The following is a 115,343-nucleotide window of genomic DNA, read 5'->3' as shown; positions in this document are numbered from 1 at the left end:
ATCATCGGTAAGCACCAGATCTGCCGCATCTTTCGCCAGGTCAGTGCCTATCCCGCCCATCGCTATTCCGACGTTTGCTGCTTTGATGGCCGGAGAATCGTTGACGCCGTCGCCGACGAAGGCAACCTCTTCCCCGGCATCCCTGGCCGCTTTAACGATCGCCAGTTTCTGGGCCGGAGTAATCCGTGCATAGACTCGGACGTCTTTCAGCGTATTCTGCAGCTGCCGTTCGTCTTGGGGGCTCAGCTCTGCTCCGGCCATAAGACCTCCCCTGATGCCCGCTGTTTCTGCCACGGCTTTTGCGGTGCCCGGGTGATCGCCCGTAAGAATATACGTCTTTATACCGGCATCCTCAAGCGTTCTTATCGACTCTCTTACCCCTGGCCGTACCGGATCCTCGATGACAGCCAGCCCGACGAAACGCAGGCCTTCCAGCCTCTCAGGCCGTTTCTCAGTGCCTGAGCCCGACGCTATAGCCGTAACACGCCTGCCCTCGCGGGCCTGTTCTTCCGCGATATCGAGCAAATGCGCTTTCACCCCCGGGGAAAGCCGGGAGCGCCAGATCAGCGCCTCAGGGCTTCCAGAGATAGCATAGAGATATTCACCGCCTTTACGATAGGAGAACGTCCGCCACTGTCGCCCGGTAGAAAAGCCCTCGGAAAAGGCAGGCATCGGCCGATCGCCTCCGGGCTCGGTGAGGGCTTCTGCAAGGGCCAGGTCTGTGGGATCCCGGGGATACCGGGGGAGAGAGTACGCTATGGCCTCCCGGATATCTGCAGGGATTTCAGCCGGCGATCGTTCCCTGCCATCAGCCGGTACTATCCCCCTGAGCGTCATCCGGTTCTCCGTGAGTGTGCCAGTCTTGTCCGTCAGGATGGCTGTGACCGAGCCCATCGACTCGGCTCCTTGCAGCCGCTTCACCACGATCTTCCTCCCGGCGAGCCTGAAAGAGGCCAGCGCCAGAGACATCTGGATGATGATGGGCGGCTGGCCGGGGATCATGAGAAAGGTGAGGGCGAGCCAGGTAAGGACCATCTGCTGAAGGTCCAGCCCCCGAAGGAAGCCGACGGCGGGAATCAGGAGACTGACGAGGATAGCCAGCAAAGTGAGCACTTTCGCCAGCCTGGTCATCGCTTCCTGCAGCAGAGTCTTTCCTTTTTCGTACGTCCGGAGAGCTACTCCGATACGACCCATCTCGGTCCTCTCCCCCACCGAGACGACAATGGCTTTTCCTTCCCCATCCAGGATGGATGTGCCGGCATAGAGACAGTTAACCCGGTCCGGCAGGGGTGTTTCGTCAGGCAGTATTGCATCTGAGTCTTTGAGCACCGGCCCGGATTCACCCGTCAGCGAAGCCTCGTCTACCAGCAGGCCGCCGGCTTCAAGAAGCCTGGCATCGGCGGGAACGCTGAAGCCAGGGGAGAGAACGAGAAGATCGCCGACTACAATATCCTCCGCAGGAACCTCAGTCACTTTCCCCTCCCGGATCACCCTCGTCGTGGGAAGCGTGAGCCGTTTCAGCCCGGCCATCACCCGGTCCGTGCGGAACTTGTTGAGGAACTCCACGACGACGTAAGCGATGATGACAAAAGCCATGACTACGGCTTCCAGGTATTTACCGAAGAGAAGCGAAAGCCCGGCGATCGAGAGGAGCAGGAGAATCATCGGCTGGCGGAGGCTGTCCGCGAGAAGAGATATGATGGCCGTTGGCCTGGCAAGCTCAACAGCATTCACGCCGTGCCGTGCCCGGCTATCCGATACCCGTGCTGCCGAAAGGCCTCTGCGGACGTCGATGTGCAGGTATTTAAGCGCCTCATCTCCAGAGATTGCCCACCACTTAGTTATTTTTACGGAATCCATAGGCTGGCGACCACATGCTGCTCGGTGACAGAGCTATGGTGATCAGTACAGTATATATGGTGATGAAGGTGAGGCGGGGATTATGATCTTAACAGCAATGACAGAAGCTCGTCCGGAGAACCCATTAAAAATGAGAATTGGGCTACTGTGGTTAAAGATTTGTTTCGCCAGGTCGCCCTCTTTGTTGCGCCAGATCGGAGCCTTTCAACTCCGACGGGCCAGCATGCCGCAAGGCATGGTAGAGCCAAGCTGAAAGCTTATTTTTTCTGTTTCAGCCACGGCATCATGGATCTCAATTCTTTACCCACGATCTCGATCGGATGCTCTGCATCCTGCTGGGTCAGGGCGTTGAAGTGAGGCCTGCCGGCCATGTTCTCCAGAACCCACTCTCTCGCAAAGCGGCCGTCCTGGATCTCTTCGAGGGTGCGCCACATTTCCATGCGGCTCTGCTCGTTGATGATCCTCCTGCCCCGGGTCATGCCGCCGTACTGGGCGGTGTCGGAGACGCTGTCCCACATGGCCGCCATGCCACCCTCGTACATGAGGTCGACGATGAGCTTGAGCTCGTGCAGGGTCTCGAAGTACGCAATTTCAGGCTGGTAGCCGGCGTTGACGAGGGTCTCAAACGAAGCCTTGACCATTTCGGTGCAGCCGCCGCAGAGGTCTACCTGCTCGCCGAACAGGTCGGTCTCGGTCTCTTCCTTGAAGGTGGTCGCGAGCACGCCTGCCCTGGTGCAGCCGATGCCTGCCGCATAGGCGAGGGCGTACTGCAGCGCCTTTTTGGAGGCGTCCTGCTGAATGGCGACGAGGGCCGGCACGCCTGCGCCCTGCTGGTACATCCTCCTGACGAGGTGGCCCGGGCTCTTGGGGGCGATCATGACGACGTCGATGTCCTTGCCGGGCTTGATCATGCCGTAGTGGATGTTAAACCCGTGAGAGAAACCGAGGATCTTGCCCTTCTTCATATACGGCTCGATCTGCTCGTGGTACACTTTGCCCTGCAACTCGTCAGGGATGAGCATCTGGATATAATCAGCCTGCTGAGCGGCTTCCTCGATGGTAGCCACTTTCATGCCGTCCTTCTTTGCCTGCTCCCAGGAGGCTCCGCCCTTGCGGAGGCCTACGACGACGTCGAGGCCGGAGTCCTTGAGGCTCTGGGACTGGGCCATGCCCTGGCTGCCGTAGCCGATGATCGCAATTTTCTTGCCTTTGAGGATCTTGAGATCTGCGTCCTTCTCGTAGTAGATGGTCGCCATTATAACACCATACTTACATCTTCGGCCGATTACTTTAAGATTGAGCCCGAACATATTCGGTGATTGATATATATGGACAGGTCGCCGACCGGCAATAGCATTACCATCAGCATCGGCATAAAACATCACGACTGCTGGCACTACAAGCTCTCTAAAGGGCTCAACGCTACAATCCTGGTCCGGTACACGTATGTGCTGCCGAACAGGCAGCTATACGGCTACCAGACGATAGTGACACCCGCGCTGGCCAGCCTCGGGCCTTACCTCGCAAAGCTGCCCGAGATCAGGCGATATTCCATCCTGTCCCGGGGCTCGGGGCGGGCTGAAGTGGTAACATGGGCTGAGCAGAGCTCTATCTTAGAGCATTTGCTAAAGACGAACTGTGTCTTCATCGGACCGACAGTCATCAGGGATGGAATCGAGAACTGGCAGATCATGGCACCATCCAGGGTAGAACTACAGGAGGCTATCGCCAGCCTCGAAAAGCACGCTGAGATTGCCTACATCAGGAGCTCCGCTTCGGCCCACTCCAGCGAAGGCCTCACCGAACGCCAGACCTCCGCCCTCACTGCCGCAGTAGAGATGGGATACTTCGACTCGCCCCGCAGGGCTTCCATAGAAGACGTCGCCGCCCGGCTCGGGATATCCGCATCCACCGCCGTCGAGCACCTCCGCAAGGCTGAGAAAAAAGTGCTGGAAAAATACGTGCACCCGGTCTGAAACTGCTGAAACCACAACTACACACTAATTGTTCACCACAGAGACTCACAGAGAAACGGTCAACCACAGAGGCACAGAGAAACACAGTGACGCACAGAGAAATTTCCTATTTTAAGGATGACAAATGTCGAAGTTTTTCAGTAGTATCAATTATATAGGCATGACGCAAGTAGGCCGATCCTTAAGTTAAAAGAAAGATATGGATGCGCTACCCGATTACAAAGTAAATCTCTGTGCGTCTCTGTGCCTCTGTGGTAAAACAGCAACTCCGTGAACCTCTGTGGTGTATTCAAGAGGGCGACTGCAGCTTTCCAGTATCAGCCATGCCTCTTTTCCCTGAAGGTGATGCGGTAGGTGACTCCGCCTTCGTTTTTGAGCTCGATCTCGCCTTCGAGCTGGTGGACCAGCGAGACTACGAGTTGCAGGCCGAGGGTAGTCACGTTGTCGATATCAAAGCCTTCGGGCAGGCCCACGCCGTCGTCGCTGATTATTAGCTCTGTCTGCCCGGACTCTTCCGAGGATACTTTAATGGTCAGCGTGCCCTGCCGGTCCCGGGGAAATGCATATTTGAAGGCGTTGGTGGAGATCTCGTTGATGATCAGCCCGCAGGGAATAGCGGTATCAATGCCGAGCCGAACGTTGCCAGCGTCGATCTCTACCCGGATGAGTCCCTCGTTAACCCCATAGGTACAGTATGCGGATGAGATAAGGCCTCGCAGGTAGTCGCCGAAGTCGATGCTCGACAGATCTTTGGACTGGTATAGCTTCTCGTGCAGGAGAGCCATAGACCTGATCCTGCTCTGGCTCTCGGTCAGGGCAGTCACGGTGTCCGGGTCCTGCATCTGGGACATCTGCAGGTTAAGCAGGCTGGTGATGATCTGGAGGTTGTTCTTCACCCGGTGGTGGACCTCTTTGAGCAGCACTTCCTTCTCTTTCAGGGATTCCCTGAGCGCGTCCTCTGTGCGGAGCTTGGCGAGGGCTACAGCCAGGTAGTCGGCGAGCCGCTCCCAGAGGGCGATGAACTCGGGGGAGAACCGCCCCTTTTTACGGTCGTTCAGCTGCAGTAGACCCATTCGTTCGTCGCTGAAGCACAGGGGGATCAGAGCCATAGATTCGTAGCCTGATCTATTGCACCGGTTTCGGCTCAGCATCCGCCGCTCGGCCACTCCGAGGCAGGCCAGCAGTTCCGTCGTGCTGTTCGTCCAGAAGCTGCCCCGGGCGGTGAAGTATGGCTTAGAGGGGTCGCCCCGATTCTTGATCACGCTGCCGCACAGGCATTCGTAGATCGGTTCGCCATCCTCGAAGAGGATCGGCCTATTGATGTCACGGCTGCACAGGTAGTTCTCTGCCGCTATAAACTCGCCTGAGAAGCCCCGGTATTCGTAGTAAGGGTAATCGTCGTATTCTTTCAGGCGGACGCCCACGGCTTCGCACCCGGAATATCTCTGGAAAAACGCAGTAGCGGAATGGACCAGGTCACGGGTGTCCTGGCTTTCGTTGACCAGGCGCAGGAACTCGACCGTCAGTTTTCGCTCATCTTCGACCAGCTTCTGGGCAGTTATGTCGTTTCCCACAGAGAGGTTCTCGATCACATTGCCAGCATCGTCCGTGATAGGCCGGTTGGTCCATGAGATCCACACAAATTCGCCGTTCTTCCGCACGTTCTTCTTTACTGAGGTAAGATATCGCTCCGGATGCTCGGTGATCTTCCGGGTCAGCGTATTGATATACTGGCCACCGGTATCGGCACCGGGGACTATCAGGCCGATCAGGTTCTTCCCGAGCATCTCGCTTTCCGAGTAGCCGAAGAAGCGAGTGGCGAACTCGTTGACGAAGGTGATAGTGCCATCCATGTCCCAGCGGATGATGATGCTGTTGGCGCTCTCCACCAGTTCCCGGTACTTTTTCTCGCTCCTGCGTAGCGCCTCCTGGGCCCGCTTCCGGTCCTCGACCGGGCGAGTCGTGACTACAATGCCATCCACTCCGGGCACTCCGAGCATGTTGCTACCCAGGGACTCCACTTCAAGATAGCTGCCGTCAGCCTTGCGTACCCTGAACTCGGTCGGCTTTCCGTCGTTCTTCTGCTCAAATACCTCGTTCAGGTCCCGCGCAACCCGGTCTCGGTCGGCGGGATGGATGAGCTCAAGGGGGGATTTGCCCAGCATGAACCCCGGCGGATAGCCGAGGATAAGCTCGGATGACGGGGAGTCGTAGACGATCAGCCCATTCCGATCGATGATCCGGACAATGTCGGAGGAGTGCTGAATCAGAGAGCGGAACCGGGTTTCGCTGGCTTTGAGAGCCTCTTCCGCCCTGCCAGCAACGATGACCTGGGAGGTCGTGCTGACCAGGTCCTCCAGCAGCAGCTCCTCGTTGCGGTTGATCGGCGTCTTCTTGAACAGCGCCAGTGCACCTACGGCCTCACCATCCCGGGACAGGATGCGGAAGCCGGCCAGCGATACCAGGCCGAGGCCCAGAGCCCGGTCGCGATCATCTACAAAGGGGTTGTTGACGACGTCGTTGGTGATGTACTTGCCAGGCTCATCCATGATCATGCGCCCGATCTGGCAGTTACCGATCGGTACCCGGCGATAGTCGTCGTTGATAGAAGTGTAGCGCCCGGAACTTGCCATCAGGTGCAGGCACCGGTTTCGATCCCTGCAGGCATGCTCTCCACCGGCTACAGTCGCATACCTGCAGCCTTTCTCGCAGAAGTCTCCGTCCCGGATCATCCAGATGTGGGCGAAGTCTGCGCCGAAGATATCGATCACGCTGTCGGCGATCTGCTGGAGCCGGGCTTTCAGGTCGCCCATCCCGAGGAGCCGTACCTTCAGCAGGCTGAGCTTTCTAAGGTAAGCTTCTGTCTGGCAGCGTTCGGAAATGTCCCGTATAGCTGCCACGTGGACCTTCCTGCCTTTCCAGGAGAAGAACCGGCCGGTGATCTCGACCGGGAACACGGTGCCATCCCGCTTCCGGTGATAGCGGAGAGGCACTACCACTCCTCCCACAGGCGTCTCGGTCGTCACTCTATGAGTGTCCTCCGGCTCTGCAGATAAGTCGACGTTCCGCATCCGCAGCAGCTCGTCCCGGCTGTATCCATACATCTCCGTCGCCGCGGTGTTAGCTTCCAGAAGTCTGCCAGTATCGTTGTCGATGAGGAAGAGAGATTCCTTGCCCAGCTCAAACAACTCTAAATACTTCTCCTGGCTTTCCCGCAAAGCTTCATCGGCCAGCGTCAGCCGCTGCAGTTCCAGGTCTTTTTTCGCAAGCTCTTCCCGCAGACTGGCTACCTCGCTTCTCAGGCGCAGGATTTCTTCGCCGGGCCCGGGGTTAAAAATTAGTTCGTCCCCCACAGACAGTATACCTCAATTTAACAATTGTTTTGAACAGATATGATAAAGCTATAGTATGATAATCTTTTGGTTTTCTTTTGGTTTGTTTATGTTGAGGTACAGGAGCATCGCCGCCGCAGGATCGGGCGAGAGCTGGTTCCGATATCAGTAAATAAGGTATCTGCGCCAGGGTTTCATGTCAACTTTAACACTGGATTTGACAGATTTTCCGGTCCTGGAAGAAAAAGCTTTAATTATGAAGATCATAGTCTGCTCAAGATATGACAGGCGGCAATGGGCATTCTCCGGTTAAGAAGGTGCGAATTGTAGGTGTGCCCCTGGATCTGGGCGCAGACCGCCGGGGCATCGACATGGGTCCCGACGCGCTGCGCAACGATGGCCTGGTCAAGCGGATAGCAGATCTGGACATCGAAGTGGAGGACACCGGTAACATTTTTATTCCCAGGCCAGCTCCCGGGCTGTGTAAAAACCCGAAGCTCAAGCACTATGACGAAGTGCTCTGCGCCTGCAAAAAGGTCCGGGACTTCGTCAGCGACGCAATCACCGACGGCTACTTCCCGCTGGTCATCGGCGGGGACCACAGCATAGCGATGGGCACTACGGCTGCACTGAGCAAGCACTACAAAAAGATCGGAATGATCTGGATTGACGCCCACGGAGATTTTAACACAGAGGAAACGACTATCTCGGGCAACATCCACGGCATGAGCTTCGCTACTTCAGTAGGCAGAGGGACGAAAGCCCTGGTGGGCAAAATGGGTAAAACCTGCGTCTGCGAGGAGAACTGCGTGCTGATCGGTGCCAGAGACCTGGACCCCCTCGAGCGGGAAGCCCTCAAAAAATCGAAGGTGACCGTGTTCACGATGAGGGATATCGACGAGATAGGCATGTACAAAGTCATGAAGAAGGCGATGAAGATCGCCTGCAACGGCACTGATGCGATCCACGTTTCTTTCGACCTCGACTCCATCGACCCGATGGAAGCGCCCGGCGTCGGGACCCCGGTACAGGGCGGCATCACTTACAGAGAAGCCCACCTCGCCATGGAAATGATCTCTGAGTGCGGCAAGCTCAAATCGCTTGAAGTAGTAGAGCTGAACCCCATTCTGGACAGCTATAATAATACAGGCAAGCTGGCGATCGGGCTGATCACGTCAGCGCTGGGTAAGAAAATATTTTAAAGAAAAGATAAGCCGGGAGAGCAGTCCCTATCCCGGTCGCTCAGCTATTTTCCAGTCAGGGAACTGAATCGCGTGCAGCAGGTCGTCCGTCATAGGGACCTCACGTCCGCATCTTCGAGCACACTTGACACCTCGGCCTTGATCAGCGACTTCATCCGGTCAACCGAGCACTTATGATGATTCTTACTTATGGGTTAAAATTTATAGGAAAGTATATGTACTACATCGCATATGAGTAATTTGATGGTCAGAAAAGTAAAGCGCAGGGTGTCGTGTCTCCCGAAGGCTACCTACTATAAGCCGAGGGAGATACCCTTGTGCGACCTCGAAATTATTAATTTGTCCGTAGAAGAGCTCGAAGCCATACGGCTTTGCGACCTCCTTCAGATTGCGCAGGATGAAGCCGCTGACCAGATGGGCATCTCCAGAAAAACCTTCTGGAACGACCTGCAGAAGGCCCGCCAGAAGGTGGCGGATGCCCTCGTCAACGGTAAAGCCATCCAGATCTCCGGTGGAGACTACGTGAACAGCGGGGTATGCAAAGTAGAGTTCCTTTGCCAGAAGTGTAATCATTTATGGGAAACCCCCTGCAACGAGAAGCGCCCCGAGAACTGCCCGAAGTGCGGCTCGGAGAGCATCTACCGCAAGGGCGGCGACGGGCGGGGAAAACGGCATACTGAGAGAGGCTTCTGTTGCCCGAAGCACGGGGACAGAGCAGTAGGCGACCAGGAGGAAAGTGTATAAAATGACAAAAATAGCAATACCATCGATGAGCAATGAAGGTCTCGATTCAGAAGTTAGCGCCCACTTTGGCTCATGCCAGTACTTTACGATCATCAATCTGAATGGCAAGAATGTCGCAGAAGTGGAAGCTATCGGAAACGGTTCTGAGGACGGTCAGCATAATTGCGCTGCTCCAGCCTTTCTCCTGAAAGCCCACGACGTGCAGGCAGTCCTGGTTTCGGGCATCGGCGGAAGGCCGCTGATGAGCCTGACCGGCCAGGGGATCAAGGTGTATGCAGGCGCAGTCGGCAAAGTCTCCGACGCAGTCCAGGACTTCAACGATGGCCTGCTGCAGGAACTATCGACGATGGGGACCTGTAACTGCCATCACCACTAGAGGGATGTTACATGAGCGATACCGGAGCCGAACAGTGCAGTACCTGCCAGAGTAAAAATTCTGCTGCCTGCGACACCTGCTCTTCGAAAGGTAACACCGGTCAGACAGAGCAGCAGATGAAGATCAGTAAAAACCTGGGTGCCATCAGGCACCGTATAGCGATTGTTAGCGGCAAGGGAGGCGTCGGCAAGAGCACGGTTACAGCTGGCATCGCTTATAATCTGGCCAGAAGCGGGCTCAAAGTCGGGATTCTCGACGCCGACGTCAGCGGCCCTAACATTCCCCATCTGCTGAACGTGGAAGCGGAAAAGATGCAGGTCTCACAGGAGGGCTTGCTGCCGGTCATTGCAGCATATGGCATCAAGATCGCTTCGGCCGAGTCGCTAGTGGAATCGAGCGATACGCCCATCGTCTGGAGAGGGCCGATGCGTAGCTCTCTCATCAACCAGTTTCTGGCAGATATGCTTTGGGGCGAACTGGACTATCTGCTGGTCGACCTGCCCCCGGGGACAGGCGACGAGCCACTGAGTATCATGCAAACCATCCCGCTGACAGGCCTCGTCATTGTGAGCACTCCATCCAGCCTTTCCATTCTGGATGTCAGCAAGATCATCAACATGGCAAAAACGATGAACGTGAGAGTCATAGGCATGGTGGAGAACATGGCGTACTACGAGTGCCCGGGCTGCCACGAAAAGGTGTATCCCTTCGGGAAAGGTAACGTAAAGGCACTGTCGGACAAGTATCAGCTCAGGCTTATCGGGCAGATGCCACTCGACCCCCTGAACACTGGTAAAGATATTATCACGTCCGATGACTCTCCGGCGGTCAGAATGACAGCGGAGATAACCCGCACAATTGAGGATTTACTGTAACGGTGACAGGTATGAGCTTGCTTGTAGAAGTGAAAGGGCTCTGCGTCAGGTATAACGGTAAAAACGTGCTGGACAACGTGAACCTGGAGATCGCAGAAGGAGAAACGATCGGCATCATAGGGAGAAGTGGCTCGGGCAAGACTGTGCTCCTGAACGTGCTAAGGGGCCTCGACGAGGAGATACCGGCAACTGGCCAGGTGATTTACCACGTAGCCCGGTGCGATCGCTGCGGAAGGATCGAGCCTCCGTCCGCCGGGGGCAAAACGTGTCCGAAGTGCGGCGGCCGGCTTGAAGAGTTCTCCTATGACATACTCGACAGATCGGACGAGAAGGCCATCAGAGATATCTCCGTCCGTACGGCAATTATGATCCAGAGGACCTTCGGCATCTATGGCGACGACAGTGTCATAGAGAACGTTCTCAAAGCGCTCAGCAGTGTCGAATATAACGGCGATCGAGTTGCCAGGGCGGCGGATCTGATCGACAGCGTCCGGCTTTCCCATCGCATGATGCACATCGCCAGAGACCTGTCGGGAGGCGAAAAGCAGCGTGTGGTCCTGGCCAGGCAGCTGGCCAAAGAGCCGATGATGCTGCTGGCAGACGAGCCTACCGGTACGCTTGACCCCAGGACAGCAACGGTCGTTCACGACTGCATGAAGTCGATGTCCAGGGATCTCGGCATCACCATCATGATCACCTCTCACTTCCCGGAGGTCATAGAAGAGCTTACGACCCGGGCCATCCTGATGGACGAGGGAAGGATCGTCCGATCGGGGCCTCCGGCGCAGGTCATCAAGGAGTTCCTGCAGAGCAGGGAAACGATAGAGAAGAAGCCCGTCGAAACAGGAGAGCCGATCTTCAGGATCAGGGATCTGTCGAAAAAGTACTTTTCCGTAGACCGCGGGGTCATCAACGCGGTCAATAAGGTCACCCTCGACATTAAAGAGGGAGAAATTTTCGGCATCGTAGGGACCAGTGGAGCCGGCAAAACGTCGCTCATGAGCATCATGACAGGCAACCTGGAGCCGACCGATGGCACAGTGGAGATGCGGGTGGGAGAAGACTGGGTGAACATGTGCGAGCCTGGCTATTACGCCAGGGGCAGAGCAAAGCCGTACATCGGGCTCCTTTACCAGGAATATGACCTGTACCCGCACCGCACGGTGATTGACAACCTCACAGAGTCTATAGGCCTCGAGTTCCCGGCTGAGCTCGCGGAGAAAAAGGCGATTCATACGTTGCTGCTGTCCGGGTTTACCGAGGAGAGGAGCCGGGAGATCATGGACAAGTACCCGGGAGAGCTGTCTGAAGGCGAAAGACACAGAGTCTCTTTTGCGAGGGCGCTCATCAAGGAGCCGCACGTCATCGTGCTGGACGAGCCTACGGGCACCATGGATCCGATCACCAAGCAGTCGGTAATGAGCTCCATGTTTACGGCCAGAGAGGAAACCGGCGAGACTTTCGTCGTCGTATCCCACGACATGGACTTCGTGGAAAAAGCATGCGACAGAGTAGCTTACATGAAAGGCGGAAAGATCGTGGCGATAGGCACGCCCCGAGAAATTCTTCCAGTGATCAAAGCCAGCTATATCTGAAAACGTACCCGAAACCTGAAATATCCTTTTTTATACTTCACGATAGAGTTGTCCAAAACGAATAAGCTGGTTTCTCTGGCGGTGAGAGACAACGGAGTGGGCATGCCCCCGGGCTTCGACGTCCGGAATACGGAAACGCTCGGCATGTAGCTTGTATACACCCTGGCTGCACAGCCGGAAGGCACAGTCGCCGTGAAAAATGAAAACGGCACGGCCTTTATTATTGAGTACCCGGTAAACTGATCAGTGATGCGCACAGAAAAGAGAGACTTCAACAAAGCAGCAGCTAAATGGGACGAGGAGCCCAGAAGGGTGAAGCTTGCTGGAGATGTTGCCAGAGCCATATCTGAGGAGGTCAGGCTGACCCCGGACATGGACGTTTTAGACTTCGGCTGCGGCACCGGCCTATTATCGCTGAACCTGCTGCCCTCGGTACGCTCGGTCACAGGGGTAGACAGTGCGCAGGGCATGCTATCAGTCCTCAACTCAAAGATCGAGGCACTGGATCTCTCAAACGTCCGGACCATGCATATCGATATCGACAAAGGCGACCGCCTCGAAGGCAGTTACAACCTGGTCACCAGCAGCATGACGCTTCACCACGTCAAAGACATCAAGCCGCTACTGGACCGGTTCTACCGCATCCTTGTTCCGGCAGGCTATCTCTGCATCGCCGATCTCGACCTGGACGGTGGCAGGTTTCACGAGGACAGCACCGGCGTGTTCCACAACGGCTTCGACAGGAAAGAACTGCGCCAGTTGTTAGTAGACGCCGGCTTTGAAGACGTCAGGGACAGAACTGCCGCCAGCATGACGAAGCAGGTGGCCGGCGGAGAGAAGGGAGAGTTTACGATATTCCTCGTCGTGGGCCGCAAAGGGTAAGAGCCGGGCGCTAGTACCTCGCCTTTTTCACAGGCAGGAACAGCTCTCTGAACGTGTCGTTGAAGTATTCGTCGGTCATGCCGGCGATGAAATCCCGTACAATCTCGGGTTCGGAGAGGCCGTCCAGATATTTTTCCAGCCTCCGGGCATCGAGGGCTTTGGCGTAGCTCATGTAAATCCTGGACTCGCTGCCGTTCTTCCTGACGTCGTCCAGCAACTCATCGAACATCATGTCGAACATGTTCTGGATCTTGGCCGACTGGCTTTTGATCTCCTTGTTCGTGTAGATATTCCGGTAATTGAACTCCTTGAGCGCTTTCATCGCCTGCGCCATCTCGTCGCTGAGGGCAATATAATCCTTGTTGTAGCTGTTCTCGATCACGTCGACCACAAGATTGTTCACGATGTCCCGGTTGGTGCTTCCCAGTACTTCTGCACAGTCCGCAGGCACGTCTTCCCGGCTGATCAGCCCGAGTGTGATGGCGTCCTCGATGTCCCTGCCCACATAGCTGATCGTATCCGATACTCTGACGACACAGCCCTCCAGAGTCATCGGCATGATGCCCGAGTAGCCTTCGTGCTGGCGCATGCTCCGCGCCATTTCCTCGTCCAGCACTTCCCAGCTTTTATCCCGGCAAGGATGGACTTCAAAGTCGTGTGCCTCGCCGTTATGGGCCAGAATGCCGTCCAGTACCTGAAGTGTCAGGTTGAGGCTCTCGATCCTGTCCAGCGCCCACACGCTCTGCGCGTTGTGGTGGAAGCCTCCGATGCCATGCCTTACACAGCACTTCGACAGGTAAGTCTCGCCATCGTGACCGTACGGGGCATGGCCGATGTCGTGGCCGAGAGCGATAGCCTCAATCAGGTCCTCGTTCAGCTGCAAAGATCTTCCGATAAGCCGGGCGATCTTGGATACCAGCTGGACGTGCAGCACCCGGTGGGTGATGTGATCGTTTTTCACCAGGTAGAAAACTTGAGTCTTATCGATGTACCGGGCGTAGGCCTTGGAGTGTACAATACGGTCGCCGTCGTGGAAAAATGGCTGGCGGATATCTTCGTGGTCCGGGCGGCGCCTGACGGCATCGCTATTTTTACAGGCGTACAGGGACAGTGACCTATCGTAGGCCTGACTCTGACCCTTAATAGCCGCACTGATTCCCGCTGAGACATTCCTGCGCATATGACTTCTCCGCTGGCTAAAGCCATTATGCGCAGGGTAGTATTAAAATATGCGTTTTAAGCAGGAGCCTGTCGGAAAATAGTGGCCGCTCTCAGGCCACCGGCATCTGGATTTCAGTCATCAGCTTGCTCTCCGGCACTTCCTGCGGGTTGTTCAGGTACATCTCTCTGCAAAGGCCGTTTACCGTCAGCCCGTGGCTGCCGATATAATCGATGACCTTCGTGTATGCACCCCCAACCTCATGATACGGGCCAGTGTAGACAATAGTCACCATCCTGCCGCCCGGCAGCGCTTTGACTTCGAAGCCCGGCTCGACTGAGATGCGTCCGACTATGGGTACGGCAATTTCCCATTCGAGGTGGGCTATGCCCCACTCCTCAGGGGTTTTCGTCAGAGTCTCTCCGTTAAACAGCAGCGTGATAGGGCCGCAAATGTTCACGTTGCCCCGCTGGTTGGCCGGGCTGAAGATCTGCTGCATCACCGCGCCGATCAGGCCGGGGATGACTTGCTGCGGTGCGCCCGTACCGCGTTTGCTGATCACGCGTACTTCAGGGATTTCCTTGATTATGGGTTCTGTAGTGGTCACGTATAACACCTCGATGGCTCTCTTCCCCTGAAGGATCTCCTCGACCTTCTTCAGCTTCTGGATCTCGATCTGCGTCTGAGCGAGCCTTACCTTGAACATCTGTTCGATCCGGGCCTCGTGCCCGGCAGGGTCGTCCAGATAACCCAGCAGCTCCTCGATTTCCGCACAGCTGAAACCCATCCAGCTCAGCGTCCTGATCTTCAGGCCCACTTCTATCTGGCCAGACGTATAGAAGCGGTAGTTGTTGAACAGATCTCGTTTTGGGCACAGCAGGCCTTTCTCGTCGTACAGCCGCAGAGCTCTCGGAGAGAGGCTCGTGATCTGCGAAAACTTGCCGATCGAAATCTGAAGGTCGTCGTCAGGGGACATTACACATCACCAGCATAGTGGTCTCATGACCATATAACAGCATGGAGTTTGACGCACGTCAACCTTTCGGCGGCGGCTGTGCCGCTATAGCAGGTCAATTACTTGTATCAGTTAGCCCAAACGATGTGAGACAACAATCGGAACGCTGTTATGGCCCATACGAAGGTCTCCCTTGTAAGTAAGACCATTATCCCCGTGCTTCTGGCATGATTGATTATTCTGTATACTGGCCACATCCTGGCCGGTAGATAAATAAAGTCTTTCCAGAATAGTAGAACTCATTGGTGTTCAATATAGTTTAACTTATTCTCCCTGATCCTCTGGCTCCTCACCTTCCCCCTCTCTGATCCTCCGGACCCCCCGACCCCTCCCGAGAAAAGTTCCCTCTGATCCTCCGGCCCCTCTCATGTACTCCTATCTCCATGGACCCATATGAAAAACGTGTTGCATGGGTGATGGTTGCAAGGCCGCCAAGCACTCATCTCATGATAACTGGTTTTTCAAGTTAAGCCGATGAAAACCTCTGGAGGTTGGGGAGTTCCCGGGAGTTCTGAGAGGATTTTCAAGCTGGGAGGTTCGAGAGGGTCAGAGGTCGGAGAAGAGGCCCGGGAGTGTGGAAAGGTCCGTGAGGATTTTTTAAGTTAATTCTCTCTGACCTCGGGGTACTCACATAACCTCCTCTCTGACCTCCATGACCTCCCTGACCTCCCAGCTTGAACGTTCTCGCTAAACTCCATGAACCTCTCCGACCTCCCCTCCGACCTCTCAACACCTCCCTGACCCAGATTTTTCATGGAACGCCAAGAAGCCAAGCACGCCAAGGACTTCTTTATCATGATCCTGATTAAAAGGGCTTGGCGTGCTTGGCCCCTTGGCGTTCCATGAAAAATTAGCTCTTGGCGAGCTTGGCTCCTTGGCGTGCCTGGCGGTATTTTCGACTCACACAGGGCCAACTTTCAATTTTTCATAGCCTCTACCTGAAAATCCCCATTTATCATCCAGCGAGTGCTTGGCGGTATTTTCGACCTATACAGGGCCAACTTCTAATTTTTCATAGCCTCTACCTAAATATCCCATTTTTCATAATGCGAGTGCTTGGCGGCCCGGGCATGCTTGAGTCCGCATACCAGGAATGCCTGAAATGCGAGCTTAAAAGGTCTAATTTGGACGTCCAACTTGAAGTCCCCATGTCTCTGAGCTATTACCACGTTAAGAGGATGGGGAGTTCCCAGAGGTCGGAGGTTTCGGAGTGCTCGGAGATCAGAGAGAACGATCTCGGGTGGATCAGAGAGGAGTATGGTGAGGGGCTGAGAGGATCGGAGAGAATAATATTTTGACTTGTAATCAGCAGGTCTATAGCTTGAGTTTCGTGGGAAAGGAGTGTACCCCGTTTTTTAGGGTACACAATGGTTTGTTTTTTTTAAATCGGGCAAACCCGGGCCGAAGGCCCTATGAGCGCCTTCAGCGCTCTATTTATCGAACTGAGTGAGCTTCGTGCCTCTGACCAGTGCCACTTTCCCAGTCCGCACCATCTCTTTGATCCCGAAGGGCCGCATGAGCTCTTCGAGGGCGTCGATCTTGTCGATGCTGCCGGTGACCTCGATGATCAGGCTCTCGGAGGAGACGTCGACGATTTTGGCCCGGAAGATGTCGACGATCTGGATGATCTCGCTGCGGTCTTTGGCTTTGGCGGAGACTTTGATCAGCGCCAGCTCCCTGTCGACGGATTCCTGGTGGCTGATGTCGACCACTTTGATGATGTCGATGAGCTTGTTGAGCTGCTTGGTGACCTGTTCGATCACCTGCTCGTCGCCGTGTACCACGATGGTCATACGAGAGATGTCCGGGTTCTCAGTCACCCCCACAGTGAGAGAGTCTATGTTATAGCCGCGCCTGCTGAACAGGCCGGACACATGCGTGAGCACACCGGGCTTGTTGGCTACCAGCACTGACAGAGTGCGGGAGCTTCCGTTCGTAGAGCCGGCGGCCATTTATCTCGACCCCCCTCTCTCGACGAACTCGTTGATACTTGCGCCTGCAGGAACCATTGGGAACACGTTCTCCTCTCTCGAAACCTTGAAGTCGATGAAGACTGATCTGTCTGCCTTCAGCGACTGCTTTATGGCGTCCTTGACTTCCGACTTCTTTGTCACTTCTATGCCCACTGCGTCGTAGGCCTCGGCGACCTTGACGAAGTTCGGCTGGCCGGTCATGTTCGTGTAGGAGTACCGCCTGTTGAAGAACAGCTCCTGCCACTGCCGGACCATGCCCAGGTACCGGTTGTTGATGATGGCCACGTTGACCTTGATGTCGTTCTCTACCACCGTGGCCAGCTCCTGGATGTTCATCTGGATGCTGCCGTCCCCGGCGATGTTCCAGACGTTCTTGTCCGGGCAGCCGATCTTAGCGCCCATGGCAGCGGGGAAGCCGTAGCCCATCGTGCCCAGGCCGCCCGACGAGATGAAGGTGCGCGGGCTCTTGCACTTGATGTAGTGCGCCGACCACATCTGTGCCTGGCCCACTTCGGTGACAAAGATCCCGTCTCTGGTCATCTCGTTTATCATCTTGATGACATACTGAGGCTTCAGGTCGCCCGCAGCATCGTCAAAGTCCAGGGGGTACTCCCGCTTCCAGAGGTCGATCTTCTTGAGCCACTCCGCAGACTTCGGAAGCTTCAGCTTCAGTGTGGAGATGATCTTCTTGAGGATCACCTTAGCGTCTCCCACGATTGGCACGTCAACCTTCACATTCTTACCCATCTCTGCCGGATCGATATCGATGTGGACGATCTTAGCGTTAGGGGCGAAGCTTTCCAGCTTGCCAGTCACACGATCGCTGAACCTGGCGCCTATCGCAATTAACAGATCGCAGTCTATGATCGAGTAGTTTGCGTACCTGGTGCCGTGCATGCCCAGCATGCCCAGCGACAGGGGATGATCCTCCGGGAAGGCACCCTTGCCCATCAGCGTGGTGGTCACAGGTGCCATGATCGTCTCAGCCAGAGTCCTGACCTCCTCGTGGGCGCCGGCGATGATGGCCCCGCCGCCGACGTACAGCACAGGCCGCTCGGCCTTCTCGATGAGGGCGCACGCCTTCTTGATCTGGAGCGGGTGGCCTGAGAAGGTGGGCTTATAGCTCTGGAGCTGTACCGACTCAGGATAGGAGAATTCGACTAACGCGTTCTGGACGTCTTTGGGCAGGTCAATCAGCACCGGTCCGGGCCTGCCTGACGAGGCGACGTAAAAGGCCTCTTTCACCGTGTGAGTGAGTTCTTTGACGTTCTTGATGAGGTAGTTATGCTTGGTGATCGGTATGGTGATCCCCGTGATGTCCGCCTCCTGGAACGCGTCGTTGCCGATCATCGGAACGGGCACCTGCCCCGTGATTGCTACGACGGGAACCGAGTCCATGTAGGCCGTCGCTATGCCGGTTACTAAGTTTGTGGCCCCCGGGCCGCTCGTTGCCAGGCATACGCCTGTGCGCCCCGTTGCTCTAGCATAGCCGTCTGCGGCGTGGGCCGCAGCCTGTTCGTGCCTGACCAGTATATGACGCAGCTTTGAATCGTACAGCTCGTCGTAGACCGGCAGAATCTGGCCGCCGGGGTAGCCGAAAATGGTATCGACACCCTCGCGCTGGAGGGCCTCGAGCAGCGCTCTGGCGCCCGGGATCCTCCTGGACTCATTCGGACTCACTTGCTTACCTCCTTTAGATTCATTAAAGATAGTGCTTGAAGGTAACGTTTTAGCATTATTAATAGTTTATCATTATTCTTCATTTCAGCCACCGCAGCTAGTGCTTTGCAGATATGCCATTCTTCTCCTGCACCAGCCGGTTCATTCCCTCGATGAAGGCGATGACGGAAGCCATGATGATGTCCGGCCCTGCGCCCCTGGCGCTGATGAACCGGTCGCCCCTGGACATCTTGACCCAGACCTCGACCAGCGCATCGGTGCCTCCAGTTATAGCTTCGACACGGTACTCTTCCAGCTTGATGTCGGCAACTCCCATGACCGCCTTCCTCAACGCGTTCAGGGCTGCGTCCACAGGGCCCAGGCCGACGCCGGACTCGACGACCTCCTGGCCATCGATAGTCACCTTCAGCGAAGCCGTTGGGGTGGCGTGGTTGCCCGAAAGCACCGTGCAGTCGATCAGCTTGATCCGGGCCTCCGACTGCATATCCAGCACGCTGTCCGCGATAGACATCAGGTCCGCGTCGGTGACGTGCTTGCCTTTGTCCCCGAGGTCTTTGATCCGGGCGGTGATCTCGTCGACCTGTGAGTCGGTAGCCTCAAGCCCGATCTCCCGCAGCGCCAGAACGACAGAGGTACGGCCCGCGTGCTTGCCGAGGACGATCTGCCGCTTGCGGCCGATAGTCTCCGGGGTGATGGGCTCATAGGTAGCTGTATTCGCCATCAAGCCGTGAGTGTGGATGCCAGACTCGTGCATGAACGCGTTTTCGCCCACCAGGGCCTTGTTCGTGCCTACAGGAATACCCATCAGGCGACTGACCAGCTTTGAGGTCGGATAGAGGTTCTGGAGGACAAGGTTCGTGTTGACCTGGTAAAGAGACTTGAGGACGACGGCCACCTCTTCGATCGCCGTGTTGCCGGCCCGCTCTCCGACTCCGTTGACGGTTACGTGGCACTGGGCGGCCCCTCCCCGTAGAGCGGCAACGGTATTTGCAGTTGCTAAGCCGAAGTCGTTGTGACAGTGGATGCTGATCGGAACCTTAAGCTCGGAGGTCAGCCTCGAGAAGAGGTCGTAGGTCCTCTCAGGGTTCATCACGCCCACGGTATCGCAGAAGCAGAGCCGGTCCGCCCCTGCATCGATGCCGGCACGATAGACCGAAGTCAGGTAGTCCAGATCCGCCCGGGAGGCATCTTCGCCCGACAGCTCGACGATCAGCCCGTGCTTTTTGGCGTACTCCACCGCGTCGACGGCCATCTGCCTGACCGAATCCCGGTCCTTCTTCAGCTTCGCTTTGATATGCAGGTCGGAGACAGAGACCACAAGGTGGACTGAGTCAACGTCACATTCGAGCGCGCAGTCTATGTCCTGCTTAAGAACTCTGGCAAAACTGCATATCTCGGCATTCAGGCGCTCTTTTACAACAGCCTTAATGCCCTCCCGCTCGCCTGCGGAAGTCACGGCCGAACCGGCCTCGATAACGTCCACACCAAGCGAATCAAGGTTGCGGGCGATCCAGACTTTTTCCTCCGGCATCAGGCTGACACCGGGTGTCTGTTCCCCATCTCTCAATGTCGTGTCAAAAAATCTAACAGTATCGGAGAATAAAACGATTCCTTCTGTGCATTTTAAATCCCGATTCTAATTACGATTAAAGGTATTTTAAGCTTTGGGTGCTGCCACTCAAGCCTAAAGAACAGAATAGAAGGCAGATCGGGCGTTTATGCTGGAAAAGAGAGCAGATTCCGGCCGCCAGGATGCGTCAGCTATTCAGCTATAATATTAATTCTTGGGGGGGCTGCTCTGCCGGGGGCTGCTGGCCGTTTTCGCGGGAGCGGCGCTGCTCTTTCTGCCTCTGGATCCACTCGTACAGCGCGGTCAGGCTGAGGATGAGGCCTACGGCACCGCCGGCTGTTGCGATACAGGCAGTCGGGTTGAGGATGAGGCTGAGCCAGGCATCGAGAGGCGAGGCCGGGGTGGGCGTGGGAGCGGCTCCTGGCGCAGTGGTCGGCGTGGTGCCAGTAGCGGCCTTCTGGATGGCTATGGCGTCCAGCGTCTCTGCGCCTTCGATCTTGCTGATCGTGTGGCGGACCTCCTGCTTGTAGCCGTTCTTTGTAATGATAATGTCGTAGGTATCGGGGTAGATATTGGCTAAGAGGTAAGACCCCGAGCTGTCAGTCACGGCTTTGTAGTCCTTGTCGAACGACTGCGACTTCAGCACTACTTCGGCACCCTCGACAGGGGCGTTTGTGGCAGAGTCGATGACAGTGCCGCTAAGGCTGGACGTCTCCGGCAGAGGGGTCGGGGATACCTGAGTCTGGCCTACTATGAGGCTGCCTTCGAACTCGTCGATCTGGACGCCGTTCTCGAAAGCCTTGAAGCCGAAGACGATGATCTGGCCCTCCTCTGCAGTGATCGAGTTAGTGTTGACCCGGACGGTCGCACCCTGCTTTACTGTAGTAGTGACAGCGTTTGATGGGTCATCAATGTAAGCCTCGACAGTAACCGGGCCGCCGTTGTTGGTCACCAGCATGGACACGTGGTCGTTCTCCCACTTGGCCGTCGAGAGAACCTTTCTAGTGGTCGGTGTCGGATCAGGAGTTACAGCGGGCGTAGCGTCGGGAGTCGGCGTAATTGCCGGCGCAGGAGTGACTGTCTCGGTAGGTACGGGAGTTGAAGTAGCGGCTTTACCGGGCTCAGCCAGAGCGGCCGGTACTGCTACAAGTAAGAGTAAGCACAACAGTGATATGCTGATGAGTTTTTGAACGATCGTTTTCGAGCATCGGTTAGCCACAAAGATCCCTTCTGCAAGATAAATGTCCGTCCAGGCACCTGTACGGCTGAATTAATAGACGACCATCCGTCTGGCTTTTTCTTGCGCTGATTAAGACCTGTTGAGAGATATACTTTTTGATGTGCCCGACGTAAGTCGATTAATGAGAGATTGGTTGGACCCTGAGGGCTTCGCCTGACCCGGGCAGATAAGTTAAGGAGGAGTGATACTTACCTCTTACGGATCTCCCTCATCATTTCCCGCTGCATCTGCACGATCATGTCGATGATGTAGCCGAAGATAAAAATCTGGATCCCCGAGATGATCAGCAGGGCCGTCAAAATCGCCATCTGGTTATGCGGTATGCCCCGGAACTGTTCCCAGACCACATAAACGCCTACCACGAGTCCCAGGAGGAAGATGGCGATCGAGATCAGAGTCAGGTATAGCATCGGGTTATAGGTCTTGCCCAGCTTGTAGATCGTGTAGCCGATCTTGAAGCCGTCGTTCAGCGGGTTGAGCTTGGTCGGGGCCCCGTCCGCTCTGGCAAGGTAGGTGATAGGAACCTCGCACATGCGCAGGTCTTTCTTCAGGCACTCCACTGCCAGCTCGGCCTCTATGCCGAAGCCGGACTGGTTGAGGTTCACCATTTTGAGTGCTTTCCGGTTAAAGGCGTGGTAGCCGGTAAGTATGTCGTTGAGCCGGACGTGGTAGGCGAAGTTGAACATGAGGTTCAGCATCTTGTTGCCGAAGTGGTTCAGCCTGGTAAATGCGCCCTTGCCGTAGTTGGCGAAGCGGTTGCCGAGAACGTGGTCTGCAGAGCCGTTGACGATGGGCTCGATGAGCCGGTCCACCTCTTCGGGAAGGTAAGTGCCATCACCGTCGACCATGATCGTGATCTCCTTGTCGATCATGCCGAAGGCCTGCTGAACGGCTGCACCCTTGCCTTTGCCGTTTTGCAGCACTACTCTTGCGCCTGCTGCCTGGGCCGCAGCCACAGTATTATCAGTGCTGTGTCCGTCGACGACCAGCACGTCAGTGAAGCCCATCGCCTTGTAAGCTTCTACCAGCTTGCCGATGGTTTTACCCTCGTTCAAAGTGGGTATCAGGATGCAGACGTTCTCTCTCATCTAACCATATAACAGATGGTTGATCGTAATAATTCTTGTGTTTGGCGCTGGAGAAAAAGTCGGAATGGGAGAAAAGAAAAATAGAGTGCTGGCGGCCGGGCAGCAACCATTGCTGCCTGACCGCCTTCACCATTTTTTAAACGTTTATGGTCTCGCCGTTCTGGACTGCACGCTCCGGCACGTCGACCTGGGAGGTCGAGTTACCAATGGTCAGGGTGTACTTACCGGCAGGCGTCACAGCAGACGAGTAGTCCGGGCCGTTCATCGCCTCTGTCGCATACGGCACGGTCAGCACGAAGTTGCCAGCCGGGTCTGCGATGCCCGTCTGAGTGTACGTGAACGTCCTGTCGCCGATGGTCAGCGGCAGCGAAGCCGTCACATTAGCGCCCGGTTCAGCTTTACCCGTGATCTTAGCGCCGTCCACGACCTCATAGACCTTGACGTACTTGGCAGGCGGCCTGGCATCGTAGGCGACCTTGGTGCCGTCGCTGCTGGCCTGGACAAGGTCAATTGCCTGGGTATACAGGTCATAGGCTTCGGTGTAGTTGGCCATGCTAATCTGGGCAGCGCTGTTGATCGTGCCAGTATTCAGGTCCAGCAGCCTCACCCGGACCTGATAGTCGCCCGCGGATTCGTAGACCAGCCTGAAGTGGTCCATCTCGTTGGCGTCCTGGTAGTACAGCCGGCTCATCATGCTGTTGGCATACTTCTGGCTGTCGACTGGCAGGGGCACAATCTGAGTCTTGGATAGCTGGAACTCCTTCTCGGTTTCCCAGCCGTTCAGATCGTCTGCCCAGACGGTGATCGCGTAGAACTTACCCGTCGCCATGTCATTGTCGATGACGACGTATTTGCTCCCGAGGTCCTGCAGGTTAGCATATCCCTTCTCTTCCGTCGTTGCCAGGAAGAAGGGAGCGCTGCCGGTGTTGTTAGCCTCGTTAATGCCGGCCTGGAAGGGGTTAGCGTTCGGTATCCTCTGAGCTACGTAGGTGATGATGTGCCCGTAGTCCCACCAGCTCATCACACCATAAGCACTGGACGGATAGTTGTACCGGCCTTCGGAAGGTTGCACGTAGGTGCCGTTATAGCTGAAGCCCGCGCTTTGTGGGTCAGGGGTGTGGTCCCTGATCCAGAGCAGGGCGTCGTACCACTCGTAGCCCATGCCAGAGCCGCCCTGGGCATAAGCCTCGGTGTAGCCGGTGAAAAGGAAGCCGGCAGGGTCTTTGACCGGGTCGATGTACCGGTATGCCCCGGTGGACAGCGAAGTGGCCGGCCAGACGATCAGCGTCGCGAACACGATGGCCAGTACAGCGAACACGAGGACCTGGCCGCTGTTCTTGCCGATGAACCTCTGAGCGTCTTCAAACGACCTGACCTTCTTCTGCCAGCTGTCACTGAACTTGTCCCAGTCGAACGCCTTGTACACAGCGTATACGAAGTATGCAGTAAGGAGCGCTGCGTTCACTGCGAAGTAGTAGGTGAACCTGATCTGCGTAAAGGCAGCCCAGAGCATGACTACGTTCCACACGAGGAACAGCCATTCTGCAGGCCGGTTGTTCTTGAACACCCGGAAGGCGAGCAGCACGATGGCGATGATGGAAAGCCAGAAAGTCCAGAAGAACGAACTCCACAGGAGGTCGAGAGTGAACTGACCCGTCGCAGTCATGTACGAAGGCCGGGCTTCCTGCACCCACAGCATGCCGCCGCTGGGCGCGAAGACGTTAAACCCTGCCATGATCAGCCCGTAGATGTTCGGGAGAACGATGTAGGTCGCCAGCAGCCCGATGACTCCGATACCCAGGAGCGCCACAGGGTAAGTCCACGCTTCGGCTTTGTTGCTCTTGAGCACTCTGGACAGCCCGTACATGACGCCGAGGCCGACCAGCGCCAGCGTCAGGAACACTGGCTGGGTGACGGAGTAGTACATAAGCTGGAAACTCAAATCCTGGAGCGAGTAGGGCAGGAGCATGACCGTCGGTATCAGGTACATAGCGGCAGCCACGATGATCAGGTAATCCATCGGGGTGTCCCGGGTGTGATCGACGATAGCCTGGATAGCGAAGTAGATGAACAGGACGAACCCGACGAGCAGACCGCCCGGCCACGAGAGCATGTAGAGGCCGAAAGAGATGCCTGCGAGGGCAGCAAAGCCCAGCGCTACCAGCGCATCCTTATTTTTGGCCCTGAGTTTCTCGAGGCTGAGTCCCGAGGCTTTGGCATTCTCGAGAGCGTAGACGAGGAAAGCCACAGTGGCAACCGAAAACAGAACCTCGGCCACGTGGTGGTCAGCGAAGCCGAGCATCGATCGGGCCAGGAACTGCCCGGGCAGCAGCGCCAGCGTGATAGCTGCGAGCAGGCCGACTTTTCTGCCGTAGAGCTTTCGGCCGATAAAGTAGGTCGGGACAGCGCAGAGCATACCAAGGATGACAGGCATGTAGGCACCGATGGTAGTGACCGTCGCAGCACTGGGGCTGCCGAGGCCGACGACTAGGGAGGTCCCGGCTATCAGAAGCGTGAATAATGGCCCGAAGTGGACTGTGCTGCCGAACGGGTAGTGCGTGTACGCATCATAGAAGATCCTTTCCGGGAAGTGGGCCAGCGTGTTGAAGACCAGACGCATATGCATAGGCGCGTCATCAGCCGCGATATTCACATATTTCTCCGGCCAGTCGGTAAATACAGCCCCGTATGAAGGTACTGCCCGGATGTAGAACATCAGGACCATGATGAGGATCAGGGCCACAGGGTAAACCCAGGCATACGATTTCAGGTACTTAGCCAGATCGAAAGATTTCCGGTTCCCGGTCGCTTCGACCTGGACCGCCATTTCTCTCACAGAGTCCTGCTTGACAGCCTCTGCCACATCCCCGGACTGAGCCGGAGTCTCTTTAGCTGGCCGGATCTTTTTCCCGGCAGTGCCGGCGGACTTGCCACCGCTCTTTCCAGACTTTCCCATTCGCTCACCTTTAATATGGTTATCCATGATTGAGCACTATTTACATATACCTTTCGCGTTTGTCGCAGAGCCGTGAAACGTATAAAAAGAATATGCTGCCGCGACAGCCCGGCTACGGTATCGCCAGCCGGAATGTCCCAGACTGGAGGCCGTCCGGGACATCCTGCACAGGCCTGGCTTTTATACGTTTATGGTCTCGCCGTTCTGGACTGCACGCTCCGGCACGTCGACCTGGGAGGTCGAGTTACCAATGGTCAGAGTGTACTTGCCGGCAGGCGTCACAGCAGACGAATAGCCCGTCCCGTTCATCGCCTCGGTCGCATACGGCACGGTCAGCGTGAAGCTGCCGGAGGAGTCTGCGACTGCAGACTGCAGATACTTAAATGTCCTGTCCCCGGTAGTCAGATCGAGAGAGACAGTCACGGTGGTGCCCGGGTCAGCCGTTCCTGTGATGCTGGCACCTTTGACGACCTCAAAGACCTTCACCCACTTCGCGGGAGGCCGGGCGCCGTAGGCGATCATGGAGCCGTCCTGGCTGGCCAGCACCGGCTCTATGGCATCGACGTAATAACCGTAGGCTTCGGTGTAGTTCGCCACGTTGAAGGACCTGTCAAAGTAGATCGATCCGTCCCGCGTATCCAGCAGATTAACGTTGACGATATAGTCGCCTGGAGACTCGTACACCAGACGGAAGTGGTCCATATCGTTGGCGTCCTGGTAGTACAGCCGGTTCAGCATGCACTGCTCGTACTTCTGGCTGTTGACGGGAAGGGCTACGCTCGGCTGATTCTTGTAGAGCGGGAACTCTTTCTCCGTCATCCAGCCGTCCTTATCGTCGGCCCAGACGCTCATCGCTGCAACATAGCCATTGGCGTCCCGGTTTTCCACGACTACGTAGCGGCTGCCAAGGCTACGCAGGTTTGCGTACGCCTTACCCCCATCCGTAGCTAAAAAGAAAGGGGCGCTTCCGCAGGTATTGTTGTACTCGAGAATGCCCGCCTGGAAGGGATTGGCGTTAGGAATCCTGTGAGCGACGTAGGTAATGATGTGGCCGTAGTCCCACCAGCTCATGACGCCATAGGCAGAGGCCGGATAAGCATATGTATCCGAGTCTTTCGGCCGGTTGTAGGAACCGCTACTGTAGCGCAGCGTCGAAGATGCGTCGGAACCCTGAGGATCAGGAGTATTATTCTTCATCCACAGCAGCGTCTGATACCACTCGTGGTTGATACCTCCGGGCCCGTCCCGAGACATGAGCTCTGTAACCCCGGTGAAGAAGTATGCACCGGGATCTTTCGCAATGTCGACAGACGAGTAGGCACCGGTTGACAGAGAGGTAGCTGGCCAGGTGATGACTATCAGGGCGATTCCGGCAAGCGCTGCGAATCCGAGGACCTGGCCTGCGTGGCCCGAGACAAACCTGCCTATATCGTCCCCGGTTTTCACCTTCTTCCGCCAGTTCTGGGTAAACCTGTCCCAGTCGAAGGCCCTGAAGACGGCGTAGACAAAGTAGCCGGTCAGCAGCGCGGCATTCACCGCGAAGTAGTAAGCGAAGCGGTTCTGGGAAAACGTGGCCGCCAGCATGATCAGGTTCCACACCAGGAACAGCCACTCTGCCGGCCGGTTATCTTTGAAGGTGCGGAAAGCGATCATGGCGATGGCGACGATGGCGATGGGGAAGGTCCAGAAGAACATCCCCCAGAGCATGCTAAAGTCAATCTGGCCGGTCGCGGGGTTGATGTACGAAGGTGTGGCCTCCCTCACGACCAGCATGCCGCCGCTGGGGGTGAAAACATGGATGCCCGCCATGACCAGCCCGAAGATCTGCTGGGCAAAGAGGTAGAGGAACAGCATGCCTATGACTCCCGGCCCGAGCAGCGTGACCGGGAAGGTCCAGGGCTCTGCTTTAGTCTTTTTGTGCACCGCGGCCAGCCCGTAAACGGCGCCGACACCAGCCAGCGCCAGACCCAGGAAAAACGGCTGAGTCAGAGAGTAGTAAAGTAGCTGGAAGCTAAGGTCGGTCAGCGAGTATGGCAAGACCATGACTGCGGGTATCAGGAAAGTCGCCGAGGAGAGGATGAGCAGGTATTCCGTTTCCCGGTTCTTCACGTAGTCCACGACTGCCTGGATGACGAAGTACAGGAAGATGATCATACCTATGATCAGGCCGCCTGGCCAGGTCAGCATGTACAGGCCGAAGGAGAAGCCCGCCAGTACCCCGAAGCCCAGCGAGGTCAGGGCTCCCTTATCTCTGTTCTTGAGCTTCTCCAGGTTCAGCCCTGATGTTCGAGCATACTCCAGGGCATAGATCAGGAAAGCCACGGTCGCTACCGAGAACAGTACTTCCGCAATGTGGTGATCGGTGAAGCCGAGCATCGACCGGCCCAGGAACTGTCCGGGCAGCAGCGCGAGCGTAAACGCAGCGATGATACCCACGTTTCGGCTAAAGAGCTTTTTGCCGATGAAGTACACCGGCACTGCGCACAACATGCCCATGATCGCAGGAGTGTATGCGCCGATGGCATCAACCAGAGCTATGCTGGGATTACCCAGCCCCACGATCAATGAGGCCCCGGCAATGATCAGTGTCAGCAGAGGCCCGAAGTGGATCATGCTGCCGAACGGGTAGTGAGTGAAGGGATCATAGAAGATCCTCTCCGGGAAGTGGGTGACAGTCTCGTGGACGAGACGCATGTGGTAGACGGCGTCGTCGGAAGCAAAGTTGACATAGTTGCCTTCCCAGCCGGTGAACACCTGGCCATACGATGGTACGACCCGGAGATACAGCATCAGCGCCATAATCCCGAGAAGCGCCAGCGGATAAGCCCAGGCTATAGACTTTGCATAGGCTGCCAGATCAAAAGGCTGCCGGGAGGTGGTTTCGCTCACCTGCACTGTTTTTTCGATCGCCGGTACAGGCTCCTCTACTTTTACCGATGGTCCGGTCTGCGATGCCTGTCTCTCCACAACACCAGGCTTCTTCGGCCTGACTTGACCGGCCTGCCTGCCCCGCCCCCTGTCAGTTTTAGCCATATGCTCACCCAATACTCGCTCGACATATTATTGGTTAAGCATCAATAAGCGCTGTTATATATTTACCTTTCGGGCTATTATCGAATAAATAATAAATAGGAGGATTCCGCTACTCAATGAGCTTAGCGTACTTTTCCACTATCTCTTCCCACCCGCGCTTCGGCGGCTCGAACGGCCCCGGCTTATCATCCAGCACCTTGAGGATAGCGTCTTTTATAGCTGAGATGTTTCCGGGCTCTATAAAATATGTGCCCGCGTAATCGGCCAGAGATTCCTGGAGGCCGCCCACCTTTGAGACGATGATCGGCTTCCCGAAGGTCATGGCGATGTGGGCCACCCCGCTCTGTGAAGCCCGGAGATAGGGCAGTACTACGATGTCCGCAGCCGAGAAGTACTTCGCCACCTCGTCGTCGGAAACGTACCGGTCCAGCAGCACGATGCGATCTTTGTACGGGCACTCCTCGATTGCCCTGACGACGGATTCCCGGTCTTCCCATATCTCTCCGACCAGCAACAGCCTTGATTTTGTGGCGACGTCGGCCGGCAGTTCCCCGAAAGCCCTGATGAGGTTAGGAATGCCCTTGTACGGCCGGATCAGCCCGAAGGACATGATCACCTGCTCCTGCCCGATACCGATGGACTTCCGGGCTTCGGCCCGGTCGACAGCCTTATATTGATCGTAGAGGCCGTGGGGGATGACCAGGATACGCTCTGCGCTCATCCGGTATTTCTCTGCCAGCAGGTTCTTGTCCGAGTCCGAGTGAGTCACGAAGCCGTTAGCCCTGCGGATCAGCAGGCGCCCCATCACCCGGGAGTACAGGCGGATAGGCAGAATGGACTCCTCGAACGGATCCACCACCTCGTGAAACTCGAGGATGATCTTCGCCCTTAGCCGGAGGTTGATCAGGCAGATGATCATGTGCATGTGAGCGGCGGAAGATGTCCACCACTGAAGAATTATCGTGTCCGGCTTCTCTCTCAGCAGGAATTTATAAGCCCAGTACCAGGTCAGCGGGTTGTTCCAGTCCATGCCGTCGAACACCGCTACATCGTGCCCGAAGTTCAGGTCAGACAGATCCTGGCCCACGTGCTTGTGTCCCGGAAAGAGAAACTTCGGCAGCAGATTGCGGAAACAAACGACCGCCACACCATATTTTGCGGCCAGCGCGTTAGAAAGGCGAATCGTATAGTAGCTGATACCGCTGAGAAATTTTTTGGACGGGCCTACGACGCAGATTTTCTTCCCCGACATGACATGCACCGATGTTGTAAGCATAAGAGTCTCGTTGATTTATACACTTTTCTCCCTGCGGGCAAGAGTATTTCTGGCTTGCCGAAACATATTTAACCCGCTCATCATAAAGGATACTCGCCTATGAGAATCGCCCAGGTCTGCCCGCGCTACCCGCCGTACATCGGCGGTGTCGAGACTCACGTGTCCGAGATCAGCGGACGGCTCGCAAGGGCAGGCCATGAGGTGACGGTGATCACCACAGACCCGGCCGGCAGGTACCCGCCCGAAAGCGTGATCGACGGAGTCAGGGTGCTGAGATTTCCGGCTTTTGCCCCGGGTGACGCATATTACTTCTCCTCAGCCTTATACAGGCATATGAAAAAGAGCCGGGATTACGATGTGGTGCACGTCCACGGCTACCACGCATTTCCCGCGCTGCTGGCGTCGGGCACTAAAGCCCCGATGTTCGTCTTCACCCCCCACTACCATGGAAAGGGCCACACCCCTCTCAGGAACCTGTTATTAAAGCCTTACAGGCTCGCTGGCAGCCGGGTTTTCCGCAGGGCCGACTCAGTCATCTGTGTCTCTGAATTCGAGAAAGGCCTGGTGTGCCGGGATTTCGGGTGCGACGGCAGAGTGAAGGTCATCCCGAACGGGGTCGTCAAGCGCGAGTTTGCCGGGCTGAAGCCCGCCGGAAAAGAAAAAGTAATATTATATGTGGGCAGGCTGGAGCAGTACAAAGGCGTCCAGTACGCCATCAGGGCCTTGCGGGAACTGCCTGACTACCGCCTGCAGATCGTCGGTAAAGGCCCGTATAAGGAAGCCCTGGCCAAGGAAGCCTCTGATATGGGGGTCTCGGATAGAACAGAGTTTCTCTCGGGACTGACCCGGGAGGAGCTGTTAAGGTGCTACGGATCTGCTACAGTCACAATCATGCTGTCGAAGTACGAGGCTTACGGCATCACGGTCGCTGAGGCGCTGACGGCGGGCGTGCCCACTATCGTAGCTAATGGTTCGGCATTGACCGAATTCGTGGACGGCAGGCTCTGCAGGAGCGTTGACCTGCCGGTAGCGCCGGAACTGCTGGCAGACATGATCAGGAAGGCCGAAAGAGTACCGTATGCGAAGGAAATCCTGGACTGGGATGACGTCGTACGCAGGCTGCTGGCCGTTTACCAGGAGGGATAAGAGTGAAGATCGGTATTGTCGTGCCATATTTCACCCCGTATGTCAGGGGCAACGAGTACGGGCTGGCAGATGGCCTCGCCAGGCTGGGACAGGACGTCACGGTCCTCACGTCGACGGGTAAGGCACCCCGGGAAAAAATGCTTAAGACAGACTACAGGACGGAGAATTCAGAGCCGTTCAAGGTCAGGTACCTCCGGACTCTTGTAGATTTAGGTGAACTGCCACTGACACCTTCAATCCTCGGTGAAATCCGCCGGGGAGGCTACGATGTGCTGCTCTTGCAGGAGGACTATCAGCCGATATGTCACCTTGCCAGCTTCGCCGCCAGAATGAGCGGAATTCCCACCGTGCTTTCGACCGAGCGTACGTATTTTCCGGCAGGATTTAAGAGGCTCGTACTCGGCGGCTTTGACCTGACACTCAACGCGTACACAAGGAAGAGTGCTACAGTATATACCGCTCACTGTAACGCGGCCAGGGCTTTCGCAGAGGAGCACCTGCGGGTGCCGGCCGGCAGGATGAGGGTAGTAAACGTCGGCGTCGACTCCGGCATCTTCCGGCCCACGGAAGGCAAGACGCCCCTCACCGAAGGCAAGTTTAAGATACTGACGGTGGCGAGGCTGCACCCGTACAAAGGCCTCGACACGCTTATCAGGGCCATGCAGATCGTCGTGAAGAAAGCGCCGGGCGCAGTCCTGTATATTATGGGCAGAGGCCCGCAGGCAGATGAGCTGAAAATGCTGGCTGCAGACTTAGGTGTATCCGACGTGGTGCGATTCGTGGAGACGCCGGTACCTAACACCGAGATGCCTGCCGTGTACTCCAGCGCCGACCTGTACGTGCAGCCAAGCGTGGTCGAGCCGTACGGCATCGCAGTGCTGGAGGCCATGGCCTGCGGCAAGCCGACGGTGTGCAGCGACATCGGGGGCATGAGGGACACAGTCGCCCACGGCGAGACCGGTTTCCTGGTGCCGCCTTCCGATCCGGAGGCACTTGCCGAGAAAATCGTGCTGCTGGCCGGGAACCGGGAGAGAGTGGCGGAGATGGGCACTGCTGCCAGGAAGCGTATCGTAGAGAAGTTCGACTGGCCTGTGATCGCTATGCAGTATCTGGAGATCGCCCGGGAGATCGCCGGCAGGAGCGGTAAATAACATGGATGTAGCTTTTGTCACCACCAGGCTGGTCGAAAAAGATGCCCAGGGCAACTTTACCGAGGCCACGCTCAGAGAGCTGAGAAAGCGCTGTGGCAAGGTTACGCTGTTCACGTTCGCCTACGAGCGCAGCCCAGTCGAGGGAGTGGACATCAGGTACGTCGGGGGCAGTAACGGCCACAGTATCGGCGCCAATGTCAGGGCGCTCCTCAGTACTGGAAAGCTGGCCAGAGAGCTGGCAACCTACGATCTCCTCGTCCTGGCCGGCCCGGACGTGGGAGTGCTTCCTGCAGTACACAGGGCTAAGAAGCTCAACCCCCGGATCAGGCTGTTCTGGGTCTACCATAGCCTGACTCCTTCCGAGTTCCTGCCATCGCTGAAAGACAGGCTGCTGACAATGGCGAGAAAACGGGCGTACCTGTGGTCGATGATGCGTAGCGATACAGTCCAGACCTTCAGCTTTTACGTCAAGTCTGAGCTGCTGGCGGAGGGGATAGAAGACAGCCTGATTAGGCCTGAGCCCTTCGCTATCGATACGAGAGCATTTGCCACGGGAGATAAGCGGAAGATAAGGGCTAAACATGGCCTGGAGTCTGACTTCGTCCTGTTATATGTCGGCAGGCTCGCCCCGGCGAAACGTGTAGACAGGCTGATTGAGGCAATGAAAGGGCTTGACGGAGATATAGCCCTGGTGATCGTCGGCGGAGGCCCGGAGCGAGAGCGGCTGGAAACGATGGCAAAAGCCTCAGGCAAGAAAGTAATCTTTGCCGGCAGGGTGCCAGACGAAGAACTGCCAGACTACTATGCGGCCTGTGATACATGGGTGACAGCGAGCGAGCACGAAGGCTTCTGCGTGCCGATCGTCGAGGCGATGGCCGCAGGAAAGCCGGTGGTAGTGCCGTTTGCAGGCGCTATGCCCGAGACAGCAGGGGACGCCGGCCTGATCTACGAGCAGGGCAACACCCGGGATATGGTCGCCTGTATCCAGTGTCTGAGAGAAGACAGGAAGTACTACGAGTCACTCGCGGGCCGGGCAGTCGACTCTGCGAAATACTTCGACATAGGCCGTGTCATGCCGGCCTATGTAGAGACTATATGTAACAGTGGACGGAGATAACTTTTGGAAACACTGAGCTTCTGCCTGGCTAACTATTCGCTGAGCAAGGGTAACGGTATAGACGTCACGGTAGCCGAGTTTGCGAAAGAGCTCGCCAGATATCACAACGTGAAGATAGCGGTCATTAAAAGTGACATGGAAGTCCCTGGCGTGGAGGTTACCAGTTATCCGGCCAACAGGCCCTGGAAGATGCGCGCTGTGGCTAGAGAGCTGGACAGCCAGCGGTTTGACTATATCTCCACGAACTATCTGCCGTTCGACGGGGTGGCCACATTCATGCGTACGCCACACCTGCTTCAGGACCACGGTGTAGCACCCCTGAGGTCGATGATGCACAACCGGGGGGAGTTCATGCTGTGGACGGAAGTCCACATGTTCCGCCTGTTCTCCGCGTGGAAGGCCGCTATGGTGCTGCCCATTTCCAGGTATATAGGCGATGGTTTCAGACGCCGGTACCTGTACAGAGGCCCGATGGAAATCCTGCCGTCGGGCATTGAGTTCCGGGATGCGGAGCCAGCACCTGAGGCAGAGAAGTACGGTCGCTACGTGCTCTACGTAGGACGCCACACCCCGTACAAAGGTGTCGATCAACTGATAGAGATCTTTGGCGAAGCGAGAAAGGAACTCGGCGAGGATGTGCACCTCGTCACGATCGGCCGGGCGGACCCAGGATATGGTGAAAAGCTGCAGGCGCTGGCCAGGAAAGCGGGTAACGTCCACATGCTCGGCTACGTGCCGGACGTGTGGCGGTATTATGCCGGGGCCACAGTCTACGCTACCTGCTCCGCCTGGGAAGGGGAAGACAGGCCGGTGATCGAGGCACAGTACATGAGAAAGCCAGCCGTATCATTTGATAACTGCTCTCACCCGGAAGTCGTGTACTACGGCACTCTGGCCAAAAACAGGGAGGAGTTTAAAGATGCCCTCGTCAAGCACCTGTCTGACGCCAGGGAGGATCCGGGAGTAAGACAGAAAGTCGTCGACCGGTTCTCCACGAAGAGCACTGTCAGGCAGTATCTGGATATTATCAAAAAAATGGAAAACAAGGGCTAGATAAACAGCCCTTCCAGCGCCGCTTTCCAGATGAGCTTCGCCCGGCCTGAATTGCCGGATAAGAGCGCCCGGAGAGAGTTGTATGCGACGAACTTGCCAAAATAGTATGGCAGGAAGAAAGCTAGCCGGACCGGACTGGCGTTCCTGCGCTCGAAGGCAAGCATGTTCCGCTGGCCGTAGAAGAGCTGCAGATCCTTAATTTTGCCGGTAGTGCTGGAGACCTTATGCCAGACCTTCGCTTTAGGGGCCATGACGATGCGGTACCCCGCCCGGCGAGCCCGGGAGCAATAGTCGCTATCCTCGTAGTAGAGGAAGAAAGGCTCATACAGCACGCCGATCTTCTCGATGACCTCTCGCCTGATGAGCATTGCGCACCCTGAGACGAAATCTGTATCTGTGGTATGATCGTACTGTCCCACGTCTTTTTCGAGATCGCCGAGGTGCTGCGTCCAGCCTTTCCAGTAGTTGACCTTGCCGCCGGCGAACCAGAGCCGATCCGGCTCTGAGTAATAGTATATTTTGGCGCTGGCGATGCCGATCTTCGGATCGGCCTCGGCGACTTTGATCAGCTCGTCGAGGAAGTCCGGGGCGACCTCTGTGTCGTTGTTGAGGAGGAGCACGTAGTCAGCGCCCTGTTCGAGAGCCAGCCGGATGCCGGGGTTATTGCCGCCGGCAAAGCCCAGGTTTTTGTCGTTCTGCACGACAGAAATGCCCGGGTAAGCACGGTGCAGGATTTCAAGGGAATCGTCGGTAGAGCCGTTGTCCAGGACGAGAGTGAAAAAGTTGCTGTAGCTGAGTTTTTCCAGCGAGCGGAGGCAGTCAACTGTTACCGTACCGTTGTTCCAGTTAAGTATCACAATGGCAACTTGGGGTGGCATGTACAAGATACGTCCACCAACCACTATTTCTCTACCAATATAATCTTATCTTTTCGGGTAGAACACAAAGGATTATCTATTAATACACTAAGTAAATGCAGAATAAAGTAATTGTAGGTTATAATTCGCCCGGGGTAACGTGATTATGGTGGATAGACGGCTTGTATTTGCAACCTTTTTTCCCGGCTGCGAAAACATCCACCTGACTAAAGACGTGGGTATGATACCCTATGTACTATACAAGAATCACGGCTACGATTCGTATCTCATCAGTTATCGTAATGGGGACTACCCCTATCTACAAACAGAAGTGCCCGGGCTCCGGCTTATCTTCCTGAAGAAAGGTCCGTGGCACCTTCTGAGAGAATGGACGCTGGCGATCTTTAAAAAAGGCCTGATCGTCAGGGGTATCGAGGCACTATGCACGGCACTGGACGCCCTGCCGGTCATGCTCCGAATGGGTCGTATGATCGACGTGCTTCAGCTTTACCACCTGAAGGACGAGTCGATCGTGATCGGCTGGATCTACAGGCTGGTCAATCCACGTGGAAAACTATACCTCAAGCTGGACATCAGCTCGGAAGTTGTGGAGGAGTTCGAGCGCAGGGGCAAAGACGGAACGAGGAGCTCGCGCATTTACGAGTCGCTTAGCTTTGATCTTATTACTGCCGAGACTAGACACGCGGTGAAAGTGCTCACTGAGAACCACCTTTACTACAAACATAAAAATGTCTGTTATATACCCAACGGCACCAGTGTAAAAACACTAGAAACGTTCCGGAGAGAGGTGGCTAAGGAGAGAATTGTGCTGCATGTAGGCAGACTGGGCAACCCACAAAAAGGGACAGATATAGCACTCGAGGCTTTCTCCCGGGTTGCCGCTGAATTCCCGGCCTGGAAGCTGGTGCTGGTAGGACCGGTAGAGAGCTACTTCCCCGGAGAACTGGAGGACTTTTTCGTCCGACACCCGGAGCTCAGGTCCCGGGTAGACTGTGTCGGGTTCCTGGAGCACCGGGAGCAGGTATTCGACTACTACCAGAGAGCGAAGATTCTGCTGATGCCATCGAGGTTCGAGGGCTTTAGCCTTGCATCCCTCGAGGCCGCCTACTTTGGAGATGTCATCCTGGGCAGTGACATTCCATCCATTAAGGAACTAACGGATTATGGTAAGTTGGGCTACCTGTGCCCTGTCAAGGATATCGAGTGTTTTGCACAAAAATTAGGGTACATGATGAGCCATGAGGGAGAGATCGAGGATAAATCGGCTGCTAACGCGTCATTCGTAATAGACAACTACGACTGGAAGGTCATCTGCGGCACGCTGGATAGACTAATAAGAGAGACGATAGCCGGAAAAGGCAAATCTGGATAAGTTTGTCGAGATCTTACGTACACACAGGCAGTGCATCTGATGGGAAACGCTAGCGTCATAATAAAAAATACCACTGTGTTGTTGGCAGCTCAGTTCGTAAACATGCTGCTGAGCTTTCTCTACATAGCCTACACAGCCAGATACCTCGAAACTGACGGCTTTGGAGTCATTAACGTGGCTCTGTCAGTCACGACCATCCTGGGTGTGATAGTCGATCTCGGGATCAACTCTTACATCACCAGGGAAGTGTCAAGAGATAAGGCGCTGGTTAATAAGTTCGTCACCAACATTCTGGTATTGAAACTGGCGCTCGCGATCATATTTTTCCTCGCGCTTCTCGCTTATGTGCTCATCACAGGTACATCGTGGCAGACATCATTGGTGGTTTGCATCTTCGGCTTCTCAACTGTATTTCTGGCCATTACAGCCATCTTCAACTCGATTTTCCAGGCATTCGAAAAAATCGAGTACCAGTCTGTGGGATCAGTGCTAGGCAATCTGTTGCTGATCCTCGGGGCGCTATTCGCCATCAACCAGAATTTCGATGTGGTAGGCTATTCGATGGTCTATTTCACCTCTAACCTGATAGTTGTCTTCTATTGTCTGGCCGTGTACTCGTTGAAGTTCGCCAGGTTCAGCCTGAGGATAGATCCCGGCTTTATCAGGTCGACACTTAAAGAAACAGTGCCCTTCGCGCTGGGGATGTTCTATGGAACTATATACTACTATGCAGGCTCGGTGATGCTGTCGTTGATGAAGGGAGACTCCGAGCTGGGCATTTTCAGTGCAGCCTACAGACTGTTCCTCTTCATCCTCTTCATCCCCCAGGTTTTCAGTATGTCATTATTTCCGGCTATGTCGAGGTTCTTCGTCACCTCTGCGGACCACCTGAACATGGCCTTTTTCAAGTACCTGAAGTACATGGCGATGGTAGGCATACCAATGGCGATCGGGGGAACTCTCCTTGCCGATAATATCATCCTTTTCGTGTTCAAGGAGGGATATGTGCAATCGATAATCGTGCTACAAATCATCATTTGGGCCGCCTTATTCATCTTTTTAAGTAGTGCCTACGGCTGCCTGTTCATGTCCACCAACAGGCAGAAAACCACCACCAACATCGCTGGCGTATGCATGTTGGTCTACCTGGCCCTTAACATCATACTGATCGACAGGTTCAGCTACGTTGGCCTGGCCTGGAGCACGATGATAGCGGAATTCGTATCGATGGCATTATACTTCATACTGAGCTATCGCATAGGATACGGCCTGAGCAGAGAGATACTAGTCGATCTGATTAAGGTTGCCATAGCAAGCCTGATCATGGGAGCATTTGTAATACTTGTGAAGAGCTTCTACGTCTTTGCGGTCATCGCAGCAGCTATTGTTCTCTATACAGCCATATTGTATATCCTCGGATGTATAGACAAAGACGATATAGCTCTGGTAAAAAGCATAATCACGACTAAGATCCCGATGATTAGAAAAGCCCTGAGAGGTTAGGGTTATATACATTATAGATAATCGTTGTTACTGGTTGAGGCATGACTATGAAGGTAGCCATTGTACGCGGCAGTAACATGAATCCCTTTGAGATGCAGTCCTACGAACCGCTTGCATCCGGCTACGATTTGACCGGCTTCGCATCGTATATCAATAATTATGACATTAAGCGTATCCGTTTTCCAGTGAAAAAGTTGCACATCATGGAAGAATACTACGAACGTCTGCCATGGCCTGGAAAATCGCTTGCCTACGGCATGCTGTTGCCTTACGGCGGCAACTATAGAATGATCGGGCTGGAGAAGGAACTCGCCAGTATGGACATACTTCACGCGGCGGAGACCTATAACGGCTATTCCTACCAGGCCGCCCGGGTGAAAACAGGAATGAAGAAGAAGCTGGTCCTGACCGTCTGGGAAAACGTACCTTTTCTTACCCTGCACAGGTTCAGAGGCGGGCTGAGCAACGAGAAGGTCGTCAGCTATGTCAGAGATAATACAGATATATTCATAGCTGTCACTGAGCGTGCGAAAAATGCCCTGATCATCGAAGGTGTGAACGAAGAGCGTATCCGGGTAGTGCCAGCAGGTATAGATACGGACCGGTTTACTCCGGGGCCTGCAGATGAGGGCTTGTTAAAGACACTGGGCATTTCAGGCGACGATTTCACTATCCTGTTCGTCGGGCGCCTGACCCGGGAAAAAGGGATATATGACATGCTATATGCTGCCCGACTGGTGTCGAGAGATCCGGATCTGAGTAAGGTGAAATTCCTCATCGCAGGAGACGGGCCGGAGAAAAGTGCGATGAACGCAGCAATAAAGAAGCTGGGAATCGAGGACAGGGTAAAGCTGGCCGGAAACTTCACTTACGACGAGATACCGGGGCTATATCGTATAGCCAAGGCATTTCTCCTGCCCAGCATCCCTGTCCATTGGTGGCAAGAGCAGTTCGGGATGGTGCTGGTTGAGGCGATGGCTTCCGGCTTACCGGTGATCTCGACGATGAGTGGCTCGATCCCCGAAGTGGTAGGTGACGCAGGCCAGCTGATCCAGCCCGCTGATCCGGTCTCGATCTACGATGCGGTAAGAGAGTTGAGCAAAGACGAAGCGTATTGTAAAAGCCTTGCTATGAAGGCCAGGAAAAGGGCTGTCGAACAGTTCGGCCTCGACAGGGTTTCCGCTTTGCTTAGATCCGCCTACAGTGAACTCCAGTAACACTTAATCCTGTCATCTTATTTTTTCATACACCGTAGCCAGGGGCAGCCCCTGTACTTTTGTCTCGTAGATGACCCGGAACTCCGACTGGTTGAACTCGAAAGGATGATACCGATCATTATCCTGATTGGTGATCAGGTATCTGACGTCGGGGGTCAGCTGCTTATCGTCGATGTTCCAGAGGATGTAGGTGTGGTTCTTCGCATAGTATTCCACAGGGGTGTTAGGCCTGGCCGCAACGAACACTGTCGAGCCTGGTGGAGCGTACTTCTCCAGGTAAAGCACGCTGTCATACAGCCCCTCTCCCCACCACGAAAACTCATAGTTCCTCTGCTCGTAAGCAGATGCCGGCCCTCCCGACACATAATTATAGTAATCGAGGTAGTAGGGGGCCACCGATAAAAGCGAAGCGATCAGGCAGAGCAGGGTTATCCCCGTAATGGCGCTAAACAGCATACCGCTCTCGATCTTTTTCAGGCGACCGGCCAGGTAGACGGCAATTCCATCAATACCTACAGCGCAGAGTATGGCAAGTGCCGGGTAGATCATCAGGAGATAGCGCATGCCATCCTGGATAAAAGAGGTAAAATTATAGCTGAAAGGCACGATGAGCCACAACAGGAGAGCCCACATTGTGGTACCCCGACACTTCAGAGCGATCGCTCCCCCTGCCAGTGCCAGCAGCAACAGCGCCTCCGGAGTCGTCACCAGGAAATATACCAGGTAATAATATTTCGGGGGCACCTGTAGCTGGCCCAGGAAATACTCCTCGGGTATGTATGTCCAGTGAGTCAGCGAGTGGATCAGGTGATTAAACGTATCAGTCCAGAGCCACGGCCATGCTACGAACATAGTGATAGCAGCGGTGGACAGAAAGAGTAGTGTAGGAACTACAGGAATATAATAAGCTCCGAGTTTCAGAACATCCCCGAGACCCCTTATCTGCACTGGTTTTAGTTCAGTCTGACCTTCGTTCAGCTTCTGGTGTCGGTGGATCAGGAAGAGCAGGAACAGCACTGGCAGTATGATGAGGCCATTGTATTTCGTGTCGATGAGTAACCCGAGGGAGATAGCTGAAGCGATGTAGTAGGCAGGCTTTTCCGTTTTTAAAGCCAGCAGGAAGAGGTACATGGTCAGAGTAAAGAACAAAGCCACCGGACCATCGACCGCCGCTATCTGAGTATGGGCAACAAACACTGGTGTCAGCGCCAGGATGAGGGCTGAAGCCACGGCGATGCGCCGGGATAAAAACTCCCTGCAGAACAGGTACACCAGCACGCACACTGCTGCGCCAACCACGGTACTGGCCGCTTTCGCTATGACAAACGTCTCGTAGTCCACAGTCTTGTGTAAAAACAGCCCCAGGGCAAAGGCATATATGTATTTGCTGATCGGCCCGTGTTCGGCTACCAGCGACCATGCATCACCGCTGAAGTTGAGAGTCAGGAAATTATGGGCGTACTTCATCCCGGCAATTACGGTCAGGGGCTCATCCCAGGTTATCCCGGCGTCCATCAAGCCGTACAGCCTGACACCGAGAGCTATTACGAGGATTAGGCCGATAAAGAAGAGATCGTACCGGTACTTTCTCAAAGCGGCAGTAAAACGATCCGCGCTGGCGGATGCGGATCGTTTTTCAGGATCTATGTTCGGGCGCATGGTAATGATGAATCCGGTGACAGGTATTTAACCATTTTCAAGCTGGCTTCGGACAATTCAGGCTCTGCCGGAACCACTCGATCGTCAGCTGCAATCCTTCGTCGAGCCCGACTTCCGGCTCCCACCCCAGCAGCCTCTTCGCCTTTCCAATATCAGGTCTGCGCTGCATGGGATCGTTCTCTGGCAGCGGCCTGAACACGATCTCGCTGCTGCTGCCAGTTATGGCCTTGATCTTCTTCGCGAACTCCAGCACAGTCATCTCCGTGGGGTTGCCGAGGTTGATAACCTCGCCCCTGACATCCCGGTTCATCGCGAGGTATATCCCCCGAACCAGGTCCGACACATAGCAGAAGCTGCGGGTCTGGCTGCCTTCACCGTAAACAGTCATCGGCTCCCCGGCCAGCGCCTGCATGGTGAAGTTCGGCACCACCCGCCCGTCATCCGGGCGCATTCTCGGGCCGTAAGTGTTGAAGATCCGGATGATCCTGCCATCGAGCCCGTGGTACCTGACGAAGGCCATGGTGAGCGCTTCGGAAAACCGCTTGGCTTCATCATAGCAGCCCCGGGGACCGATCGGGTTGACGTTACCCCAGTAGGTCTCAGGCTGGGGGCTGATAGTCGGATCGCCGTAGCTCTCCGATGTCGAGGCTTCCAGGAACCGGGCTTTCTTTTCCAGGGCCAGCTGGATCATATTGTACGTGCCGAGGCTGTTGGTCATCAGGATCTCTTCCGCCTGGGTGAAGAAGTCCACCGGAGACGCCCTCGAGGCCAGGTTGTACACAAAATCGATCTTGCCGTCGATCTGCAAGGGCTCCCGGATGTCATGCCGGATGAACCTGAACCGATCGTTGCCCATGACCCCGCCTATATTTTCGAGGCGCCCGCTGCCGAGGTTGTCGACTGCTATGACGTTCTCGCCTTTCCCGAGCAGGTATTCGCAGAGGTGAGAGCCGATGAAGCCCGAGCCACCCGTAACCAGCGATGTCACTGTCATGAATATCACCTAAAACTCAATTGTGGAAGAATCCCCGATGTTCAGGGAGTTGGCTTTTCCGGAAATGATCGCTCCGTCACCGACGATGGACGAGCGAAGGGCCATCCGCCTGATTTCGGCATGCGAGCCGATGATGCTGTCCTCGATGATGGAACTCGTAATTCTGGCCCCGTCTGAAATTGAGACGTTAGGCCCAATGATAGAGTTCTCGATCTCGACGTCCTGTCCCACGCATACCGGTTCGATCAGGATAGAGTTCCGGGGCTTCCAGCTCATCTTACTCTTTTCAGCCAGCAGGAGCCTGTTGACCTCGAGCAGCGACTCAGGCCTGCCGCAGTCGTACCAGCTGCTCACTTCGAAAGGTTTATAGTCCGAGCCTGCCTCGATGGCCTTCTGGAGCGCGTCGGTCAGCTGCACCTCTCCCTCACCCCTGTTTTCAACCACTTTTTCTAGAGCCCTGATCAGCCCGGGCGTATCGTCTATAAAGTAGACGCCCGCGATGCCGAGCCGGGAGGAGGACTTCTTCGGCTTTTCCACCATCTTCTTGATCGTGCCGTCGCCATTGAGGAATACGATGCCATAGTGGCTCGGGTTATCGATTTCCTTTACCCCGATAGAGCCTGAGCACTTTCCGTTGCACGCGTGCAGCCTGGCAAAGTCGCTGTACCCGCCCTTGAATATCATATCCCCGAGCGCTATCATGATCGGAGCATCGTCGATCGCTTCCCGGGCCACGTATATCGAGTGCCCGAGGCCCAGCTGCTGATCCTGGTGGACATACGTGATCTTCTTAAAAATACCGCAGTAATGCTCATCTACATAGTCGATGAGCTTCTCTTTCATATACCCGACCACAATGATCAGCTCGTCAGGCTGCAGATCGACGGCCTTGTCGAGGATGTGGCCGATGATCGGCTTACCGGCCACGTATACCATAGGCTTGGGCTTTGTATACGTGTGGGGGTAGAGCCGCTTTCCGGCGCCTGCTGCGGGTATGACCACCTTCATTTCAGACTCCTCTAAGATTGCCAATGGCCTGCATGTTATATACTTTTATCGCCGCCTGCCAAGGATAAAGGCAAGAAGGAGCATGCCGATGGCTGCCATGACTCCCGGGAACGGGGTCTGGACAGGGGTGGCCACCTGATCTCCCGGTACTGCCGGGAGCACATCAGAAGTGGCCGGTGCAGGCGAGGGAGAGGGCAATGCTGCGGAGGTTTTGAAAGCGATGACCTGTCCGGCCAGAGTGCCGATCACCAGGCGTCCGCCCGCAATTACGGGAGACGCGAAGGTCACTCCGCCGAGGTCTGTGCCCCACAAGCCCGATCCGTCCTCTCTGTCGAGGGCGAATATCCAGCCGTCCTGGGTAACTCCATAGATCGAGTCGCCGGATATAGTAAGCGTCGAGTACATCGGCCCGTAGAACCCAGAGGCCCACTTCAGCGTTCCATTATCCGCGTGGAACGCCTTCACATAACCGCCATACGTGCCAACGACAACCGTGCCTTGCTCCGGATCTGCCGAAGGCGTGGTGTCTGCCCTGTAGCCCAGGTCAGCCTGCCAGAGTACTGCCCCTGAAGCCTCGTCGAACGCGAAGAGTTCGCCGCCGCGGGTGGCGATGAAGACCTTGCCGTCGAAGATCATGGGGGAGGCGTGTATCTGGCTGGCTGTATCGTAAGACCATACTACGTTGCCCGTCGCCGCGTCCAGCGCGTAGACGTGGCCGTCATGCATGCCGATGAAGACTTTGCCCTGATCGCCGGCGGGTGAGGCCTGAGTCGTGTTACGCTCCAGCTTCCAGACAACGTTGCCAGTGGCCAGATCCAGTGCGTAGAAGTTGCTGCCATCAGTACCAGCGTAAACCCGGCCATCGTAGACCAGCGGCGATGAGTACATGCCGTCGCCTACAGGCGTTTTCCATACGAGCGACCCGTCCGATATGCGGACCCGGTAGACGTGGCTGTCATACGAGCCGAAAACCAGAGTATCGTTCGCCAGCGCGGGCGTATTCTCAATGGAGCCGTCAGTCCTGAAAATCCACTGCACCTTACCAGTGGCCAGGTCGGCCGCAGTCAGAGCGTTCCCCGCGCCGTTCGCATAATAGACAGTATTGCCGTGGATCACCGCAGAGCCGATGATACCGCTGCCTACGTTGTTCACCCAGGCCGCCTCGAGGGGAGGAGACAGTTTTTCGCCAGTATAAGAGGTGTGCTGCACATTCTTCCTGACCATTGTCCAGTCCTCTGCGATCGCCTGAGCGGGCACGGTAGCCAGCATGGCGAGGAGTAATGCAATTGCCAGTGCTTTTCTCACTTCACATACCTCCGGCGGTAATGGTCCTGCCATCGGTGACAGCATCCTCCGGCACCTGGACCTTTACTGTCCCTGCGCCCGAGGTGATTGTGTATTCAGGGCCTGTCCGGACGTCGCCAGCCATGCCGGTCGGGTAAGGCACGGTAAAGCTGTAGGCCCCGGAGGAGTCGGCTGTGGCGATGCTATTATAAATTCTGGTAGTGTCCCCGCAAGTCACGTTCAGCCTGATCTCCACTTTAGCGCCGGGCTCCGATGTGCCGGAAATGGTCGCACCCCTGACGTACTCGAAGATCATGACAGGATCTACGCCATCGGTGATATACAGGAGCCGGTAGTGCTCAAGGCCGTTCTGGAGCCCTCCGATCGGGCTCATGCCGCCACAGCCCCACCCGTACCAGAGCCGGGAAAACATCGTGCCGTAGTACCGGTCGTTCCCTTCGTAGGCGATTTCCGACCTGTACGGCTGAGGCATCCGGTAGGTCATGAAGTACCGGGAAGGATCCTCGCCGGCAAGCGTCGGCATGTTCTCGAACGTTCCGATGCTGTAGCCGAGAGTGCCCGAGGTCATACGCTTGTCTATCATCACATAGCGGCTGTTATGCTCATCCATGATCTGATTGGCGGAGGCCTCGTCCTGGGCAATGAAATACCTGGAACAGGCATCGATGCCGGTCTGGAAATTATTAGAGACTGCAGGCCGCTCAGCCCGGTACAGGATAAAGTTGCCGTCGTCCCACCAGTTCATGACGCTGTACTCGGGCCTGGCGCTCATGTTTGCCGAATAGGTGAATGAAGTAGCGGGCGAATTGTCTTTGAGCCACAGCGCCGCCTGGTTCCAGTCCATGGTATAGGGCTCCGGAGTCGTATACCGGGTATAGGAAGCGTAAGCCGTAGGCGCGAGCAGCAGCAGTAAGAGGACAGCGGCGACTATCAGCAGAGGCGGGACTTTTACAGGATTGCGAGCCCGGCTTTGCTCTTTTACAGGCTTGCGAAGCCCTTCGAGCAGCTGTTCCAGCCCGGCAGTAGCCAGGATCTTATACATCCCGTAGCCCGCATATATTGCCACGCAAGCCCCGAGAAGGTAGATGAACCGGGATTGCAGCAGCCCGAGAACGATAATGGCCACCGACCAGGTGAGGAAAAAGATCTCCTCGTTAGAAGGCCGCCTGGCCGGGAACAGATAGATGAACCATGCCATCCCCACAATGGCCAGCAGCACTGCCGAGGAGAGGAAAGCTTCGATGAGGGTCAGCGAAAACTGCCCTGTCCAGTAGAGCAGCGGCGCCACTTCGGAGATTGATGAGAGAACGAGGCTCCCGCTCCGCAGGAAAGTGAGGCCGGCTTCCAGGTTATGGAATACGGCCGGCAGGAAAGTTTTGACGACGAGCGCTCCGATAGCGCCCAGTATGACGATACCCGCGGGAAGGACAAACCATGGTGCTTTAGCCCTGGCTACGGCCAGGCGCAGGCCTTCCATGCACAGGAAAAATCCGGCCAGGCCGGCCATTAAAATCAGATGGAAGAGAGACAGGTGTATGGCGCTGATCTCGAATCGCATGCCATGGTAGCTGGTAACCGCTGCCGGACCTACGAGGAGGAGGGCTACGACTGCAGTGACGATGCCGACTGAAGAGAGATATTCAGAGCTATCCTTTCTCCACGCATCGACGGTGTACTGTAGCAGCGAGTAAAGAACGATAATGCCGAGAAAGATAGGCGCCCCATCCCAGGCGAAGACCATGGCAGCCGTGGCTACGCCGGCGAGGGCAGCGTAGATCACCGGCTCCCGGTTCTGCGTCAGGTTCCGCAGCGTCAGCCCCTGCGCCTTTGCCCGGGACACCGCCCGCATGAAGAGCACGTATGTAGTCAGCGAGAGCAGGACTTCCAGCACGTGGTGGTCGACGTATCCGAAGCTGGCCCGGAAGATGGAGGCCGGCAGGATGGCCATGACGAACGCCGCCAGCAGCGCTACCTTCTCGTTAAAGACGTCCCTGACGAAGAAGTATGCAGCCACGATGGCAAGCAGGCCGAGGCCCACCGGCAGTAAGGCCGACACGATCTCGATGGTAAAAGTGTCAGGATTGCCGAGGCCGACGATCAAGGCCAGGGTAGCTCCCATCACATCGAGGAGCGGCGGCCAGCCCACGAAGAAGCCGTGTGGGTAGTTCACATACGGGTCGAACACGTTGGTGAACGGGAAATTTTCGACGGCGTAGGTGATCCTGCGCATATGATAGTAAGGGTCGAACTCTGCGAACAGCACGTAGCCATCCCGGATGGCATAGGTAGAGGGCAGCATCCTGAAAGCCAGGCCTACGGCGAGGATGCCCAGCAACAGAAAACTGGAAAGCGACAGCTTCATAGAAAGTATTTTGCTTGCCAGAGAGGCCTGAGTCTGCGGCGCTTCCGGATTCAGGGCGGCAGCAGGCATTTCCGCGGCGGGTTCCTGAGTAGAAGAGGTAACTGCCACGGTTTTGTCGATCGTGACCTCAGGGAGCTTCTGTTTAGGTGCACGTGACTTCTTCTTCGAAGAGCTCATGATAGGACCATTACTTAATCATATTCTTTTATTTAATAGTTAGTGGTGTCCGAAAGAATGCTGTCTGCCCAAAATACAGGCATACGTCGGCCGGTTCGCATCGCCGGCTGCCAGACATGCAGGGGAGGTAATGCTGCAGGACGAGACGATAAATTTTTATCATGCCACGAACATTTACCCGAACATGGACGTCGAGTGGGATAAAGATCCCATGCCTTGCCCGGCCCCCGAAGATGACTGGAAAGAGATGTCGCCGGAGATGAGCATGCTCACGGCCAGCCCGAGCTTCCTTTTGCTTGAGGTTATCCACACCTGGCAGAAGCGGATTAAGGAAAGGCTCGCCGGCTTCGACCTCACCAGCACTCAGCTGACCATGCTGGCCAGCCTGATGATGATAACCAAAAACGGCAAGCTGGTCACCCAGGCGGACCTTGCGGCCTTCCTGAGCGCGGATAAGATGATGGTTTCCGAGGTGCTGCGCACTCTGGAAAAGAAGGGCTATATCGACAGGCAGGACCACCCGGTCGACAGGAGAGCGAAATCCCTCGTGATCACTGACAAGGGAAGAGAAACTATAGACGTCGCCTTGAAAGAGGCCATCAAGTTCGATCAGGAGTTCTTCGCCGCTGTCGGCGAGGACATGGATACTTTTATCAAAATATTGAACAGGCTACGTTAAATTAATCGAAAGGGCAAATAAGCTATCTTTTTACAACAGGTAACTGAAAAATGAAAGGATATATTGCGATGGCACCGTATTTAAACTTACCTGTCGAAGTCCCAAAGTATTTATAGTAAGCAAAGGTATAAGTTGCGCTTAGTAAGCCCACTTACTAAATATGAACAGCCTTTGATGAAAGGGTATCCGGCTTATCCGGCTGCCTGTCACAACCGCAACGAGAGAAGGTGTTAATATATTCAAGAAACTCGGTGAACTAATCGCCAGCAAACCGCTGGTGGTCATCGGAGTATGGGTACTCATTCTGATACTCATGGCGCCGCTGGCGCTGAACCTCTCTGACACACTGAAGTACGACGCGACGAACTTCATGCCGAAGGACACGGACTCGTCCAGAGCCCAGGATATTTACGACGCCCAGTTCCCGGCCCCGGTAACTACGCAACTGATCGTAGTCGTCGAGTCAGATAACCGGACTGCGGCCTCCGACTTCATCAGGAGGCTCAACTCTACTGTCGTTAACGACAGCGCGATCCAGAACCTGTCAAGCACCACTTCCCTCTGCGGCATGCAGCGGGCGATGCTGGTCAGCATGACACCCGACCTTCACGAAGGGCTGCACGCCGGATACGAAAATATTTCGAAGGCGAACTTCGAGATGTATAATGCCACCGATATGCTGCTCAACACCAGCAAGGGCATGTACGACCTGAAAGAGGCTGCCCTGCAGATCAACGACCAGATCCACCGTGGCCAGCGGCAGATGCTCTCGATGAGCAGCCAGCTTTACGCTGGCAGAGATAAGCTCGTCTCTGGTCACGATGGTATGTACCAGATCAAAGCTGCCCCCGACATGATCTATGGACTGCCTCACGGATTCGTCGGCGCATACCAGCAGGCTTCCCAGGACCCGGCTTTAAACGATTCACAGAGAAGCCAGGCAGCCTACAGCGCGGTAAGCGGTAGTGCCAGCGGCCCGGCCTCCGGGTACCTGTCCGCATTTTACGGTGCCTGGAACAGCCCCGGCATCAATTCCATCGCCAACCCTGACGAGAGGGCTAAAGCAGCCATTCAGGCAGCGTTCCCCCAGGTTCTGGCAGGTATAACTGATCCGGTCCAGAGTGCCATGTTTCAGGCAGCCTACGCCGGCATGAGCTACGACTCTTACAGCCCGGCCACAGTCAAGTCTTTCTGCGTCAACACTGCCATGGCGCAGGGGAACCTGGAGGACAGCTACAAGCCACAGCTCGAGGCAGTATACGACCTCGGCCCAAACCCCTCTGCAGATGCCTACGATAACATGGTGCTGGCTGGAGCCCGCTCGATGCCGGGCGTCACCGACGATCAGTTCCAGGCAGTCAAAGACATCTATTACATGGGCAGGAACCCCAGCCCTGACCGGATAGCCGACTATCTGGTACAGAAGGCCAAGGAGAGCACGGACGACCCGGATGCCAGGCAGCTCATCCAGGAAGCCTGGGACCTGGGCAACCCGACCGAAGAAGAGGCTAACAACTACGTCCTGCGGAAGATCACCAGGGACATGAACGAGTCTGAGACCGCCACAGTGAAAGAGATCTTTGGCTGGGGCCCGAAGCCGAACAATTCCACTGTCGCCGACTACGTGCTGAGACAGGCGATGGCTGGCAAGAACGCCTCCGAGAACCAGACTATCATGGAGGTCTACAACCTCGGCCGCAACGCCTCAAACGATAGCATCAAGGCTTACGTCGTGGGGAAGATCGTCGACAGCATGAACACGACAGGCGGGGACAACTCTTACTTCTTTGCCCTGCTGGACCTCGACAGGAACCTTTCTGATTCCGAGCTGGAAGCCTTCGCGGGCAACTGGGCGGACACCCACGACTACAACAGCCCCAGGATTTTCCCGGACCAGATCACGAAAAGCCTGACCGCGGGTAACGTGACGCTTTTCCTGGTGGCCCTGGACGCTGACAGCGCGGTGGACACCGACATTATCAACGCCGACATCGCACAGCTCAGGAAGCATATCATCGACCTGAAAGCCGGGGGAGAATTCTCCTCGGTCAACGCCTACGTGACCGGCTCGGGAGCCATGACTACAGATACGGAGAAGGCCTCGATGAGCGACATCAGCAACATCGACAAGTTCACCATACTGGTCGTGCTGATCCTCCTGCTGCTGTACTTCAGGTCGGTCCTGACCCCGTTCGTGCCTCTGGCAGCCATCGGCGTGGCCATCGTGAGCACCATGGGCGCGCTGACGATCATCAGCTACTATATGGATCTTTACTACATCATCCAGACCCTGATCGTCGTGATCATGATGGGCGCAGGCATCGATTACTGCGTCTTCATGCTCTCGAGGTACGTCGAAGAGCGGCGCGAGGGCAGAGATAAGAAGACTGCCGTTGTCACCATGGTTGAGCACGCCGGCAAGAGCATCACCTCCAGCGGCCTGACAGCGGCGCTGGGCTTCGGCGCGCTGGTCTTCAGCGGCCAGGGCATGTTTACCTCAATCGGCGCCGGCATATCCATCGGCCTGATCGTCTCGATGATCACCGCTCTAACACTGATCCCGGCGGTACTGATGCTGGTAGGCGATCGCCTGTTCTGGCCCAACAAGATCTTCAACGTGAAGTCGGGCCAGACCCTGACGGGCTTATGGGACAGGCTCACCAGTAACGTGATGAAGCGCTCAAAGGTCATCGTGGCCCTCGCAGTGCTGCTGGCAGTGCCGGCGATCTTCTTCGCCGCCCAGCTCAGCACGGGCATGGACATGGTCTCGATGCTGCCGGACAACGTGGAAAGCAAGACAGGCTACGACGTGCTGGAAGAGTCCATGGGCAGCAGCCTGATGGGCAGGGTCATGATCACGGCCACCCTGCCGGTGAACCTGACCGACGACTCGGGCAACCAGTCAGTGGCCGCAATGGACAGGATAGAGAACATCTCCGCCATGATCAGCGGCATCCACGGCGTGGATAAAGTCTACTCCATGACCCGCCCCGACGGCGAGACCATCACGTACGCTAACCTGTCCGGCTACTCGATGGTTGAGAAGGCGTACTACGAGCAATATATGGACAACGCGACCGGCTTAGACGGCCGCACCACGGTAATCTATGCCTCGTTCAACGGCTCCCCGTACTCCAATGACGCATTCCACGCCATCGATGAGATGCGGGCCATGTTCAAGGATAACAGCACCGGAGCCCTCGAAGGCACGGAGTTCCACGTGGGAGGCTCCCCGGCCATGACGAGAGACGTAGAGGCTGCCAACATCAACGGCTTCATGGTTGTCCTGCCCATCGTCATCGTGGGCATCCTGCTCATCCTGATCGTGCTGCTGCGGTCGGTATTCCTCCCGCTCCGCATTCTGCTCACGCTATCCCTGAGCATCTGCATTACCCTCGCAGCCTACGTAATAGTCTACCAGATAGGGCAGGGGGCGACGATGATCTTCATGCTCCCCATGATGCTGTTCTGTGCCCTCATGGGCATGGGCGTAGACTACGACATCTTCCTCGTGACGAGGATCCTGGAAGAAAAGCAGAAAGGCAGGAGCGACAGGGAAGCGATCAAAAAAGCGATCTCCTCGACCGGGCTGATCATCCTGATCTGCGCCTTCATCATGGCTGGAGCGTTCGGCACCCTCATGCTGTCCAGCATGCAGATGATGCAGCAGATAGGCTTCGCCCTAAGTTCCGGCGTGCTCATCGACGCCACGCTGATGCTCATGATCGTGGTACCCGCGATCATGATCATCATGGGCAAGTGGAACTGGTGGTGGCCCTTCGGGGGCCAGAGGTCTGAGGACCGTGAAGAGCCGGCGAAGCCGGGTGAGGATAAAGTAGCAGAACCTGCAAAGCTGGTGGTGCCCGAGAAAACAAAGAAAGAGTAAAGCCCAAGCAAAACAACAGTGCTGGGGAGTTTGCCCCAGCTTTACTTTTTTACTTCAAATCGCCCTGTATCGTGATGATCTTCTCTCTGACCTCAATCTTCTTCTCCGATCTTTCCAGCGCCTTGTCCACGACGCTGCGCACGCCGCTGCAGCAGGGGACTTCCATGCGGGCGACCGTGATGGACTTAATCGTGTGTCTCTTGAAGATTTCCGCCAGCTTAGTGACATAGCCTTCGAGGTCCGAGTCCAGCTTCGGGCAAAAGATAATGACGATCTTGTCCCGGAGGAGCTCGGTATGGAAGCCTGCGTAGGCGAAGGGAACGCAGTCTGCCGAGATCAGCAGGTCGGCATTGTCGAAATATGGAGCTGCGGGGTTCAGGAGCTTAAGCTGTACCGGCCACTGCCGGAGCTCGGACTCGGCCTTTTCTGTCGATTTTTGACCGGAAGCAGGGCGGTTTCGGGTAATGCTCTTCATCATCGATCCCGGGCAGCCGGCGTGGGGTGCGTGAGGTATACCGCCCGTAGCAGGCGCGTGAGGTAAGCCGCCGGCCTGCGCCATGCCGGGCACGCTGATCTTGTGCTCGTTCAGGTATTCGATCGCCTGGTTGTAGAAATCGGTCTGCCCGTGGTGGGCGAGGTGTTCCAGGTGAGCCTTGATGACGGACGGGCCCTGCCGGACGATGTTCTCCATGACCTTCTTTTCGTCATAAGGAGCGGCTTCCCGCTCGACCACACATATAGCGCCTTCAGGACACGTGCCGATACACGCGCCCAGGCCGTCGCAGAATAAATCACTGATTAGCCGGGCCTTACCGTCGATGATCTGGATAGCTCCCTCCGGGCAGTCGGGGACGCACTGCCCGCATCCTGTGCACTTATCTTCGTCGATTTCTATAATCTTCCGCTTCATAAAAACGCTCAATTAAGTTCGTATGCATGCGAACTTATAAAGTTTCTGGTGGCCGGAGGCATCATGCCCATCTGCTCCATCATTCCCCCTATCGCTGAGGGAATCTTGTCCATCACGTAGACAATGCCATCATTAGTCTCGATGGCCTTGAGGAGTGTGGCGTCGTCCAACATAATCTTCCCTTCTGCCCTGCTGACTTTCAGCGGCATCCCGTTCAGAGTGGTGAGCATCCTGCCATCCGTTAACTCGTCAGGCGTAACCATCCGGTTAACCAGGTGACCGTTGACAAATTCACGGGCTACCCGTTTATCGTTCAGCTTTTCCCTCATCGCATTTTTCATGTCCGGGCTCGTGGCGTTCAGGGCCGTATCCGAGGCGACGAACAGCGTGTATTTACCTCCGGGCATCATCATGCCTTCCAGCCCTGCCGTTTTCATCGCTGTCGAAGCGATGCTGAGGTCTTTAGTCTCCATCATTGCCGGGAGCATATCTTTGTCAGATCGCTCTACAGGCACCATAGCGCTGGCTTTCGTATTACCTGATATCCCCTGCGTCTGCGCCTGCGCCGGGGCTACAAGGGCCAGTAAGAGCGAAGAAAAAATCAAGACACACAGGACTGTTCTCAGTTTATCCATTCATACCACCGATCTATCAGGGATGCATGGCGAATTGATAGATTTAACAAATTTTTCTCACGGGCGGCCTGAACGATCCGGATAGCTCTACGAAAACCTGCCCGGCCCTCGAATTGAAAGTTGGACCTGTATCGGTCGGGAATACTACAAGGCACTCGCCTTATGAAAAATGTGGTATTCAGGTAGAGGCTATGAAAAATTGAAAGTTGGCCCTGTGTGAGTCGAAAATACCGCCAGGCACGCCAAGGAGCCAAGCTCGCCAAGAGCTCATTTTTCATGGAACGCTAAGGAGCCAAGATGGCTGTCTCATAATTCGTTTTCGTTATACAATAAGGAACTAATTATCCTTATTAGAGAAACAGTACGATCTTATCCCACTAGTTCGCCCGCCAGGACGCCTGCACTTGCAGGCGTCCGATGCGGGCGATGTGATGACGATCGCTGCGCTGTGCCTGGACACAGATTGTACAGATTAGACAGATTAGACAGATGGTCGTCGAATCAGTCGGATAGTGGCGATCATTACCTGTTTTATCTTTTGTGTTCATCTGTGCAATCTGTACAATCTGTTAAATCTGTGTCCCAGCACAGCGCAGCGATCGTCTTGCTGTCTCACCGAACCCGGACAATCAGAGAATGCAAGCGCTACTTCATGCATATGATCTACATGAAAATGTTGAAGAGGAGTTAAATAGCTGGAGGTAGTGGCCCCGTCCGTATTTGACCCCTATTTTATCATAATATCCTTAACGCTAATCGCCGGGTGATGGTACCTTGCGATATCAGCAGATTTCCCGCCGATCTCTACAGCTCTGGCCGGACACCAGTGGAAGCAGGCCAGACAGTGTATACAGTTCGGGCCCCAGGTGACCTTCCTGTCAGTCAATGTCACGTTGTTGACCGGGCACACTTTGACGCAGGTGCCACAGGCGTTGCACTTGTCAGTGGTATGATACCGCCGGGGCAGCCGGTAGATTATTGCTGCAAAAGTGCTTGAAAGGCTACCGAGGGCACGCCACTTTAAAGCGTTCTCCTTTGAGACAACCTGTTCCTTCTTCATCAACGCTTCGACGATCTTAGCGAGCTCCCGATCTGCCGCTTTCAGCACACCTTCCCGCTTCTCGACAGGGGTGACGAGGTTGATCCCGATATAGGCATTATCCGGCATAACCAGGCTTCGCCATGTTGACGAGCTTGCAGTCGCCGAGCTTTTGAGCTACAGTCCTCGCTACATAGAGCGAGTTCCCGGTGCCCGTAAAATAATAGATCGTTGCTGCCATACTTTAGCCCCTCTTTTCCAGCCGGTCGCACTTCTGCATCACGTTCCCGAACAGGAGATCGATGTTCGCCTTGTACCGGACCATTGCCTCCCGATCGAACGTGTAGTAGATGCGGTTGCCATCCTTTTCAGATTTCACAATTCCGGCGTGCTTCAAAGTGCTCAGATGCCTGGAAACTGCCGGCTGGGAGATCCCCAGCTGCTCCGCCAGCTCAGTAACGCATATCCGCTCCTTTCCGTCCGAAGCCAGGAGGTAGATCAGGTACATCCGGTTAGCGTCGCCGAGGGCTTTGAAAACTTCCGCCATCCGTTTCGACAGCTCGCACGTAGAATCGCAGTCCATAGTATAACAATATAGCTATATGCGCATATTGTTATGTACTTTCCGGTTGAGGGTCGTAACGCCGGATGCCAATAGAAGCTCACACTGAATATCCGCTGTTCATCAAGGCCCCTTGTCTGCGTGGTGCATCTGTTCAGGCCGGTACTAGAAGCCTACATTATGCCCCATTTCCAATAATAGCCCATTTTAAATTACCTTTTTGTAATTCACGCACTATAATTCTATTATTTCGACAAAATATTTTTTAATATAGCCTGTTTAAATGGTCAGTATACTCAACCGTACGTAAAATAACCCTGTGAGCCGGTGTGGGGGTACCGGACAAACAATTTGAAGCGAGTTCGGCAATCGGGTAAAAGCCCGGCTGCACAGGGCATGATCATGGGTGATCTGTTATGGAAAATGAAACAGTGCTGGCTAAGACGAACGTAGACTTTATGTTTCCCCCGAAACCCGAAGGGCCGTTCGACGAGAGAGCATGGGTGAAAAATGGCCTGCTAACCATAACTAACCTGAATTTCAAGCTCAGCACGGCTACTGCGACGCAGGCCATCCCGCTGAAAGGCCTGGAAGACGTGGACATGAGGATGGCGGGAGAGAGGCACATCCTGGTCATGACACGCTACGACGAGGGCAAGTTCAAGTCATACGCTCTCTCTGCATCCCCACATGCTCTGGAGACGCTGCGGAAATTTCTCATCCAGTTCATCTCCGACGCGTTCAAGACGAGCATCTATTATATTTCCCCCGCCTCCCGGGGAGGCGTAGTCCTGACTAACGTAGCCTGGGATAAAGGACTGCTGCTGGCTACCCAGAAGTCGATCTGGTTCATATCCAAAGACAAGCAGGTCCGCGTCGGGCTGGACAGCATCACCAAGATCAAGCGCGAGGCGAGGAAGATGGGCGGGAAGGACCGCTACGTGCTTTCCATCGACTACTTCGAGAAGAACGAGTCGCTCAGCAGCATCGTACTGTGCCCTGACAATACCATGGATCTGCTGGAGAGGTATCTCACCGACCTGATGGAGAAGTACAACAGCCTGGGAGAAGATCAGAAGCTGACTGACATCGAAGGCCAGGTGGCGACGCTGATCTACAGCGGAGTGGATTCGAACACCATCCAGTCGATGCTGAACATCGACAACAAGACCATGGATCAATATTACGACAATCTCCTGAAGCTCGGCATGGCGAATGTCGTCCGGGTCAGAAGAGAGCTCGAGCTGACTCCCAAGGGGGTCAAGTTTGTCACAGACATGATGAGCAACTTTACCACTGAGAAAAAATAGGAGGATAAGACTTGGCAAAGATTATGATTGTCGACGACGCGGCGTTCATGCGAACCCTGCTGAAAAACATCCTGTTCCCGAAGGGCTACGAGATCGCCGGCGAGGCCGAAAACGGCGCGGTTGCCGTCGACAAGTACAAGGAACTGAAGCCGGACCTCGTGACCATGGACATCGTGATGCCCAACGTGAACGGGATCGAGGCGCTCAAGCAGATCAGGGAATTCGATCCTAACGCAAAGGTGATCATGTGTACTGCCGTAGGGCAGGAGAACATGGTCAGGGCAGCGATCATGAGCGGCGCCAAAGGCTATATCGTCAAGCCGTTCCAGGCGCCAAAGGTACTGGAAGAAGTCCAGAAAGTACTCGGCTCCTGAGAAAGCGAGGTTTGCTCTTGATCAGGGTACTGGTAGTCGACGACTCGATCCTCATGCGGACGATCCTGACGGACGTCATTAACGTCCCCGGCGAGATCACCGTCGTAGGAACGGCACGGAACGGCCTGGAAGGCGTCGAGATGGCTAAAAAGCTGTCTCCCGACGTGATCACCATGGACGTCGAGATGCCTAAGATGGACGGCATCACCGCTGTCAGGGCGATCATGAAGGAAAAGCCGACGCCTGTGATCATGCTATCTGCCATGACTCAGCAGGGTGCCAGGGAGACTATGTCAGCCCTCTCGGCAGGAGCGTTCGACTTCGTACCCAAGCCCTCAGGGTCGATCTCTCTGGACATAGACAAAGTCAGGGAGCCTCTTCTTGAGAAGATCCGGGCAGCCTGCAGGGTGGACAGAGATAAGCTGCGGTGCCTTACAGGCGATCTGCCCGAGAAAGCAAAGCCCATGAAGGCGAACGCCGTCAAAGCCAGGAAGCTGGTCGTGATAGGCTCGTCGACAGGCGGCCCGGGAGCGCTGGAAAGAGTGCTGACCCGGCTACCTGGCGACCTGAAGGCAGGCATTCTGGTGGTCCAGCACATGCCGGCAGGCTTCACCAGATCGCTGGCAGACAGGCTGAACCGAATCTCCGAGATCGACATCAAGGAAGCCGAGGAAGGGGACGCCATCCTCGAAGGGAGAGCGCTGATCGCTCCCGGCAATTATCACATGCTCATCAGAAAAGGCCTGAGCCATCTGATCACCCTGAACCAGGAGCCCCCGGTGCACGCAGTCAGGCCGGCGGCCGACGTCACCATGAAATCGGCTACAAAGGCGTTCGGCGACCAGATCGTGGGAGTCATCCTCACCGGCATGGGCAGCGACGGGGCGTTCGGGCTGAAGGATATCAAGGACCACGGAGGCCGCACGATCGCCTGCGATCAGAAGACCTCCGTGATTTTCGGCATGCCCAGGGCGGCGATAGAGCTGGGATGCGTGGACAGGGTCGCGCCGCTGGGCGACATTGCGAACGAAATAGTCGATATGGTAAAGGGGTACTAAAAAATGGATATGTCTGCATACAGGGATATGTTTGTAAGCGAGGCAAGGGAGCACCTGCAGAACCTGAACAGTTCGCTGCTGGCGCTTGAGAAGTGCCCCACCGACGCTGACGTGATCCAGGAGATCTTTCGATCGGCCCATACGCTCAAAGGCATGTCGGCATCAATGGGCTTTAAGGAGATGGAGACGCTCTGCCACAGGACCGAGAACCTATTCGACAGGATCCGGAACGGGCAGCTGGTCGCCGATACCAGAGTCGTGACGGTTCTCTTCAAATCGCTGGACACGCTGGAGGCGATGGTCGACGCCATCGAGGCCGGAGAGTCGGGCAGCCTCGACGTTGCAGCCCTCGTGAAAGAGATCGAGAGCATGGACGTGAACAGCGCCTGCTCCGGTCCTCAGCCGCAAGTGCAAGCCCACGAAGCGCAGCCGTCGGGCGCCGCTCACGCTGCCGCAGATACGCCGGAGGTACAGTCCATGGCAATCCCGGCAGGCGCCGCTGCGGGCTCTAAAGAGTTCGAGGTCGTCGTGACTGTAGAGAAGTCCTGCGAGTTCAAGGGTATCCGGGCCTTCCTGGTCATCCAGCAGCTCTCTGAGATCGGCAAGGTGGCCAGCACGGTGCCGGATATCAAGGACATCGAAGACGAGAGGTTCGGGCAGGAGTTCACGGTCCTGCTGCAGTCGGACAGGACTGCCGGGGAAATTGAGAAGAAAGCCAGGAATGTGGCAGAGATTGGCGCCGCAAAGGTCACCGAGATAGTGAGGAAGGAAGCTGCGGGAGGGCCGGCGAGGCCTGCGGGCAAAGAAGGGACTAAAGTGATCCACAGTGTCCGCATCGACATAGACAGGCTGGACATTATCATGAACCTGGTCGGCGAGCTGGTGATCAGCAGAGGCCGGCTGTTCGAGATTTGCGGCAAGCAGGGTATCCATGAGCTGAACGAGACCCTCGGCATGGTCGACCGGTCGATTACGGATTTGCAGAACGAAGTCATGCGCATCCGCATGCTTCCGGTAGACCACGTTTTCAACAGGTTCCCCAGGATAGTCCGGGACATCAGCAAGAAAGAAGGCAAAGAGATCGAGTTCACCATCGAAGGCCAGGACACAGAGCTTGACAGGACAGTGCTGGACGAGATCAGCGACCCGCTGAACCACCTGATCCGCAACGCCGTGGACCACGGCATCGAAAAGCCCGAAGACCGGATCGCCCAGGGCAAGCCGGCTACTGGCCAGATCCAGCTGATCGCCCGCAGGGAGAGAAGCAACGTCATCATCGAGATCATCGACGACGGCAAAGGCATCGATGTGGACCGGGTGAAAAGGAAGGCGATTGATAAAGGCCTGATCACTCAGGCTCAGGCAGATGCCATGAGCGAGGAAGAAGGAGTCATGCTCATCTTCAAGCCCGGCCTCTCTACCGCCGACAGGGTCACGGAAGTCTCCGGCCGGGGCGTGGGCATGGACATTGTGAAGACCAAGATCGAGAGCCTCGGCGGCACAGTGAAGATCGAAACCCATCTGGGCAAGGGTACGAAAACAATCCTGAAGCTCCCCCCGACTATCGCCATTGTCCAGGCGCTGCTGGTCAACGTGGGCGCGGAAAAGTACGCCATATCCATCACCAACGTAGTGGAAACCGAATACGTGAAAGACAAGGACATCAAGACCATCAACGGTAACGAGGTCATCGTAATCAGAGACACAATCCTGCCGCTATACAGGCTCTACAAGTTCTTCGACGTAGAAGTGGACTCTTCACTGAAACGGCATACGGCTGTCGTCGTAGAGAAAGGTGAGGAAAAAGTTGCGCTGCTGGTAGACTCAATCGAGAGCCAGCAGGAGATCTTCGTCAAGCCGCTCGGCGGGCTGCTGCAGAACGTCAAAGGCCTGGAAGGCGTCACGATCATGGGCAACGGCAGAGTCGTCCCCATCCTCGATGTGGCGACCATCACAGAGGTGAAAAAATGAACGACATGACACAACTGAGCGAGTTCCAGATGGACTCCCTGAAAGAGCTGGGCAACATCGGCTCCGCGCATGCGGCTACATCGCTTTCGATAATGATCGGTCACGACATCGACATGAGGGTGCCAGAGATAGAGATCGCCCCGCTGGAGTCTATCGGCTCATTGATTAACCCCGACGAAAAAGTAATAGGCATTTACTTCCAGCTAATCGACGGGGACTCTAACAGCGACGGCCACATCTACCTGCTCTTCCCGGAGGAGAGCGCATACTCGATCTCGGACATGCTCATGTGCCTGGAAAAAGGCACGACCAGGGAGATTACGGACCTCGAGAAGTCTGCCCTGATGGAGGTGGGTAACGTACTTATATCCTCCTTCGGAGACGCTTCGGCAGAGCTTCTGGGCATCACCATGCTGCCCTCGACCCCGACGTACAGGCACGATATGGCGAGAAGCCTGATCAACGAAATAGTAGCCGATCTCGGCAAGACCACAAAAAACGCGATCCTCTTCAAGACGGCGCTGACAAATGAAACCAACAACGTAAACGGCTACCTGCTCCTGCTGCCGGAGCCGCAGACACTCGAAAATATGTTGACGCTGCTCGGGGCCAAGGTTAATGGCGGTTGAAGAGATCAAAGTAGGCATGGGGGACATAGCGGTTGCCAGAAACGCTGGCATCCTGACCATCATCGGCCTCGGATCGTGCGTGGGAGTAGCCCTCTACTACCCGAAGGGCCGCATCGGGGGACTGGCCCATATCATGCTGCCGGACAGCAGTCGCTCCAGGCCGGGCACAGTGATGGAAAAATACGCCGACGTCGGCCTGCCTACCATGGTGGATCGCATGAAAAAGCTTGGGGCTGACCCGATCGGGATGACCGCCAGGCTGGTCGGCGGCGCCAGCATGTTCAAGGGGCCGGCAGGCAACGGAACGGGAGTTTTCAACATCGGCGAGAGCAACGTCGCCGCCTGCAGGAACTGCCTGAAGGCGCAAAAGATCAGGATTGCCGGTGAAGAAGTCCTGGGCAACAAAGGCCGTACCATGAGATTCGATCTTGCGACCGGCAAGATCGTCGTCAGGTACGTGGATGGCGTTACGCTCGAACTATAGAGCATCCTTTTCTAATACTTGCTTTCACCGGATTAATTTTATAAAGTAATTTGGTACCACCCCAAACTTTTATATCCATAGAGCAGAGTATACCTAAACCATGAAAGACATCGACGGGTACGAGCTGAGCCCAAAAAAGAACGAGCTGCTCAAGTACCTGCTGGAACGGGACGGAGTGGCGAAGACCACAGACATCGCAGGGGACTTCAGCGTCGACCCGTCCACGATCACCAAGATGATCGGTGAGCTGTCGGTCACCGGGCTGATCGAGCACGTCCCATACAGGGGCGTCACGCTGACAGATACGGGCAGGGAGTATGCAGGTTTTCTGATACGGCGGCACCGCATTCTGGGGCTGATGCTGTCCCACTACGGGCTCACCCACGAAGAGGCGTGCGCCGAGGCCTCCAGATTCGAGAGCTACGTAAGCAAAGAGACGATCGACCGGATCTGCGCTTCGCTGGGCCACCCGACAATGGGCCTCTGCGGGCGGATCAAGCACGACACGTGCTGCTGCTGCCCGAATGACGACATGTAGGTGAGAGCCATGCCCAGCAATACTTCCGGGCACATTCCAGACCTTGACCTGATCACGTATTACAGCGAGAACAACCGCACTTTCTTCGGGAGGATGAGCCCGTGGACTAAAGCGCTGATGCTGGTCGTTATCGTGCTCTTCATCACGCTGATCAAAAGCATGGCTCTGCTGGCAGCGCTATATGTTGCCGTATTGCTGGTCTACGCCGTTGCAGGACTGCCACTGAGGCGCCTGTTCGCATGGTATACACTGCCCCTAATCTTCGTGCTATCGCTGGTCCTGCTTATGATGTGGAACGTGCCGGGGAATACCCTGTTTTCCATCGGCGTTGCAGGCTACAGCGTGACGCTGACAGATAACGGGCTGCTACTCGTAGCCCGGCTCACGATTAAAGCGCTAATCTCCGTGACCTTCTCGCTGTTCTTCCTGATGACGACGAAGTACAATTATTTCTCGACGATGATCTACCGGATCTTTCCCGCCCCTGTCGACCAGATCTTCCTGATGTCCTACCGCTTTATCTTCATCACGCTGAAGATGGTGGACGCGATGATCAAGGCACTGCGATCGAGGGGCAGCGGCCTGATATCAGGAGTGGCAAAGCAGGGAAGGCTGTTTGCCGAAGTTTTCGCCCTCGTGTTCATCCGCTCATACGACAGGGCCGACCGAATCAACAAGGCCATGGAAAGCCGCGGCTATAGCGGCAAGTACATCGCCGTGACCAGACTGCCGCCCATGAAGCTGGCCGACTACGGGTTCGTGCTGCTTTCCGTGGCGGTAACCGCCTGCCTCGCCTGGAGGGGGTTGTAGATGACGTTACACAGATTCACCAATCAACATGAAGCCTGCCCTGAAGGACAGGAGCTGATCCACGTAGACTGCGTGAGCCACACCTACCCGGACGGCAGCGTAGGCATCCACCAGATGTGCTTCCGCGTCCACCCCGGTGAGATCGTCGGCCTCTGCGGGGCGAACGGCTCCGGAAAGTCGACGCTGATCGAGCACCTGAACGGGCTGCTGGAGCCCTCGGAAGGCAGAATAGCCGTGCTCGGGGCGGATATGAAGGGCAGGCGAAAGGACATCTGGAAGAACGTGGGCATCGTCTTCCAGAGGTCTGACGATCAGCTGTTCGCGCCGACCGTTCTGGACGACGTCATGTTCGGCCCGATCAACATGGGCCTGAGCATCGCAGACGCAAAGAAGGCCGCAGAAGAAGCGCTGGAGACAGTAGGAGCCGCACACCTGGCCCAGAAGATGCCGAACTACCTCTCGGGAGGCCAGAAACGCCTGGTCTGCATTGCGGGCGTCCTGGCCATGAAGCCCAAAGTGATCGCCATGGACGAGCCGACGTCGGACCTCGATCCCCAGCATGCCGAGATAGTCGAGCAGATCATCCGGGACCTGCGGAACAGGCATGGCATAAGCGTGGTTATCGCGACGCACGACATGGATATGGCCGCAAGGCTGTGCGATCGCATCTGCGTCGTCAAAGGCGGCTCCATCATCGCAGACGGGACGCCGGCAGACGTGTTCTACGACGGGCAGATACTCGCGGAATCAGGCCTGAAGAAGCCCCGGGTAGCCGAGACATACGAGGCCATATGCAGGGTCACCGGTACATCGCCCTGCAACAGGCCGATTACGCCGGAGGATCTTGCACTGTGTGTGGAAGAGATGCTGAAGGAGAGGCTGAAAACAAATTTGGGGGATACCCAAAATAGCAGTAAAGACTTCGCAAGCGGAGGGATCTAATGGCACACATTCACTTAGAAGACGGCTCATTCTACTTACAGTGGGTCATCATATGGACGATCATAGCGCTCGTCATCATCGGCATCTGCATATTCTGGCTGCGCAACGTGAGAAAGATGGACAGCAGGCTGATGACACTCGCTGCACTATGTACCGCTGCGGCCTTTGCAGTCTTCCAGATCGAGATACCGGTCTTCGGCGGAGTCCACCTGAGCCTGACCCCGCTGATCGGCATCCTGGCAGGCCCCGCGGTCGGCGGCGTCATCGTCCTCATCGTGAACGTTTTCTCGGCGGCAATCGGGCACGAAGGCTGGGGCATCATCGGGGCTAACGCCATCGTCAACATGGCCGAAATAGTCGGAGCCTTCCTTATCTACACCTGGCTCACCCGGAGCATGAAGATGAGAGCGCTTTACTCGGCTGGCATCGCCACCTTTCTGGGGCTGTTCCTCGGCAATGCGGTCATGATCGGCATCATCCTGGTCTCGGGCATTCAGGGCAAAGACGTGGTACTCGCCGAGCTCTCCCTCGTCGCTGCCGCCAACATAGCCATGGCAGTCATAGAGGCGTTCGTCACCGCGTACATCGTCGCCTACATCCAGAAAGTGAGGCCCGATATGCTGGGGGTTACGAGAGTAGCAGAGAGGAGATGAATCACTGCTGTTACTATGTATGGCTACTTATGAGAACCTGGAAGGATGGGAGGTTCGAGAGGTATCCGGAGGTCCGGGAGGATCTTCATTGTGGGAGCTCATGGAGGAGAGGGAGGTCTGAGAGGAGGTCGGGGAGTGTGGAAAGGCCTGAGAGGATAGGCTACATGCATGCTGCCATGGCATCTGCAGATTAACTTTTTGTGACAGAAGGCTTAAAAAACATCGACTATAGATCAATTATCTAAAGAATACTGTTTAATCTAAAGAATACTGTGTACTTCAAGCTTGATACGGTCGTGACTCGATGGAACAGATAAGACCACGAAAGGAAAGGAGGATACCGCCTGCAGAGAAGAAAGAGCCACTGCTGAACAGGCTGAGATCGCTGGTAGACAGAAACAGGAAACCACGTGGGGCGGATAAGAGAAGCCCCCTGGAGGGCAGGAAGAAAAAGCCGCCTGCAGATGTGAGAAGAATTGCCATATTAGCCCTCGGCATCGTCTTACTGGCCCTGATCGTGGTCGTCGCTGCCACTGCCGGATATGACGCATTGAGAGGTAAGGTCATAGCTACCCCAACCCCAATACCCACGGCCACTCCTGAGCCTACGCCGGAAGCTACGCCAGAGCCGACGGCCACTCCGGAACCGACTCAGGTGATCACACCCACTCCGGGGCCCGTGATTAGTAACGATGGCCCGTTTAGCATGCACGCATCCCTGAACAAGGCCGACGGCAAGTGCCTGATCACCCTGCAGCTGCTGAAACACTCTGAGCCCGTCGATATCAGCAAAGTGACGATAGACATGCAGTGTGAGGGCAGCGTCTTCAGGGATGTCTGGACGCCGAAGCCGGTTGACTGGTGCAATGCGGATAACGACACGATGCTCGAGAAGGAAGAGATCATCGCCACCATCATCGATACGTCTGCCGAAAGCATACCGCAGGGGAAGCCTCTGACGATCACGGTGTTTAAGGAAGGAGAGAAACTGCAGGAGGTCACGGTGTTGCCATCGTGACCTTCGGGACCTTTTTTTCACAGTATCTTCCCGGATAGAAAAAATTATACCAGGTGAAGACAGCCTCCGGATAAGGTACACCGCTTACTATTATCACAGAGCGTCAGGGCCATATCTGATTATGATAGAACCTTCATATACCATCCTGTCTTTCAGCTGTATAGGCAGGTATGAAACGTGAAAACCAGTGTCTCGCTAAAAGCAATATTGCTGGCCGGGCTGCTTTGTCTCCTGGCAATTGCATCAGATACGGCATGCGTATACGCTCAATCATTCAGTAATAACAGCTCAGAGCAAAGCACCGGCACGATCACCTTCGGCTTGCAGTACGGCAGGCACGAATATCTGGCTGATGCTAACGTGGCACTATACAGAATGCTGGGGTACAATGTATCCACTGGCCATGATGACCTGGAGCTCGTAAACATACCGGGGAATCCCCTGAACGCCTCGAATGTAGTTTTCTGTGGGGATAGCTTATACAGGTTTTACGGCGTGCCCTACGGCGATTACGAGATCGTCGCAACGAGGGAAGATAAAACGTGGCAGGCGTTCACGTCATCAACCCCAGATTCAGCCGACTGTGTCTTATCAGTGATGGTCGATAATCCGGGCAATAAGGTTCCCGGTACTGTTAACCTGGACCGCAACACGATCTACGGCTGGACTACAGATATATATGGCAGTAATATTGGTAACGCTACAGTCACCCTGTTCAGGCAGAATGGCCGTTATGGCACACCCGTGCTTGCCACAGAGATAGAAAATAACCCGGTTATGTCTGGCACAGGAGACTATCGTGGCTTCTATTCTTTCGGGAACGTATCTCCGGGCTGGTATAAGCTTACCGCAGTCAAGGACAGTCAGATCGTAGAGTGGGTGCTGGACTTCAGGGCTGACGAAGAAAACGGCAGAAGAGTATACACGACATTACCTTATGGCATGACCTGGTTAGAAAGAGCAGTCGAAGAATTGCCAGGTGTCTCGAATCTCTCCAGTGATGCACCGTATGCCGTAAGCCAGAATTCCTCAAGCCCTGAAGACCTGTGGACCACATCCCTGAACGATACTATCCGGAGCATCACACAGGATGGAAAGGGAGGGCTGTTTGCTTTCGGCCAGCGTACGGTCTATAGTCTGGATGAGGCAGGTAAACAGCGATGGAGCTATGAGATACCGTCTCAGTGGCGCCTCAACAGGCCCTGTTGGAGGAATCTATATGATATGAATGAGCCCCCCTACGGGCCAAACCTGATGAAAATGGGCTCCCGGCCGATCTACGACGTAAAGGATGGTTACCTGTACGTATACCTCACTCCAAACGCTTCGTACCCGACGCTGGACAACGACTACCAGGGTGCCGGAAGTGTGGATATGGCAGCCCTAAGCTGGGTAGTCATGGCGATATCGCCCGAGGGAAAGGTGCTATGGACGCTGCCTTTACCGACGGGTATCGAGTTTGCAGATACAACTACCATCAGAGCCCTGGGAGACCGGGTTTATGTCTTCCACGACTACACAGAAATCGTAGCAGATAAAAATGGCAAGGTGCTGTTTACAATTCCAGACATTTCCGATCCTGCTGCAGTCGATGAGGCTGGTAACTTATATGTCACTCCCGCGACCCCGAGAGATATGCGATCAAGCACAAGAAGATATACTGACTCGGCTTTCGACTATGGGATACTTGATTACAGGGTCCCGTCCCGGATCGTCGAAGCATATTCCAATGACGGTACCCGCAGCTGGAGTATAGACATCGGTACTGAGATCATCAGGCAGTACATCGCAGAAGAAGTCCGGCAGCAGTACGGCTCGCTTCCGCTATACCAGCAGGATACGTTGTATGTGCCGGTCAGAGACGGAGTCCTCGCATATTCCACGAACGGCAGCCTGAAGTGGTCTGCGCGTATGGGTGAAGCTTACAAGCTCTTCATGCATATGCCGATCGACTCCGAAAACAACGTCTACCTGGCGTACGACGAAGGCAGTTCCAGCCTGGGAGACACCTGGCTGCACGTCCTCAACGACGAAGGTAATGTCATAGCAGACTCGAGAGTGTACTCAGAGATCATCGACTCGAGGACTAGCCCTGCAGCACGGGATGGTATCATATACTATGTGATTACCAGGAACCTGGACTGGGAAGTGCCAGTCGAGAACATGCCTTACGCTATCGTAGCAGCATATGACATCTACAACGACACGATCCTCTGGGCTCACACGATCAACCCCGGGGTTGAGCACGAGATAGTGATCGATGCTGACAACGTCGGTGAAATCACCGATTTCATCGATCCGGATGAATACCCTGATGTTCTGCTCGGCACCAATCTGACCAGGGGTGTGTCCCCGGGCACAGCCAACAGGGTCGTGTTCACCGAAGTTCGCCCGAGCGGCGACGTGATATACGTCAGCTTCAGGGCATTAAAATACGAATACCCAGTGATCCTCGGCACTTCCAGGGCAGCCTATGCCAGCGATATCTACGCCTTGAGCCTGAACGGGACGCCGGTATACAGGACGAAGACCTCATCGCTCATCACTGCCATGGCAGTAAATAACAGCACGGTCTTCTTCAGCACCGGTGGAGGAAACATATCCGCTGTGGCAGCAGGTATCGTAGCAGGACTGACACTGCTGGCGACTATCGCGATAGTCGCCAAGTTCCTCCTGTTCGGCACAGTGTCCAGAGGGAGGGCAAGACTGGACAGCAACGAGAATCGTAATCGTGTAGTAGCATTTGTCAAAGAGCACCCGGGCAGCACGCTGTACGAGATCTCCAGGAGTACGAATATGAACATGGGCACCGTCAGATATCACGCCTTCATCCTGAGCATCAACCACAAAATCACTACGTTTAGTGATGGAAAGTTCGTCCGGTATTTTCCTAACTCTAATACTTATAGCAAAGAGGATCAGCAGATCATATCGCTCATGCGCAGAGTTGCCACCGGCAGAATCATCAATGCTCTGCTGGATGCCCCCGGCATCAGCAACGCCGATCTCTGCGAGCGGCTCGGACAGCCGGAAAGCGCCATCAGCAAGCTGCTAAAAGTACTTACGCTGAAGGGAATAGCGGTTCGGGAAAATACGCCTGATGGCAGGCAGATCTATTACTTGAGCGATGCTGCTGTTGAAAAAGCTGCGAGATTTTTCCGCTATATAGGTGATATCGACGGAACAACCCCCGGATCTTCCGGCCGCTTCTAAACCACAGTAGCTTATAAGCTACTGTGATTCTGGTCTGTTCGCAAGAGGTAGAATAGAGTCCCGGACATTTACCAGCTCGCCGATCGTCCTTATCTCATCTTCGAAGGTCTCGGGCTCCTTCAGGCCGTGGCCTGTGACAAGGGCTACCACCCGGGCATCTTTCTCGATGACCTCTGCCTGATAAGCCTTGATCAGGCCTGCCATACTCAGGGCGCCAGACAGCTCTGCGAAGATACCCTCTTTTTTCCCGAGCAGGTCCCGGGCTCTGGCTCCCTCGACGTCTGAGACGGCGGTGGCCCAGCCCTCCGACTCCCTGATCGCTCTCAGCGCCCAGGTGCCGTCCAGCGGATCGCCGCACGCCACCGCATCCATGAGGGTGTGCGGCACGACCGGCGTGATGTCATCCCGCCCCTCCTCGAACGATCTGGCCACAGTGTTACAGCCCCCGGCCTGTACCCCGATGATCTTCGGCAACCTCTGAAGCAGCCCGGTGATCTTCAGCTCTTTCAGGCCTTTCCAGATGCCGTGAACCAGGGTGCCGTTGCCGATAGGGCAGACGATGTAGTCCGGCACGCCGTTCAGCTGATCGATCACTTCCAGGCCTACAGACTTCTCACCTTCGCCACGGTAGGGGTAGTCGCCGGCCAGATACCGCCCTCTTTCTTCATATTCCCGCTTGGCCGTGTGCATGGCCACAGTATAGTCGCCGTCCACTCTGACGATCTCCGCCCCGTGTGCCATCATCTGGAGCAGCTTGATCTTCGCCGTATCATTTGGCACGTAGATCGTGCACCTGATGCCACCCCGGGCACAATAGGCTGCGACGCTGGCGCCCATATTGCCAGTAGAGGCGCAGACGATCTCGTTCTCGCACTCACCGTGGTGGCAGAGGTAGTGGTAGGCCTGGGAGATCTCCACTGTAGAGCCCCGATCTTTGAACGAGCCAGTCGGATTCAGGCTCTCCAGCTTGAAAAAGAGTTCCCCGAAACCAGGCTCCCTGGCAATGTTTCTCGAGCGGACCAGAGGAGTGCCCCCTTCGCCCATGGAGATGATGCTCCAGACGTCAAGATGCGGGTAGAACTCCCGGTACCGCCAGTGGTCGAACGGCCGGGACCGAAGCTGATCCCAGGAAATGCGTCCCCGGATTTCCGAATAATCATAGATCAGCTCTATGCTGTCCCCGCACTCGCATCTGTAGCGTACCTCCTCCCGGGGATAAGTCCGGCCACACCTGGCACACTGGAGATACTTGATCTGCATAGAAGGTAGAAAGAAGTCTGTGATAGAAAGGGTTCGGTGTAGTAATAGCGGCCTTAGCCCTTGTATACACGAGAGAAATAGCCCCGGCGGAGGATCAATCAATCCTCAGCCCCGGGAGGTCTCGATCATAGCCTACAGAGGCTTAAAGAAAGCGGTACCGTTTTCAGGCTTCCTGTACACTCTTTCCATGCCATTGATAGCCTGTAGCAGGTTACGGGAGTCTCCCACGAGGGTCTCGGTCCTGCCAATAACAAGGTAGCCGCCAGGCGATAAGGAGTTGTAGAACTCCATGAGTAGCCTGGCCTTCTGGTCGTCCGAGAAGTAGATCATCACGTTGCGGCACAGGATCAGGTCAAAGAAGGATCCGAATTTGCCACCCTTGATGAGGTTATAGCTCTTGAAGGTCACGTTTCGCCTGACTTCGTCGGTGACCCTGATCCGGCCGTCAGGCGTCTTCGTAGTATATTTTGCCATCAGCACGCGATCAACGTTTTTGAGGGAAATCGGGTCATAATAGCCTTCTCGCGCCTTAGCCATGCAGGCCTCGTCGATGTCGGTGGCGTACAGGCGGATGGAAAAGTTGTCGTAGTCGTTGCCCAGCAGATTGTTGAGGATCATGGACAGGGAATAGACTTCCTCGCCGCAAGCGCAGCCCGCGCTCCAGATGCGAATGTTGCGCCTTCCAGTGCGCTTTTTCTCCGCGATGATGTCAGGCATGACCTGGCCCATGATCACCTTGAAGACTTCCCTGTCCCGGAAGAATTCCGAGACGTTGATCGTAAAGGCGTCCACGACTTTTTCGTACTCGCCCGAGTCCTTCTCCAGGATGCCCAGATAGTCCTTGTAGGTCGCCGCTCCGAAGACCTTCATACGACTGGACAGCCGTCGATAGATGTAGCTGTCCTTGTACTGGCTGAGGTCTATGCCTGTCCGGTCTTTGATCCTCCGGATCAACAGCCGCAGGTCAGGATCGGAGATCTCTTGCATACAGGAGGATTGGCCCGGCAACGTATATAAAGCTATTTTTTAACATGGTGGCACAGTATGCCGATTTTTCAAAAATGAAATTACAGTATGAGTACCATGTGAATGAGACACAGGATCTATACGCTGCACTGTGCTTGACACTTAATTCGTATTCCCATAATATTTGATGCAGATATGGGCTACGCATACTTCAGGCTTGATCTCGTGGATCCCGCAGTAGTACTTGCCCTCTTTCTCGTACATAAAAGGACATTCGGCAGCCGGACTGCCGTCGGGGTTGATCCACAGCCGCCCGCCGGTGACTTCGCCCTTCTCGTCGTAGTCTACGCCCACCCTGCTCAGGATATCCTGCCGGCCATCCAGCGTCCACCGGGCGAGGTCGAGAGGCGTGGCTTCCAGCCTCATGCCGTACTTGAGGCAACAGGAGCCACATTGAGTGCATCCGGGCATGCTATTTACTTGCGGCGCCTGTAGTAAAAACGTATCGGTTTACTTAGAGGGACTTTCTGAGGGATTGACAGGTAATATTGCTTCTGTCGATCAGATGATTACGCCGGGCACTCCCGATCCCCCCTGGCCTCCGCCGGCCCCAGGGATGAACTTCAGCAGGTGGCTGACGGAAAAGCTGATAGCATAGATCAGAGCTTTTGACTGCTTCTCGTTCAGGTTGAAGTTGCGATGGATCTGGTGCTGCGGGGCTGTTGTTGCGCTCTGGTCGACGATGACTTTAAAAGTTTGCTCGACGTCGGCCAGGTCGGCGTAGATCTGCTTTTGCTTATCCATGATCATGGCGTGGAGGCCTTCGTTCTGGCCTTTGCTCACAGCTCTGAGCCCTTCGAGATAGTTCAGGTTTTCCTGTACGATCTCCCGGACCAGGCTGACGTTAGATAGGGCGAAGATAATGTCGATCAGCTCGACAGGGGCCATAGTACTGCCTCTTCCGGCCGCTGCCCCTCCTGATCCCCCGAACGCCCGGCCTCCGAATGGTACGTCGGCACCGCTCATAAGATCACCGAGAACAATCTGAGCAGCAGGAATAAAGCCCGGCGTCCTATTAAACGCGAAAAATTTTTCGAAAGCGGGCAGCAGTCGCAGCCCACCGGTAAATCGGCACGAGTGTGGCCATAAAATGGCCCGGGCCAATTAATCAGATATTCATCGCAACAGATTACGAAATGATAAGTATATATTTGATAATACCAGAATTAGCAGTAAGTATGTACAGGCCGAGGGATATAACAGACTCTATTGCAACTGTAGGCATCATAATTTTACTCATAGCTACGATTGCCTACGTTGTGATCAGCATCACGGGCTTCCAGATCGCAGATATCGAGTCTGCAGTCGACGATGTCGATGCATCCACGCTTGATCCGCTCTTCCAGTCGCCATTAGGTCTCGGCTTTGATTTTAACAGCCTGGACCCTGCTTCGAAAATCATATTAGGATCGCTGTTTGCGATGATGGTATTCCTGGTGATCATCCTGTTCTGGGTATACTGGTACAGGTACCGGGGTAGAAATAAATAGCCAGATCCCTAACGGCTACTTCTGTATCATTATTTCCTCATGATGATGGCGGCAAGAGAGACGCCGGCGAGTATTATGAGACCTCCGAGGCCTGCCAGCCACAGGTCAGGCGTGGTATTCGCACGGGCAGGAAGACTGATTTTATCTGAAGTTCCCGACGATTCCGGCGGCATTAAAACCGGATCGGACAGTAAGGCCCGGGAAGGGGTCGAGTTCTGTTCGGGCGCCCGGTACACGTATCCGGAAAGGGTGACCTCTACATAGCAGTCACCTTCGCCAGTCGAGAATAGCACCGAGCCATTATGGTCGCCTTTTATCGCGGCGATAAGATAATGACTTTCGGGCGCTGCAAGGAAGTCAAATGACCCTTCTTCAGCAGGCTGTCCAGTACCGGAGAGAACGGGATTGTCCGGAGTCATATACCACTTGCCGTCAGGCAGCATCAGCCGCACTTCAGCACCCGGTACACCGGTACCGTAAGTATCGTATACCATCCCCCGGATGTGACAGGTCCGATCGGCTGTATCATTGATAGCCTGAGCTGCTGCCGAAGATGACCAGATCGTCTGGCAGAGCAGGCATGCCGCCAGTAATATACCAGTAAAGCATGCCAGGCGGACGATTAGGGGGTGAGCAGGCGATGGACACATGAAGAGCCTCAGAAGGTATTATGCACCAACTTATTTTCACACTATTGATATTAAGTCTTACGATTTCACATAGAATGGGCGATTAGTTTTGTCCAGAAAGCACGGGCGCAATTATTTATACTATGCACAATTATAGTAGTTATGCAGGTTATCTGCACGAGCAATTAAGATGAGAGACAGCGGATTTAGGGGACCCCGGAGAAGCTTCGGCGGCCCGAGAGAAATGCATAAGACTACTTGTTCTGACTGCGGAAAAGAATGCGAAGTACCCTTTAAGCCAACGGAAGGCCGCCCGGTATACTGCCAGGACTGCCTGCCCAAGCACAGGAAGCCCAGGTTCTAAAGTTCCAGATTAGTTCAAGTTAGAGCTAAATATTCAACAAATACGAAGGGGTAACTCTTCGTATCGTTTTTCTTCAAGTCATCCAGTACAGCATATTTGCCGGATAGTAGAGCGGCTATTTAAAAAAGAGTTATGAGCCTCCGCAGGTGCCGAAGGCTCGTTTTAGCTCAGGCCGTCTTTAAAAAGCCTTTCCGACTGAGCCATTCTGCCTGAGGGCCGGTGTACCTCCAGATAATGTCACCCTTATCGTTCTGGAAATCCCAGGGCACTACTATCACGATATCCCCCTCTCGGACCCACGTGCGTTTTTTCATTTTCCCCCTGATACGGCACATTCGTGTCACGCTATCCATACACCGCACCAGCACCCGGCTGCCTCCGAGCAGATTTATCACGGTGCCTAAAAGTTCGCCTTCCCGACGATCAGGAGTCCTTACACGAACGGTCTCCCCGTCCATCGTGGAACTGCCAGTTCTCTGATTTTGCTGTCTGTTCAGTGGATCACCTCAACAGTATTCCGATCACCCATTGGCTTAAGTCAGACCTGACTATAGTGTTGCCAGATCGAATCGATGTGGACAGGTGCCGCAAGAGATAATGTCGCCCCTACCTGCGGCTTTTAAGAGCCCCGTACCATCAAGCAGCCTCAAAAAATAAGTACGGCTTCATAGTTTTATAAAATATTCTGTATGATTAAGCTGAGATCAACATAACCAGGTGATGATACCGGTTTCTCAGAACAAGTACCACGCGTGCCAGTGATTCATCACTTTCTCTACACCGCGTTCGCTCAGGGAACCCCGGCTATAGATTGAATACAGAGCTCTTGCAGCCAGTTTTCGAGCGTAGAAGGAGTCGCTACGATCGTGCAGTCGGACGATCAGTGGATCAAGGGCACGCTCATCCCCGATCTTACCGAGGGCGACAATTGCGTGCTCGCTGATCGTCAGGTCCCTGCTTTCGTTGACCACGCCGATGAGCGCGGAGATCGCCCGGTCTCCCCCGATCATCCCGATCGCGTCGAGGGCTGCTGCAGCCACCCGGGAGTCGTCGGTCAGCAAAGCCAGCAGAGGCTCTATCACCCCGGGGTCATGTGTCCGGCCAAGAGCTTCGGCTGCTATCATGCGAATCCGGGGAGACGCATCAGACAGTAATCCAATTAAAACAGCTGTATCGCTACAGGTAGCGATGAACTCGCCGCCATTATCAGATGGTCCACTATCCGGATCCCATATCCGGCTGGCCATCGCGGCCAGCCGCCCAAAGACAGACGGATGGTTCACTTAGCCTCAGCCTCCCTGAAGTCTGTTACAGGTGGAAACACTAATCCTTGATCAAAAAACTACCGGGGGCAATAATAAATATTATGTCACTCCCCGAAGGTGAAAGGAGATCAAACCAGGATTAAGGGGACTGCGCTTGTTCAGTCGCAGTCCCCTGGCTCGAGCTGGATAACATAGCCGTCCGGGTCTTCTATATAAACAAACCTGCCGGGAGATCTGCGCGGGTTCGGATGGATTTTAATGTTATTCCGCCTGATGTAGTCCATGGCTACGTCAAAATTCTGATCGTCAACCCTGAACCCAAAGTGAGCGTGAGACTGCCCGCAGCCCCGAGGGTTTACCGGAGCATTTGCCTTGAACAGGAAGAAACTATCCCTGCCGCCCGGAGTTTTCAGCTGGACGTGAGAATCAGTCCTGTCTACTACTTCGAGGTTGAACATGTCAGTGTAAAACCTTACGGAGTTTTCAAGATCAGTCACATCGATGGCTATGTGACATAGCCCCCCGGTAGTAACACGCCCTTTGGCTTTAGTGGTCTGCATTCTTCTGCCCCCATATGAGATGAAGTGTACGATGTGAAAAAAGATAGCCGTCAAGCCGCCGACCATGCTGATGCACGTGCACTAAATCTGCACGAGACAAATTAAAATCCCGATTAGACCAATAGCCCAACATTATCTTTCGATAATTTTATAAATATAATGAAATTAAATATATGGCTGATAACGTCTTGCTGCAACAGATATCCCCCGACTGCCGTTCGAGTACAGTATGCGAGAGGGTTGTTCTGACCCATCCAGTAAAGCCTTTACACACCGTTACGGCAGCGCCAGCAGGACGGACAGAGGCGAGGAAAATGCGGAGATCAATGAGAACCCTAACTGTGATCGCAGGTATTCTGATAGCGATCGCCATCCTTTCAAGCTTATCAGCCACCACTGCGCTTGCCCAGACGAATGCGACTCAGGCTACCATCGTCGGGCAGGTGAACGTAAACGGCGTGCCGACGAACGGAGTTTCAGTGACCTGCGGCACAGGATCGGCTACGACCAGCAATTACAACGGAGTAGATGGCGTGTACGTCATCGCAGGGCTGCCCACCGGGACCAGTCTACCCTTTACGGCAACCTATCAGGGCTATTCATACACAGACACGATCGACCCGCTGACCGCCGGCCAGCAATACTACGAGATACCGGCGGTCAACATCGTCATGGAGACAAGCACACCAACCCCAACCCCAAATGCTACGGTAACGCCTACACCAGCCGCCAATGCCACTGTCACCCCCACGCCTGAGGCTAATGCGACTGTGACACCGACACCGGCTGCTAACGCGACAGTCACGCCAACGCCGGAAGCCACTCCGACGGCGACCCCGACAGCTACGCCCGTACCCCCTACCCCAACTCCAACCCCGGAACCGGCACCAGAACCTGCACCGGCCCAGGAGCCGGCCAGTCCCCCGGTAGATAACACGCCGCCGGCAGATACACCCGAGCCGACGCCGGCCCAGAGCACACCCACGGCCACAGACGTAGTCAGGGATACTATAGCAAAAGATCCGACTGCGACGGCATCCCCCATCGGTATCGGGACGGCAACGACCCAGCCTGTACCCCCCGATCTGGCAGGCCCGAACCCGACCGCTGCCAGATCGCCCGGCTTTGAATGGGTACTGGCCATCATATGCCTGGCAGGTGCAGCATACCTGGTAATTAAGAAAGACTAGTTAGTACACAGGATTAGTAAAAAGTACAGGGCAGGAGAACTGCATAAGAAAAGGTCAGATGCCGGGATGGATTGTGCCCCTCCCGGCATGTTCTGACATGAGTTACTGCGGGGATAGTCCGGACTGTTTTACCTGAATATTGCCGGTATCGCGGTAGGCGTCGGTGTCGCAGTCACCACGGGTGTCGGCTCTATGGTAGCCGTTGGCGTGGGCACGACAGTCGGCGTAGGCGCGATAGTAGGCTCAGGAGACACAATCGGAGCCGGCTCCAGCGTCGGAACCGGAGTCGGCGTCACCGTCGGCACTATAGTGGGCTCAGGAGATACAATCGGCGTAGGTGTTATGGTAGGAACGATTGTCGGCTCAGGAGATACAATCGGCGTAGGTGTCACCGTTGGAACAGGAGTCGGCGTCACCGTCGGCACTATAGTGGGCTCAGGAGATACAATCGGCGTAGGTGTTATGGTAGGCACAACCGTCGGCGATGGTACCGGAGTCGGAGTCGGTGGACCTGTCGGCGGCGTCGGAGTCACGATGGGCGGCCACGTAGGCATCGGGAAGCCGGGCATGGGCGCAGGGATCGGCCTCGGGAACTGAATTGGGAAGCCGGGGAACACCCCGGGGAACCGGATTGGCGAAAGCAAAGGATATCCCGCTGGCAGGCCATAAGACGGCATATAAGGTGAATACGGATAGCCATACTGATATGGACAGCTATACTGACCGCCAGGATACGTTACAGGACACGTGGAAGTCCCGCAAGGCGGGGCACACGTGGCAGGATAACTGAGTTGACTTATAGAGACTCCGGAAGTTATAGCCAGTGTAGCGAGTAATATTGCCACAGCCATAACTACTGTGAGCCACAGTTTAGGTTTCGAGATCATTCATCCACCCCGTGAGTGATCAGGGAAGATCAGGGTAAAAAGTTCGGGGCAGCATAATGCCTGAGTTGCCCGGTTTTTTGCCAGTATGAGCAGCCGGATCATTGATCTCTCCGCCTGCCAGAATCACAATCAGAGGAAAAATCTTACAGACTAACGCCTTGTAGAAATACCTCAGTTAATACAATTACAAAACATATATAGTAACAAGGAGGTTTTTAATTTGCTGAAATACAATAATATTTTGCCATAGAGAAAATATTGGGCGCCAGTAGCAGTCATATTTGGTCATTATTCGTCCGGAGGACATAGGAGTGTATAGCGGGCATGGGTTGAAAAATGAAAATAATTTTTATAGAGTTATCTTTGAAACCGCCCACGAACCCATGCTGATCATTCGCCCGGACGGAAGAATAGTCGAGGTCAACAACTCGCTTATTAAAGCATTCGGATATGCTAAAGAAGAGCTGCTCAGGATGAACCTTGCAGACCTGCTCCCCATTTACGGAAAGCCAGACATGTCCGGGCATCTCGAGAAGTGCCGGCAGGGACAGGTTTTTGAGGCCGCATACAGGCGTAGAGACGGCAGCGTGTTCCCGGCAGAGGTCAGCGCGCAGAGAGCGGTGCTCGGAGACGAAATGGCTTTCATTGAGATCATCCGAGATATCACCGACAGGAAACAGGCGGAGGAAGCCATGAACAGGCTCCGCGCCATCCTCGAAAAATCCCAGGAGATCGCCGGCCTCGGTAACTGGGAACTTGATCTGACCACAAATCAGCTGACGTGGTCTGACGAGGTATACAGGATCTTCGGCCTGCAGCCGCAGGAGTTCGGTGCTACGTACGAGGCGTTCCTCAGATTCGTGCACCCGGATGATCGGGCAGCGGTGGACGAGGCTTACACCAGATCAGTCAGGCTCGGTAAAAACAGCTACAGTATCGAGCACCGGATCGTTAGAAAAACCGACGGGCAGGTCCGAATTGTGCACGAGAAATGCGAGCACTACAGGGACAGCTCGGGCAAGATCATCCGGTCCATAGGCATTGTGCAGGACATCACCGAGCGCAAACAGGCTGAAGAAGAGCTGAAGGCTGCGAAAGCACAGGCAGAACTTTACCTGGACCTGATGAGCCACGACATCTCCAACATGCACCATATCATCCTCATGCAGCTCGAGCTGGCGCTCAGCGTGCTTGACGAGGAGGGAAAGCTGGACGTCAGAAAGAAGGACATGCTGGACATACCGTTCAGGACGTTGAAGCGGAGCGTCAACCTCATCCACAATGTCCGCACGCTGCAGAAGGTCAGGTCGGGCGAATACAAGGCAGAGCCTCTGGACCTGTGCCCGATTATAGAGGAAATCATAAATGTGTACTCCGACATCCCGGGCAGGGACGTCACAATTCGCTACACGCCTGCAACCGGCCAGAGAGTGATGGTCAGCCCCCTGATCAAGGATGTCATCAGCAACCTAGTAGACAATGCTGTGAAACACGTGCATGATCCTGTAATGATCGACATCGACGTCGCCAGGGTCGAACGTAATGGCGTAAATTACTACAGGATTTCAGTAGTAGATAATGGCGATGGAATACCCGACGAGAAGAAAGAACTGATCTTCCAGCGGTTTAAACGCGGGCAGACGAAGGCAAAGGGCACCGGCCTGGGCCTCTACATTGTGAAGACGCTGGTAGAGAGCTTCGGAGGCCTGATAGAAGTCACCGACAGGGTTCCCGGCGATCACAGGAAGGGCGCCCGGTTCAACGTCTACCTCCCGGTAGCAGGGGCATAAGAGAGAAGTGAAGGATGGTAGAACCGTAGCCGATGAGGAAATGCGGCGATAAGTTGATCGGGTAACAGTGCCCGGGTTTTACTTAGTATTCTTACCCCGGACCTCTTTGACGATGATCGACGGGTGCTCGGACTTGATAGTCTTCAGCGCTTCAGATCCGTGATCTGAGCTAACGACTATCATGTCAGGCGTTTTCGTTGAGGCTCTGAGCTTTTCGAGCGCTTCCGCACAGTTAGCGGCGTGGAAAGCAAGAGTATGCCCTCTTGACGCAAAGGCTGTCTCACAGATTCTGGCCATGTTAGGATCGCTGTCGATGATGGCTATGCTGGGCATCGAGATCAAATGAGCATAGTAAACCTTATAATTTGTGACTCAGCGGACACAGGCAACCGTATAGGAATTACTCACTTATGAAAAACAGGATATTCAGGTAAAGGCTATGAAAAATTGAAAGTTGGTCCGATATAGGTTGAAAATACCGCCAGGCACGCCAAGAGGCCAAGCTCGCCAAGAGCTAATTTTTCATGGAACGCCAAAGTGCCAACAGCCAATTATCAGCATACCATTCTTCATCCGATAATCAGAGAAGAACAGTATTTACCGGCGATGCAGGTACAAGTGCAGAGGTCATCCTGCTTTCTTCATGACTCAATACAAGCGTCGGATAACGGGTAACAACCGGTGTTATCGCAAGTAGTGTCATAACAATAGCGGATTTTGAAGCTGAATAGCCCACCATTTACCATGACAATCAGTCGTAAAATAAGTGAATATATCGATTAATTATCATATACTTGTTTTTTATAATTTGTTTTATTAGAACAATCCGACGAGTACCAGGAGATATGAGGACACATGAAATATAAACTAATACTGTTCGCCTTAGTCTGCATAGCACTATTAACTAGCGGCTGCTGTTGCTGCATGACTGGTTCGACTCTAAAAAGCCCGCCATCAAGTCCCACACCAGAAACAACAGCCCTGGCAAACCTATCAGATAATGCATCGGCAACATTTTCAGCGACAACTACTCCCCAGACAAAGACTGTACAAACGCAGGATGCATCCCAGATCTTAGCTACACCAACAATAACAGCTACACCAGCCGCAACACTTGAGGCGGAGGCCACACCTACACCAGTAGCTACCCCCGCCCCCGAGGCAGCACCAAATCCTGTAGCAGCCACAACACCAGACTCAGCATCTATGCCGGTTGAAACCACAATGCAAAACGTAGCTGCTGCATCAACACCTGCACCAACACCTGCATCGACACATACACCAACACCGATATCGACCCCGCTTGCAACTCCCGCACCAACCCCGACACCAGCTCCGACACCAACGCCTACACCAGCCCCCACGCCAGTAACGATCTCGGCGCCGGGTGGCAATTATGTGGCAAGTAGCGGCAGTGGTGGCGAAAAGTTCCATCTGCCAGATTGTCGGTATACTAAGAACATACTGGACGGAAATAAGATCTACTTCAGTACCAGAGACGCTGCCATGGCAGCCGGATACGGGCCATGTAAAGTATGCAGCCCCTAACTTTTTTAAATTGGCTCTTCCCCGGCCATTGGGACGGTAACCAGGCCGGGGCATCAGCCGTCCAAGCCCGGCACGCCGTCAACAACATGAATCACACAGACATGGTTTAGTCTCCTGCTGCGCCAGGACTTCGTCCAGCCCTACGTTCCGGTCGCCGAGGTAGTCAAGCGCAGCTTTCCACAGTCGGATCCAGTATCCATTCCCAGGGTACTCCGGCCTCACCACGTACAGGCCAATGAACCCGATTTCATCGTATTTCGCCGTAGGCCACAGCCATATTGATGGCAAAATCCGCGTAGAGCCGGGTTATTCGCCTGATACAGAGCATACTGGGATGTGGAGTGCTGGGTCATATAAAAGATTGAGGCTGGTGTAATGAGGGTACCTACCGACAGCATCCCGATAGACACTTTAAGCGGGAGGTCGATCGCCAGCGAAGTGTTCATATCGTAACATAGCCAGACGATAATATATTTTAGGATCTTACAGGAAACAAAAGTTGATGACAAGTATTGCTGTCAATTAGCAGATGTGAGTAAGGACCGGCTTTAAGCAGCATTGGATAATAACGAGAAGTGTATTTGAACTGTTTACGAGGAAGTAGGAGAGATAATGAAGGCGAGTACTATGAAGTGCAGATTGATTGCTTTTGTATTAATATTGGCTATCATCTTTACTTGTGGCTGTTTTGAGGCGCAAAAATCCATTCACGTTGAAGATAAATACACTATGAAGACTTATGGGGGAGCGGATGAGTATTTCATAAAAGATGGAGCTAATACTTTTCAATGCGCTAATTCTAGTATTTATGATGCGCTCGGCGAAGGTGGCACATACACAGTTACCATAAATGCTAATAATGTGATAACAAAGGTGATCTACTAGCTAAAATTGAACGCCATGAGCCTCTGGTATGATGAATCTATCAAGTAATACGGTTAAAGGTATCGGATAGTGGACAGTAAGCACTCAAGCATAGTTGAAAATACATTAGTTTTATGCTACAGGGAGTAATATGACAAACCTTGTGCCCTTAGTGTAGTCGCCGTGCACCCGGTCTTCGACCCAGATTTTCCCGTGGAAACTTTGAACCAGTGTCCTGGCAATGTAGAGACCCAGGCCTTTTCCTCTCGACCTTGTTTCACCCTTCGTAAACCTGGAAAACAGTTTCTCTTTCAAGTCGTCAGGGATACCCGGACCATTATCTGCTATCATAATCCGGAAATAGTTTTTTTCGTCCCATATGACATTTTCAATCCCCATGTCAATATTCAAAGGCTTTTGAGGATCGGAGTGTTTGATCGCATTACCCAGAATGTTGGAAAAGACGTCTACAATAAGTTCGTTGGCAGGGACGTAACAGGGACAAGCGTGATCGAAATCAATCGTCACGGTTCGTTCGGGCATACTGGAATAACTGGTTTTCAAATCTGCCAGGACGCTACAGATGTCAACCGTTTTTGACGGGAACCCGCCCATTTCTGCCTTTTGAAGCTTCCTAACGTTAGCGATAATCCTCGAGCTGCTTTTCAATGCCTCAAGCGGCTTTTCGATGAGATCTTTTTGGGCAGGGGCAATGTCCAGTGAATAGAGCGCCATTTCCAGGTATCCCTGGGCTATCTGGTTCAGGTTGTTGATATCGTGCCCCATCAGGTCAAGATAAAGTTCTGCCTGGGCTTTCGCCTTCAAAACCTCGCTCTCCGCCCGCTTGCGCGCAGTAATGTCGACACACATCACCAGCACAGCCGGCTTTCCCCTCAGCATCGGAACCGACCAGGAACAGTCAAGCCATATGTCCTCTCCGTTCTTACATATCATCTTGAGTTCGGTCCGGGACGGCCCGAGCCACCCCTGCTGCCGGGCATTTCCGGCCCAGCGGATAAATTCTCTTCTGTCGGGTGGCGCCAGATTCCAGTACTTCAAATGGTTACATTCCTCTACCGTATACCCGAACATTCCTGCGAGAGCCTGGTTAACATAAACGATGTCTTCGCCCTGGATCAGCAGTATGCCGGTATTAGCAGAATCGGCCACCATGCGGAACTTTTCTTCGCTCTCGAGCAGCGCTTCCTCGGGTTGCCTGGGATCTGTGATGTCCTGGGTAGTCCCATAAATATTGATGACACGACCGGAAGCATCTTTTATAGCTTCACAATAACTCTGTATTACTCTACATACGCCATCATTTCGCTTGATACGGTAGGTAACACTGTACACTTCTCCCGTCTCTATCGAAGACCTGATAGCACCATCAACCTGTTCCCGGTCCTCAGGCACGATAAAGTCCAGGAACGTATTGTAATTAATATTAGTCTTAACGGGCTCAAGTCCGAAGATCCGGTTAGATTCGGCAGAACAGCTTATCTCTATGGTCTGCACACCCAGTTCCCAGTTGCCAATGTGAGCGAGTTCCTGTAACTTAGCCAGATTGGCCTCGCTTTTCTGCAGTAGTTCCTCAACCCGCTTGAGCTCGGCATTGTCCGGAGGTCTTGCAGCTTCCTGCTTTGACTGGAGCTCTTTTTCCAGAAGTTGAATTTTTTGGTGAAGTTCTGTGATTAACCGGTCTTTATCCTCTACATCGACACTAAGACGGGTATTATCGGACATTTTCCTCGACCCAGGTTTCGCCACCATCCTCACATACCTCCGAGATATAAACGACTGAATATTAGCTGTTTATCCATATTAATTATGTTGTGTATAAAAAAAGCATTTTTTTATATACGGGACATGGCTGCCCGCATTCATATTACGGCCGATAAGTAAGTTAAAATGTTACCAGCGGCCATAACGATCACGATACCTAACGGCCACACAACATATTCAAGAGATACGAGCAAGTCATATTTTGAGGGCTTTCCACCATTTGACTTCATGGCACCGATGGCCACGAAGACGAAGGCACTGAGAGGTATCAGGAATAACGATAGTTTAGGCAGGTTAAAAAGAAATGTACCCATAACCAGGATAACCCAAGATAAGATCGTCATTATTGTGAGGAAGCGCAGGGTATTAGTATAGCCAAGCATCACTGGCACGGTCTTTAATCTGCGTTTCTTATCAGACTCAATGTCCTTTATATCATAAAAGACTGTGAGGATAAACAGTTTAAGAAATACGAATGCAGTGAATGTGAGCGTTAAGGCAGACGTATAAGAATTATAGGAGAGTCCATACAATAGCGCTATCGTTGCCCCCCATTCCGAAGCAACTAATAAGTTTTTAAAGGCAGGGACGTATTTTGTGATATTTTTCAACATAACTGAATATAAAATGCCTATACTGACGAGAACCGCAACGAATATGGCGAGGCTCATAAGTTGAGTCGTTGAAAAAAATACAACCAGTAAGGCCAATGCACCAATACACGAAGCTAAATAGTATGGATAATGTTTTTTCTTCCTCATCAAAAGCTCCGACCGTTCGGGGTTAGACGCCCGATCTTCGTCCAGGCCGGAGAAGCGATCATAGCTATACACAATTAATGTCAATAAAAATGCTATGCCCAGTATAGGTATGTTTATTATGTCGCCATTAATGATCATCATTGTTAAAAGGATGAAGGCAGGCCTTATTGCCGTTAAATAGCTATTATAATAAAGCCAGTTGACTGAATTGACGAATAAGTCTTTACCAGAGATGGCGATGTTCTTAAAAGCATGTTGATCTACGTAAATACTCTCACCACAAGCGATAAGAGTCCAACCGCCAATTAATAAAGCTATATACAATAATTAGTACAATAACTATATAATTTTTATTTTTTAAGCGGAATAACTGTAAACCAGGCGCATTTTATTCGGTTGCCGGGCACCGCGTTCGAGAAAATACCAGGTTACTTTTCATTTATCGTTCGGCATCCGTGCCTTCGAGTTCCAGACCTAACTTGAGAGGCTTTGCCATTACTTCACCTTAAGACAGAGTTTTCAGTCAGAATGCAACTACCAAATTTTGAACTATTTTATCTTATCCGATAATTGTTCATAGTGAACTTACTGATCGATGGATAGGAAACTTAAAAATTAAAAGCCAGCGGGGGGGATAATGATATCCCCCCATTTTTTGCCGTTTTTTCTTGCCATACCAAACATATTATCGCTTAACATCGGCTTGGTCTTTAATTATTAATATAGCAGTCTTTTTATAAAAAGTGTTTTTAGACTTAATTTCATCGAATATGTTTAATTCCCTTGTTAAAGCAAGCCCTTTGAGTATAAGTATATGGGTGATATAGACAAACGCTAGTGGTTAAAGAGCGTATTATTGCATTTGCGTGTTAGCAACTGTAACATTGAAATATAAAAAACTGGTTATGTTAATCCTAAACAAAGACGTCCTGCCAGTGACTACAAGTAAGCAACTGATCTTTTCAGATCAATTTGATTATCTTACAACTGCAGCCACCCCAAGAATAATGATTAGCAGGGTCGCCACACCGAAACAGATTTTAAAAAAACGATCATCATACCACCTTAGTGGTGGAATAGGTGATGGGGTGAGAGTACTGGTTTTTGATACAATTGATGGTGTTTCTGATTCTACTTTCTCTTTCGGAGTATCCTGCTTAGTAGTATTTTCAAATAAGCCCATATTCCAAAATTGTTTTTGATCTGGATTGTTTTTTTCGTTCGGAGAGAGTTCAATTATTGCTTTGCTAACTAAAATTAAAGCATTGAGCATTTCATCAGCCATTTCTGAGGATTCTATTGCAAATTTTTGGATAATATGATCTACGTCATCAAAGCTATACTCATCCACTCTTGAATCTGGGTAGAATTTTTCTAGGGAGTTAGCTTTGTATTTATGAAACATATCATCAACCTTATTATATAGAGTTAATAATTTAATTAATACTTCTTCATTATTTTTTAATAAACCCGGCTTAATTAACAATCCCGAGCGCATCAAATCATCATAAGCGTCACTTCTAAATTCCTTATCATAAAAAATGGATATTTCTGATAATAATTCCATCGATGCCCCATAAGTCTTTGTAAAACCACACGCAACTTTTAGAAATCCCATTTTTATTATATTATAATATAATTCGCTTTGAACCCTTTTTAAATGTAATTTCAATGATTCTTTGTCCGCATCTTTTTTTGCTTTATCATCGCGTTTCACATTCCACATTAAGGCAATAAATGAGATAGCAGCACCAATAATGACGCCACAAAATTGAACAATAAAATCACTTACTTTATCTATGATGAATAGTGCCAGATCAAAATTGGATGATCCCACTGAAGAATTAACCATCTCCAATAACATACCGACCGAGACTATATTAAATGAATATACTTTTTAATTTATCGGTTGCATACGAAACATTTTATAATGATCAACAAGTGATAATTAAGCTATCCTATGATTAAAAATGGTGTGTATTGCTGCGATATTTGTGGTGAAACCGAACCTCTGCTCTTTACATGCAAGAGGTGTGGGGGGAAATACTGCGGTGAGCATAGGCTGCCTGAAAAACACGATTGCAGTTCTGTTATCAGGGAATTTTCGGTTATTGAGGAGCCACCAATAATTGAAAGATTACCCACCATGGAAGAAGCGCCACATACCCAAAATATCCCGTCGATTTCAAATTATAATAACACCAATAATCAAATCTCATTCGAAAAGAAAATTTCCAAGAAACCTTATAAGCCAAAGCGTTACCGGCGGAGGTTTAATTTTAACCTGTCTCGGTCAATAAGAACAATCTTGAATAGCAATTTGTATTCTGCAATACTCGTAGTGATAGTGGTTGCTATTCTTGGTTTAGGTTATTACGAATTTATATACGATCCAAATACAGTTGAACTTTCGTATCAGGTAGGAAATACACATTATTACGAAACCAATTCGACTGGGGCTTATATGTATATTCATAATAACCCAAATGCGACCAATCCTTCGTATCAAGAATTAATCAATTTTGTTTTAACCGACAATTCAGATCAAATACCATATAGAGAGGAAAGTTTTGTTTGAATAGATTATGCGGTCAGGGTACATGATAATGCAGAAAGTATGGGCATAAAAGCTGGCGTGGTTACGTTGGAATTTTCCGATGGGTCTGGACATGCCCTAAATGTTTTTAATACGACTGATAGAGGGTCCATTTATATTGATTGCACTGGGGACACAGTGTATACACACAATTATGATAAAATCGCATATACCCCGAATTTTGGTTCGCAGTACCATGTGGAATTGCTATTAAATACAGGCAATTTCTACATCATACAAGAGCCATGGATAATCAACAGTATACACATATATTATTAATAATATTTATAGTTACCAAGATGCTTACCAGACTGTTGAGAAGTATTCGTGATGGGATAAGTATACCAAGCGGTTCATTGAACCTTTTTAAGTTAATATGTAAGAAATTGCTACAGTAGTATCCTTTTAATCAAAGTCTATTTTAAAAACGTGTTTACAGACGAACTTATCGAATAATTGACCGATGAGATAAACAATAGCAAACACTAATAAAAACCCAGTTTTACTATTGGCGTTACTCGGGTTATTTATTAGTCCAGCGATTCCCGCCGATAGGATGATAGGTATGCTGTATATACAAAATGCTCCGTGTACCAACAATTCTTTTGACAAGAGATCGCGTATACCACCCAGGCGGTAATGATCGTAATATGTAAATAGTCTGATAATTTTTTGAGATGTTTTTCCAGTAAGAACGGTTAATTCTGCTATAATTAATATAAATAAAATAATGATCCCCGTATCAGCATAGGAGTTCTGATCCATAATTGTTTTAAAAAGTTGCTCGAAAAATAAAACAATCATCCAATACTCAACAATAATTAGTGTTGCCGCTCCAAGCCAAGTAGTGAAAATTTTTATCTGTTCTTTGTCGCTATCAAATGAATGGACATACCTGTTAAACCATAACGGAAAACAGACCACGGCTGGTATAACGAAAAAAATATGAAAGCCACTAACGTAACCGAATAATATCGATGTTATTGTAATAAGATATATTAGGCCGATTACCAGTTGCTTAATATTGAGCATTTCTATGTTAAGAGGTGTTTTTTGCATAATAATGTTTGTTGCTTGCTAACCAATCCTGTTACTATCTATGTTTTTTATTTTCGGAATACTATAACCTGATGTTTTTATCGTGTTATTGCCGATGAGTAAGCGTGCACCTTGATGCTGAAATCTTCCAATTGAACAAAGGATTTGCAGTACGTATCTACGAACATCGACTCTGTCATGTTTTTACTATCCGTAACGACGTAGTCGAGGATTACACGGTTTTCCACGAACAATGCGAGATAGTAGCAAGTGGTCCCGCAAAACTCATAAGTATATCAGAAGTGGGCCAACAGATACGATCGATGATAATACGAACGCAAGTGCTCGAATTCGAGATTCTACGAGAATACGATTACCGCTGCCACGCTTATAAAAAACTCCTTAAATAACCGTTCTTGATAGCCTCAGCTTTCTTCGCTTTTAGGATACAATCAACGACTATCGACTCGAGCACACAATGGCGATAATTGTAGCTTTATGTTGAACTCAAGCGCATGCAACATACTTTCATTTTATTGTAACATATGTCTATTGCATATAGCAACAGCGATTATCTAAAGAAGTATGTAGGGGCTATTCTATTGATTCAATAGGCCTTTTTAATTTTATAATTACACTGTTTTTCATGTTAAGTGGCTTACCTTCCCGTATTTTTGCTTTCCACTTCCTAAGGGTTCTTTCTGGTATGCCCAGTTTTCCAGCATCTTTTGGCGTAAGGTTGCTTATTGCCTGGTAGATATTTGCTACTTCCCCATACGAATCCGAGGGTAGACCAAATATTAGAGAGTTTTCTATGTCATCGGATTCTTTTCCTATGCGGTGTATGGATGCTTTATTTATGTGAAGGTACCTTGACTTTAGTAGTCCTGTATCGCCTTCGGATTTTGCCTCCGGGTGATTGACATAGTCGTAGAGTACTTCATCCATTGGTTTTAGGTAGAATTCGGTGCTGAATTCCTGACCAGCTGCTGGTGGGTTTGTGTAGGTTTTGCCGGTCTTGTAATCGATGAATGGCATGTATGGTAGTTTTGCGAATTCTTTGTCGTCAGCGCTGTTGTAAGGCCAGGTGGGGATTATTGGCTGTTTTGTCTCTGGGTCTGTGCGGTATGAGGTTCCTACAAGGATGAAATTGAATGGCTTAATCTGTTCTTTGAGTGGCTTGCCTTGATTACGCTTGTTTACCCGAGCCCATATGTCATATGTCGTGATGGCCAGTTTTGAGAAAGCGTATTTGCCCTTGTACCGCTGGAATATCTCATCGGCCTCTTCTGGGTGGTAGTGTAAAGTTAAGATGTCCATCCAGATCTGGGCCTCATCGATGTTCATAAGATGACCGAGTCCGTGTGATGAGTACTTGAGTATCTCGATTGCCCCATTATCGTGTACATGGTATAGGACGTATCTTTTTGCGGATATGGCGTATAGCCAGACGTTTTCAAGTTTGACTACTCTTTTGACTTTTTTCTTCCGACTCTTGTTATCTTCAATTTTGAACATGTCCTCTATGTGTACTCCGTAGGGGTTGAGGTCTCGGAAGAATTCCTGGATCATGGGTACGTGTTCGGGTGATATGAATATACTATCAGTGTCACAGTAGGCGAAATACCCGTTTTCACGGGTGATTAAGGCCTCGGCTGTTGCAAGAATAAGGCGTGAGCCTGCTGTGAGGAACACTGCCATAATAGGGTTAAATGCTGGGCCTGGCTTCTCTATCTTGTTTACCTCGGCTGTGAAGGTTTGATCGCAAAAGATAGTTACTTCTTCGCTATCGGCGTCTTCGGGGTTTAGCTGGATGAATATGCCATAGGAGGTGGAATTGGCTATGATTTTGAGGATTTGCTCTGATATCTCCAGTTCTCGGTATTCCTCTGTGTCCTTTTTGCCTTCCCATTCAGGGCTTTTCATGAGCTTTTTGATATGGTCTCGCTCGATGATCAGGTATTTTATCAGGTCAGCGCCGGGTTCTAAGGGTGGTAAGCCTTTCAGGTAGGTTATTGAGTTTAAGTTATCCTGTGGCTCACTCGGGATGAATCTGATAGCTCTTTTTATCCTGGGTGCTTTCCCCTGGTCCATTTTTGCAGCGATAAGGTCGATAAGGGTGTACCAAATCGTTGAACCATCTGTCGAGATAAGATAATTAATGCCAATGTTAAGTGCGTACTTATTGCCATATGAGGACCTTACAGGGACTTTATCCTCGTTAGGCTCAAGCTCACAAATGATTGTGAAATCGTTCCATAGCTCCTTGTTACGGATATCCTCTGGGGTTATCTTGTCAAGTAACGTCTGAGCGTCTTTTGTGGCATCTTCTCGCAGGATGTTTTTGGCGATTAGGAATCTGTACATGTTCAGGAGGACGAATACAGAGGGGTACATGCTGATGTAGTCGAGGCATGTTATTAGTCTGGGTTCTTTGCGTATGCGTGTCTCTGTACGGCCTCCGTAGTAGCCCATCATGACATAGCCCAAAATTTCTTCAGGGAACTCCGGGTTTTTAAAGTGGAATGGAAGTATGCCGATTTTGTCGAGAAGGGCTTTCCCGATGCTGGCCGGTGAGTACAGTTTGGTGGGTGTTTTATCAAGACAGTACCAACGGTACCTCTTCAAAGCCTGAACGTATAAGTCGTAAGTTGCCAGGGTATCATTTATGTTATAGGTGATATACTCAGGTGTGATTTTCCCGTGTTCCTCCGGGCTCATTTTCCTGAATTTGCTACCGAAGTCCGGTAACGCTCTTCCCAGGTCATATCCTTCGTTGGTTAGGACGAATGTGAATGTTCGGAGGTCGAGGAAGTTGCCCCGGAAAGGTCTCCGCTTTTTCTTCTTTTTACCCTTACTGCGATCTGGATTTGTAAGTTCTACAAAGGCTCTCTTAGAATCGATGTGTTTTATGACTATGCGAGGGTTATTAGGATTCTCGGATAGTGTTACTGAGAAGCCGTTATTGTATTTTCTCGACTCTGAGAACTTTATGGCGAGTCTGGTGATATCGAAGGGTATGTTAAAGCAGATGCAGTTAGCGCGAGCCTGAAATACGTAGGGGAAGAGTACGTTTTCCACGAATTCCTCCTTTGTCATCAGCTCGTAGGAGTTAAATGTTGTTCCGGGGAGTTTGTCGTTTAGTATTTTTTCGGTGTTGTACTGGATGTTGTAGGCTTTTATGATGTCTGTGCTGGGTTTTGGTAGTTCATGGTCGAAAAAAATTAGGAACCTGTCAGGCTTGCCGTTCACCCAGACACCGCATGAGCCGAACGTTAGGTTCTGGTACCGATCCGTGGTAGTCTCAGTATCGAATACCAGGTCTATTCTGCTATTGTTAATTGTTGGCTGGCCAGCGTTGTGGTATTCGGCCTGTTCTCCACGGCCCATGTGGTACCTAACGTAGATATCATCCATTGTATATCCCGAGTAGTTCGATTATGTCTGGTGTGAACTTTTTCGATAACCCCTCTAAGAGGGGCTGGTCGCATGCTTTGGCTTTGAGCATGATCAGGTTCTGTAATCCTAGCAGGAATGAGGCATACCCTGTTTCTAAGCGCGGCTTTTTCCTTCTGTGATTTTCGCATGCTATACTGAGGAGCTTGTCCTTTACTGCTTGTTCAGGTGTGAAGCTCTCATGGCACTGTCTGCAGATCCATGCTTTCTGGGGGCATACGTCTTCGAATGCCTTTCCAGCTAAATGGTGGCCATCCATGGGACCATTTTTGATGCATGCTTCGCAGCGATTCCTTTTTCGAGAGGATTCATTGCGTATTGTTAGCTCCATCACCCAGCAATCAGCTTCCTCAACGTATTGTGGAATATGCCCCAGCTGGTTTTGTACGTCGTCTCTCCATTCCACTACCCTCCGGGCTACGATGACAGTTAGGTTTGTAACCATCGTTATCACCTCCAGCCTTCAGGGTAGGGTTCTGGATACTCTGGCACCTCCTTTCTCAACACAATCTCGCGGATGACATCCGGGTCAGTCTCTAAACTGTGTAGTCGACCTGTGGCATCTTTTATGCGGATACTCCCATAGTTTTTCAGTTGGCGTAGGGCTTTTTCTTTGGCAGGGCCTTTCGCTGCGAGGTATCCTCGTATGGCGTTGTGGTACTGACTGATTTTTGTAGCTTCCCGAGAGTCAGCAACTTCAATCTGGACTTCCCGCCCGTTCTCGAAGATGAGCATTTCTCGGGGCACATGGTCATACGCAGTGACAGCCCAGGTATCTCCCAGCTTTTTCACAGCGCCTGTATGCCGCTTTATCTCATCCATGGTTAGGCCGTACTGTCTGGCCAAGTCCTGGATGGGCTTTCCTGTTCTGCGAGCGATTCCGACCACTTCGGTGGTCTTGGCTCTCATCACCTTGTTTTCTACGGTTAATCCTTGTGTGGTGGTCCTGTGAAGGGGGACCTTGGAATTCTTTGGCATATTGTTGTCTCCTGTGTCCCACCTGGTTGCCAGACCCACCTTTTCCCACTTTGCTGTCTGTTTTTCGTTAATGTTTTTACAAGCGGTCTATGTTCTTGTTTTTTAGTGTGCTGCGTAGTTACCGCTTGGCTAGCAACCGCGAGTATAGTGGGTAGTCCTATAAATATTTTTGTGTGGGGTATACACCTTAGCCGAATTATAGTGTACTGTGTAGGCAGGTTTTTATATGAAAAATACGATACATTATTGGATGAAGCGTCGGAAGCCAAACAACCGGGAACCACCAGGAAAAACAAAAACCACAATCCTCTTACTAGTGGCAAATAATGGTGAGACCTCATTTCAGGCGATCCGAGATCATCTAAAAGATTCTCTTAATATCCGAAATCTCAAAGTCTTAAGAACCCATTTAGCGGAGCTTATTGAAGATAAACTCTTATTAAAAAGAAGTCAAGGTAAAGGAAAACCCGATACTTATTATCTAAATGGATTTGACAATTTTAAAAATCTACACGAATTCTTCCAAGATAATCAATTAGAACAAGAATTCATGAAAACACAATACTACCATCATTACGTTACATCGGAAGACTTCAAAGGAAAATGGCTTATCAATTTGCTTCAAGAATCAATAAATCAACGACATTGCTCTATTATTGATAAAATTGAAAAAGAAGATAAAGACGATAGAATAAAAAATCAACATAGGCGATTAGTTGAGACTATCGAAAATTCATTTATTGAGGATATTGAAGATAAACTCCAAAATAGATTAGGAGATCATCAACTAGATAATCGCTCAAATAATAGTCTTTTATTGAGGTCATCTTTTGTAATTTCAAAGGATGAATTTGAAGATATAATTGATATTCTCTTATTATCTCCAAGTGCATTAAGATATAGCTTAAAACCAAAATACGCTGACCCATTATTACTTCAAAAAATTATGGAACAATTATTCGATGAACGAGGGTTCTCTATCGAATTTTTCAATGAAATAATCGAATATAATTTTAATTCCCTTACAAAAGAAGATAATGAATCTTTAACAATATTGATTTTAAAATCCCTCTTTATAACTGATTTATTAACAAATAAAATAGTGAAAAGAGACGATAGTAACCACTTCTTATCTAAGTTCTTAAAAACGAGTGATAAAAATGAACCCATTACTAATTCAAGGCTTTGGAACCAGAATATCGGTAGAAAAACGAAGATTAAAAATTAGTACTGAAACCAATGATTATGAATTCTATCCTCATCAGATAGATCACGATACTATTGTAATCGATGGTTTTACTGGCAACATTAGCTTTGAGGCTATGCGCTGGATAATGAAGCACAAAATCAACTTAACACTACTTGATTGGAATGGTAATCTGCTCGGCACCTGGATGCCTAAAGAAACTAGCGTAGGCAAACTACGAGTAAAACAATACGCCAAATACCTCGACCCCACAACAAGGTACAATATCGCTTATCAGATTATTAAAGAAAAGGTCAAGAAATCCTGCAACCTACTAACGGAATTATCGGACTATTACGAAGAGCTGGATAAGAGTGAGATAGAAGAAGCCTTCATCAACGAGTACACGGGATTTGTAGCTTATAACAAGAAAGAACAACATGATATCAACAAAATCATGGTGTACGAAGCCAAGACAGCAAAGGCGTATTGGGACAGGCTAACAAAAGTCTTCAACAAACTATACCCGGACTTCAGGTTCACCGGAAGAAGAAACAAGAGCAACAGCTGGAACATGAACGCCAGCGACGAAATCAACGCACTCCTAAACTACGGCTACGCTATTCTAGAAGCACAAATACGACGCCCCATCAATGCTATGGGCCTCGATCCAGCAATGGGGTACCTGCATGAAATGAAAGGCAGCGGTGCACCACTCGTCTACGACCTCCAAGAATTATACCGCTGGCTCATCGACCTATCCGTAATACAGCTACTAGAGGAAAAGAAACTCAAGAAGAACGACTTTATTGTAACAGAAAATTACCACCTCAGACTAAGAGAAGCAACCGCTAAGAAATTAATTGAGCGTATAAAGCTGAACTTCAACCTTAAGGCACCATACAAGAATCAAAACTACACCTATGAGAATATCCTCATTGACCAGGTTCAACAGTTCGCTAACTTCATACAAGACAAAAATAAGACGGTAGAGTTTACAACACCGGACATAATGGTTAATAGAGACGATCCATCGGATGTTAGAGATGCACTATTAAAAATGACGCCAGCTGAAAGGAAAAAACTTGGAATCAGTAAAACAACGCTCTGGTATATGCAGAAAAACCTTCGGGAAGGCAAGCGAATCAAAATATATGAAAAGAGCAAGGGTAAGCTAAATAGTACTAAGACTTAACAAATGTACTACAACTCTTGTTTTCTCTTATAGAAAACAGGACAATTGTACTTTTTTCTTGTAGAGTTTGTCATTTTCGCTTAGCATCGACTTCATATTTTGTTAAGAAGTCTTATCACTTGTTATAGAAAAATATATAATATTCTGTTTTTCAGCAATTATTCTAGTACAACAACAATAGTGCAGCAAGGCGAAATTTTATTTTCTATGAGAATAACACAGGTTTGTGTCAGGTTTCTTATACCTTTCTTATGATTACTTATGCTCTACCTTATGACTTCATTTATCTTCACATTAGGGAATTTTTACAGATGAGATATATAAAATGTTTATAATGACTGAGGTCTTATTTTACAAGAATTATTTCAAATTTTTTTATGAGTTCATCTTCATGCTCTTTTTTTAGTATATCAAATAGTCCATTCGATAATTTTTCTATCGCATCAATATATAGATTTATTTCAGATTCAATTATTGGTAATTGCCTCCCTATCGCTAAATCTTTTTGCCCAGATTGACTTATATACGGGTTATCTATTATCCCAGCATTATGTACAATTACATTTCTTTTTAGGGATAGAATATTTAAATTATCAATTTCATCATCGCTTAAAAAGGTATTAAAATTAATATTTAATTCGTTCTGTAGCTCTTTTTTAGCTTTTCCAAATGTCGCAAAATCGTTTTTACTGTCCCTATAAAATCGCTCATATAATGATAGATTGCTTTTTATGTATCTTATGTTTAATAAAGTTGCATATATGTCCCTAAGAAATATCTCCATACTTGTGGCAATAATTATAATAATCTGTTCATGCAATATTCTTTTAAGATTAACATCTATTATGGTATTATTTGATAGGATTAATAGATCCTTAGCTTTTGAAAGACTCCTTGTAACTTTGATATATGTATCGGTTTCACCACAAAACATACAAAATGTAGGTTCACGCTCATCAGGGAAACCGCCCATAGTTGCTTTTTTACAATATGGGCAATATGTACAATATGTAACAATTACTTTTTCACCCGAAGGAAACGGCTTGCCTAACATCCTATTGTTATAACTTTCAATATCACTTTTTATGTTAGCAGGCAATTTAGCTAAAAAATCAGCATCTATTTTTCTATAGGTGAGAGACATATAATCGTTAATTAATTTTTTCACTACAACTTATAAGTTTTGTTCATAGAATGTTTAGATTTAGCAGGATATGCATCAAATATTTCTAATAATCATATTTATGTATATAATACAATCGTTAGTATAGCAATATATATTATTTTAAATATATATAAATAAAATTAATGGAACAATTGATTTTATAATAAAGTTATTTGTTCGATTATCAAGACTATTTTATCACAATTACTAAAAAGTTCAACTATTGGTTCATCTATTCCTTCAACCATTTGTTTCAATACTTCATCTTTATTATTGATATACGCATCCTCAAAATATACCGAACAATTTTTATATTCAAATTTTTTATCGAACAAACCAAAAGTAATACTATCATAAGTTAAAAGTAACTTAGGCATTATTTCATTCATATTCATTTTTTGTAACTCTTTTGAATTAATATTTATTTTGAAAGATTTTAGTTTAGCTCTTTTTTGTTTTATTAAACTATTTACGACTCGAATATCATCAAGTTCCTCATCTGAAAATTCTTTAGGGACATTTAATATAATATTAAATTCATTTTGGATTTCATATAATATATTATATACAAAAAACATAAAGTTTATAGAATCTAACCACGTCTTTTCTATATTAATATTCGAAAATGGTATAATTAAAGGTTTTTCTATTAAATTAATATATATTAATAACTCATCGCCTTTTATCCATTCGTTGAAAAAATTAAGTGCTTGATATCCTTGTAATACATTATCTATATGAAACGTAAAGTTAATAGGACAATCAACCATCACATTTTCAGTTACTTTAAAATCTAATATAAAATCGAAACCTGGTGGGTGTAATTTAATTTGAGCTACTGTTCCCGTATTTAATTTTTCTCCCGGTACATTTTCAAAAGACAACTTAGACTTTTTAAGTATAAAATTTGTTCTAATGTCCTGCACAGGAGATTTGATTTCCAATTCTTCGATCTTGAATTCTTCTCCACCTATAAAAATACTTTCACCGAAAAATGTTTTTAAGTCCAAATCATCAAATTCTTTCGATAATTTGACCTGACCAATTTTTTTACCATTTATTACATCAAATAATTCATTTATTTTTTGGCGATTATCATTAGTTGTTTTAAAATGAATTGTACCGCCAGCTTTCACGGAATTGTCTTTAGTTCCTATCTTTTTTATTGATACCTTTCCGCCTTCTAAACTTGATACCACTTCAATTTTTCTATCCTCAAGTGCTTTTTGCCATTTCAATAACGGTATTCGCCCTTTTATCCCATCATCAATTAAATGTTCATTGATCTCTTTGTATATTTTTGGTATTGCATCTTCAGCTTTCATCTGGATATATTCTATTGAATATTGTTTCAAAACTTGTTGTTTATGCTCCGGGAAATCAGGAGAAATTAGGAAATAATCCTTATGATTATCGCCCAATTGTTTTAGAACATCTTCAAAAACGTATTTCACATTTTGGTCTTCAAAAGAATATCCTATAAAAAGGATAGAATACTTAGATGCTAATACTTTTAAAGCGCTCCATAATAAGTTATATTGTCCGTTAGTAAAAAATCCTGTATAATCACTTTTTGTTATTATTATATTATCAGGTGAATCTATACACCCATGTATTTTATATAAGTGAGCTATGTTATCATTTGCAGATTTAGCAATATCTGAATCAGTAACTATCTTTAATATATTATTAGCATAAGCCATCTCAAACAATTTATCATAATTTGTTGTTACTATGACTTCTATTTGGGGGATTTCACTTATCATTTTATGGTAATCAATAATATTAGGCTCTTTTTGGAAAACATCGGATAAGATATTTATCAATTTTTCTCGTGAATATATTTGGACATATTCCTCTGCAATACCATCTAATTCTTTATCATCAAAATGTTTGAGTTGTTCAGGCGTAACGTGTTCTTTAATAATCGCCCCTAATCTCTTTGCTGATGGATATCCAGCGACAAACGAAAGACCCGAACCTACCCATAAAATAATTTCTCTATTACGAATTTTTTCAATAAGATTATTAGAAAGACTATCATTCGCCATAACATCCCTCTGCAAGATCTAGATAGGATATTTCTATCAAATAGTAAGAGACTTTTGCATAAATCGGTAAAAAGTATATGGGCATCTTAGCCGTATCGGTTTTATGCTCAGTAAAAACGATTGTACGGGCTGGAAGATGCCCGGTTCTTGCTTCGACTGCCAATGCAAAATACTTTCTGACACGTACCTTGAGATGATAGAAGCGATTGACTGGCAGCGTTTCAGCTTCGTTGAGAAGAATAATAAGCGTGGCAGGCCATCGATTTACAGTAAAATCGCTTTACTCAAAGCCCTCGTCTACATGGAGTTGGCCGGTATTCCGAGCGTTAGTAAATTGGTAAGAATACTGGCCGGTGATTTATATAAATTAGAGTTTCTTGGCTTTAATCAGTTGCCGAGCGAAAGCACGTTCAGCAGGTTCAAAGAAAGCATAGAGATTGACAGGATCATGCGGATTCTGAGGAGCATGATACGGGACAAAGACCCGGATTTCATGTGCATGGTCGGAGTGGACAGCACAAGCCTTCCGGCGTTTAACAAGACAGATCCGGACGCTGCATGGGGCTACGATCATATCGCCGACGAAATGTATTACGGGTACAAAATACACCTGCTGTACGATCTTCCCACATTAGCGCCCATCTGCAGTGTAGTGACTCCAGCAAATATTCATGACACCACACAGGTCTTGCCGCTACTAGAGAAAATGGGCTCGCACAGCTTATTGATGAACGGGCTGTTTGCTGATATTGCCTACGATTCCAGAGAGCATATCGAACGTCTTTACCCGTTGGGCATACCTATGATTAACAGGACTAACCGTAGAAACACTAAGAAAGAGCTTCCCAGGTACCGGATACAGGAGATCATCCCCTTCCATGACATAACCCTAAACAAATTATATAAAAACCGGATGCATTGCGAGTACACCAACTACCTTTTAAAAGAACACCTCACCCTAAAACGAGTAAAAACTACCAGAATCCTTCGAGTTACTGTAAAGACCGGACTCACACTGATAGCACGACAAATCCAAGTACTCTACCAGGTCAAACAAGGAGCAAACCCCCGGACCACAATCATCGGATGACTTATGCAAAAGTCTCAAATAGTAAACTAAAATAATTCAATCATAGTTAAGCTTTTCATTATTTGTCATGAATACTGAAATAGTATTTCCTTATACCCGTTACAAATATATCTCTTATTAAGCCAAGCTATATGCCAGACTCCAAAATTGATATAGATCAGTATAAACGATGACCATAATCAGGTATAATCATGGAATTGTTATTATCATAGATCCGTCTTTCTAAGCGACTTTTGTATGAGGTAATGTTGCATTTCCCCCGACCAAATTATTAGGGCCTCGTTTGAAATTAAGTCCAAAATCATATTTTATAAAATTATTGTCATATTAATATTCGTAGACCAAGCCTCTGTTAGGCGATAATAAGTTTGGAGCGTCCAGAAAAAACGGCAAAAAATGGGGGGATATCATTATCCCCTAAAAGCCAGCGGGCGAGGTGGGATTCGAACCCACGGTATCCGGCTTAGGAGGCCGGCGCTATGTCCTGGCTAGGCGACCCGCCCAAATCTGCGTATCTTACATGTTCATTCTGCTATATAAAATCTGCGAGCCAGACCGGGCGGGGTATCGATACACCCGGGCAACCCTCCCGGACAAGATTATTATCGACAATTTATAAATATCCACCATCGTAAACTTATCTTGGTGACTTGAGATGGAAAGAAGAACCACAGATCCTTTGACTATAATAGCAATGATACTGACCATCATAGGAGGTATCAACTGGTTACTGGTGGCGTTCGGATTTAACCTCGTAGAAGCGATCTTCGGGCCCGCTGCGACGAGCATACTGACAAAATTGATCTACATACTGGTAGGCATCTCTGCGATCTACCTGCTGTACCCGCTGTACCAGATGCTCACAAGCCCCAGGGAAAGGCCAGTCGTACGGCCGTGATCCGCCCTTAACTGCGGATCCACTTTTCTTATATTAAGAGTGTTTACACAATCGTGAACGCGGACTAACGCTGCGCTGTGCCAGGGTCACAGATTGCACAGATAGCACAGATTGACACAGATGCTCATCGAATCAGGCTGGTTAAGACAGTCATTACCTGTTTTATCTATTGTGTTCATCTGTGCAATCTGTACAATCTGTTAAATCTGTGTCCCAGCACAGCGCAGCGATCGTATTGCTGTCTCACCACAATAGAGCAATAATAAGTTAAAATGTGATGCCCCATAGAGGGGCACACGCGAACTCAGATCATCTTGCTCTTTACAGACTCCCGGATCTGCTCGTCATTCATGAAGAACACGGGCCCGTCGAATGCTGGCCTGCCGTTGATGGAGGCTTCGCAGACCGTAGGCGATCCGGTGGCCCAGTAGTCGACGATCTTGACGCTCAGGCCTTCGAGGCCTTCTACGGCATTCTGGATCTTCGCGGCGATCATGAAGGGCATGTGGCACTGGCGGTAGATGCCGATGACGAGCACGTTCTTGCCGGCGTCGCAGAAGTTGATCTCTTCCGCCTTAGGGGTGATCTCGTCACCCCTGACCGGGTACCTCAAGAGATACCGCTTCGTGGCGTGGCCGGTGATCTCGACAGCGTCTTTGAACCCGTAGCCCTGGTAGAAGTCGTACTGCATGATGGGCGCTCCTTTCAGTGTCAGCACGTCCACGAACTTGCACTTCTTGTTTCCCAGCGGCTTGTCGAACCACTTCCGGGCGAACATGTCATCCAGAATCGCCTTGCGGACCGCGATGCCGGCGTCCTGCTTGTACCACCCGCAGTCGATGATCATCGTCCGGGGCAGGTCGGCCGCGAACAGCCCCAGCGGGTGAGCGGCGGCAGGAATACACTCCACAAAGCCCGCGGGCTTGCCGCTCCCGTCGTAGGCGATCACACCCACGGTGCCGTATTTCCCGATCATCTCCAGCAGCCACTGCCTCCTCGCCTCCCGACCCTCCTTGAAGTGCGGGTTCTTATCCAGGCCCGGCATGTTGCCGCAAATGCACATCAGGTCATCCACGTTTTTCTCGGTGATGTCTTCGAACTTGAAGTTCATAGTATCTTCATTCCCGGCCACGGTTTGACAGATGGTGGCCAATCCTGAAATAAGCTTTTGGGGATTAAAGCGTTGTGTGATAGTGGTCTGAAAGTAATATGCAAAGTATTGCAAAAAAGCTACAAGACACACCACAGAGGCACAGAGGTAAACGGCTCACCACAAAGGCACAGAGACCCACAGAGAACGGTTCACCACAGAGGCACAGAGAAACACAGAGAACGGTTCACCACAGAGGCACAGAGAAACACAGAGACGTAGAGAGCGATTTTATTATAGTAATGCCACACATAATCGTTTTTAAATCGTTCTCTGTGTATCTCTGTGAACCTCTGTGCCTCTGTGGTAACTAGTCGCCTATAGCTTATTCCGCCAGCCTCGCGGTAATCTCTTCCCCGGCCGCCTGGGCGGTTAGCAACCGGTCAACCAGATTCGACCCTTTGGGCACTTTGATCGAGGAGCCTTTGCCGATCGTGGCAGTAAATAGATATTTGCCGCCGGCGGAGACTTCCATGGTTTCCCCCATGTACCGTTCGGGGAAGTAGAGGACTACGTGTCTCTTGGTTTCCTCTACTTCGACCGGGATTTCCTGGCTTTTTTTCCGGGGTGCGGTAACGGGCGCTTCCTCCGGTTCTCCCCGTCTCGATTCCTCGTCCAGCGATCTCACGTCGATGTGGATGCCCAGGTCTTTTTCGATCCGCTTGATGGTGCTGCCGGCCTTCCCCAGCAGCCCGGCGATCTCCTTCTCCCGGACTTTGACGAGGGCGCTATTCTCTCCCTGCATCTCGACTTCTACGTAGCCCTTGACATATTTGCCGATGACTTTCTGGATCTCCCTGGACGCGAGTTTCATCGCTGCCTTTGGCGGCTTTTTCTCCGCCCCGACAGGCATGACTACGACCTGTTCGCCGTATGTGTAGATCTCGTATTCCGCACGGTTGGTCTCCATTTCCTTGACCAGGATGACAGGCCTGGCGAGGTCGGCTTCCTGCATGCCGGCGGGAACCTTGACGGTGAACGTCAGGTCGTAGACCTTCTCGATGGTGCCCTTATCGATGAAGACGACTGTATCCACGACCTGCGGGATTACACCCAGTTCTATGCGGCCTATGAAACGCTGGATGGCGTCGATGCCTCTGGTCGCGTGGACGACGCCGATCATGCCCACGCCGGCGAGGCGCATGTCGGAGAAGATGGAGAAGTCTGAGGTCTTGCGGAGCTCGTCGTAGATCGTGTAGTCCGGCCGGACCAGCAACAGGATGTCCGCTGTGTTTTCCATGTTCCCTTCCAGCGGCGCGTACTGGGTGATCGATTCGGGCAGCTGCAGGTCTCTGGGAGACTCCATTGTCTTGATAATGAAATCGTTGGACAGCAGGAACTCGGCGCATGCCTGTGCGAAAGTGGATTTGCCTGCGCCCGGTGGTCCGGAGATTAGGATGCCTCTGCGCTTTTCGATGAGCCGCTCTTTGAAGGTCTTGCTGAACGCGTAGTCTTCCAGATTAAGTTTAGCGATCGGCCTGACCACGGTGATCTCTGCCCCGTCTGAGAACGGAGGCATGGCGATTGCAATCCTCATTGAGCCAAGCTGGACTACTGTGGCGCCGCTCTTTTCCATCTCGATAAAGCCGTTGGGATCGTTCTTGGTGTGCTCCAGGATTTCGTGAGCCATGCGGATGATGTCCTTATCGCTAAGCTTACGATCGGAGATCTTCTCCAGACGCATTGTGCCTATGCTACCCCTCTTGGCCAGGGGCTCCACGTCGGCTTTCAGGTGCACGGACATGGTGTCGTCGGTGAAGTAGTCCATGATGGACAGCGGCTTCTTCTGCTCCTCCCGCTCCGGCTTCAGGTAGATGACGGGAATGCCGGTGGCCCGGGCCACGCTCGCCTGTACCTTGTCGCTGGTGATGAACTCGGCGTTGTGCTTGGCCGCAATACTGCGGATCATGTAGTCGATCTCTCCGCCCGGGGCAAGTTTCACCTGGTCCAGCGTCGGCCGGGGGCCGGTGAACTGGAGCTCGATTTCACCCGCAAGGTGCATGTCATGCAGCTTTCGCAGCTCTTCGAGGCCGTTGAACCCGATCTCGAGGCCCCTGTTAGCCTGAGATTCCAGCTCGGCCACGACTGCTTCAGGTACGATGATGATTGCGTCCCGGTACTCTCCCGACTCCACTTTTTTAGTGATGCTTCCGTTGATGATTGTGCTGGTGTCTGGGACCAGCTTTAGTCCAGTCATGCTAGCTCCCTGTGATCTTTGGCGTGTCACGCTTTAAAACATACTCTCAGTTCTTGTACACGTCGGCCGGTTCGAACGTTTTCTCCCCGACGACGTCCCCCTCGATGGTCCGGTAAAAGCAGGAGCGGTAGCCGGTGTGACACGCCCCCGTATCCTGCTCGACCAGGATCAGAAGGCAGTCCCGGTCACAGTCGATGCGCATCTCTTTGACGTGCTGGTAGTGGCCGGAGGTTTCTCCTTTCTTCCAGAGCTTGCCCCTGCTGCGGCTGAAATAGTGTGCGATGCCGGTGCTGCAGGTGAGGTCAAAGGCTTCCCGGTTCATGTATGCGAACATGAGGACCTCAAGCGTTTCGTAGTCCTGCACGATGACGGGCAGCAGCCCGTCCTTGAATTCCGGCTCTATCATAGTGGCATAATGTGCGCGAGAACGGATATAATTTATGTCGGCGCAACTGTGCCGGGCGCCTGAAAAACATGCTCTGTGTCAATGAGATGCGGCTACCGGGATTTCATCGTGACGAGCGCTAAGATCAGCACGTTGAACATCAGTGCCGCTGCCAGGCCGCCGAGAATGCCGTACCCCATGCCGAATACCAGGCCCATCTCGCCTTTCACCCCGACGCCTATGGTTATGAGGATGAAAGTGTCGAGAAAAACGAGCGCATTCATTAGCTTGAGTACTGGAGTTTGGTAGAGAATTTTATAGTTCATGGGGAAACCGGCTTTTACTGATAAGAGCTATTTTTCAAGTGTTGTTATTAATATGTATTCTTCCATATGCCGATTTATAAAACTGGAATTAGGAATAGAGTAGAAAAAGGGGGGCCGACAGTCATGCCGCTCTTCGGACTTGCCTGTGCTGAGATCTGGCTATGCCGATCGAAAGCTGGTCGCACATGACAGCCAGCTCTGAGAGTTGTTGCTCCCGGAGAGGCTGGCCAGGCCCGGTGGCTGCCACGAGTACCCCGATAGTGCTGCCGTCGGCGATCAGTGGTACGGCAGCCATGCTCCTGATGCTCCGGCTTTTCGCCAGCGGATCGAACGTGCGGACCGAAGCGCACCGGCGGTAGTCCTTGATAAGCACAGGACCCGCCTTATTGAAAGCCCTGCACTGCAGGGTGGGACTGTCAGCCTCGGGCACTTCCCGGCAGACTGGCAGCGGTGCCCCTGATACGTCCCCCTTCTGCACTTCCAGTGCCAGCTCGGTGCCGTCGTACAGGTACAGCCATGCCAGCTTAAGCCTGGCCGCATTAAGGATGATGTCCATAGATTCGTCGATCAGATCGCCTGTATGCTCGCTGTCCATCGTAGCCCGGCTCATCCGCAGCAAGGCATGAAGGACTGTAGCATCCCTGACGGTAATGATGAAACCGGTCTTCGAGCCCTTATCGTCGAATATTGGGGCAGCCAGAGCATTAATGGTTCTCCTGCGGCCGGACACGTCGATGGTCACGAAAGCCTCGGCTTCAGAGCCTGGCTTCTGCAGCCGGTTCAGGGAGAACAGTTTCCTCTTGAGAGGCATTCCGTTCACGTGCCGGGGGTTCAGCGTTCGTAGCACATCTGCCAGTAATCGCCCTTCCAGCATCTGCCTGTCCAGCCCCAGCAGCCCGGAAAGGGTGTTGTTGACAGTGACGATCAGGCCGTTAGCGTCGCATAAGGCCAGCCCGTGGGGCAGCATCGAGAGAATGTCTGCTGCATGTGCCCCCTGTAAAGCTGAAGCACTGTTGCCGGGCTCCAGGCTGCCCGATGTTGCGTTGAGGAGAGAGACAATGATAGCGTCAGATTCTTTCGATTCGCCAGAAACAGGCACACAGCAGAAGATGCGGCCGCTTTCCGGGCATGTCCCCCAGCTGGGGGTACCAGTAGCTACGGCTGACCGGAGCGCTTCTACGAGCCCTGCCGATGGGATGAGGTCTGTCAGCCGGGCACAGGCCAGATCAGCTTTGCCTGTTATCGCTGCGAAACTGCTGCTGGCATCGATCACCCGGTAGTCCCCCGGGTGGACTATGGCCACCGCTGATCCAGATTCTCTGATGCCGGAGAGGTCGGGAAGACGGCGGTCTGGCGGGATCAGCCGGGTGATACCGGAGGAGATAATGTCGCACAAGGCCTGGATGCATCCGGCATCCTCTTCGGTCAGCCTGCAGCCAGCATAAGCTGTGACTTCCAGCGCCCCGATACACCGGTCGCCAGGCTGCAGCCTGAAAAACTTCATATCCATCTCCCGGTCTGCAGGGCAGTCATCCAGCGCGTGCCGGGGTTTTTTCCTCACTCCCCCGTGTGGGAAAACCCGGGTGAGGGTTAGAGGAGCCCTGCCGTCAGCATAGATCGACAGCCTGGCGATCTTCAGGTTTAGCGGGTCTCCCAGCAAGTCCATGAAGCTCGTGGCCATCTCGTCGATATCCCTCGCCCGGGCCGCGATGCGAGCCGCTTCCCGGACAAGCTCAGACTCGGTGACATCGATGCAGGTCAGTAGTACGCCGACGGCTTTTCCCTCGCCGTACATAGTTGTGCCCTGCCACTCTACCGACCTGATCTTTCCATCCCGGGTGACGAGGTTACAGCGAGTGGTGAAACATGGCTCGATCGCATCTCCCCTGATCGACCTGCGTAGGCACTTTTTAAGGTCTCCTGAAACCACGATGTCGAAGATGCTCTTCCGCAGGGCATTTTCCCGGGAGTACCCGGAGATCTTGCGCGCTTTCTCGTTAAAGAACACGATGCGGAAACTGACATCGACTGCGATGGCTGCGACACCGAGGCGCTCGCAGGCTACCAGCTGGCTAAAAGTTTCTCTATGGCTGGACGGCCTGCTTCGTTCTGCAAGCATAGATGACCTCCTGATAGCTAAGTCATTAACATATTAAGTGTTAAATATATAAATTCGCTCGACGGATAATGAGCATTATCAGCTCAACCGCCACCATTACGGGCCATGCAAAGCCCTATTGCATAAACAGGGTGTAAGGGCCGCAGCTAATCGCGCTCTACTTGATGATGGGTGTGGTATTCTTCTTCATATAGAGGGCAAACTACTTTCAGCGCGGGCCGGTTTCATTAATATATGAGAAACTGGCCTTCAGATTTCGGCCTGATGGCACGTATGGTGCTCACGATGATTATACTGGGCGCCCTGTACCTCGGGTTCCTTGCATTTCTTTACTGGCTGGGCATCGATCCGACGATGATCATGATCATTGCTGCAGTAATGCTTGGCATCCAGTTCTTCTTTTCCGACAAGCTGGTGCTCATGAGCTCAGGGGCAAAGATCGTGACTCCCGAGCAGGCTCCTCAACTACATGCCGTTGTAGAGCAGCTATGCGCAGAGGCGGACATACCCAAGCCTAAAGTAGCGATCATGCCTACCGACATACCCAATGCTTTCGCGACGGGAAGAAGCCACCGAAAATCCGTGATCGCTGTCACTACTGGCCTGATGGAGCGGCTCAACCCTGACGAGGTCAAAGCAGTGCTGGCTCATGAGCTCAGCCACGTCAAGAACAGAGACGTGGCAGTGATGACTCTGGCGAGTTTCATTTCTACCGTGGCCTACTTTATCATGATGTCCTTCATGTTCGGAGGAGGCCGGGGCCAGAACCGCCGGGGAGCAGGCAGCTTTGTCCTTGTGTACATAGTCGCCCTGATTGTCTACGTGATCAGCCTGCTGCTGGTCAGGCTCCTGTCCCGGTACAGAGAGCTGGCCGCGGACAGGGGCTCGGCGATCATCACGGGCAGGCCACGGACCCTGATCAACGCGCTAACCAAGATCAGCGGCCAGATGCAGCACATCCCGAAAAAAGACCTACGCGCCGAGCAGGGCATGAACCAGTTCTTCATCATCCCCGCGATCAGCGGCCGCTCCATTGCAGAGCTGTTCTCCACTCACCCGAGCCTCGAGAGGCGTATCCGGGAACTGGAGCGCATGGAGCGTGCTATGAGGTCCTGATGGGCATTCTGGACTTTTTCAGGCTAAGGCGACCGGTGAGGAGCACAGAAGAGCTGGTGAAGCTGCGGAACGCTGCCGCGGCGATGAAGCAGGCAGGATTACGGTTCGCCGAAAAAGCCGGGATCTGCTACAGGACTTCCGACAGCTGTAGAGAGCTGATCCAGAGAATAGCCAGTCATCCGCACGACAGTGGCATTACTGCCAGGTGCAGCACTGTCGAAGATTCATATGGATGCGTCTGGATACTGCTCGACGGCAGCCTGGACAGAGTAATAGAATCAGCCAGGGCGGCTTTTGATGCAGTATCAGCCAATGCCTGCGGCCGGGACTTTTTGTGTGCTGCCTTCGCATACACGGCAGATGATAAAAAGGTGTACTGGATATTCAACTCCTACGGAAAGTTCTACCCATTCGTGCCTGTGGGCGAGGAAAGGGAGAATGATCTGGAGATCAGCCTGAAACGCGAGCTCGAAGACGTTTTACCGCTGGAGAAATCGTTAAGCCAGTGGTACCCTCTCTGGGGCCTGCCACTCTAGTCAGGTATGAGGCCTTCGCCGACGAAGAGCTTCCGGGCTTCCTCGAATGTCATGTCGGGGGGAGGCAGAATAAGGTCGGACTCCTTGACTGTGTAAGGGTCCATGGGCACGCCGTTCTTTTTCACCAGTTCGATCATCCGGTCGTAGCATATCCGAAACGCATCCCGGTCATTTCCGGCAATCGACTGGACGAGGGCGTTGTCCAGGGCGTTAATCTCGTCGTAGTACAGCGAGGGCACAATGTACTGGTTATCGTTGAGGATGCGGACGATCATAGTACTTCATCTCTGCTTTGAGCCTTTTCAGGGCACTGGCCACTGGTTCCATGTCCTGGTCCGGGATGTCAACATCGCCAGCGGGCAAGGCGTAGCCTGCCGCCAGCCTGCGGGCAGTTTCGCAGCTTATACGTGCTTCTGTCGCTTTAGCCTTTGCTCTGTCGATGGCATAGCGAACCGAGGTCAGCTCCTCGCCCATCCCCGCCATGGCCTCCCTCATGCGAATTGATGCAACATCGTGCGGCAGATGGCGGGTTTCGAGACTTTTACGCTCGTCACGGAACGCCTGTATTTTTAGTTTCAGCCTTGACAGCAGCCGGTCCAGCCTCACCCGCTCGGCAGTAATGGCATCTATTTTTGAACGCAGGAGGCCGATCTGCCTCGACATGAGCAGCCTGCGATAGATCAGCCCTGCAGCTTTTTTATCCTGCCCTTCCCGGACGGCATCAGCCGCCAGTTCGTCCTGCCTGTGCAGGCACTGGTTCAGACGGCTGGCCTGCACCAGCATTTCCGCTTTAAGAGACTCCTCACTCTCGACAGCCTCTTTCACCTCTGCCCGCAGGGTCTCATAGCTTTGAACAGAGTAATCCTGCGTGTCCGTTTGCCCTGCCGTCCACCGCTTCGATCTTGCCCGGATGCTGGCAGTGAGCCTGCTGAACAATCCCACTCAAATCCCGATTGATGGTATGCGTTGAGCCTATATACAGATTATCAGAAAAATATGCAGGTGTCGGGCAGCCGGAAGGCTACCATAGATCTCAGCATCCCGCCCTTATTTTAGCCCTTCCAGTATGCCGAACAGCTCGCCCACGTCATGTATGATATAGTCAGGCTTCGCAACGGCAGTATCCTTGTTCCCGTACTCGGTCATGACCAGGACACTTTTCATGCCGGCGTCGTTAGCCCCTTTGATGTCCCTGAGCGTGTCGTTGCCGAGGTAGATTGCCTCGGAAGGCTGTACTCCGAGCCTGCGCAGGCATTCGGCAAACAGCCGGACGTCGGGCTTGCGGTACCCGAACTCGGCAGATACAATTACGGCCTGGAAAAAATCGTAGATGCCCAGCATTTTCAGCTCCGGGTACGCGTGATCCTGCTGGGCGTCGGAGACGATACCCAGGGTATACTTGTTTTTCAGCTGGCTCAGCGTCTGATAGACGCCGCTGTAGAGCTTGACTCTCCGGGTCGACAGCGAACGCTGGAGCTTGATGATGTCGCTGACGATGGTGCTGCTGTTGATGTCCGGGCCAGTGTAGGCGTACTGGTTTTCGTACAGGATCTCGTACCAGATGCGCCGGTAGTCATGCTCGGGGTACTGCTCTTTATTGTACTTCTTCTGCAGTTCTTTCTTCTCGTAGAAGAACCACTTCAGCTCATCCGCCGATAAATATATGCCCTGGTACTTGAGGTACGAGGCCAGACGCTCGTAGATCTCCAGGTCATCCTCTCTGGTCTTGATGTCGATCAGAGTGGTATAGATGTCCGAGACTACGGCCTTTATTCCCACCCCTTATCCCTCTCCCCGTAGGGCACGTGCATCGGAACGCTGCGCTCCTTCAGCTGGCCAGTCTCGATGTACTCGACACGCTCTGCAATCTCAGTGATGTGGTCTCCGATCCTCTCCAGCGCCCGGGCAGCCATGATCAGGTAGATGATGTTAGTCGACCGCTCTGGCTCGTGGACGATCTCCCCCAGGCTGTTGTAGAATACGCTGCCGTAGAGCCTGTCAATCCCGAGATCGTTCTCGTAGACGGTCCTGAGGTTTCCCGAAGTTTTGCCGGAGTACAGGTCGATACACTTTTTCAGCATGCGCCCGGCGATCTCCGCCATCTTCATGATCTCCAGCGAGGTGCCGGAGACCGGCTTGTTGGCTACCGCCAGAGTGACCCGGGACACGGAGACCGAGTAATCGCCGATATGCTCCAGGTCCACGATCATCCGGTAGGTGCCAAGGACCACTCGTAAGTCTCTGCCCTCGAGCTTCCCCGCCAGAGCGTCGATGCATTCCCGGTCAATATCGAGCTTCAGCCGGTCAATTTCTGCGTCCCGATCAATCACCTTGCCCGCCAGATCAATATCTCGATCGGCCAGAGAGCGGACAGAGTCCTCGATAGACTGGCCCACCAGGCCAGCTATCTTCAGCGTGTCTGCCACAATGGATTTAACATCTATAAGTTGCTGCATGGGCACCGCCGGCGCCTGCCGGCAGAAGTATGTCAAGCCGCGAGGACAAAAGCCCGCCCCGAAATCGCGCAGGGAAAATTCTGCAGACGTAGTGGAAATGGGCGCAAAAAAATTAAGGGGCCGGCTGGTCTGTCAGGCCCGGCTCACCGATCTTCCGCTCTGTGGCCAGGTACACGTCAGCGACGACCAGCGCATCTATGAGCATGATGAAAAAGAGCACCCAGGGCATCGTGATGAGAAAGATGGCCAGAATCTGGAGCAGCGAGCCTATGCCGTAAACCAGTACCAGAGTGACCAGGAAGCCAAGAGGGTTCGAGGCCAGCACTTTGATCACACGTACGGGATTAAGGGCGCTGATCAGGCTACCCTCTGCAGCGTAGATGGTCAGGGAAATGAAGAAGGTGAAAAACAGGACGTTGGCGACAATCGCGAACAGGGCGACGAACAGGAACATGAAGGCTATGAAGGCTATGAATCCGAAGCCTGTCGGGCTTGAAGGCAGGAATACGATGGGTGTGAAGAGAAGGGCGAACATCAGCCCAAAGCAGATCATGTACACTATGGCCATCACGAGGAAGGCGAAGGCATCGGACAGCAGCTTCACTGGCTCCCCAAAGAAACCTGGCATCCTTAGGCTGCCCGTACGCCTGTCTCGCAGGCAGCGGATGATGTAGCCCCCGGGCAGCGCCACGCAGACCGGTATAAGTACGAATAGCAGCCCGAACAGGGCGAGGAATAGGTATTCGTTACCTTCGAAGAGCTCCGCTGCGATGATGAGGAAGAAATACGCCACGAGTGGTGGTATGAAGAAGAGGCCGCCGATGAACAGCGAGAGAATGTTGGAAAGGCTGTACTTGAGAGTGACTTCAAGAGGAGTTGCGAAGATGGCCATCGAGAAGTATTATGGCTCAGACATATAAAAAGATAAGTTAGAGGTGGGAGGGATGTTAAATTTCCCCCATCTCACACCACTTGCCCTTGCCTTCCCACATCCGAAGGACGAACGGGTAAGGGATCTGATCTTTCAGCTTGCCGTAAATGGACTCACAGAGGTTCTCCACGCTGGGGAACTCCACGATCTCGTTCAGGCACCTGTGATCGTACTCGCTCAGCACTTTCCGCAGGACTGTCTTCATGTCGTAGAAGTCCATGACCATGCCGGAGCCCTTCTTTTCTCCGCTGATGATAAACTCAACCTTGTAAGTGTGCCCGTGCATGCAGCCGCAGGTGGTGTGCCCGGGCAGGTAATGCGCGCTATCAATGTACTCAATAACACCTAATCTCATCTATAAACACCCCCACATTCTGTGGGTCTGTGGAATTACTCTGACATCCTCAACTACGTCCATGGCAGCCGTCTGCAGATCCAGGACGAACTTCGGCGATACCTGGCCGACAGGGCCGACAGGGGTTACCGGCTGCAGCACCAGCGCTGAAATGGTCCCCTTGATCTGGTCAAGCGCGTGCATCAGGTCCTCTTTTTCCAGGTCCGGGGTAACGATGATCTTGCAGAAGCAGTCCCGGAAGCTGGTTCTCCTGAGGATACTGAAAGACCTGGCCGTGGCGTTGAAGTACTTCTCGTACTGGTTTTTGAAATCGCAGTGGGCTTTCAGCTTGAAGTCGCCCGAGACGATCTTGACTACGTCCTTGACATCCTTCGCGCCTTCGGGAAGAGTCATGTTAGTCTCAAGGTACAGGGGATACTTGGCTCCTTTGAGCTCCTTGATGAAGCTGCCATAAAGGAGAGGTTCCCCACCGGTCAGCGAGATCGAGTGGATCTTCGGGTCCCGCTCCGCGATGGTCAGCAAGCGGCCCGGAGTAATGGGGTTTTCTTCTTCAGCGAAGTCTCCCGAGCCGGGAGTCTTCTCGACCATGCACTTCTTGTTGCTGTCCCAGTCCTTCGCAGTATCGCAGTACAGGCATTCCAGGTTACACTTCGGGAACCGGACGAACGCCTGGCGGTAACCAACGTAAGGGCCTTCACCCTGCACGCTGACGAAGATTTCCCTCACCGGCGCCTTCACGAAAACGCCCCCAGAGGCCGGGACTTACGCATATCCCGCTGGATATCATCATGTTCTGCAGCGTACCGGCTGCCGATCTCAGCCATCAGCTCCTCGGGATCTGTGACACCTGCCTTTTCGAGGCTGCCCCACTCCTCGCACCGGACGTTGATGCCGAAGTGGATCTTCATGCTGACCGCGCTTGCCGAGGCTATGGAGATAGACGCCTTCTCACCGCCGAAGTACAGGTCATCGCCCGACCTCGTCGCGAACACTTTCCTGTCACGCAGCGCTTCTCCTGCGATGCAGGACAGCAGCCTCTGGCGGGTATAGGCCAGGGCTATGGACGTAGAGTCGAAGTGCTCCACGATGAAGTGGATCATGTCCGGGGAGGAAATCTTTTCGTCGTTCAGCTTGTCCTCCAGGTCGATCATGTGGCCGGGGGTCACGTCGCATGGGCCCCTGAAGCACACGATGCTGTCTTCCTGTGCTTTGTACACTGTGTAAGCCCACAGCGAGCTTATCTGGCTGCCGTCGTACTCGATGGGGCGATCGGCAATAATACACTTCATGGTTAAACGCCTCCCAGAGAAGGATCGGGCACTCCGGCCCGCTTGAAGGCCCTGGCCCGCCTCATACAACTCTCGCATTTGCCGCAGGGCTTCTCCCCTGCGAAATAGCAGCTCCAGCTTAAATCCAGCGGAGCTTCAATCCTGACACCTTCCCGGATGATCTCCTCCTTGTCGAAGTGAATCACCGGAGCTACTACCTGCACCTGCTTCTCGCAGGAGAGGGCCAAACTCTTGTTGACCGCGTCCACGTATGCCGGGGTATTGTCCGGGAAGGTAGCGCCCTCTTCCGCGTTGAAGCCGCAGACGATCCGGTTATACCCGTAAGCATCCCCGAACGCTGCGGCGATGTTGATGAACGCGCCGTTACGATTGGGAACCCATACCAGGTGGGCGGTCTCCAGTGCCCTGCCCTTGATCTCGTCCAGCTCTGCCTCCGTCGGCTCAGGCACCTCAGCCTGCCGGCTGACCAGCGCAGTTCTCGTAATCTGTTTAAGCCACGGGAGCTCGATCACTTCGTGCCTGACGTGGTACCTGGCACAGATTTGCCTCGCCATCTCAATCTCCTTAGAAGCGGCCCGCTGGCCGTAATCAAAGGTGATGGCGAGAGCGACGCCATGCTCGTCGTGCTCTTTCTTGAACGCTACGACAGAGTCCAGGCCACTGGATAACAAAGCGATAGACTTCAGTTCTTAGCCCCCTTTTTGCGGCCCCGCCGCTCGTCGATCTCGTCCAGCGCATCCAGCAGCCGCCTGATGGCAGCCCGGACGGCGTCCGACTGGCTGACGTACTTTTTGTCCTCGCCCACGTGAGCCATCAGATCGTCTAAAAGCTCCTGCGGGATGTCTACGGAAATCTTAGGCATGATATTACCCGGGTGGTACTCCAGTAATACTACAGTATTATTTATACTCTTCGTCCAGTGATAGATTAGCGTTCCAGAAATAAAAAGGATGAGCGCGTATTAATGCACGGTTTCCCGGAGTCCGGAGAGTAAGAGGCCACCCTGACGGGGTGTCAGGAGAAAGGCTTTATGTTCCCGGGCTCAGGGAAGTAGCATGGGGTACAAGGTGGGCTCGATAGCAATAGCCACACTTTCGTTAGCTGCAGTGCTGATAGCGGCCAACTTCTGCTACGGACTGATTCATGAGAGCGCTCACGCTGTCGCAGTCAAAGCGCTGGGAGGCGAGGTCTTCGCGCTCTACGTCAATCCGATCGGGCTGGACGCGTACATGGAGCATTCGCCCGTTGCCGGCACCGGATATATCGCGCTGGAACTGGCCGGACTATGTGCTACGACAGTTGCCGCAGTAATCATTGCCATGGCAGGAAAAGAAGCAGTGCCCGCATTTTTCGCCCTGCGAACAACTATCTACTCGATGAACTACTCGCCGGGCACAGATATGGCAAACTTGCAGGCGGCCCTCGGAAGCGACGCGTTCCTGATCTCGATCGTGCTGGTGACCGTCAACGCCCTCGCACTGGCCATTGCACTCAGGGGGCGCTACGCGCCACTCACAGGTCTTTTCTCATCTTTATGGCGTGGATCCCCTCAGCGTAATAGTGGGGAATAATGTGCTTATTTTCGAAGCCTAGCTTGTGATAAAGAGCAATGGCGCAGTCGTTGTCTTCCCGGACCTCTAAAAAACATTTTTCGCAGCCGGAAGCCTTGAACCGCTCCAGCAGCGCCCTGGTCAGCTCGGTGCCGGTGCCTTTGCCCCTGAAACCCGTGTCCACGTCCAGGGTATAAATCCGGCCGTAGGTGCCGTATCTGTTCCGGTTGATGATGCCGATGATGAAGCCCGCGAACTTGCCATCGATCTCCGCTGCCAGAGATATCCCGGTCGGCGTCGTCACCAGGTACCTCAGCTGAAACTTGGAAAATGCTTCTATGTCGAAACACATGCGCTCAAGGCGCTGCATTTCGGCCAGATCTTTCAGGCCCGCTTCCCGAATTTTGACTGAAGAGGACCTGGTATTCTGCTGCATAAAATCACTTGACGTAATGAAGCATAGCGGTTCCATTAGAAAATAGTTTCCGGTGAACGCAAAGTTTAATGAACCTCAAGCATCTATAATGGTCACACAATCGCAGACATGTCTTACTGAGGGAATCCGATGATAAAGAAGCTTTCCAGCCTGGGCTCGCTTGAGGAGGTCTTTAAGCGCAGGACCAGCATCGAGTCGGCCATGGAGTCGGCGAAGAGGATAGTCGACGACGTGAAAGTCAACGGCGATACAGCCGTCAGAAAGTACACGAAGCAGTTCGACGGCGTCGACCTCGACTCCTTTGCTCTTACCGAAGCAGAGATCGACAGCGCCTTCGAGCTCATCGACTATGAGACGCTGGAGCACCTCCAGCATGCCCTCGACAACATCGAGACATTCCACTCGCTGCAGATGCCCCAGTCGGACATGTGGCTCACCGAAGTCAGCCCCGGCATCCGCCTCGGGCAGAAATATACGGCACTGGCCAGCGCCGGAGCCTACGTGCCCGGCGGCACCGGGTCTTACCCGTCTTCCGCCCTCATGCTCATCATCCCGGCCAAGGTCGCAGGTGTGCCGGAAGTCGTCGCCTGCACCCCGCCGAGGAAGGATGGCACAATACACCCGCTGACAATCACCGCAATCGCCATGGCAGGCGCTGACGAGATCTACCGGGTGGGCGGAGTACAGGCAATTGCCGCGATGGCCTTCGGTACCGAGAGCGTCCGCAAGGTGGACAAGATCGTCGGCCCGGGCAACGCCTACGTGACAGCGGCGAAGATGTACGTGAGGGGAGCCGCAGAGATCGACATGCCTGCAGGGCCGAGCGAGATCGTCGTTATCGCCGACGAGACCGGCAACCCGGTGCTGATCGCTTCGGACATGATCGCCCAGATGGAGCACGACGTGAACTCCCTGGCAGTATTGATCACGCCGTCAGAGGCGCTGGCGAAAGCCGTGGACTCGGAGATAAAGCTGCAGACTTCGAGCGCCCTGAGGAAGCAGATCATCGAGAAAGCCGGCTACGTCATTTATGTCACCGATGATCTTGTGGCGGCGGCAGCCGCCTGCAACGAGATCGCCCCTGAGCACGTCGAGATCATGGTCGCAAACCCAATGCCCGTGTTGAACGGAGTAAGGAACGCCGGCACAATCTACGTCGGGGAATACGCCCCGGTGGCTGCGGGCGATTACGCCAGCGGAGCCAACCACGTGCTGCCGACCGGCGGGTACGCGAAGACCTTCTCGGGCATGAACGTGATGCAGTTCCTCAAGACTACCAGCGTTCAGTACATTGAGAAGGAGGGCCTGGAGAACATCCGGGATATAATCGTCGCCCTCGCGAACATTGAGGGCTTTGACGCTCACGCAAAATCAGTCATGAAGAGGTTTAGCTAGAGGTTATCACATGAAGAGGACGCATTATTCCAAGGACATCACGCCGGAGATGAACGGCGACGCCGTCATCGTGAGCGGGTGGGTTCACGAGATCAGGGACTTCGGTGGCCTGGCCTTCCTGATTTTAAGAGACAGGGCTGGCCTGGTACAGGTCACCATGCCCAAGAAGAAGGTGCCCAAAGAGATCATCGACACGGTCAAGGGCTTGAGCAGGGAATCCGTAGTATCCATAGGCGGCACAGTCAAGGCAGAGGCCAAGGCACCCAACGGCTACGAGCTGATACCCACGGAAATCGAGGTACTCTCGATCGCCGAGACCCCTCTGCCTCTGGACCCGACGGGCAAAGTGCCTGCCGAGCTGGACACCAGGCTCGACGCCAGATTCATGGACATCCGCAGCCCCGAAGTAACGGCGATATTCACCATCAGGGCTCATATGATCAAGGCCGTCAGGGACTTCCTGTCCGCTAACGGCTGCCTGGAGATCGCCACGCCCAAGATCGTCGCCACTGCCACCGAGGGCGGCACGGCGCTGTTCCCGATCTCTT

At 52.7% G+C, this 115,343-nt stretch carries 105 protein-coding genes and 1 tRNA gene (2 of these 106 running past the window's edge); 46 read left to right on the top strand and 60 right to left on the bottom strand.

Annotated elements, in window-relative coordinates:
- Together RCI_RS13625 and ilvC are read right to left on the bottom strand one after the other, a co-directional pair.
- Positions 1 to 1,860 carry the 5' portion of a cation-translocating P-type ATPase gene (locus tag RCI_RS13625; protein WP_012037036.1) on the bottom strand. It extends 684 nt beyond the left edge of the window, so the window shows 1,860 of its 2,544 coding nt (coding positions 1-1,860); its start codon is at positions 1,858 to 1,860; the stop codon falls past the left edge of the window.
- Positions 1,861 to 2,117: 257 nt separating this feature from the next.
- On the bottom strand, positions 2,118 to 3,116 hold the full coding sequence (gene ilvC / locus RCI_RS13620; protein ID WP_012037035.1) for a ketol-acid reductoisomerase: 999 nt from the start codon (positions 3,114 to 3,116) through the stop codon (positions 2,118 to 2,120).
- A 72-nt stretch (positions 3,117 to 3,188) separates the two neighbouring features.
- Here ilvC and RCI_RS13615 point away from each other — a divergent pair, with 72 nt between their 5' ends.
- Positions 3,189 to 3,836: a helix-turn-helix domain-containing protein gene (locus RCI_RS13615; protein ID WP_048198673.1), complete on the top strand. Its 648-nt coding sequence runs from the start codon at positions 3,189 to 3,191 to the stop codon at positions 3,834 to 3,836.
- A 317-nt stretch (positions 3,837 to 4,153) separates the two neighbouring features.
- Here RCI_RS13615 and RCI_RS15995 read toward each other — a convergent pair whose 3' ends face one another.
- On the bottom strand, positions 4,154 to 7,189 hold the full coding sequence (locus RCI_RS15995) for a PAS domain S-box protein (protein WP_012037033.1): 3,036 nt from the start codon (positions 7,187 to 7,189) through the stop codon (positions 4,154 to 4,156).
- A gap of 260 nt (positions 7,190 to 7,449) precedes the next feature.
- On the opposite strand from RCI_RS15995, the gene rocF reads away from it, so the two are divergent.
- The 6 genes from rocF to RCI_RS13580 all read left to right on the top strand — a co-directional run bounded on the left by rocF (position 7,450) and on the right by RCI_RS13580 (position 12,842).
- On the top strand, positions 7,450 to 8,370 hold the full coding sequence (gene rocF, locus RCI_RS13605) for an arginase (protein ID WP_048198672.1): 921 nt from the start codon (positions 7,450 to 7,452) through the stop codon (positions 8,368 to 8,370).
- A 243-nt stretch (positions 8,371 to 8,613) separates the two neighbouring features.
- Complete coding sequence (locus tag RCI_RS13600) at positions 8,614 to 9,114, top strand: DUF134 domain-containing protein (protein ID WP_012037031.1); 501 nt, start codon at positions 8,614 to 8,616, stop codon at positions 9,112 to 9,114.
- Between the two features lie 25 nt (positions 9,115 to 9,139).
- A complete protein-coding gene (locus RCI_RS13595) occupies positions 9,140 to 9,490 on the top strand; it encodes a NifB/NifX family molybdenum-iron cluster-binding protein (protein WP_231844853.1) in 351 nt (116 codons plus the stop codon).
- Positions 9,491 to 9,501: 11 nt separating this feature from the next.
- Entirely contained in the window at positions 9,502 to 10,365 is an 864-nt protein-coding gene (locus RCI_RS13590; protein WP_048198667.1) for an Mrp/NBP35 family ATP-binding protein, read from the top strand.
- A gap of 11 nt (positions 10,366 to 10,376) precedes the next feature.
- Positions 10,377 to 11,960: a methyl coenzyme M reductase system, component A2 gene (gene atwA / locus RCI_RS13585; RefSeq protein WP_012037028.1), complete on the top strand. Its 1,584-nt coding sequence runs from the start codon at positions 10,377 to 10,379 to the stop codon at positions 11,958 to 11,960.
- Positions 11,961 to 12,209: 249 nt separating this feature from the next.
- Positions 12,210 to 12,842, top strand: coding sequence for a class I SAM-dependent methyltransferase (locus tag RCI_RS13580; protein WP_048198665.1), 633 nt, complete (start codon positions 12,210 to 12,212; stop codon positions 12,840 to 12,842).
- A gap of 10 nt (positions 12,843 to 12,852) precedes the next feature.
- On the opposite strand, the gene RCI_RS13575 is transcribed toward RCI_RS13580, so the two are convergent.
- Positions 12,853 to 14,022 (bottom strand): deoxyguanosinetriphosphate triphosphohydrolase family protein, encoded by a 1,170-nt coding sequence (locus tag RCI_RS13575; protein WP_012037026.1) that lies wholly within the window; start codon positions 14,020 to 14,022, stop codon positions 12,853 to 12,855.
- A gap of 91 nt (positions 14,023 to 14,113) precedes the next feature.
- Positions 14,114 to 14,977, bottom strand: a complete 864-nt coding sequence (locus RCI_RS13570; RefSeq protein ID WP_012037025.1) for a MerR family transcriptional regulator — start codon at positions 14,975 to 14,977, stop codon at positions 14,114 to 14,116.
- Between the two features lie 1,109 nt (positions 14,978 to 16,086).
- On the opposite strand from RCI_RS13570, the gene RCI_RS16790 reads away from it, so the two are divergent.
- Entirely contained in the window at positions 16,087 to 16,314 is a 228-nt protein-coding gene (locus tag RCI_RS16790; protein WP_048198664.1) for a GxxExxY protein, read from the top strand.
- 132 nt (positions 16,315 to 16,446) lie between these two features.
- Here RCI_RS16790 and ilvN read toward each other — a convergent pair whose 3' ends face one another.
- The 8 genes from ilvN to RCI_RS13525 form a co-directional block, all read right to left on the bottom strand.
- Positions 16,447 to 16,968, bottom strand: coding sequence for an acetolactate synthase small subunit (ilvN, locus tag RCI_RS13560; protein WP_012037024.1), 522 nt, complete (start codon positions 16,966 to 16,968; stop codon positions 16,447 to 16,449).
- A complete protein-coding gene (ilvB, locus tag RCI_RS13555) occupies positions 16,969 to 18,669 on the bottom strand; it encodes a biosynthetic-type acetolactate synthase large subunit (protein WP_012037023.1) in 1,701 nt (566 codons plus the stop codon). It lies immediately after the preceding gene.
- A 97-nt stretch (positions 18,670 to 18,766) separates the two neighbouring features.
- Positions 18,767 to 20,278 carry a (R)-citramalate synthase gene (locus RCI_RS13550; RefSeq protein WP_081477356.1) on the bottom strand — a complete coding sequence of 504 codons (1,512 nt, stop codon included), beginning with the start codon at positions 20,276 to 20,278 and terminating at the stop codon, positions 18,767 to 18,769.
- A gap of 160 nt (positions 20,279 to 20,438) precedes the next feature.
- Positions 20,439 to 21,458, bottom strand: a complete 1,020-nt coding sequence (locus tag RCI_RS13545) for a carboxypeptidase-like regulatory domain-containing protein (protein ID WP_012037021.1) — start codon at positions 21,456 to 21,458, stop codon at positions 20,439 to 20,441.
- 209 nt (positions 21,459 to 21,667) lie between these two features.
- Complete coding sequence (gene aglJ / locus RCI_RS13540; protein WP_012037020.1) at positions 21,668 to 22,567, bottom strand: S-layer glycoprotein N-glycosyltransferase AglJ; 900 nt, start codon at positions 22,565 to 22,567, stop codon at positions 21,668 to 21,670.
- A gap of 136 nt (positions 22,568 to 22,703) precedes the next feature.
- Positions 22,704 to 25,523 carry an oligosaccharyl transferase, archaeosortase A system-associated gene (locus RCI_RS13535; RefSeq protein WP_012037019.1) on the bottom strand — a complete coding sequence of 940 codons (2,820 nt, stop codon included), beginning with the start codon at positions 25,521 to 25,523 and terminating at the stop codon, positions 22,704 to 22,706.
- Between the two features lie 180 nt (positions 25,524 to 25,703).
- Positions 25,704 to 28,556 (bottom strand): oligosaccharyl transferase, archaeosortase A system-associated, encoded by a 2,853-nt coding sequence (locus tag RCI_RS13530; RefSeq protein ID WP_012037018.1) that lies wholly within the window; start codon positions 28,554 to 28,556, stop codon positions 25,704 to 25,706.
- Positions 28,557 to 28,665: 109 nt separating this feature from the next.
- On the bottom strand, positions 28,666 to 29,808 hold the full coding sequence (locus RCI_RS13525; RefSeq protein WP_012037017.1) for a glycosyltransferase: 1,143 nt from the start codon (positions 29,806 to 29,808) through the stop codon (positions 28,666 to 28,668).
- 123 nt (positions 29,809 to 29,931) lie between these two features.
- Between RCI_RS13525 and RCI_RS13520 the strand changes: the two genes are divergently transcribed.
- Genes RCI_RS13520 through RCI_RS13505 form a run of 4 tightly spaced genes read left to right on the top strand, consistent with a single transcriptional unit; the run spans position 29,932 to position 34,299 of the window.
- Positions 29,932 to 30,978, top strand: a complete 1,047-nt coding sequence (locus RCI_RS13520; protein ID WP_012037016.1) for a glycosyltransferase family 4 protein — start codon at positions 29,932 to 29,934, stop codon at positions 30,976 to 30,978.
- 2 nt (positions 30,979 to 30,980) lie between these two features.
- On the top strand, positions 30,981 to 32,129 hold the full coding sequence (locus RCI_RS15990) for a glycosyltransferase family 4 protein (RefSeq protein WP_012037015.1): 1,149 nt from the start codon (positions 30,981 to 30,983) through the stop codon (positions 32,127 to 32,129).
- A gap of 1 nt (position 32,130) precedes the next feature.
- Positions 32,131 to 33,246: a glycosyltransferase family 4 protein gene (locus RCI_RS15985; RefSeq protein ID WP_012037014.1), complete on the top strand. Its 1,116-nt coding sequence runs from the start codon at positions 32,131 to 32,133 to the stop codon at positions 33,244 to 33,246.
- A gap of 3 nt (positions 33,247 to 33,249) precedes the next feature.
- Positions 33,250 to 34,299 (top strand): glycosyltransferase family 4 protein, encoded by a 1,050-nt coding sequence (locus RCI_RS13505; protein ID WP_012037013.1) that lies wholly within the window; start codon positions 33,250 to 33,252, stop codon positions 34,297 to 34,299.
- Here the strand turns inward: RCI_RS13505 and RCI_RS13500 are convergent.
- A complete protein-coding gene (locus tag RCI_RS13500; RefSeq protein ID WP_012037012.1) occupies positions 34,296 to 35,177 on the bottom strand; it encodes a glycosyltransferase family 2 protein in 882 nt (293 codons plus the stop codon). The two genes, RCI_RS13505 and RCI_RS13500, sit on opposite strands and share 4 nt — an antisense overlap.
- Positions 35,178 to 35,322: 145 nt before the next feature.
- Here RCI_RS13500 and RCI_RS13495 point away from each other — a divergent pair, with 145 nt between their 5' ends.
- The 3 genes from RCI_RS13495 to RCI_RS13485 are packed head-to-tail and all read left to right on the top strand — an operon-like array spanning position 35,323 to position 39,269.
- Positions 35,323 to 36,549 (top strand): glycosyltransferase family 4 protein, encoded by a 1,227-nt coding sequence (locus tag RCI_RS13495; protein WP_048198661.1) that lies wholly within the window; start codon positions 35,323 to 35,325, stop codon positions 36,547 to 36,549.
- A 39-nt stretch (positions 36,550 to 36,588) separates the two neighbouring features.
- A complete protein-coding gene (locus RCI_RS13490) occupies positions 36,589 to 38,052 on the top strand; it encodes a flippase (protein WP_048198659.1) in 1,464 nt (487 codons plus the stop codon).
- A 47-nt stretch (positions 38,053 to 38,099) separates the two neighbouring features.
- Positions 38,100 to 39,269: a glycosyltransferase gene (locus tag RCI_RS13485; RefSeq protein WP_148266754.1), complete on the top strand. Its 1,170-nt coding sequence runs from the start codon at positions 38,100 to 38,102 to the stop codon at positions 39,267 to 39,269.
- A gap of 12 nt (positions 39,270 to 39,281) precedes the next feature.
- Here RCI_RS13485 and RCI_RS13480 read toward each other — a convergent pair whose 3' ends face one another.
- Genes RCI_RS13480 through RCI_RS13460 form a run of 5 tightly spaced genes read right to left on the bottom strand, consistent with a single transcriptional unit; the run spans position 39,282 to position 46,774 of the window.
- Positions 39,282 to 40,928: a glycosyltransferase family 39 protein gene (locus tag RCI_RS13480; protein ID WP_012037008.1), complete on the bottom strand. Its 1,647-nt coding sequence runs from the start codon at positions 40,926 to 40,928 to the stop codon at positions 39,282 to 39,284.
- Between the two features lie 37 nt (positions 40,929 to 40,965).
- Complete coding sequence (locus tag RCI_RS13475) at positions 40,966 to 41,922, bottom strand: UDP-glucuronic acid decarboxylase family protein (protein WP_012037007.1); 957 nt, start codon at positions 41,920 to 41,922, stop codon at positions 40,966 to 40,968.
- A gap of 9 nt (positions 41,923 to 41,931) precedes the next feature.
- Positions 41,932 to 42,930 (bottom strand): sugar phosphate nucleotidyltransferase, encoded by a 999-nt coding sequence (locus RCI_RS13470; protein WP_012037006.1) that lies wholly within the window; start codon positions 42,928 to 42,930, stop codon positions 41,932 to 41,934.
- 45 nt (positions 42,931 to 42,975) lie between these two features.
- Entirely contained in the window at positions 42,976 to 44,235 is a 1,260-nt protein-coding gene (locus RCI_RS13465; RefSeq protein WP_012037005.1) for an outer membrane protein assembly factor BamB family protein, read from the bottom strand.
- A gap of 1 nt (position 44,236) precedes the next feature.
- Positions 44,237 to 46,774: an oligosaccharyl transferase, archaeosortase A system-associated gene (locus RCI_RS13460; protein ID WP_012037004.1), complete on the bottom strand. Its 2,538-nt coding sequence runs from the start codon at positions 46,772 to 46,774 to the stop codon at positions 44,237 to 44,239.
- 184 nt (positions 46,775 to 46,958) lie between these two features.
- Between RCI_RS13460 and RCI_RS13455 the strand changes: the two genes are divergently transcribed.
- On the top strand, positions 46,959 to 47,453 hold the full coding sequence (locus tag RCI_RS13455; RefSeq protein ID WP_158308925.1) for a MarR family winged helix-turn-helix transcriptional regulator: 495 nt from the start codon (positions 46,959 to 46,961) through the stop codon (positions 47,451 to 47,453).
- 277 nt (positions 47,454 to 47,730) lie between these two features.
- Positions 47,731 to 51,339, top strand: a complete 3,609-nt coding sequence (locus tag RCI_RS13450) for an MMPL family transporter (RefSeq protein WP_012037002.1) — start codon at positions 47,731 to 47,733, stop codon at positions 51,337 to 51,339.
- A 49-nt stretch (positions 51,340 to 51,388) separates the two neighbouring features.
- On the opposite strand, the gene RCI_RS13445 is transcribed toward RCI_RS13450, so the two are convergent.
- The 5 genes from RCI_RS13445 to RCI_RS13430 form a co-directional block, all read right to left on the bottom strand.
- Positions 51,389 to 52,249, bottom strand: coding sequence for an ATP-binding protein (locus RCI_RS13445; RefSeq protein WP_012037001.1), 861 nt, complete (start codon positions 52,247 to 52,249; stop codon positions 51,389 to 51,391).
- An 8-nt stretch (positions 52,250 to 52,257) separates the two neighbouring features.
- Entirely contained in the window at positions 52,258 to 52,884 is a 627-nt protein-coding gene (locus tag RCI_RS13440) for a fasciclin domain-containing protein (RefSeq protein ID WP_081477353.1), read from the bottom strand.
- A 727-nt stretch (positions 52,885 to 53,611) separates the two neighbouring features.
- On the bottom strand, positions 53,612 to 54,052 hold the full coding sequence (locus RCI_RS13435) for an EFR1 family ferrodoxin (protein WP_012036998.1): 441 nt from the start codon (positions 54,050 to 54,052) through the stop codon (positions 53,612 to 53,614).
- Complete coding sequence (locus RCI_RS17160) at positions 54,042 to 54,164, bottom strand: flavodoxin family protein (RefSeq protein WP_148266639.1); 123 nt, start codon at positions 54,162 to 54,164, stop codon at positions 54,042 to 54,044. Before RCI_RS17160 ends, RCI_RS13435 begins: the two co-directional genes overlap by 11 nt.
- A 3-nt stretch (positions 54,165 to 54,167) precedes the next feature.
- The gene (locus RCI_RS13430) at positions 54,168 to 54,506 is read right to left on the bottom strand and encodes an ArsR/SmtB family transcription factor (protein ID WP_012036997.1); all 339 of its coding nucleotides are present in this window, start codon (positions 54,504 to 54,506) and stop codon (positions 54,168 to 54,170) included.
- 395 nt (positions 54,507 to 54,901) lie between these two features.
- Between RCI_RS13430 and RCI_RS13425 the strand changes: the two genes are divergently transcribed.
- The 13 genes from RCI_RS13425 (at position 54,902) to RCI_RS13370 (ending at position 67,485) form a co-directional block, all read left to right on the top strand.
- A complete protein-coding gene (locus RCI_RS13425) occupies positions 54,902 to 55,795 on the top strand; it encodes a CheF family chemotaxis protein (RefSeq protein WP_012036996.1) in 894 nt (297 codons plus the stop codon).
- Positions 55,796 to 55,806: 11 nt separating this feature from the next.
- Positions 55,807 to 56,169 carry a response regulator gene (locus tag RCI_RS13420; RefSeq protein WP_012036995.1) on the top strand — a complete coding sequence of 121 codons (363 nt, stop codon included), beginning with the start codon at positions 55,807 to 55,809 and terminating at the stop codon, positions 56,167 to 56,169.
- A gap of 11 nt (positions 56,170 to 56,180) precedes the next feature.
- Entirely contained in the window at positions 56,181 to 57,227 is a 1,047-nt protein-coding gene (locus RCI_RS13415; RefSeq protein ID WP_012036994.1) for a protein-glutamate methylesterase/protein-glutamine glutaminase, read from the top strand.
- Positions 57,228 to 57,230: 3 nt separating this feature from the next.
- On the top strand, positions 57,231 to 59,198 hold the full coding sequence (locus tag RCI_RS13410) for a chemotaxis protein CheA (RefSeq protein ID WP_048198655.1): 1,968 nt from the start codon (positions 57,231 to 57,233) through the stop codon (positions 59,196 to 59,198).
- Positions 59,195 to 59,827, top strand: a complete 633-nt coding sequence (locus tag RCI_RS13405) for a chemotaxis protein CheC (protein WP_012036992.1) — start codon at positions 59,195 to 59,197, stop codon at positions 59,825 to 59,827. The genes RCI_RS13410 and RCI_RS13405 overlap by 4 nt, the downstream gene beginning before the upstream one ends.
- A complete protein-coding gene (locus tag RCI_RS13400) occupies positions 59,817 to 60,311 on the top strand; it encodes a chemotaxis protein CheD (protein ID WP_048198653.1) in 495 nt (164 codons plus the stop codon). Before RCI_RS13405 ends, RCI_RS13400 begins: the two co-directional genes overlap by 11 nt.
- 100 nt (positions 60,312 to 60,411) lie before the next feature.
- Positions 60,412 to 60,849 (top strand): metal-dependent transcriptional regulator, encoded by a 438-nt coding sequence (locus RCI_RS13395; protein WP_012036990.1) that lies wholly within the window; start codon positions 60,412 to 60,414, stop codon positions 60,847 to 60,849.
- Between the two features lie 9 nt (positions 60,850 to 60,858).
- Positions 60,859 to 61,659, top strand: coding sequence for a cobalt ECF transporter T component CbiQ (cbiQ, locus tag RCI_RS13390; protein WP_048199374.1), 801 nt, complete (start codon positions 60,859 to 60,861; stop codon positions 61,657 to 61,659).
- Positions 61,660 to 62,601, top strand: coding sequence for an energy-coupling factor ABC transporter ATP-binding protein (locus RCI_RS13385; protein ID WP_012036988.1), 942 nt, complete (start codon positions 61,660 to 61,662; stop codon positions 62,599 to 62,601).
- The gene (locus tag RCI_RS13380; RefSeq protein ID WP_012036987.1) at positions 62,601 to 63,254 is read left to right on the top strand and encodes an energy-coupling factor ABC transporter permease; all 654 of its coding nucleotides are present in this window, start codon (positions 62,601 to 62,603) and stop codon (positions 63,252 to 63,254) included. The genes RCI_RS13385 and RCI_RS13380 overlap by 1 nt, the downstream gene beginning before the upstream one ends.
- A 29-nt stretch (positions 63,255 to 63,283) precedes the next feature.
- Positions 63,284 to 63,448, top strand: coding sequence for a hypothetical protein (locus tag RCI_RS17100; RefSeq protein WP_158308924.1), 165 nt, complete (start codon positions 63,284 to 63,286; stop codon positions 63,446 to 63,448).
- Between the two features lie 110 nt (positions 63,449 to 63,558).
- Complete coding sequence (locus RCI_RS13375) at positions 63,559 to 64,272, top strand: hypothetical protein (protein WP_012036986.1); 714 nt, start codon at positions 63,559 to 63,561, stop codon at positions 64,270 to 64,272.
- A gap of 177 nt (positions 64,273 to 64,449) precedes the next feature.
- Entirely contained in the window at positions 64,450 to 67,485 is a 3,036-nt protein-coding gene (locus tag RCI_RS13370) for a winged helix-turn-helix transcriptional regulator (RefSeq protein WP_012036985.1), read from the top strand.
- 18 nt (positions 67,486 to 67,503) lie between these two features.
- On the opposite strand, the gene thrC is transcribed toward RCI_RS13370, so the two are convergent.
- From thrC to RCI_RS13350, 4 genes are all read right to left on the bottom strand, one after another.
- On the bottom strand, positions 67,504 to 68,745 hold the full coding sequence (gene thrC / locus RCI_RS13365) for a threonine synthase (RefSeq protein ID WP_012036984.1): 1,242 nt from the start codon (positions 68,743 to 68,745) through the stop codon (positions 67,504 to 67,506).
- A gap of 132 nt (positions 68,746 to 68,877) precedes the next feature.
- On the bottom strand, positions 68,878 to 69,732 hold the full coding sequence (locus RCI_RS13360) for a CheR family methyltransferase (RefSeq protein WP_012036983.1): 855 nt from the start codon (positions 69,730 to 69,732) through the stop codon (positions 68,878 to 68,880).
- A gap of 141 nt (positions 69,733 to 69,873) precedes the next feature.
- Entirely contained in the window at positions 69,874 to 70,182 is a 309-nt protein-coding gene (locus RCI_RS13355) for a YkgJ family cysteine cluster protein (protein WP_012036982.1), read from the bottom strand.
- A 90-nt stretch (positions 70,183 to 70,272) separates the two neighbouring features.
- Positions 70,273 to 70,737: a hypothetical protein gene (locus RCI_RS13350; RefSeq protein WP_148266638.1), complete on the bottom strand. Its 465-nt coding sequence runs from the start codon at positions 70,735 to 70,737 to the stop codon at positions 70,273 to 70,275.
- A gap of 212 nt (positions 70,738 to 70,949) precedes the next feature.
- Here RCI_RS13350 and RCI_RS13345 point away from each other — a divergent pair, with 212 nt between their 5' ends.
- Positions 70,950 to 71,261, top strand: a complete 312-nt coding sequence (locus RCI_RS13345) for a hypothetical protein (RefSeq protein ID WP_048198646.1) — start codon at positions 70,950 to 70,952, stop codon at positions 71,259 to 71,261.
- Between the two features lie 29 nt (positions 71,262 to 71,290).
- On the opposite strand, the gene RCI_RS13340 is transcribed toward RCI_RS13345, so the two are convergent.
- On the bottom strand, positions 71,291 to 71,911 hold the full coding sequence (locus RCI_RS13340) for a hypothetical protein (protein ID WP_012036980.1): 621 nt from the start codon (positions 71,909 to 71,911) through the stop codon (positions 71,291 to 71,293).
- Positions 71,912 to 72,080: 169 nt separating this feature from the next.
- Here RCI_RS13340 and RCI_RS16425 point away from each other — a divergent pair, with 169 nt between their 5' ends.
- Positions 72,081 to 72,254, top strand: a complete 174-nt coding sequence (locus tag RCI_RS16425) for a CxxC-x17-CxxC domain-containing protein (RefSeq protein WP_081477352.1) — start codon at positions 72,081 to 72,083, stop codon at positions 72,252 to 72,254.
- 167 nt (positions 72,255 to 72,421) lie between these two features.
- Here RCI_RS16425 and eif1A read toward each other — a convergent pair whose 3' ends face one another.
- From eif1A to RCI_RS13325, 3 genes are all read right to left on the bottom strand, one after another.
- The gene (gene eif1A, locus RCI_RS13335) at positions 72,422 to 72,751 is read right to left on the bottom strand and encodes a translation initiation factor eIF-1A (protein WP_081477351.1); all 330 of its coding nucleotides are present in this window, start codon (positions 72,749 to 72,751) and stop codon (positions 72,422 to 72,424) included.
- A gap of 237 nt (positions 72,752 to 72,988) precedes the next feature.
- Positions 72,989 to 73,501, bottom strand: coding sequence for a HEAT repeat domain-containing protein (locus RCI_RS13330; RefSeq protein WP_269446502.1), 513 nt, complete (start codon positions 73,499 to 73,501; stop codon positions 72,989 to 72,991).
- Positions 73,502 to 73,677: 176 nt separating this feature from the next.
- Positions 73,678 to 74,079: a VOC family protein gene (locus tag RCI_RS13325; RefSeq protein ID WP_048199369.1), complete on the bottom strand. Its 402-nt coding sequence runs from the start codon at positions 74,077 to 74,079 to the stop codon at positions 73,678 to 73,680.
- A 326-nt stretch (positions 74,080 to 74,405) separates the two neighbouring features.
- Between RCI_RS13325 and RCI_RS17275 the strand changes: the two genes are divergently transcribed.
- The 4 genes from RCI_RS17275 to RCI_RS13310 all read left to right on the top strand — a co-directional run bounded on the left by RCI_RS17275 (position 74,406) and on the right by RCI_RS13310 (position 77,946).
- Complete coding sequence (locus tag RCI_RS17275; RefSeq protein WP_048198642.1) at positions 74,406 to 75,269, top strand: PGF-CTERM sorting domain-containing protein; 864 nt, start codon at positions 74,406 to 74,408, stop codon at positions 75,267 to 75,269.
- 192 nt (positions 75,270 to 75,461) lie between these two features.
- Positions 75,462 to 75,866: a hypothetical protein gene (locus RCI_RS13315; protein WP_048198641.1), complete on the top strand. Its 405-nt coding sequence runs from the start codon at positions 75,462 to 75,464 to the stop codon at positions 75,864 to 75,866.
- A gap of 34 nt (positions 75,867 to 75,900) precedes the next feature.
- Positions 75,901 to 76,059 carry a hypothetical protein gene (locus RCI_RS17095; protein ID WP_158308923.1) on the top strand — a complete coding sequence of 53 codons (159 nt, stop codon included), beginning with the start codon at positions 75,901 to 75,903 and terminating at the stop codon, positions 76,057 to 76,059.
- A gap of 408 nt (positions 76,060 to 76,467) precedes the next feature.
- On the top strand, positions 76,468 to 77,946 hold the full coding sequence (locus RCI_RS13310) for a sensor histidine kinase (RefSeq protein WP_269446501.1): 1,479 nt from the start codon (positions 76,468 to 76,470) through the stop codon (positions 77,944 to 77,946).
- A 78-nt stretch (positions 77,947 to 78,024) separates the two neighbouring features.
- Here the strand turns inward: RCI_RS13310 and RCI_RS13305 are convergent, their stop codons facing one another.
- The 5 genes from RCI_RS13305 to RCI_RS13280 all read right to left on the bottom strand — a co-directional run bounded on the left by RCI_RS13305 (position 78,025) and on the right by RCI_RS13280 (position 84,765).
- Positions 78,025 to 78,279, bottom strand: coding sequence for a hypothetical protein (locus tag RCI_RS13305; protein WP_148266637.1), 255 nt, complete (start codon positions 78,277 to 78,279; stop codon positions 78,025 to 78,027).
- A gap of 446 nt (positions 78,280 to 78,725) precedes the next feature.
- Positions 78,726 to 79,310: a hypothetical protein gene (locus tag RCI_RS13300; protein WP_158308922.1), complete on the bottom strand. Its 585-nt coding sequence runs from the start codon at positions 79,308 to 79,310 to the stop codon at positions 78,726 to 78,728.
- A gap of 1,180 nt (positions 79,311 to 80,490) precedes the next feature.
- Positions 80,491 to 82,128: a PAS domain-containing sensor histidine kinase gene (locus RCI_RS15980; protein WP_052309988.1), complete on the bottom strand. Its 1,638-nt coding sequence runs from the start codon at positions 82,126 to 82,128 to the stop codon at positions 80,491 to 80,493.
- Between the two features lie 110 nt (positions 82,129 to 82,238).
- Entirely contained in the window at positions 82,239 to 83,042 is an 804-nt protein-coding gene (locus RCI_RS13285) for a UbiA family prenyltransferase (RefSeq protein WP_048198638.1), read from the bottom strand.
- Positions 83,043 to 83,877: 835 nt separating this feature from the next.
- A complete protein-coding gene (locus tag RCI_RS13280; RefSeq protein WP_012036968.1) occupies positions 83,878 to 84,765 on the bottom strand; it encodes a hypothetical protein in 888 nt (295 codons plus the stop codon).
- 96 nt (positions 84,766 to 84,861) lie between these two features.
- On the opposite strand from RCI_RS13280, the gene RCI_RS16415 reads away from it, so the two are divergent.
- Positions 84,862 to 85,479, top strand: coding sequence for an AN1-type zinc finger domain-containing protein (locus RCI_RS16415; RefSeq protein WP_012036967.1), 618 nt, complete (start codon positions 84,862 to 84,864; stop codon positions 85,477 to 85,479).
- Between the two features lie 423 nt (positions 85,480 to 85,902).
- Here RCI_RS16415 and RCI_RS13275 read toward each other — a convergent pair whose 3' ends face one another.
- From RCI_RS13275 to RCI_RS13260, 4 genes are all read right to left on the bottom strand, one after another.
- Positions 85,903 to 86,529: a hypothetical protein gene (locus RCI_RS13275; protein WP_148266634.1), complete on the bottom strand. Its 627-nt coding sequence runs from the start codon at positions 86,527 to 86,529 to the stop codon at positions 85,903 to 85,905.
- 600 nt (positions 86,530 to 87,129) lie between these two features.
- On the bottom strand, positions 87,130 to 89,952 hold the full coding sequence (locus tag RCI_RS13270; RefSeq protein ID WP_052309987.1) for a hypothetical protein: 2,823 nt from the start codon (positions 89,950 to 89,952) through the stop codon (positions 87,130 to 87,132).
- Complete coding sequence (locus tag RCI_RS13265) at positions 89,945 to 90,436, bottom strand: hypothetical protein (protein WP_048198635.1); 492 nt, start codon at positions 90,434 to 90,436, stop codon at positions 89,945 to 89,947. Before RCI_RS13265 ends, RCI_RS13270 begins: the two co-directional genes overlap by 8 nt.
- Positions 90,437 to 90,441: 5 nt before the next feature.
- Complete coding sequence (locus tag RCI_RS13260) at positions 90,442 to 90,969, bottom strand: hypothetical protein (protein WP_048198633.1); 528 nt, start codon at positions 90,967 to 90,969, stop codon at positions 90,442 to 90,444.
- 250 nt (positions 90,970 to 91,219) lie between these two features.
- On the opposite strand from RCI_RS13260, the gene RCI_RS13255 reads away from it, so the two are divergent.
- Positions 91,220 to 92,197: a hypothetical protein gene (locus RCI_RS13255; RefSeq protein ID WP_148266633.1), complete on the top strand. Its 978-nt coding sequence runs from the start codon at positions 91,220 to 91,222 to the stop codon at positions 92,195 to 92,197.
- The gene (gene cas1, locus RCI_RS13250) at positions 92,130 to 93,350 is read left to right on the top strand and encodes a CRISPR-associated endonuclease Cas1 (RefSeq protein WP_012036961.1); all 1,221 of its coding nucleotides are present in this window, start codon (positions 92,130 to 92,132) and stop codon (positions 93,348 to 93,350) included. The genes RCI_RS13255 and cas1 overlap by 68 nt, the downstream gene beginning before the upstream one ends.
- 346 nt (positions 93,351 to 93,696) lie before the next feature.
- Here the strand turns inward: cas1 and RCI_RS13245 are convergent, their stop codons facing one another.
- The gene (locus tag RCI_RS13245) at positions 93,697 to 94,494 is read right to left on the bottom strand and encodes a hypothetical protein (RefSeq protein WP_158308920.1); all 798 of its coding nucleotides are present in this window, start codon (positions 94,492 to 94,494) and stop codon (positions 93,697 to 93,699) included.
- A 179-nt stretch (positions 94,495 to 94,673) separates the two neighbouring features.
- Complete coding sequence (locus tag RCI_RS13240; protein ID WP_048198630.1) at positions 94,674 to 96,566, bottom strand: SIR2 family NAD-dependent protein deacylase; 1,893 nt, start codon at positions 96,564 to 96,566, stop codon at positions 94,674 to 94,676.
- 103 nt (positions 96,567 to 96,669) lie between these two features.
- Between RCI_RS13240 and RCI_RS13235 the strand changes: the two genes are divergently transcribed.
- Positions 96,670 to 97,656: a transposase gene (locus RCI_RS13235; protein WP_012036958.1), complete on the top strand. Its 987-nt coding sequence runs from the start codon at positions 96,670 to 96,672 to the stop codon at positions 97,654 to 97,656.
- Positions 97,657 to 98,084: 428 nt separating this feature from the next.
- Here RCI_RS13235 and RCI_RS13230 read toward each other — a convergent pair.
- Positions 98,085 to 98,159: transfer RNA gene (locus tag RCI_RS13230), tRNA-Arg, on the bottom strand.
- A 152-nt stretch (positions 98,160 to 98,311) separates the two neighbouring features.
- On the opposite strand from RCI_RS13230, the gene RCI_RS13225 reads away from it, so the two are divergent.
- Positions 98,312 to 98,554: a DUF378 domain-containing protein gene (locus RCI_RS13225; protein ID WP_012036957.1), complete on the top strand. Its 243-nt coding sequence runs from the start codon at positions 98,312 to 98,314 to the stop codon at positions 98,552 to 98,554.
- A gap of 304 nt (positions 98,555 to 98,858) precedes the next feature.
- On the opposite strand, the gene RCI_RS13220 is transcribed toward RCI_RS13225, so the two are convergent.
- The 5 genes from RCI_RS13220 to RCI_RS13200 form a co-directional block, all read right to left on the bottom strand.
- Entirely contained in the window at positions 98,859 to 99,686 is an 828-nt protein-coding gene (locus tag RCI_RS13220) for a hypothetical protein (protein ID WP_231844852.1), read from the bottom strand.
- 343 nt (positions 99,687 to 100,029) lie between these two features.
- Complete coding sequence (locus RCI_RS13215) at positions 100,030 to 101,901, bottom strand: PINc/VapC family ATPase (RefSeq protein WP_048198628.1); 1,872 nt, start codon at positions 101,899 to 101,901, stop codon at positions 100,030 to 100,032.
- Positions 101,902 to 101,947: 46 nt separating this feature from the next.
- Positions 101,948 to 102,307, bottom strand: coding sequence for a phosphoribosyl-AMP cyclohydrolase (hisI, locus tag RCI_RS13210; RefSeq protein WP_012036954.1), 360 nt, complete (start codon positions 102,305 to 102,307; stop codon positions 101,948 to 101,950).
- A 92-nt stretch (positions 102,308 to 102,399) separates the two neighbouring features.
- Positions 102,400 to 102,570: a hypothetical protein gene (locus RCI_RS17085; RefSeq protein ID WP_158308919.1), complete on the bottom strand. Its 171-nt coding sequence runs from the start codon at positions 102,568 to 102,570 to the stop codon at positions 102,400 to 102,402.
- Between the two features lie 163 nt (positions 102,571 to 102,733).
- Entirely contained in the window at positions 102,734 to 104,731 is a 1,998-nt protein-coding gene (locus RCI_RS13200; protein ID WP_012036952.1) for a PAS domain S-box protein, read from the bottom strand.
- Between the two features lie 234 nt (positions 104,732 to 104,965).
- Between RCI_RS13200 and htpX the strand changes: the two genes are divergently transcribed.
- Both htpX and pspAB read left to right on the top strand, forming a co-directional pair.
- Positions 104,966 to 105,847, top strand: a complete 882-nt coding sequence (gene htpX, locus RCI_RS13195; protein WP_012036951.1) for a zinc metalloprotease HtpX — start codon at positions 104,966 to 104,968, stop codon at positions 105,845 to 105,847.
- Complete coding sequence (gene pspAB, locus RCI_RS15975; RefSeq protein ID WP_012036950.1) at positions 105,847 to 106,383, top strand: PspA-associated protein PspAB; 537 nt, start codon at positions 105,847 to 105,849, stop codon at positions 106,381 to 106,383. The genes htpX and pspAB overlap by 1 nt, the downstream gene beginning before the upstream one ends.
- On the opposite strand, the gene pspAA is transcribed toward pspAB, so the two are convergent.
- From pspAA to RCI_RS13140, 10 genes are all read right to left on the bottom strand, one after another.
- Positions 106,380 to 106,658 carry a PspA-associated protein PspAA gene (gene pspAA, locus RCI_RS13185; RefSeq protein ID WP_012036949.1) on the bottom strand — a complete coding sequence of 93 codons (279 nt, stop codon included), beginning with the start codon at positions 106,656 to 106,658 and terminating at the stop codon, positions 106,380 to 106,382. The genes pspAB and pspAA overlap by 4 nt on opposite strands.
- The gene (locus RCI_RS13180; RefSeq protein WP_012036948.1) at positions 106,633 to 107,325 is read right to left on the bottom strand and encodes a PspA/IM30 family protein; all 693 of its coding nucleotides are present in this window, start codon (positions 107,323 to 107,325) and stop codon (positions 106,633 to 106,635) included. The genes pspAA and RCI_RS13180 overlap by 26 nt, the downstream gene beginning before the upstream one ends.
- 105 nt (positions 107,326 to 107,430) lie before the next feature.
- On the bottom strand, positions 107,431 to 108,162 hold the full coding sequence (locus RCI_RS13175; protein ID WP_012036947.1) for an HAD family hydrolase: 732 nt from the start codon (positions 108,160 to 108,162) through the stop codon (positions 107,431 to 107,433).
- Positions 108,153 to 108,809: a phosphate signaling complex protein PhoU gene (gene phoU, locus RCI_RS13170; RefSeq protein WP_231844850.1), complete on the bottom strand. Its 657-nt coding sequence runs from the start codon at positions 108,807 to 108,809 to the stop codon at positions 108,153 to 108,155. The genes RCI_RS13175 and phoU overlap by 10 nt, the downstream gene beginning before the upstream one ends.
- A 142-nt stretch (positions 108,810 to 108,951) precedes the next feature.
- Entirely contained in the window at positions 108,952 to 109,731 is a 780-nt protein-coding gene (locus RCI_RS13165) for a DUF4013 domain-containing protein (protein WP_012036945.1), read from the bottom strand.
- A 55-nt stretch (positions 109,732 to 109,786) separates the two neighbouring features.
- A complete protein-coding gene (locus tag RCI_RS13160) occupies positions 109,787 to 110,125 on the bottom strand; it encodes a 6-pyruvoyl trahydropterin synthase family protein (protein ID WP_012036944.1) in 339 nt (112 codons plus the stop codon).
- Positions 110,126 to 110,863 carry a 7-carboxy-7-deazaguanine synthase QueE gene (locus RCI_RS13155; protein WP_012036943.1) on the bottom strand — a complete coding sequence of 246 codons (738 nt, stop codon included), beginning with the start codon at positions 110,861 to 110,863 and terminating at the stop codon, positions 110,126 to 110,128.
- Entirely contained in the window at positions 110,860 to 111,414 is a 555-nt protein-coding gene (locus tag RCI_RS13150; RefSeq protein ID WP_012036942.1) for a DUF366 family protein, read from the bottom strand. Before RCI_RS13150 ends, RCI_RS13155 begins: the two co-directional genes overlap by 4 nt.
- A gap of 2 nt (positions 111,415 to 111,416) precedes the next feature.
- Positions 111,417 to 112,085: a 7-cyano-7-deazaguanine synthase QueC gene (gene queC, locus RCI_RS13145; protein ID WP_012036941.1), complete on the bottom strand. Its 669-nt coding sequence runs from the start codon at positions 112,083 to 112,085 to the stop codon at positions 111,417 to 111,419.
- Between the two features lie 11 nt (positions 112,086 to 112,096).
- A complete protein-coding gene (locus tag RCI_RS13140; RefSeq protein WP_012036940.1) occupies positions 112,097 to 112,276 on the bottom strand; it encodes a ribbon-helix-helix domain-containing protein in 180 nt (59 codons plus the stop codon).
- 193 nt (positions 112,277 to 112,469) lie between these two features.
- Here RCI_RS13140 and RCI_RS16770 point away from each other — a divergent pair, with 193 nt between their 5' ends.
- The gene (locus RCI_RS16770; RefSeq protein WP_012036939.1) at positions 112,470 to 112,985 is read left to right on the top strand and encodes a hypothetical protein; all 516 of its coding nucleotides are present in this window, start codon (positions 112,470 to 112,472) and stop codon (positions 112,983 to 112,985) included.
- Here RCI_RS16770 and RCI_RS13135 read toward each other — a convergent pair.
- Positions 112,927 to 113,400, bottom strand: a complete 474-nt coding sequence (locus RCI_RS13135; protein WP_012036938.1) for a GNAT family N-acetyltransferase — start codon at positions 113,398 to 113,400, stop codon at positions 112,927 to 112,929. The two genes, RCI_RS16770 and RCI_RS13135, sit on opposite strands and share 59 nt — an antisense overlap.
- Before the next feature lie 129 nt (positions 113,401 to 113,529).
- Here RCI_RS13135 and hisD point away from each other — a divergent pair, with 129 nt between their 5' ends.
- Together hisD and aspS are read left to right on the top strand one after the other, a co-directional pair.
- The gene (gene hisD / locus RCI_RS13130; RefSeq protein WP_012036937.1) at positions 113,530 to 114,795 is read left to right on the top strand and encodes a histidinol dehydrogenase; all 1,266 of its coding nucleotides are present in this window, start codon (positions 113,530 to 113,532) and stop codon (positions 114,793 to 114,795) included.
- 10 nt (positions 114,796 to 114,805) lie between these two features.
- A protein-coding gene (aspS, locus tag RCI_RS13125; protein WP_012036936.1) for an aspartate--tRNA(Asn) ligase crosses the window boundary here: on the top strand, positions 114,806 to 115,343 show its beginning. Its footprint extends 767 nt past the window's final position; 538 of the gene's 1,305 nt are visible here — the first part of the coding sequence; its start codon is at positions 114,806 to 114,808; its stop codon lies beyond the right edge, outside the window.

This window comes from Methanocella arvoryzae MRE50, assembly GCF_000063445.1.
In the GTDB taxonomy this organism is placed as follows: domain Archaea; phylum Halobacteriota; class Methanocellia; order Methanocellales; family Methanocellaceae; genus Methanocella_A; species Methanocella_A arvoryzae.
Note: the sequence above shows the minus strand (reverse complement) of the source record. Positions and strands in the feature narration are given on the sequence as shown.

What these genes read in the sequence shown, in the direction of transcription:
- ilvC (WP_012037035.1), bottom strand. Translation starts at nt 3,116, where the DNA reads ATGGCGACCATCTACTACGAGAAGGACGCAGATCTCAAGATCCTCAAA.
- RCI_RS13615 (WP_048198673.1), top strand. Translation starts at nt 3,189, where the DNA reads ATGGACAGGTCGCCGACCGGCAATAGCATTACCATCAGCATCGGCATA.
- rocF (WP_048198672.1), top strand. Translation starts at nt 7,450, where the DNA reads ATGACAGGCGGCAATGGGCATTCTCCGGTTAAGAAGGTGCGAATTGTA.
- RCI_RS13600 (WP_012037031.1), top strand. Translation starts at nt 8,614, where the DNA reads ATGGTCAGAAAAGTAAAGCGCAGGGTGTCGTGTCTCCCGAAGGCTACC.
- RCI_RS13595 (WP_231844853.1), top strand. Translation starts at nt 9,140, where the DNA reads ATGAGCAATGAAGGTCTCGATTCAGAAGTTAGCGCCCACTTTGGCTCA.
- RCI_RS13590 (WP_048198667.1), top strand. Translation starts at nt 9,502, where the DNA reads ATGAGCGATACCGGAGCCGAACAGTGCAGTACCTGCCAGAGTAAAAAT.
- atwA (WP_012037028.1), top strand. Translation starts at nt 10,377, where the DNA reads ATGAGCTTGCTTGTAGAAGTGAAAGGGCTCTGCGTCAGGTATAACGGT.
- RCI_RS13580 (WP_048198665.1), top strand. Translation starts at nt 12,210, where the DNA reads ATGCGCACAGAAAAGAGAGACTTCAACAAAGCAGCAGCTAAATGGGAC.
- RCI_RS13575 (WP_012037026.1), bottom strand. Translation starts at nt 14,022, where the DNA reads ATGCGCAGGAATGTCTCAGCGGGAATCAGTGCGGCTATTAAGGGTCAG.
- RCI_RS13570 (WP_012037025.1), bottom strand. Translation starts at nt 14,977, where the DNA reads ATGTCCCCTGACGACGACCTTCAGATTTCGATCGGCAAGTTTTCGCAG.
- RCI_RS16790 (WP_048198664.1), top strand. Translation starts at nt 16,087, where the DNA reads ATGCTTGAGTCCGCATACCAGGAATGCCTGAAATGCGAGCTTAAAAGG.
- ilvN (WP_012037024.1), bottom strand. Translation starts at nt 16,968, where the DNA reads ATGGCCGCCGGCTCTACGAACGGAAGCTCCCGCACTCTGTCAGTGCTG.
- aglJ (WP_012037020.1), bottom strand. Translation starts at nt 22,567, where the DNA reads ATGAGAGAGAACGTCTGCATCCTGATACCCACTTTGAACGAGGGTAAA.
- RCI_RS13535 (WP_012037019.1), bottom strand. Translation starts at nt 25,523, where the DNA reads ATGGGAAAGTCTGGAAAGAGCGGTGGCAAGTCCGCCGGCACTGCCGGG.
- RCI_RS13530 (WP_012037018.1), bottom strand. Translation starts at nt 28,556, where the DNA reads ATGGCTAAAACTGACAGGGGGCGGGGCAGGCAGGCCGGTCAAGTCAGG.
- RCI_RS13525 (WP_012037017.1), bottom strand. Translation starts at nt 29,808, where the DNA reads ATGTCGGGGAAGAAAATCTGCGTCGTAGGCCCGTCCAAAAAATTTCTC.
- RCI_RS13520 (WP_012037016.1), top strand. Translation starts at nt 29,932, where the DNA reads ATGAGAATCGCCCAGGTCTGCCCGCGCTACCCGCCGTACATCGGCGGT.
- RCI_RS15985 (WP_012037014.1), top strand. Translation starts at nt 32,131, where the DNA reads ATGGATGTAGCTTTTGTCACCACCAGGCTGGTCGAAAAAGATGCCCAG.
- RCI_RS13500 (WP_012037012.1), bottom strand. Translation starts at nt 35,177, where the DNA reads ATGCCACCCCAAGTTGCCATTGTGATACTTAACTGGAACAACGGTACG.
- RCI_RS13495 (WP_048198661.1), top strand. Translation starts at nt 35,323, where the DNA reads ATGGTGGATAGACGGCTTGTATTTGCAACCTTTTTTCCCGGCTGCGAA.
- RCI_RS13490 (WP_048198659.1), top strand. Translation starts at nt 36,589, where the DNA reads ATGGGAAACGCTAGCGTCATAATAAAAAATACCACTGTGTTGTTGGCA.
- RCI_RS13485 (WP_148266754.1), top strand. Translation starts at nt 38,100, where the DNA reads ATGAAGGTAGCCATTGTACGCGGCAGTAACATGAATCCCTTTGAGATG.
- RCI_RS13480 (WP_012037008.1), bottom strand. Translation starts at nt 40,928, where the DNA reads ATGCGCCCGAACATAGATCCTGAAAAACGATCCGCATCCGCCAGCGCG.
- RCI_RS13475 (WP_012037007.1), bottom strand. Translation starts at nt 41,922, where the DNA reads ATGACAGTGACATCGCTGGTTACGGGTGGCTCGGGCTTCATCGGCTCT.
- RCI_RS13470 (WP_012037006.1), bottom strand. Translation starts at nt 42,930, where the DNA reads ATGAAGGTGGTCATACCCGCAGCAGGCGCCGGAAAGCGGCTCTACCCC.
- RCI_RS13460 (WP_012037004.1), bottom strand. Translation starts at nt 46,774, where the DNA reads ATGAGCTCTTCGAAGAAGAAGTCACGTGCACCTAAACAGAAGCTCCCT.
- RCI_RS13455 (WP_158308925.1), top strand. Translation starts at nt 46,959, where the DNA reads ATGGACGTCGAGTGGGATAAAGATCCCATGCCTTGCCCGGCCCCCGAA.
- RCI_RS13445 (WP_012037001.1), bottom strand. Translation starts at nt 52,249, where the DNA reads ATGAAGCGGAAGATTATAGAAATCGACGAAGATAAGTGCACAGGATGC.
- RCI_RS13440 (WP_081477353.1), bottom strand. Translation starts at nt 52,884, where the DNA reads ATGGATAAACTGAGAACAGTCCTGTGTGTCTTGATTTTTTCTTCGCTC.
- RCI_RS13435 (WP_012036998.1), bottom strand. Translation starts at nt 54,052, where the DNA reads ATGCCGGATAATGCCTATATCGGGATCAACCTCGTCACCCCTGTCGAG.
- RCI_RS17160 (WP_148266639.1), bottom strand. Translation starts at nt 54,164, where the DNA reads ATGGCAGCAACGATCTATTATTTTACGGGCACCGGGAACTCGCTCTAT.
- RCI_RS13430 (WP_012036997.1), bottom strand. Translation starts at nt 54,506, where the DNA reads ATGGACTGCGATTCTACGTGCGAGCTGTCGAAACGGATGGCGGAAGTT.
- RCI_RS13425 (WP_012036996.1), top strand. Translation starts at nt 54,902, where the DNA reads ATGGAAAATGAAACAGTGCTGGCTAAGACGAACGTAGACTTTATGTTT.
- RCI_RS13410 (WP_048198655.1), top strand. Translation starts at nt 57,231, where the DNA reads ATGGATATGTCTGCATACAGGGATATGTTTGTAAGCGAGGCAAGGGAG.
- RCI_RS13405 (WP_012036992.1), top strand. Translation starts at nt 59,195, where the DNA reads ATGAACGACATGACACAACTGAGCGAGTTCCAGATGGACTCCCTGAAA.
- RCI_RS13400 (WP_048198653.1), top strand. Translation starts at nt 59,817, where the DNA reads ATGGCGGTTGAAGAGATCAAAGTAGGCATGGGGGACATAGCGGTTGCC.
- RCI_RS13395 (WP_012036990.1), top strand. Translation starts at nt 60,412, where the DNA reads ATGAAAGACATCGACGGGTACGAGCTGAGCCCAAAAAAGAACGAGCTG.
- cbiQ (WP_048199374.1), top strand. Translation starts at nt 60,859, where the DNA reads ATGCCCAGCAATACTTCCGGGCACATTCCAGACCTTGACCTGATCACG.
- RCI_RS13385 (WP_012036988.1), top strand. Translation starts at nt 61,660, where the DNA reads ATGACGTTACACAGATTCACCAATCAACATGAAGCCTGCCCTGAAGGA.
- RCI_RS13380 (WP_012036987.1), top strand. Translation starts at nt 62,601, where the DNA reads ATGGCACACATTCACTTAGAAGACGGCTCATTCTACTTACAGTGGGTC.
- RCI_RS17100 (WP_158308924.1), top strand. Translation starts at nt 63,284, where the DNA reads ATGAGAACCTGGAAGGATGGGAGGTTCGAGAGGTATCCGGAGGTCCGG.
- RCI_RS13375 (WP_012036986.1), top strand. Translation starts at nt 63,559, where the DNA reads ATGGAACAGATAAGACCACGAAAGGAAAGGAGGATACCGCCTGCAGAG.
- thrC (WP_012036984.1), bottom strand. Translation starts at nt 68,745, where the DNA reads ATGCAGATCAAGTATCTCCAGTGTGCCAGGTGTGGCCGGACTTATCCC.
- RCI_RS13360 (WP_012036983.1), bottom strand. Translation starts at nt 69,732, where the DNA reads ATGCAAGAGATCTCCGATCCTGACCTGCGGCTGTTGATCCGGAGGATC.
- RCI_RS13355 (WP_012036982.1), bottom strand. Translation starts at nt 70,182, where the DNA reads ATGCCCGGATGCACTCAATGTGGCTCCTGTTGCCTCAAGTACGGCATG.
- RCI_RS13350 (WP_148266638.1), bottom strand. Translation starts at nt 70,737, where the DNA reads ATGAGCGGTGCCGACGTACCATTCGGAGGCCGGGCGTTCGGGGGATCA.
- RCI_RS13345 (WP_048198646.1), top strand. Translation starts at nt 70,950, where the DNA reads ATGTACAGGCCGAGGGATATAACAGACTCTATTGCAACTGTAGGCATC.
- RCI_RS13340 (WP_012036980.1), bottom strand. Translation starts at nt 71,911, where the DNA reads ATGTGTCCATCGCCTGCTCACCCCCTAATCGTCCGCCTGGCATGCTTT.
- RCI_RS16425 (WP_081477352.1), top strand. Translation starts at nt 72,081, where the DNA reads ATGAGAGACAGCGGATTTAGGGGACCCCGGAGAAGCTTCGGCGGCCCG.
- RCI_RS13330 (WP_269446502.1), bottom strand. Translation starts at nt 73,501, where the DNA reads ATGGCCAGCCGGATATGGGATCCGGATAGTGGACCATCTGATAATGGC.
- RCI_RS13325 (WP_048199369.1), bottom strand. Translation starts at nt 74,079, where the DNA reads ATGCAGACCACTAAAGCCAAAGGGCGTGTTACTACCGGGGGGCTATGT.
- RCI_RS17275 (WP_048198642.1), top strand. Translation starts at nt 74,406, where the DNA reads ATGAGAACCCTAACTGTGATCGCAGGTATTCTGATAGCGATCGCCATC.
- RCI_RS13315 (WP_048198641.1), top strand. Translation starts at nt 75,462, where the DNA reads ATGGTAGCCGTTGGCGTGGGCACGACAGTCGGCGTAGGCGCGATAGTA.
- RCI_RS13305 (WP_148266637.1), bottom strand. Translation starts at nt 78,279, where the DNA reads ATGCCCAGCATAGCCATCATCGACAGCGATCCTAACATGGCCAGAATC.
- RCI_RS15980 (WP_052309988.1), bottom strand. Translation starts at nt 82,128, where the DNA reads ATGGTGGCGAAACCTGGGTCGAGGAAAATGTCCGATAATACCCGTCTT.
- RCI_RS13285 (WP_048198638.1), bottom strand. Translation starts at nt 83,042, where the DNA reads ATGATGATCATTAATGGCGACATAATAAACATACCTATACTGGGCATA.
- RCI_RS13280 (WP_012036968.1), bottom strand. Translation starts at nt 84,765, where the DNA reads ATGTTATTGGAGATGGTTAATTCTTCAGTGGGATCATCCAATTTTGAT.
- RCI_RS16415 (WP_012036967.1), top strand. Translation starts at nt 84,862, where the DNA reads ATGATTAAAAATGGTGTGTATTGCTGCGATATTTGTGGTGAAACCGAA.
- RCI_RS13275 (WP_148266634.1), bottom strand. Translation starts at nt 86,529, where the DNA reads ATGCTCAATATTAAGCAACTGGTAATCGGCCTAATATATCTTATTACA.
- RCI_RS13270 (WP_052309987.1), bottom strand. Translation starts at nt 89,952, where the DNA reads ATGGATGATATCTACGTTAGGTACCACATGGGCCGTGGAGAACAGGCC.
- RCI_RS13265 (WP_048198635.1), bottom strand. Translation starts at nt 90,436, where the DNA reads ATGGTTACAAACCTAACTGTCATCGTAGCCCGGAGGGTAGTGGAATGG.
- RCI_RS13260 (WP_048198633.1), bottom strand. Translation starts at nt 90,969, where the DNA reads ATGCCAAAGAATTCCAAGGTCCCCCTTCACAGGACCACCACACAAGGA.
- RCI_RS13255 (WP_148266633.1), top strand. Translation starts at nt 91,220, where the DNA reads ATGAAGCGTCGGAAGCCAAACAACCGGGAACCACCAGGAAAAACAAAA.
- cas1 (WP_012036961.1), top strand. Translation starts at nt 92,130, where the DNA reads ATGAACCCATTACTAATTCAAGGCTTTGGAACCAGAATATCGGTAGAA.
- RCI_RS13245 (WP_158308920.1), bottom strand. Translation starts at nt 94,494, where the DNA reads ATGTCTCTCACCTATAGAAAAATAGATGCTGATTTTTTAGCTAAATTG.
- RCI_RS13240 (WP_048198630.1), bottom strand. Translation starts at nt 96,566, where the DNA reads ATGGCGAATGATAGTCTTTCTAATAATCTTATTGAAAAAATTCGTAAT.
- RCI_RS13235 (WP_012036958.1), top strand. Translation starts at nt 96,670, where the DNA reads ATGCTCAGTAAAAACGATTGTACGGGCTGGAAGATGCCCGGTTCTTGC.
- RCI_RS13225 (WP_012036957.1), top strand. Translation starts at nt 98,312, where the DNA reads ATGGAAAGAAGAACCACAGATCCTTTGACTATAATAGCAATGATACTG.
- RCI_RS13215 (WP_048198628.1), bottom strand. Translation starts at nt 101,901, where the DNA reads ATGACTGGACTAAAGCTGGTCCCAGACACCAGCACAATCATCAACGGA.
- hisI (WP_012036954.1), bottom strand. Translation starts at nt 102,307, where the DNA reads ATGATAGAGCCGGAATTCAAGGACGGGCTGCTGCCCGTCATCGTGCAG.
- RCI_RS17085 (WP_158308919.1), bottom strand. Translation starts at nt 102,570, where the DNA reads ATGAATGCGCTCGTTTTTCTCGACACTTTCATCCTCATAACCATAGGC.
- RCI_RS13200 (WP_012036952.1), bottom strand. Translation starts at nt 104,731, where the DNA reads ATGCTTGCAGAACGAAGCAGGCCGTCCAGCCATAGAGAAACTTTTAGC.
- htpX (WP_012036951.1), top strand. Translation starts at nt 104,966, where the DNA reads ATGAGAAACTGGCCTTCAGATTTCGGCCTGATGGCACGTATGGTGCTC.
- pspAB (WP_012036950.1), top strand. Translation starts at nt 105,847, where the DNA reads ATGGGCATTCTGGACTTTTTCAGGCTAAGGCGACCGGTGAGGAGCACA.
- pspAA (WP_012036949.1), bottom strand. Translation starts at nt 106,658, where the DNA reads ATGATCGTCCGCATCCTCAACGATAACCAGTACATTGTGCCCTCGCTG.
- RCI_RS13165 (WP_012036945.1), bottom strand. Translation starts at nt 109,731, where the DNA reads ATGGCCATCTTCGCAACTCCTCTTGAAGTCACTCTCAAGTACAGCCTT.
- RCI_RS13160 (WP_012036944.1), bottom strand. Translation starts at nt 110,125, where the DNA reads ATGAGATTAGGTGTTATTGAGTACATTGATAGCGCGCATTACCTGCCC.
- RCI_RS13150 (WP_012036942.1), bottom strand. Translation starts at nt 111,414, where the DNA reads ATGAAGTGTATTATTGCCGATCGCCCCATCGAGTACGACGGCAGCCAG.
- RCI_RS13140 (WP_012036940.1), bottom strand. Translation starts at nt 112,276, where the DNA reads ATGCCTAAGATTTCCGTAGACATCCCGCAGGAGCTTTTAGACGATCTG.
- RCI_RS16770 (WP_012036939.1), top strand. Translation starts at nt 112,470, where the DNA reads ATGGGGTACAAGGTGGGCTCGATAGCAATAGCCACACTTTCGTTAGCT.
- RCI_RS13135 (WP_012036938.1), bottom strand. Translation starts at nt 113,400, where the DNA reads ATGCAGCAGAATACCAGGTCCTCTTCAGTCAAAATTCGGGAAGCGGGC.
- hisD (WP_012036937.1), top strand. Translation starts at nt 113,530, where the DNA reads ATGATAAAGAAGCTTTCCAGCCTGGGCTCGCTTGAGGAGGTCTTTAAG.